Origin of the sequence: Allobosea robiniae, from assembly GCF_900102525.1 — a bacterium.
Taxonomy (GTDB): Bacteria; Pseudomonadota; Alphaproteobacteria; order Rhizobiales; family Beijerinckiaceae; genus Allobosea; species Allobosea robiniae.
This window is the reverse complement of record NZ_FNBZ01000001.1, coordinates 1-115,343: the sequence shown is the minus strand read 5'-3', so window position 1 is coordinate 115,343 and position 115,343 is coordinate 1. Positions and strand designations below refer to the sequence as shown.

Sequence of the window (115,343 nt, the reverse complement as noted above, 5' to 3'; positions counted from 1 at the left end):
TCGCCGCTGGACGTGCTGCTCGGGCGCTGGACGCTCGACACCTCGCCGCTTTTCGTCGCGATGGACATGATGTCCCGGGTCGTCTCGCCCTACAGCCTCAATCCGGCGGGCACGAACCCGCTGACCGAGATCCTTGCCGAGGTGATCGATTTCGACGCCATCGCGAAAAGCCCGATCAAGCTGTTCATCTCCGCGACGAATGTCCGCACCGGCCGCAATCGCGTCTTCCGCAACGCCGAGATCACGCCCGAAGTGCTGCTCGCCTCGGCTTGCCTGCCGACCCTGTTCCAGGCGGTCGAGATCGACGGCGAGAGCTATTGGGACGGTGGCTATTCCGGCAACCCGACCATGACGCCGCTGATCGAGGAGAGCAATGCCAGCGATACGATCCTCGTCCAGATCAATCCGGTGGAGCGGCCGGGAACGCCGCGGACGGCGCGTGACATTCTGAACCGTCTCAACGAGGTCTCCTTCAACGCGGTTCTGTTGAAGGAGCTCCGCATGATGGCGCTCCTGCAACGCGAGGCGCTTTCCGGGGGCGGCGAGGGTGCGCGCTGGGCGCGGATGCGGGTCCACCGCATCACCAGCGACGCCATGACCGAGCTCGGCTACTCTTCGAAGCTCAATGCCGAATGGGAGTTCCTGACGATGCTGCACGACGAGGGCAGGCGTTCGGCAGAGGCCTTCTACCAGGCAAATCGCAACGAGATCGGCAAGCGCTCGACGCTCGATCTCGCCGAACTCACCAAGGGGGTCTGACCGGTGCTCATGCTGAACGGCCGCACAACCTCGATATTGCCGCCGATGCGAGGACGGACAGGATCATGACGAGCGGCAATATCCATCAGGCCGGTCTGGTCGTGGTCGCCACCATCATCGTGGTGGCGGCGTTGTCGATCGCGAGCTCGGTCTTTGCGCCGGTCGCCTTCGCACTGTTCATCATCGCGCTGGTCTGGCCGTTGCAGAAGGCCCTGCAGGGCGTCCTGCCGCGCCTTCTGGCGCTGGCGGTCTGCGTCGTGGTCATGGTTGTCGCCTTCGTCGGCTTCGGCTCCCTGATCGCTTGGGCCTTTGGCCGTGTCGGCCGCTGGATCGTCAGCGATGCCGCCCGTTTCCAGACCTTCTACGACCAGGTCACGGTTTGGCTCGAAGGGCACGGGATCGCAGTCGCCGGGGCCTGGTCCGAGGCGTTCAGCGTCAGCTGGATGCTGCGCACCGCCCAGACCGTCACGGGGCGCCTCAACAGCACGATGAGCTTCTGGCTGGTGGTGCTGGTCTATGTCTTCCTCGGCCTGCTCGAAGTCGATGAGTTCGGCCGCAAGCTCAGGAGCATGCGCAATCGCGCCACCGGCGACCTGCTGCTGCGCGGCAGCATCGCGACGGCGGTCAAGATCCGCCGCTACATGCTGGTCCGGACGGCGATGAGCGTGATCACCGGCGTGCTGGTCTGGGTCTTCGCCAAATCTGTCGGCCTGCAACTGGCCGAGGAATGGGGCTTCATCGCCTTCTTGCTGAACTACATCCCGTTCCTGGGCCCGCTGGTCGCGACGGTCTTCCCGACCCTGTTCGCCATGACGCAGTTCGGCTCCTGGCAAGCGGTGATCGCGGTCTTCGCCTGCCTCAACCTGATCCAGTTCGTGGTCGGGAGCTATGTCGAGCCGCGGGTCGCCGGCAGCGCCCTTTCGATCTCGCCGGCGACCGTGCTGTTCTCGGTGTTCTTCTGGAGTTATCTCTGGGGGGTCTTCGGCGCCTTCATCGGCGTGCCGATCACCATCGCCCTGCTCACCTTCTGCGCCCTGCATCCGTCGACGCTGTGGCTGGCCGAAATCTTCGGCTCGCCACAGAAGGACGAGAAGATCGCGGAAGGCTCGTCCGTCACGCTATGACGGCGGGCGGCGCGGGTTCGATCACGATGCGCTGCGGTTCCAGCAGCGCAATCCCGCCGGGCGCCGCCGCCAGCGTGTGGATGTAGAAGCAGGTCGGTTCGTCATCCGTCGCCTCCATCACCGGCGACGGCGCGGAGACGATCTTCAGCGCGCCGCAACGGCCGATCCAGTCGATATGGCGGTGCCCATGCATCGCGACCATTCGGGAAGCGACCGGTCGCAGCAGCCGCAGGAGCCGGCTGCCATTGATCAGGGCCGTGCCGATGCGCTCCGAAAACGCTTTTGCCGGCCGCGGATATTCGACCGGATGGTGATGGAGCGCCAGGATCCAGCGCGCCTGCGGGAAGGCGCGGGTCGCGGCGAGCAACGCCTGCATATCCTCCTCGGCGACGAGGCCGAGCGCGTTGGTGAAGGAGAAATGCGCTTCCACGTTGGAGTTCAGCAGGATGACGCCGAGTCCGTCCGGCTCGGCCGGTGGCAGCACCATCGGGAAGGCATCCTCCCAGATCGCGGCGAGGCCGATTGAGAGGCGCAAGCCCCCCGAATCGGCGAAAGCGGCGATCCTGTCGCGATGCGGTTCCAGCGTGGCGGCGAGACTGCCGGCGAGGTGGCTTCGGCTGTCGTCGAAAAGCCGCACGCGCTCGCCCTGGAGAGCCGCCATGGCCGAGAGCGTGCGCATCTGGCGCAGGCGCTTGCCCGGGCTGCCCGGTAATTCGAGCCGGGCAGGATTGGCGCGGTCGACGATGTTGACGTCGTGGTTGCCGGGCAGGATCAGGCTGCGCTCGGCGAGAGCGGGGTGGCGCAGCATGGCGTCGAGGAACTCGGCCCATTCGGCCGAGCGCCCGGCGTCTGTCATGTCGCCGGTGATGAGCAGCAGGTCGAGCGGCTCGGCCTCATGGATTTCAGCCAGCCGCTCGAGCGCCTGGCGAAAGCGTTCGTTGCCGCGCGGGCCGGCGCGCCCGCTCTCGATCCTGAAGCCGTAGCGCTCGCCGACGACATGGACGTCGGAGAGATGCGCGACGCGCCACCGGCGGGCCGCGGGCGGCACGGTGTCGAAGCCGTCGAGATCCTGCGGCTGGTCCATGAACCCGTCGGCGATACCCCAGAGCAGCGAGGCCGCTGCCAGATAGAGCGACATCAGCACGACGGCATTGGCGAGGGCGGGAAGGACGAGCCGGACCGGATCGACGAAGTCGGCGAAGCCGCCTGACCAGCGCGTGGCCGGCCAGACGATGGCGGCAACCGCGCCGGCAACGAGGCAACCGACCAGCCCCGCGCCGATCGCGCTGCCCGCGCGCCAGGTCGCCCGCCTGTCCGGAGCGGCGGCGGCGGGGATGAAGCGCTCGGCGAGATGCTGCAGCCCCTCGCGACAGATGGCGTAGCCCGGCTGCACCACAAGCGCGTTCAGCGACCAGAAGCTCTTCTCCGCCAGGCGGAACAGCGGCCGGAAACCGTACCAGCCGACGGCGCCGACCAAAGCGAGGAGCACCAGCGAGCCGACCCCGGCGAGTGCCGTCACGCGGCCTGACACGGACGCGACCCAGGCCGACATGACGAGGGGGGCCGCGCCCAGCAGGAGGCTCGGCAGCAGGGCACCCAGAACCCAGGCGAGCGCCAGCTTGGGCAGGCTGATCTCGCCAAGCAGGCTGCCTGCGATGGCGATCAGCGAGTGCTTCTTGGTGCTGCTCGCGTCGTCTTCCGCGTCGCCGTGCCGCGGTTCGATGATCATCGGCATGATGATGCGGCCGGCCGGGCGGGCGGCGGCGAAGGAAACTTGAGCTGCGGCATGCGGTCCCCGGACAGAGCGAGCCGCCATCCTGCGCAGATCGGGTGCCCGCCTGCCAGCCATCGCGCCGAGAATGGGACGTGGCGCACAGTCATGAGACATCGGGCTGATGTTGCCCGGGGAGGTGGGCGCTACCCTCATGCTGAACTGGGCAGAGTATCGACCGGAGGCGGGCGAGACGATGGGTGGAGCGGCCGCGGCCGACGACGTGCGGCTCTCGGTGCTCTGGATCCGAGGGCTTTGCCTGCTGTTGCTGTGGGTGACCCTGATCGGCCCCGCGCTGAAGGACTTGCCTGTCGGGCTCGTCGCCAGCGCCGCCGGAGTCTGGGCCAGTAAGGCGTTGTGGCCCCCCGGCGGTAAGCTTTCGCCAGCGGGCCTCGCGCGGTTCCTGATCCGCTTCCTGCCGCAATCGGTGGCCGCCGGGCTCGACGTGGCGCGGCGCGCCTTTGCACGCGAACCCGACTTGCGGCCGGGCTTCGCGACCTGCCGTTCCAGCATTCCCGACGGCATGGCGCGCGATTCCGCCTGCGCCGTGATGAGCCTGCAGCCGGGCAAGCTGCCCGTTGCCGTTGAGAGCGACGGGACCCTGCATATCCATTGCCTCGATCTGCGTGAGGCCGTGGCCGAGCAGGTTGCGGCCGACGAGGTCGCTTTCCGCCGAATCCTCGAACGGGATCGGCGCGATGGCTGATTTTCTGACCACTGCGGCGTTGTTCATCCTGGCGGTCACGGCCATCGCACTGTTGCGCGTGCTACGCTCCCGGATCACGGCCGAACGCATGATGGCGGTGCAATTGCTCGGGACCGGCGGAGCGGCGGTTCTTCTGCTGCTGGGGGCGGCATCCGGCTCTGCGGCTGCGAGCGATGTCGCGCTGCTGCTCACTTTGTTCGCGGCGTTCTCCTGCGTGGCTTTCGTCCTGGGCTCCGCTGGGCAGGACGCGGACCGCACTTCGTCGGGAGAGCAGCCATGAGCGCCCTTCTCGACACCGCCACCGTCGTCCTGGTGAGCGTGGGGGCATTGCTCTTCCTGGCCGGCGCGCTCGGCCTGCTGCGGTTTCCCGACACGCTGAGCCGGTTGCATGCGATCAGCAAGGCCGACAATCTCGGGCTCGGGCTGATCCTGCTCGGTCTCCTGCCGCAATCGGCGAGTATCGCGGGCGGCTTGAAGCTCGTCTGCATCTGGCTGCTCGCGCAGCTTTCGGCCGCAACGGCGAGCCAGTTGCTCGCCCGTGCGGTCCATCGCGACCGAACCGAGCGATGATGGCGCTGTTCGACCTTGCGCTCGTCGCCTTGCTGCTGATGCTCGCGCTTCGCGTCGTCGTCGAGCCGGACGAGCGCAGCGCGATCATCACCTTCCTCGCCTTCGGCCTGCTGCTCGGGCTGGCCTGGGTCCGGCTGGCGGCGCCCGACGTCGCCTTGACGGAGATCGCGATCGGTGGCGGCGTGACCGGGATCCTGCTGTTGCGGGCGGAAGCTGCCCTGCGCGGCCGCGGCAAGCAGGCGGAGCCGGCGACGCGCACGGGCAAGCTCGCCGTCGCTGCGGGCAGCGCCGCAATCTCCGCCGGGCTCGGCTTCGCCGTGCTGACCTTCTCCACACCGGCACCGACGCTCGCGCCGGCCGCCGCGCAGGCGCTTCCCGCGACGGGGCTGGGCAATCCCGTCACCGCCGTGCTGCTGGCCTTTCGCGCGCTCGATACGCTGCTGGAGAAGGTCGTGGTGCTGCTCGCCCTGATCGGGGTCTGGTCGCTGGCGCCCGATGCGCTCTGGGGCGGCGCTCCCGATTTGAAGCCCGCCGCTGTTCCGGGGCCGCTCGCCTATCTCGGGCGTGTCCTGCCGCCTTTCGGCGTCGTCATCGGCGTCTACATGTTCTGGGTCGGGGCGGATGCGCCGGGCGGCACCTTCCAGGCCGGGACAGTGCTCGCGGCGATGTGGCTGCTGGTGATGATGGCAGGGCTTCATCCGCCCCCCGACACGACCCGGTGGTTGCTACGGCTGGTGCTGGCCGGCGGGCCGATCCTGTTCCTGGCGATCGCCTTCCTCGGCTTCGCCTTCGCCGACGGCTTCCTCGCCTATCCGAAGGCACTGGCGAAACCCCTGATCCTGGCGATCGAGGCGGCGTTGACACTCTCCGTCGCTGCGGCGCTCGCCATGCTGGTCGCGGGGCCGGCCCGCAAGGCGCCGGCGCGATGATGGCGGTGCTTCAGCCCGGCGTCCTGTTCGGCCTGTGCGGGGCAGCGCTCGTCGGCATCGGCCTGTTCGCCGTCATCACCCATCCCGGGCTGCTGCGGCGGATCGTCGGCTGCAACATCCTCGGCGCGGGCATCTTCCTCGTTTTCGGCGCCGTCGCGCGGCGCGGCGCCGGCCCGGGCTTCGACGCCGACCCGGTGCCGCAGGCCCTGGTGATCACCGGCATCGTCGTCGCCTTCTCTGCCAGCGCACTGGCCGTCGCCTTGCTGAAGCGGCTCGCCGAACTGACTGTCGACGACCGAGCGGCCCCTGATGAATCGCGGAGTGGCTTGTGACGCCGCTCGTCCATGCCACCACGCCGGGCGGTTTTCTGCTGGTCCTGGCCACGATCCTGCCGGTCTGCGCCGTGCTCGCCATCCTCGCCTCCGGGCCGCGCAGCGCGGCCCGGATCGCGCTGGCGACCTTCGCCGCCGGGCTCGCCGTCGCCATCGCCATCGCCACCGAGCTGATATCGAGCGGGAAAGCGCTTTCCTATGTCGTCGGCGCCTGGCAGCCGCCGCTTGGCATCGCTCTGCGGGCCGACGGGCTATCGGGGGCGATGCTGGTCATGACGGCGCTGGTCGTGGTCGCGGTCGGGCTGTTCGCGCATATCCAGCACGGGCTCCAGACGGACGCTGGCGGCGGACGGGCGCAGACGACCTTCTGGGTGATGCTGCTGGCGCTTTGGAGCGCGCTGAATGCCGTCTTCGTCGGCGAGGATCTGTTCAACCTCTATGTCGCGCTGGAGCTGCTGACCTTCGCCGCGGTGCCGCTGGTCTGCCTCGACGGCCGGGCTGAGACCGTCACGGCGGCGTTGCGCTATCTGCTGTTCGCGCTGATCGGCTCGCTGCTCTATCTGCTTGGGGCCGGCCTGATCTACGGCCAGTACGGCACGCTCGACCTGCTGGCGCTGGCGCAGCTTGCTCGGCAGGACCCGGCGCTCGCGGTTGCGCTGGCGCTGATGATCGTCGGGCTTCTGGCCAAGGCGGCGCTGTTTCCGTTGCATCTCTGGCTGCCGCCGGCCCATGCCGGGGCGCCGGCTCCGGCGAGCGCCGTCCTGTCGGCGCTGGTGATCAAGGCGCCGGTTTTCCTGATCCTGCGGTTGGTGCTCGACGTCGCGCCCCCGCAGGCGGCCGCGATCGCAGGCCAGATGCTCGCCGTCCTCGGCGCCGCCTCGATCCTGTTCTGCAGCGTCATGGCGCTCCGGCAGGCGCGGCTGAAGCTGATGATCGCCTATTCGACCGTGGCGCAGATCGGCTATCTCTTCATCGTCTTCCCGTTGGCCGCCGGCAGCGCCGACCTGCCGCCATGGGGCACGATCGCCTGGACAGGCGGCGCTCTCCAGCTCGTCTCCCATGCGCTGGCGAAGGCGGCGATGTTCCTGGCGGCGGGCGTCATTGCCGAGGCCTTCGGTCATGATCGCATCGCCGATCTCGGCGGCTTCGGCCGGGTGCTGCCGATCAGCGCGGCCGCCTTTGGCCTCGCGGGTCTGTCGCTGATGGGTATTCCGCCGAGCGGCGGCTTCGTCGCCAAATGCCTGCTGCTGACGGCCGCAGTGATCCAGGGAAATCCCTGGCTGGCAGCAACCATCCTGGCCGGCGGGGTTCTGGCCGGTGCCTACGTCTTCCGCGTGATCGACAAGGCGCTGGCCGTCCCCACCGTTCCGATCGTGGCGCGCCGTGCCGTGCCGCGCCGGCTCGAATGCGCGGCGCTCGCCTTGGCCATTGCAGCCGTGCTGATCGGTTTCGTGCCGCTGCGGCCCTTCGGCTTCCTGCAGATCGGCCGCGATGGCCTCAACCTGGCATGGGCGCCATGAGCAGCGCCGGCCTGCTTCTCGCCGCAGCGCTGTTCTTCCCGCTCGTGCTCGCGATCTGCTGCCTGTCCGCGCGGTTCCGGGCGAGGGTCCTGGCCGTGGTCGTCATCGCGCCGCTGCCGGCCCTCGCGGCGGCAGTCCTCGTACCGGAAGGTCGCTTCGCCTTCTTCCCGGCGCCGTTCCGGCTGACGCTGGTGCTCGACCAGCCGGGCGCGATCCTGCTCGGGGGCGCCGCGCTGCTGTGGAGCGCTGCCGGCGCTTACGCGGCCTCGCTCATGGCGCGCGACCCGGCTGCGCCGCGCTTCGCAATCTGGTGGCTGTTGACCCTCACCGGCAGCCTCGGCCTCTTCATCGTCGGCGACGTTGTGAATTTCTACCTGCTGTTCACGCTGGCGAGCCTTGCCGCCTATGGGCTGATCGTCCACGAGCAGAGCGCCTCCGCACACCGGGCCGGTGTCATCTATGTCGGGCTCGCTCTGCTGGGAGAGGCCTTCCTGCTGATCGCGCTGGTGATGCTGTCGGCCATGCATCCCGACGCCAATCCGCAGATCCGCAGCGTCGTCGCCGAATTGCCGGCCTCGCCGATGCGTGACGGCACCCTTGCGCTGTTCATCATCGGCTTCGCGCTGAAGATGGGGCTGGTGCCGCTGCATGTCTGGCTGCCCCTGGCGCATCCGGCGGCGCCGACACCGGCTTCGGCGGTGCTGAGCGGCGTGGTGGTCAAGGCCGGCGTGATCGGGCTGATCCGCTTCCTGCCCTTCGAGGCCGGGGCGCCGCTCTGGGGCTCCGTGCTGATCGGGGTCGGCCTCGTCACGGCCTATTCCGGCGTCATCGTCGGCATCACCCAGCCGCGGGCGAAGACGGTGCTGGCCTATTCCACCATGAGCCAGATGGGGCTGCTGGCCGTGCTGCTCGGTGTCGGCCTCGACACCGCCGATCCTGCCGTCACAAACCTGACGGCCTATTACGCCGTTCACCACATGCTGGTGAAGGGCGCGCTGTTCCTAGGCGTCGGCATCCTCGCCACGACAGGAGGGCGCCGCCTCAGGCTCGCGCTGCTGCTCACCGCGGTGCTCGCGCTGAGCCTCGGCGGCATGCCGCTGACCAGCGGTGCGCTGGCCAAGCTCGCGACCAAGCCATTGTTCGGCTATGGCTGGCTCGCTGGCGCGATGACGCTGGCCGGCGCCGGCAGCACCGCGCTGATGCTGCATTTCCTGCTGATCCTGCGCCGCGACACGGCGGGCAATACGGCGGGATCGCCGGCGCTCTGGCAGCTCTTGCCCTGGCTGGTCGTGGCGGCTGCCGCCTTCCTCATCCCGTGGTCGCTCTATCCGGCGGTTTCCGGCGAAACGGTTTCCGGCTTGCTCCACCCGGAGGCGCTCTGGAAGGTGACCTGGCCGATGCTGCTCGGCGCGGTCGCGATGCTGTTCGTCCATCGATTGCCGCAACGGCTCGGTGCGATTCCGGAAGGCGACATCATCGTCCTCGCACAAGCCGCACAACCGGTTGCCCGCCGCTTTTCGGATCGGATCGGGGGTATCGACGCCCATTTTCGCCGCTGGCCCGTTGCCGGGTTCGTCCTGATCGCTCTTGCCATCCTGCTGGGCGGCGTTTTGATGTTGCAGGCCTGAAAGGGCGGCAGGAGGCCTCGACGTGACACCGATCCAGAGCACCGCCCTCGTCACCGTGGCCGCGATCGTGCTGTTCACCTGGAACAGGCTGCCGGTCGTCGTGGTCGCGATCGGCGCGGCGCTGGCGCTGTGGGCGACGGGCGTGGTCACGCTCGACCAGGCCTTCGCCGGCTTCGGCGACCGCGCCGCCCTCTTCGTTGCTAGTCTCTTCATTGTCAGCGCTGCGCTCGAAAGAACGGGCATCACCGCCTGGGCCGGACAATACCTGATCGCGAAGGCGGGAACTGAAGGGCTGACACGGCTGCTGGTCATCATCATGGTCGCGGCCGGTTGTCTGAGTGCTCTCATCAGCGGCAGCGGCGCGGTCGCGGCGCTGATGCCGGTCGCGGTCATGGCGGCGGTCCGCCTGCGCCAATCGCCGGCGCAGCTCCTGATGCCGCTCGCCTTCGCCTCCCATGCCGGCGCGAACCTGCTGCTGACCGGGGCGCCGAAGAACATCCTGGTGTCGGAGGCGCTGGAGGATGCGGGGCTCCCCGGCTTCGCCTTCGCGGAGTTCGCGTTGGTCGGGTTGCCGCTTCTGGTCGGGACCATCGCGATCATCCTGCTGCTGGGCAAGCGCCTGTTGCCGCAGCAGAGCAGCGCGCGGCTGCCGGCCGATTTCAGCCGGCACGCCCAGACCCTCGTCGAGCATTACGGGCTGAGCGACGGCGTCTTCCGGCTGCGCGTGCGGTCGACCTCCACCTATGTCGGCATCCCACCCGACGAGATCGATGTCGGGTCGGCCGGGCGGCTCAACCTCATGGCCGTGCAGGCGGGGGAAACGCGGACGCCGCTGCGGGCCCCGGCGGTTTCCGAGGGCGATTACCTGCTCGTACGCGGCGATGCAGAGGCGATCGCGACGCTGGCTGCCGACAAGCATCTGGCCTTGCGCGAGGAGGGTGCGCAGCCGGGGTTGTTCAGTCGCCGTTCCGGCCTCGCCGAGGTGGTGATCCCGCCGCGCTCGGCCTTGATCGGCCGCGCGCTGTTCCCGGGCATGGTGACCGATAGCGGTGATCTCGTCGTGCTGGCCGTGCAGCGAGCCGGCGTCGACGTCGAGCCGGGCGAGACCTTGCTTGCCGGCGACACCATGCTCCTCGAAGGGACCTGGGAGGCGCTGGATTTGCGCCTCGACGACCCCGACGTGCTCGTCGTCAACTCGCCCGATCTGGTCCGGCGCCAGGCGGTGCCGATGGGGGCCGGCGCCGGGGTGACGCTCGCCGTGCTGGCCAGCCTCGTCGCGATGCTCGCGACGGGCATCCTGCCGCCTGCGGTGGCCGGACTCATCTGCGCCGGTGCCCTGATCCTCGCCGGCATCATGACCGTGGAACAGGCCTACCGCGCGATCAACTGGACGACGGTGATCCTGATCGCGGCGATGATGCCGCTCTCCACGGCAATGGTGCAGTCGGGGGCGGCCAAGGTGGTGGCCGACCAACTGGTGACGCTGACGGGTGGAGCAGGCCCCTTCGTCTTCCTCGGCGGCCTCTTCGTGCTGACCGCGAGCCTCGGCCAGGTCATGAGCAACACGGCGACGACGATGCTGGTCATTCCGATCGCCATGGCGGCCGCCGCGGGCCTGGGCGTCTCGCCGCGCCCGGTGCTGATGAGCCTGTGCATTGCCGGCTCGGCCTCGTTCCTGACGCCGATCGCGACCGCGACCAACATGATGGTGATGGGGCCGGGCGGCTACAGCTTCACCAGCTACTGGAAGCTCGGAGCGCCGCTGATGCTCTGGTTCTTCGTCATGGCCGTATTCTATGTGCCGCTGGTCTGGCGCTTCTGAATGTCGCCGCCTTCGCCTACTTGCTTTCCGAGGCCGGCTATGGACCCCAACCGGCTGGTTGAACGCAGCAAATCCCGTTTTCGGCAGGTAAGATGACAGGCTATCGCACGAGAATGCTTCTCCTTCCGCTGCGCTGGAGCCGTAACCTGTCCGGCATCGGACTGGCTCTGGGCACGTTCCTGTTTGCGGCTTCGCTGACCCCGACGCTCGTTCCGCGCACGGCTCTGACCCAAGGGGTTCTTGGAGGAGTCTGCTTTGCCGTCGGCTACGGTCTCGGCACCGCCTGGCGCTGGTTTTGGGCGTATCTGGAGATGCCGGAGCCGAACGAGCGCATGCGGCGCATCGGCAATATCGTCATCGCCTGCGTCTGCCTGCCGGTGGCCGTGATCTTTCTGGCCAACGCTGCGGGGTGGCAGAATTCCATCCGCAAGGTGATGGCGATGGAGCCGATCGACAGCGCCCATCCGCTTCAGGTCAGCCTGATCGCGCTCGCGACCTTCGCCGTGCTGCTGGCTCTTGGGCGGCTGTTCAGGCTTGTCGCCCTGTTCCTGGCGCGGCGACCGCTGCGCTTCATGCCGCGGCGCGTCGCCTTCGCCGCTGGCCTCACGATCACGACGCTGCTGCTGTGGACGCTGGCGAATGGTTTCCTGGTCCGCATCAGCTTTCGCATGCTCGATTCCTCCTTCCGCGAGCGCGACGCCCTGATCGAGCCGACCAGCCCGCAACCGATCGACCCGCTCCAGTCGGGAAGTGCCGCCTCGCTTGTGAAATGGCAGGAATTGGGGCGTGCGGGCCGGGAATTCGTAGCCTCGCGGCCGAGCACGGCCGAGATTGCGGCGATGACAGGGAGGCCCGCCTCGCAGCCCATCAGGCTCTATGTCGGGCTGCGGGCCGCCGGATCTGCGCAGGCGCGGGCACGGTTGGCGTTGGAGGAGCTAAAGCGCGCCGGCGCCTTCGAGCGCGCGATCCTCGTCGTGATCACGCCGACCGGCACCGGCTGGGTCGACCCCTCCGCCATCGCCCCGATCGAATATCTCGGCGACGGCAACGTCGCCAGCGTGGCACTGCAGTATTCCTATTTGTCGAGCCCGCTGTCGCTGCTGGCCCAGCCTGATTATGGCTCGGAGGCGGCGCAGGCATTGTTCGCCGAGGTGTACGGCTATTGGACGGGCTTGCCCAAGGACCGCAGGCCACGGCTCTATCTGCACGGGCTGAGCCTTGGCTCGATGAATTCGGAGCGTTCGGTCGAGCTGCTCGACATGATCGGCGACCCGGTCGACGGAGCCTTGTGGAGCGGCCCTCCCTTCGGCAGCCGCTTCTGGCGCAGCATCACGGATCGGCGCAATCCCGGCTCCCCCGCCTGGCTTCCTGAATATCGTGACGGTCGCTTCGTCCGCTTCATGAACCAGGAGGGTCCGCGCGTGACCCCCGAGACGCCTTGGGGTGTCCTGCGCATCGTCTATCTCCAATATGCCAGCGACGCGGTCACCTTCTTCGACAGGAACTCCTTTTTCCGGCGGCCCGCCTGGCTCGAGCCGGTGCGCGGCCCGGATGTTTCCCCGGAGTTCCGCTGGTATCCGATCGTGACGGGTCTGCAGCTCGCGCTCGACATGGCTTTCGCGACGCGGACGCCGATGGGCTACGGACACGTCTATGCCCCCCAGCACTATGTCGATGCCTGGGTCGCGGTTGCCGGTATCCGGAACTGGTCGCAGGAGAGTCTGGCTTCGTTGAAGCGGCATCTCTTGGAAAAAGCTCAGCGCAGGACCGACGATGGGGACGGAGAGGAGGGCCCCTACGACAATCGCGGGGGCTGACCGCCGGGGCGGCAAGAGTGTCGCGCCCGAGCGCGTCGAGCGAAAGCTTCAGAAGCTGCTTTTCTCGCCCTGGAGATAGGCTGCGACGTTTCGGGCGAGCTCCGACATCGTCAGATCGTGGTTGAAGCGCCCGGTCCTGATGAAGGTCACCGCCTGGGCGACGACCAGCGGGTTGTTCATCATGAAGGTATGGGTCACCGGCAGGACGATGTGATCGGTCATGCCATCGAGCTTCGTGCTCTCCACGGAGACCTTGCCGTCGTTCGGGCCGGCGAAGAAATGCGACAGGAGCGGGTTGAGCGAGAGTGTTCCGGCGATGATGCCCAGCTCGTAATCTGCCTTGGGCAGGATGTTGGGCAGGCTGTCTGGGTCCGTTCCGAGTTGTCGGCCGGCGGGTCCGTTGATCAGCTCGAAAGCCGGCAGGCGACCGAGCCCATCCACCAGTTCCGAGCCGTGATTGGGCGGGGCCAGCATCACGACGCGCCCGAGCTCGCGCGGACGGTTCTGCCGTAGCCAGGCACGCAGGAGGATGCCTCCCATCGAATGGGTTACGAAATGCATCCGCTCGCCGTTGCAGCTTCGGGCGGCGTTCTCGACGTGGCTCAGCAGGCCTTCTATCGCGTGGTCCGTTGAATCGTAGGTTTCGTTGATGACGTTGTAGCCAACGGCCGAAAGCAGCTTTTCGATGAGCAGAAGTGACGATCTGCTTCGTGCGAGACCATGAAGCAGGATGACTGTTTCGGATTCTCTCGTCATTTGCTTCGCGTTTCGCACCGTGTCGGACACTCGGGCTCGCTCCCGGCTCTCCGTTTCACCGTGCCCGGGGCCGGCGGGTTGAACATCAGGCCGCCATGGCTCTGGTGGAGCGCTTGCCGAAGATGGCGGTGCGAACCGGGCCTTGAACATGCTCCATGCTCATTCACGCGGCCCCATCCTCCATTGCCTTTCGAAGCGGCGTGGTTTGAACCCGCCATGGCGCTCGCGCGTCTTGGCTCTACCCTGTGAGAAAACCACAACAGCGCATGCTCCGGAGCCGACTCGATTGCGTCACAACAGGTTCTTGTGGAGCCGGCCGTCCTTCATGATCACGGTGAAATTCCGGTGCGGGTCTTCGAGCAGCTTGAAGTCGTCGAGCGGGTTGCCGTTGACGACGAGGATGTCGGCGAGGGCGCCCTCCGCGAGGACGCCGATCGGCGCCGGGTAAGGATTGCGGGGGCCGGAGAGCTGCAGCAGCGCAGCGTTTCCCGAGGTCGCCATCTGCAGGGCTTCTGCGTTGGTGTACCAGTTGCTCAGATGGGTGAGCATGATGTTCTGGCGCTGGGTCAGGGCCGGCGAGAACAGGACATCGGAGCCCCAGGCGGTCTTGATGCCGAGGCTACGAGCGAATTTGTAGATCTTGGGCGTTCCCACAAAGATCTGCTGGGCGCGCTCGACGCCCGGCCCGCTCTGCGAGTCCGCGTCTTCCATGCTGAGGAAGGGCTGCGTGCTCAGCCACGCGCCCTTCTCCGCGATCATCCTCGCCGTGCCCTCGTCCATGAGATGCGCATGCTCGATCGAGGTCACGCCGGCCGCCAGCGAGCGCTGGATGGCGCGGGAGGTGTAGGCATGCACAGTCACATAGGTGTTCCAGTCCTGCGCCACGGCGACGGCCGTGCGAAGCTCGTCCTCGCTGAAGGTCAGGATGTCCAGCGGGCTGCGCGGCGAGGAGACGCCGCCGCCGCCCATGAGCTTGATCTGCGAGGCGCCCTGGAGAAGCTGCTCGCGCACCCGCATCTTGAGATCGCCGAGGCTGTCGACGATCGCGGCCCCGCCTATCAGCTCGCCCTTGCTCAGCCGGCCGCCGTCACGCGGGATCTCGCTCGGCAAGCGCAGGTCGCCATGGCCGCCGGAGGTGGTGATCAGCGCCCCGGAGGGGAAGATGCGCGGGCCGGGAATGACGCCGCTGTCGATCGCCTGCTTGAAGGAGAAGACCGGGCCGCCCAGGTCGCGGATCGTGGTGAAGCCGCGCAGCAAGGTGCGGTTGGCCTCGGCGGTCGAGGCGGCGAAGATAATGCCCGGATCGCCGTTGAGCAGGATGTTCAGCGGCACGGCGGCGAAGATCGCATGCCAGTGTGCGTCGATGAGGCCGGGAAGGAGAACCCCGTTGCGGCAGGCGATGACGGTGGCGTCGCCGGGGGGCGGAGCATTGCTGAAATCGACGGACGCGATTCGATTGTTCTCGACCAGGAGCTGCGCGCGCTCTTTCACCTGGCCCGAGACGCTGTCGAAGAGCCGGGCTTCGCGGAACAGAATCCGGCTGGGCGGCGCGGAGGTCTGCGCCCCGGCGGAGCGGGGCAGCAAGCCGGCGACCGTGGCGGCGGCCGCGCCGCCGAGCAGGCCACGCCGCGAGAACGCCGCGAGGCGGCGGGAGGCCTTGTGAAGGTCGGGATTGCAGCAGCCGCAGCCGGCACGACGCGCCAGGTGGCCGTATTTCTCGCCCAGTCTCAGCATTGGCTTCCTCCTGCTCGTCGACCTGGCATGTGGCGATTCATTCGACGACCACGTCGCCGCCGACCGCTTGAGCACTATCGAACAGCATGAATACGATCGGCGTACCGGCCTCGGCCGTGGCGTCGGTCCTGCGGGCGCCGACCTTGCCGCTGCGCGGTGCCGTATATTCCGCGACCACCTCCCCGAAGGTGTTGCGCTGGACCGCGACCTTCTGCCCGGCTTCGACCGTCTCGTTGAGCTTGACCAGAAGCTCTACGAAACCGCCTCTGTTCGTGACGATCGGCAGCATGCCGTCGGCGACGAAGACGTTCGAATCCTTGCCCGTCCTGCCGATGGCCCCGGCGACGACGCCGTGATGCTTGAGGACATTCATCGTCCCTTCGACGAAGAGCGCGATCATCTCGTGATCGAACACGCGCGGCCGGCCGATCTCGGGCGTGAAGGCCGGAATGCCCGCCGCGATCAGCGCATTTGCCAGGAGTCCGGGATAGGCGGGATTGTCGAAAATCTGCTCGATCGGATAGAGCTCGGCCATCGCCTTGACTTCGGGCAGATCCATGCGCGCGAGATGGAACGCCGTCATGTCCATTCCCGTAGCGGCGGTATGGAAGTCGATGCCGTAATCGAGATTCGCGCGCAGCAACCGATTGAACACCAGGCCCGCATGACGGCTCGGTGCGTCGGGGGCGTTTTCGTTGCCGGGAAACAGCCGGTTGATATCGATGAGGTCGATCCCGCGCCCGGAACTCGGCCAGCGCCGCTCCATCCCTTCGATCGCGGGGCGCGAAACGTCGAACACGGCCAGCACCGTTCCGGACATCCCGGCCGGTTCGAGCTGCCTCATCACGGACTGGACAGTGTGCATCGGGCTCATCTCATCGCCGTGAATGCCGCTGATCAGCCCGAGCCGCTTGCCGGGGGCGGCGCCCTTGGCCACCATCACCGACACGTACCAATGCTGGCCCGTCGGCATCTGCACGCCCTGGAAGTAGAAGCTGTGCTTGCCGGGCGCGAGGTCCGCGACATCGAGGGCGCTGATCACGCGCTTGCCGTCGATGATATCGCCCGTATAGACGGTGCCCGATCCTGCGCTGGGAGAAGCCGTCGGCGCTACCGCGGCGGATTGCGCCTGTGCCTGCTCCGCCTTCAGCGCCACGGCCGCGCCGACCGTTGCCGCGATCATAAAATCGCGACGGTCGAGGCTTTCGGCTCGTTCAATCGTCATCGTTACGATCCTCAGTGTGCCAAGAGTACATGCATAGGAGCGACAGGCAACGATGCAGGGCAACCCCCATAGCGGTGCCCTGCTCATTATCTCGATACGAACGACTTTGAGATACCAGCGTTTCGGGGCGATTTATGAAAGGAGAAGCGGAAATACAGTCACAGCGCGTGGGCGATGACCGTCGTGGGAAGCGGTCGCGCTTGGCCGTTAACGGGCGGCTTTCACCTGCAACACGCGCTCGGCATACGGGAGGGCGAAGGCGTTCGGCTTGTTTTGCTGCCTAGCGGGTTTAGCGAGAAGAGGAAAACCTTGGCTGCCAGCACGTCCTCATTGGTCAGCAAAGTGCAGGCGGCGCTCCAGTCCATCATCAAGCCGCTTAAGGATCAGATAGCCAAGGATGGGTAACTGAGAATTAGGTCAGTATTTCAATCGTATAGGCGTTCGCAAATTGATCCGGCCCGGCCCACCAACCTGGACAGGACATGCGATGACAGGGTGTCATCGGCCGTCGCGTGCGGGTGATCGAAGGTCAACAGGGCAGGGGGTTCGCTCGTTGTCCCCCCGGGCAAACGAGATTTCGAATGTCGCGGAAGTCTTCGGCGAGGTTGTTCTTTGTCCTCAGGTTGACGTCGCCGAACGCGAGGCCGAGCCCCTTCCAGGCGCGCAGCCAGTCGTCGTGGCTTTCCTGATCCCTACTGTGCTTCTCGCCCTTCGCGGCGCGAGCCGCGCAGAGCAGGAAGCGCTGGGCCGTTGCTATGGCGCCTCGAAGGCCCCGAGACTCACAACGTCCCCGTTCGAAGGCATGTTGGGTGGCAGCCCGAGTGGGCTTCCAGCGCCAATCAGCCTGCTCCCCTTCGCCAGTCTCAAAAAGCCCGAGATTGGCAGGGAGCCGTCCGCCTGGCGGGGACCGCGCGCAATCGTATCGTCGATGGACTGAAAGTCGTCCAAGGACACGTTGAAATTCGTTGGCGAGAGGGACCTTAAGGCCGCGCCGTTGCTTGCATTGTGCGACTGAGACAGAAGCGAGATGTCGAAGTCGTGCCTTCCGCTTTGTGTGAGGGCTATATTGTTCTGAAGCACCGTGCTCGCATTATGCTGAATGATGAAGGCGTAACCCACCCCACCGCGCGCATTGTTGAAGGAGACATTGTTGAAGACGGCCAGCGGCTGCAGCCCGCCATTGTAGCCGTTGTCATCAAAACCGTTTGTCTTGTTGCTCCAGGCAAGGCACCGGGTCACTGTATGGCCGCCATAGATGCCGGTGGCGCCTGGGCGCCGCCCTCCCAGCTTGAAACCGCAGCCGTCGCCACTCTCGTTACGGTTGATCGAGCCGTCGGAGTTGTATCCGTTCTCGAAGGCCCAGTTCTGATCGATAAGGCATGGCGAACCGTTGAGGCTGTCCTTGGCCCTCGAGGGGTTGAAGAAGTCGAAGCCGTCGTCCGTGTTGCGCCAAACGCGGTTACCGGTAATGACGGTTCCGGTGCTGTCGGCGAGCGAAACCGAGATCCCATCGGCATTTCCGCCAGTTGCGCCCGGTCCTCCGCCGTGATTGCCAAAGGAGTCGCAGTTGCGCACGATGTTGTGATTGCCTTGCCCCAGGATTCCCAGGCCGGTGCCATATTCGTCGTTGAGCCAGCCATTGTCGCGGAAGACGCAGCGCTCAATCAATAAATCGTGATGGGTGCCGTTGACGAAGCACCCGCCCATCGGGCCATGGCGAACGGTGAGTCCGCGCAGTGTCAGGTGGGAAGCATCCATGATAACGAGCGCAAACCCGCCGGCTGATGTGCGCGAAGGCCACGCCTGATACCGTTGCGTCGGGGGCCTCATTGCGGCTCCGTCGATCACGGGAGACTCGCCGGGATAGTTCTCGATGACGATCGGACGGCCCGGCGCTCCGTCGTGGCCAGCGAGAAGCCATCCTTCGGCGGCACCGTCGAAGCCGTATTCTCCCCCTCGCAGCAGGATCGTATCGCCGCCATAGGCGTGGGCGAAGGCATGAGGAAGCGTGGCGAACGGGCGCTCGACCGTGCCCCGCTCCGGATAGTCGCCGTCCTCGCCCATGGGCGCGACGTAGAACGTCCGGCCGGTTCCGTTCGCCCGGCTCGGGGGCGACGCACTTGCAGCCTCATGGCTCACTGCCGAAGCTTGGCCGAATGCCTCTAATCCATGAAGCCCTGCGGCCGCGAGGCTGCCAGCGTTGAGGAGAAAACTGCGGCGAGACTCCATTGGAAATCCTCCAGGGTCCAAGGCCGGGATCCACCGGCGTCGGCGCGTCAGGTCATGAGTGAAACCAACGGCGCAGCGGCGAGTTAACCTAACTGCACCCTAGAATTGTTTTATTGACAGAAATCAGCTATTATTGATGTTGGGGGTATCGATCAATCGAGGATCTCGCATGGGCTCCAGTCCATATAGAGATAAGTCGAAGTTCATAATAAGAAAAAGGCAGATACCTGCTAGAAATGCTTTGAAATTATCGAGCTTGAATACAAGTTTAATGCGGTCAAAGGGGCTATATAATTATTTTTCTGTTCTATATCAGCTAATCTCTAATTGTAATGGAGAATTAATTAATCCTAGCATGCCTGGTTCTGCAGAAGATTTATTTGATAAATTCTATTTTCTTAGTCTCGATAACAAAGAGCTTCGGCATAGGCTCGACAATTTCGTACCGCTAGTTTTGTCCGTCATTAAGTTGACGGCCGAGAGTAGTACTACGGTGACGGAATTATGTGATGCGTTGGAAGGGCGCCTTCGCGCTATCGCAAACGCTGATGTATCCACGCGAAAGGGCGTGGATCATTGCTCGCTGGAGGAGCTCGTCCGCCTCGAGCTTTCTCCGTATTGCCGCTCCAATCAGTTCGACGTGATCGGGCCGACGGTTGGACTCCGTAGTGGGCTTGCGCAGTCGTTCTCGATCATCATTCACGAACTCACGACAAATGCAGTCAAACATGGAGCATTGAGCTGCCCGACAGGGAAGGTGCTGGTCCGTTGGAGCATTCAACCCATCGACAGCACCCGCGCGAGCCTCTGCCTGCAATGGCTTGAACGGGACGGGCCTCAAGCGACGGGGAGCTGCAAACGCGGGTTCGGGACTTCAATTTTGTGTGATGACGGCAAAGCGATCACCGGCGGAACCTCGACGCTGGGACTCTCGCCAGAAGGCCTGGAATATGTCCTCACCACAGCTCTGGACTTGTAGGCTCGGCACTCCGCCGGAATCGGAGGCTCCCGATCACGGCCCTCACTCCTTCCTTTCAAGCCATTGTTGAGCAAACAGCGCCGCGGAGGCCCTGTTCGTGGCTCCAAGCACACGGATGACCGCCGCCGCATGAATCTTGACAGTCGCCTCCGCAATGGCGAGCTCGCGTGCAATCTCCTTGTTGGACTTGCCCTGCGCCAGTAGGGCAAGGACGTCCCGTTGGCGGTTTGTCAGGCGGATGAGTTGCGAGCGGCTGGACTCGGTTACCTTTACCATCTCGCGCCAGGAAGCGAGTCCCTTCGTGAGGGCCAGGCGCGGCGTGACATAGATTTTCCCGGCAAGAACGTCCTCTATGCCGGCAACAATTTCTTCGTCAGTCTGAAGTTTCGAAATATAGCCGTGAAATCCGCAAGCAAGGCATTCCAGAATGTCAGTAGCTGCTTCGGACGCGGACAGCGCGACCAGATGGATGTTACGGCAGTTTGCGCTCAGGTCGCTGAGACCCTCGATCGGAATGCGGCGCGGCATATGCAGGTCAATGATAAGAAGATCGAGATCTGGATTTTTCTCGACTGTGGACAGGATTGTGGGAAGCGAGTCCGCTGTCAGGAGATCGGCATCGGGGAATGCGCGCTGAAGGACCAAGTGAAGGCCCTTGCGATAAATCCCATGGTCGTCGGCTAACAGGATGCGCCACATTGTCGTGCCTGGCTCCCTGGCGTCTGCCGCGCCGTCGGATCAGCACATGCCCCTCGACTTATTATGACGCCCATATACCACAAATTCTGGGAACTGTCGCAAGCAGACGGCCATTGCCTTCAGGCTTCGGCATCTTCCCATTTGGGTGACTGAGCGACCCGAGCGAGCTGCGCCATGTCTCGGTAGCAAATGGTTTTCCGGGTCGGGAGGTCGATCAAACCGCGCGCCCGGAATGCCGCTAGTGTTCGGCACGCGGTTTCCATCGACATCCCCAAGTAATCAGCGACGTCATTGCGGGGAATTGTGAAACGGAGCGCGTGCGCGCGCCTCGGATCCTGCGGAAGGTGTTCGTAGATCTGAAGCAGGAACCACGCCATTCGGCTCGTGGCGCTCTTCTTGCCCGTGGCTGCCAGGAGGCAGATGGACGCCTGAAGCGCCTGGTCCGTGCCGGACGACTCGAACGTGCCGACGTCCTCATGACTGCGCGGCCTCAGCACGCAGCGCGTGACGGCCTCCGCAGTATAGCGTTGCAGAGCCGCAGCCTGGATAATGTCGCCAGGCCAAAAGAATGCCAGGATTTGGCGCGAACCATCGCTCCAGAGACGCGCGGCCCGAACGGTGCCCTCGACAATCTCGATGGCTTGCGGCTGTCGTTCGTCCTGCCAGAAGAGGACGGCGTTGCGAGCAAGCACTCTGTGGCGGATATCCCTCGCGCTTGGCGAGCGTTCCTCCAGCAGCGAATGAGAAGCTGTAGCGATCTGAAGCATGTTGCGATCCCTTGATCGCAACCAAGGTATTCGTTCTCTCAACCCTGCCAATCACGCAGAAGGATTAGACCTTACGCTCGAGGCGTAAGCCCTCGGACTAAGGCGAACGTCGTAGTTCGTCAGTGCGCGACGATGAAGGGGTCACTGCCCGATCGCTACCGCGAATCATGCATGTGAGATCTTAACACAGTGTTAAACGAGGCGAGATCGCTTAAAGAGCGCGGCCAAGGGGTCCACCACAAGGGCCCAGAGGGACCCAAATCCATAACTGAAGTGAAGCGTAGCCAGCGCTACAGGGAGGAGGAGCAGATGCGCGCCGCGTTCTCGTGCCGCCGCGAGAAGGGTGGCGAAAGCCAGAACGCCCAGGTAAGCCAGCAAAGCAATCAGACCAAGAAGCCCCTCCGACCACGCAATTGTGATCAGGGCGGCACAGCTCAATGTGAGGACCAGCGCCAGCGGAGCGAAATGCCGCCAGCTAACGGCATCTGGCCTCTCCCGGGCAGCTCTGACCACCCCGATGCCGTTGGCGAAATACTGCCTCCAGAGCGACCTCAGAGTTTGCCGCGGCAGGTACCAGGCCCGTATTGCGGGCGACAGGTAGAGGCCATACCCCAAACCCTGAATGCGCGCGTTGAAGTCGTTATCCTCCGCGCGATGCAGATCTTCCCGCAGCAGCCCCACGCGATCCACGATGTGCTTCCAATAGCAGCCGTTCCAAATCGCATCGGTCCAGCCTTCCGCGCCGTCCCGGCGGAATTTCGCGACGCCTACTCCGAACGGGCTCTTATGCGCGGCGACGATGGCACGGCCGATAAGCGTCTTGCCGGCAGAAGGGCGTGCGATGGCGCCCACGCCTCCGGCGCCCGTTGCCAGCAGCGCCTCGACGCTGTTTGTCACGACATCGGGGTCATAGCGCGCATGCGCATCGAGCCGGTTTACGATGTCTCCCGTCGCCAGCTCGAGGGCCAGGTTTATGCCGGCGGCCGGTCCGCGTTTCGGGTTCCGGATCACACGGACCCTGTCATCCACCTCGCTGAGCCGTAGCAGCGTTTCGTAGGTCCCGTCCTGCGAGCAACCATCCGCGAACCAGAATTCGACAATCCGCTTGTAATCTTGGGCGAGCAAATCCGTCACGAGCCGGTCAAGGCAATCGATCTCGTTGTAGACGGGCACGATAACGCTGACCGTCGGGCGACACGGTGGAGCTGTGTTCGGGTGGTCACCGATGGCGCAGCGATAGTTATGCTCGGCGGCGAGCGATCTCGTCATGAACACCCCCGAGAACACGGGCCCGATTCACTTCAAGGATGTTGTCTTGCATCAGCGCACGCCCGTTTCGTCGCAGGCGCTCACGAAGCTCTGGCGCGCGCACCATCTTCTCGATCGCCCCGGCCAACGCACGGACGTCCCGCGGAGGCACCAGCAGAGCGGTTTCTCCGTCCGTGAGAAACGAGGGAATTCCCCCCACTGTCGTCGCGACCGTTGGAAGGCCGATGGACAAGGCCTCGTTGATGACCTGCGGGAAACCCTCGGTTGTGGAGGACAGGACCATAGCTCCCGCCTTCTCGTAGAGGTCGAAGAGCGGCCGACCGTAAGGAACATAGCCGTGAAACGTCACCTGCGACGCAACGCCGAGTTTTGAAGCCAACTCCCGGAGCTCCTGGTCCATCGCGCCGGTGCCGACGAGATCGACATGACAGTGCAGGCCGCGCTGGTTGAGCTGCGCCATGGCCTCGAACAGGAAACGATGTCCCTTCTCCGGAGCCAACCGGCAGACCTTGATGAGGCGCCTGGGATCGGATCCCGCGGACATCTGCGAGAACATCTCGAACTGTGCACGGTCGACGAGGCAGGGAAAGTGATTGTGCGCGCGGTTGCAGAAGCGGCTGTAGACCTTCGTCATCTCCTCGCCGACCGCAAAGACCGTCCGGTCGCGGGCCAACCGCTTGAAATCCCATTCGAGAAGGTGGGCGGCGAGCATCGCGGCGTGACGCTCCAACCCGCGGTGGGCGCTCATTTGCTCGATGAGGTTCTGGCGCACCATCAGGACAACTGGGATGCCTTGAGCAATGCACATTCGGGCGACGAGCTGGCCAATAGGGTGGGGCCCGCAGATGACGAGCACATCCCAGTTCTTGGACTGCTCACGCACGGATTCGCGAATCCGACGATACATGCGGGGGTCGGCTCGCCAGAGCTTGTACAGGTTGGGATAGAACGGCAGCGCGCATAGAGAGAAGGTGGAGCCGTCCAGAACGTAAGGAGCCCGCCCAGGGGTCGGCGCCTCGCGCCCAATGAACGTGATCTGGTCGACGAAGCCAGCGAAGCTCGCCGGGAAGAGGATGAACGACTCCTCGGTCGAGAGGACGGGCCCCTCGCGCCAGAATACTTGGTCGACAAAGAAGGCGACATGCATTGGCTTCAAGGTCTCAGGTGGGTTGCTCACAGAATGACCAAAGCTCGCGTGCGATTTCGACTGGACTTCGCGCCTCCTCGACGGCTGCGCAGGCTGCCTGACCCACGCGTCGGCGCAGCTCCGGATCGGCAACGAGACGGGAAACGTGCTGCGCCAGCTCCGTCGTATCCTGCGTCGCTGTGAACCCGGTTGCGCCATCCTCGATCAACTCGCCGACTCCATTGACGCGGGTCGCCACGCAGGGCTTTCCGGCTGCCATCGCCTCTAGGACGACATTCGGCGTGCCCTCGTAATCGGACGTGAGAAGAAAGATGTCGGCGGCGCAGATCAGTTCGCGGGCATCCGGCACCGCGCCGACGAGGCGTACGATGTTCTGAAGGCCCAGAGCTTCGATCTGGCGTTCGAGATCGCCACGGCAGCCGAGGTTCTCGCCGGCGATGACAGCCTGCACCGGACCATCCGTTTTGACTTTGCCGATGATGTCGAGAAAGCGGTCGAAACGCTTCTGGCTCACGAGCCGACCGACCCCCACGATGAGGACGGTGTCCTCTTGAAGGCCAAGCCGGCCCCGCCATTGCGCGCGCAACGCAGCAACCTCGCTCGGGCTTGGGGTCTCGACCCCGTTCGGCACGTAAGCTGCTTTGGGTTTCGAAGTTCCGCGGCTCGAAAGCTGCTCGAAGGTGTCGCGCGAATTGCAGATGGCGGTGGAGACGCCAGCGAGGCTGGCCCAAGCCCAGACCGATCGGAGACGCGTGGGCAGATCGGCGAATAGCGCATTGCGGAAGGATCCGACACGCTGAATGCCGGTCCCAGCGAGGGCCAGACCGAAGGCGTTGGTGTACGAAGACCAGGAGAAAAAGCATGTCGCGCCCTGCGCCACGCAGGCGGCGCGCAATTGCGCCATTTTGGCTATTCGACCCCCGGCCAGCAGTACGACGGGAATGCCCAGGGCCCGGATGGGAGCTTCCCAGAAACCCAGTTGTCCGGAGACGTAGACGGTAGGCGTCCAGCGCGTGCGGTCGCAGTGGGCCAGGAACATGTAGAGCTGCCTTTCGCTGCCGCCTTGCGAAAGCTGCCCGATAAGGACTGCGACCGCCCTCGGGGCACCGGGGCGTGCGTCAGCAGCGGTGCCGGGACGGCCTGCCGCGCTGAGAAGGCTTCCCAGCATCATGACAGGGCTTCTCTGGAATGTTCAGCGCGATGGGCGCCGGCTGTGACGGGAGACCCGAAGATCGCCGGCGAGAGAGCGGCGCAGACAGCTTCGAGGCTGTGCCGGCCCCTTACATAGGCCAATGCGCGGACGCCGATCCGATCATTCAGCGACCCGCGCCGCGTCAGCAACCGCACGTCGTTGCGCAGTTCGACATCGCCTCCGCTGAGAAGGCCGATATCTTGCTGCTCAATGATGCCGCCAGGATCCACTGCAAGCGAAACGACTGGCACTCCCAGACTCCACGCCTCCAGCATCGAATTCGGAAAGCCTTCTCCGCTCGAGGTGTTCACGAGGACCTTGCTGCGAGCGAGCAGCGACATCACGACATCCGCCGGCTGCGGCCCCCAATAGGTGACGTTGCTCAACGACTGAATCCGTTGCTCGAGCTCGACACGGGAGGCTGCGGGCAACGTCGGATCGAACCCGCCGACGACGCTGCATGAGAGATCCGGCGCCGATGCCGCGAGGTCGAGGAATCTCTCGAGACGTTTCTCCGGGCGGATCTGAGCGACCCAGATGGCGTCGATCGACGTGCCCTCGAAATCTCTCGGGACAGAGGCGAAGGACCGCACCAGATTCGGCACGCAAATCGTCCGGCCCTGCAAACCGTGGGCAAGTCGAGCTCGCTGCCCCTCATGCTGCGCCAGGATCGCCTCAGCACTGTGAAGGCCTAGGGCGTAAAGCGGAGCGTGCAGCCAACGCCTGTAGGAATAGGCCTGCCAAGGTCGGCAGTGGTCGTCGTGAGCGAGCGCGTAAATGAAGCGCGCTCGCCCGTCGAAACGGCCAAGCAGCCCTTGCAGCGCCAGAAAATCGCTTGGCAGCCGCGCATAGATCACATCTGGCGAAGCGTCCTTCAGGGCGCGCCAGAACGCTGCGATGCTCGAAGGTTTCAGCCATCGCGGCGCGGCGTCGATGCAGGTGACGGAGGCAAGTTCCGTTGGCGGACAACGTTGGCTTCCGTCGCCGTAGATCAAGCTCACCTTATGGCCGAGCTCTGCCATCGCAGCTGCGAGATGGGCCACCTGGGCCTCGGCCCCGCCAGAGGTCCGTGAATCGCCACCAAGCACGTCGATCGAACGGCGGCCAGGCGAGAAAAAGCACCACCGCAGACTCTGCCCCTTGAGCGAAGGTTGCATCGAGCACGTCTCCCGACCACGTCCCGGACCCGGGCCCGCTTCCCCCGGCGCCATGCGGGAAGTCGCCCTCTGGCCGAAGCCTGCATCTTCATACGCTCCCGCTGTCCTCTGCATCGGAACACTCGGCTCCGTGATTGCGAGGCGGCTATCTGCGCGGGTCAGTTGATAAACGAATGACCTCCGAGCCGAGTTGACGCGCGTCATATTCAGTTTGCTGCCGATAGCGCCTACTCGGTTGACGCCAGACAGGCTTGACCGGCTCAGGTCCATGGCTGGCGTCGATGCGCTTCCATCCCGGCGGCGTGCAGGCGAGCAAGGCGAAACAGAAACGATGTGCGGCATTTGCGGCTGGTTCGGACCGGCACAAGCGGCAGGCCCCGAGCTGACCGCCGCAATGACTGTGCCCCTGCAACATCGCGGTCCTGACGATCTTGGAATCGAGGGGGGAGACGGCTGGAGCCTCGGCTTCCGCCGCCTCAGCATCCTGGATCTCAGCCCCCTTGGGCATCAGCCGATGCGAAGCCCTGACGGGAGCTGCTGGCTGGCGTTCAACGGCGAAATCTACAACTATCTCGAGCTGCGCCGCGAGCTCGAACGTGCAGGCGAGGCGTTCCAGAGCGGATCCGACACGGAGGTGCTGCTGCGGCTGCTCATGCGCCTCGGGGCGGGCGCGTTGCCGCTTCTGAACGGCATGTTCGCACTGGCCTTCGTCGACACGAAGCGGCGGAGCTTCATGCTTGCCCGTGACCGGCTGGGCGTAAAACCCCTCTACTACTGGGATCAGGAAGGTCACCTGCGGTTCGCCTCGGAACTGAAGGGCTTGCTGGCTTGTCCTGACGCCCCCCGGGAGATCGACCGTTCCGCGGTGGCGCAGTACCTGGCGCTCGGCTACCTGCCGGGCGAAACCTGCATTTTCGAGGGATACCGGAAGCTGCCGCCGGGCCATGTCCTCGCAGGCTCGCTCGACCGGCCCCATGCGGCGTCGCCGGCGCCATATTGGGACCTGACTCTCAACGACGATCCCGCTCGGCGAAGCGCCACTCCCGCCGAACTGGATGAACTCGAGAGTTTGCTCTTCGACGCGGTCCGCATTCGGCTCCGGAGCGACGTTCCCGTCGGTGTTTTCCTGTCGGGCGGAATCGATAGCGGCCTGGTCGCAGCCATGGCGGCGAAGACGGGACAAGCCCCGCTCGCGCTGACCGTCGGCTTCGCGGAAGAGCAATGGGACGAAAGTGCGCTCGCTCGCACAACCGCGGCCCATGCCGGGCTTGAGCACCGCGTGATCCCGCAACGCGCCGGCGGGCTCAGCGATATCGACCGGCTGGCCTGGCTCTTCGACGAACCCTTCGGCGACCCGTCCGCCTTGCCGAGCTTCACGCTCTGCGAGGCGGCGGCGAGCCATGCGACGGTGTTTCTCTCCGGAGACGGCGGCGACGAGGCGTTCGGCGGCTATCGCCGCTATGTCGAGAGCGCCCGCCGGGAAGGTTTGATCCGGGCAGCCGGCCGTTTCGGCCTCGCGCTGGGTGCGGCGAGCCGGCTTTTGCCGCAGGCGTCGCTCGCCCGCTACCAGCTTTCCAAGCTCAGCTTGCCGGATTGGGGAGCGGCGGCGGTTTTCGACGAGCTGCCTGATGATCCGGTGATGGACGATTGCATTCACCCGGATCTGCGGCCGTTTCTGCGGAACGCCAGCAGCGCGGTATGGGAGAGATGGCGGATGAGCCGCGGCGCTCCGCTGACGGCGCGCCAGCAGAAGCTCGACTATAGCCTCTATCTCCCCGACGATGTGCTGGTGAAGGTCGATCGGGCGTCGATGGCCCATTCGATCGAAGTTCGGTCGCCGCTGCTCGATGTCCGCATCGTCGAGTGGGCCGCGCGCCTGCCCCGTGCATGCCTGCTGGATCACGCCCAGGGGAAACTGCCTCTAAGGGCTCTGGCCGCTCGATTTCTCCCGGAGGTTACTGGCCAAAGCCCGAAGCGAGGCTTCGGGGTTCCTCTGGGCGATTGGTTTCGCGAGCCGGCCGGCCGCGCCATGGTCAGGGAAAGGCTTCTCGACCGCGACAGCAGAGAGCGGGGGTTCTGGAACCTGAATGGGGTGGAGCGGATCCTTGATCTACACAGCTCGGGGCGGAGCCGGGATTTCGGCCTGCTGCTGTGGCGCCTGCTGATGCTGGAAGCCTGGTGCCGCCATTATGCGGCAGGTCCGGTTCAGCACTCCCGAGCGCAGTCTCCTTTACAGGGCGCTCTCGCGTAAGTGCGTCAGGGCGTCACCTGTGCTGTGACATCTCAAAAACCGACCGCTGTTCCATGAGTCCGCCTGCCCAGTGCGCTGCCGGGCGAGTGAAACACGATGTCGCTGGCCGCGGTGGGGTCTTGCCGGTGTCCAGCTGGCCGATCCCCAATCGCGACCAGGATCAAGAGAACCGCGCGAAGGCAGCCTTTTTCAATGGCTCCAGATACAGATCTGCATGATCTGGGTTGTCCGGGCGATCACCTTCTATGGTCGCTTTACGAGTGAAACGACGTAGCTGTGCTTTCCGGATTTCAGAGGGGGAATTTCCTGCAGCGTCTCGAAACTGATGTTGCACGACTGGCCCAGCAAAATCCGAAGCGAGGTGACGATCTCGTCCAAAGCGGATTGCGCCGGAGCCGTCTTCACGACCATCTTGACGACGACGTCGTCGTAGTCGCGCTGGACGATCTGCGTCTTGAGAAGCCAACCGGCCTCGTGAAAGACTGTGAGAAAATAAACGAAGAAGATTCCCGATACGGCCGTTCCATCCCTCAAGATAAACGCGTCCGTCTGGCGTCCCGACACCGTCTGCAATCGTTCGACGAACGGCAAGGGACCGTCGGAGAATTTGCCGACCACGGCGCGATCCCCGAGTCTGTACCTGATGAGCGGCATCGCGAAATTCGTGAGATTGGTGACGAGGATCTCGCCCTCTTCCCCTTCCTGGCAGGGCTGACCGTCAGGCTTCACGACCTCGACGAGGTTGCAGTAGTCAAACACCTCCAGGCCACCGTTCTCTGTCCGCTCACCGGCAATGTCGCCAACTTCGCGACATCCGTATCTGTTCAGCGTCGGACAGCCGAACGCGCGCGAAATCTCCTTCCTCATGAACGGGTGCAGCGTGCCCGCGCTGGTAATGACGTGTCTCACGCCGGAGACCCTGGTCTCGCGGGCATTTGCGAAGCGAGCAAGTTCGAAGGCGCTGTCCGCGTAGGCCTCGATGAGAACGGGACGGTATTGCCGAATCCAATCCAGATAGCGCAACATCGCCGTCTCGCTCATCTTGAACGAGTTCGCCCATTTCTGATTGCGAACGAAGCCGCTGAGCTTGTTGCGCCACCCCAGAGTACCGGACACCACGTCCCGATCGGACCCCCAAAGCTTGACCAGAGACTCGCCGGCGTCCCTTCCGACCCAGCCGTGATACGTCTCGGTCATGGCGATACCCATCGCGTTGTAATCCTGGTCCTGGATCACGGCGACGGGCTCTCCCGAACTTCCCCCGGAACTGTTCTTGTACGAATGTCTCGAGCTCAAGTCGTCGCTCTTCAAACTCTCAGGGGAGTTCTGCAGGAAGCTCCTCGTTAGCGGTGGCACCTTCCCGAAGCTGACGAGATCAATGACGTCACCACGCGCGATCTCTCGATCGGCCAGCAGCTTTCGGTAGTGCGGCACGTGTCGCGCTGCGTGCCTGAGCAGTTGCGTCAGACGCTGATCCCGCAGGTTTCGCCGCGCTTCGCGGGGCAGGGCATAAAAGTCCGAGATCAAGGTGCGGCATCGCGGGATCGGGCGGTTCATGACGCGCTCGTCGTAGAACTTCAGCATGGGGCGGCGCCAGTTAATCATGTGCCCTCCGAAGTATGAGCCGCGAGATCAGCTTGCGATCGTCGGGGCGGATGATGAAACCTATGAGTATGATCAAGTATAGTGCCGATATCGCACCGGCCATCGCCGCGAGACTGATCCAATCGAGCGGTGGCCATTCGGCGGCAAGTGCCCTGCCAGCCAGCGCTATCCCGAGCACCGCCGCAGCTCCACCCGCGAGCCGGGGCAGGAACGCCCACCAGTCCAAGCCGAGCACGCGTGCGGCGTATACCGGAAGGATGAGCGTGTTCTTCAAGGTCCAAACGATCGCGGCCGCCGCCGCGATGCCGAGCACGCCCCAATTGGCCCAGAGGGCGAGCGCGACTGCCAGCCCAATGTTCACGACGCCGAGCACCAGCGTCACCAAACCCTGCTGCTTCACCTTGTTGTGCGCGGTGAGGAGGTAACCGATCGGCCGGCCCGCCAGATTCACCGCCAGATGAGCCACGAGGACTGCCAGGAGCATGTCGAACTCGGCGAAATCGGGCCCGAGCCACAGCGACAGGAGTGGGCGGCCGAGCCCGCAGAGGAGCCCGACCGGCAGGGCCAGCCCGAAGGCGAGAAAGCCGACGGCGGATTCCAGCAGTCTGCGCACACCCGTGACATCGCCGATGGCGTAGCGGGCCATGATCATCGGGCTGAAAATCGGTATGACCACCTCGGCCAGCGTGTGCATGAGCACCGCGAAAGCAAGCAATGCGCCGTAACGACCGGTCATGGTTGAACCGAACAATGCGTTCACGATGAGGAGGTCGACCTGCATGAGCAGCAGCATTCCGGCCGTGTTCACCGCCGACCAGGCGCCGAAATTCAACAGCGGCCGGAAGTGGTGGGGGTCCACATCTGCGCGATGCAGGCGCAACTGCGGGGTCAGCCGTCGCCACGCGATCACGCAACTGCCCAGGCCGAGGAGGGCGGAGGCGATCAGGCCGAGGCCGACGTGCAGGAGGCTCGCCGGCCAGACAAGGAAGCACAGGGCCACGATCCCGACCCTGCTCAAGGCAACCGCGGACCGAATGGCGTTGCGGACGTCGAACCGGTGAGTGATCAGGCTCGATGCGTCGAAAGGGCTTCCGACAAGGAATGTCAGGGCGGTGAAGAAGGAGCCCGCGAGCAGGAACCGCGCCGCGCCCTCGAGGCCCGGCGGCACCTCGAAGAGTTGGGGAAAGAGCCAAACCGCCGGGGCCATCGGAACCAGCAGGAAGCAACTGACCGCGATCGTCAGCATCACGGCACTGTTGAACGTCCTTTGCGCGGCGGGCAGATTTCCCCGGTTCAGATCGATCGCCAGGTTGCGGTAGATCGCACCGTTCACCCCCTCGCATACGATCATCGCGAACATGACCAAGGAGGACGACAGGGGAACCATCCCGTAGGCCGCAACCCCGAGATGCTTCAGCAGGAAAGGGATGTACCAGAACATGATGCCGGTGTTCAGCACGACGTAAACGAGGCTGCTGCCGACGTTGACGACGAACCGCCCGCTGGCCTCGTCACGCGGCGGGGCGGCTGCGTGCGCGTTCATCGCCCCCTCGCTAGCCGCGGTCATGGCGACGCTTCGACAGCCAGGGGCCGCCCTCCTGTGCGCTTCGATCGTCGGCCTCCTGCACTAAGGACGGGATCAGGAGCAGGGCGAGTATCACGATGAGGCTGGCGTGGTTTTCCAACCCTCCCGCCTTGAGCCATGTGGACCCGTACGCCGCCGTGGCTCCGATCACGGTCAAGTAGTATCCGTCCGGACAGGAAGGAGAGAGCAACCAGCAGGAGCGGGAGCGCACGAAACTCCGTATCGCGGATCCGATCATGCAGACGTAGATGATCAGCCCGACCAGACCCGTGTCCACACCGACCTCGAGAAACGGCTGGTGGCTGGGCAGATCCGTGCGGTGGTTGACCTCGCTGGTCAGCGACGCGATGTAGGGGTGCAGCCTGAAGGGGCCGTTGCCGATGCCGGCTCCCGTCAGCAGATGGTCGCGCATGAACAGAAGGCTTGCTTCCCACAAGACAGACCGTCCGCCGAGCTCGCCGCCATCTCCTTCGACAGCCCTTTGAATGAGGGTGTCGAAGAGGAACGGGGCGAAGAGGAACAGACAAAGAATGAGCGCGACGCCGCCGACGGCCCATTTCCGCGCGGGTCTGAAGAACAGCAGCATCAGCAACAGGAGGCCGACCGAAATCGCGCCTCCTCGCGATCCGCTGAGTGCGATCAACGCCACGGCGCAAAGCATGTAGGTTATTGCCAGGATGAGCATGGACCTCCGGCGAGGCCCGTCACTTCGCATCACCGGCCAGATGACCCCGGGAAGTGCCATGATCAGCATGACGCCCAAGGTATTCTCATTCATGTTGAAACTTTTCAGTCTGGTTCCAAACACGAAATCGGTGAACAGGGCCGTATAAATCCCGCAAAGAATCATGAGCCAGCCCATCAAGCTCAGCATCCGCATGAAGCGGTCTACTGCCGGCAGCGATCTCACCTCGTTGCAGATCAAAAACAGCAGGATAAAGCTGAACGTCCAGGCGATCAGCTTGCGGCGACCTTCGACGAGATCCGGCGCCCAGAGCAGCGTCACGAGCCCCCATGCGATGTACAGCGCGAGGAGAAGGCAAGTGGGGTTCCATTTGACCGTCTCGTTCCCGCTCAGCGCCCGGACGAGCCAGATCCCAAGAGCTGCGACGACCGTGCCGTTGCTGGCGAGCATGTAGATCCCCTCCACCCGAAGGTCCCCTGGCGGCAGCAGGAGCACGAACGCGGCGAGCAGGAGCGCGGCAAGCGGGTTTCGCAGCAGCAGCAGGCCGATCGTCGCCACGACGGCCAAGCCGATGAGCATTACGGGGACGGATGGGTTCCTCAAGATCAGGAGCGCGAGGGCAACGAGCGACAGGAGACCGGCACCGCCGACCCAGGACGCGACATGCACGAGCGATTGCCGCGCCGTTCGGGCCGTCACCGCGTAACCTCCCGAGGCGGCCCGCTGGTTCCGCGCGATGCACGGCGGCGGGGCATGTCCACGGCGACGGGCAGGTAGCCGAGGTGAGCCGCCAAGTCATGGTGGCGGGCCACAAAGACGCGCGCGCTCTTGCCCGCTTCCCGGTTCATGGCGTCGACGTTGTATCGTCGTAGCCAGCGCAGCAGGAACTCCAGCACAGGCTTGGCGCTGATGGGCATCAGCCGCTTGCGCCGGGCACCTGCTTGGATGACAGCTTTCATCGCCGGCCTCCTCTCGCTGCGATCGAAACCCTACGTCGGCCGGGCTTCGCAGTCTTGATGAGGATCAATTCGCTGAAAGGTTCTGCCAATAGTGTCCGGAAGTCGGGAAGCACAACTCGAAGCCGACGGCACGGCCGAAAAGCACGAGATCGGAAAGCGCATCTCTGACGCAGTGGGGCCCCCACGACGGTAGGGGACTAATGGGGCAGAAGCAGATCTTGTTGCCGGAGATCGACCTTGATGTCGTCGATGTCCAGGCGGTCGCGATAACGGCCACCCCTCGAGGCGAAACGATGATCAGCCTTGAGATGTCCGGCGGCCAGATCATGAATTTGATCTTCTCGCCAGCGACGCTCGCCCAGCTTGAGGCAATGCTTGACATAGCGAACGAGGCTCGCACCAGGGAGCGCCCGATCCAGTAAAGGCAGGCGCCCATGTGCGTGCGGCCGGCAGCCAAGCATGCTCTGAGAGGAGATCTGAACCGCGCCGGGTTTCCCGGAGGCGGTTCACAGCGACTGACGCCGGCTTTGCTTTGTCGCACCGGTGGATCAGTGCGACCGAAGCCATGTCATCGCGAGAGCATTTTCGAGCGCAGCGGACACCGGTTCGCGTGAAGAAAAGGTCTCCGGAGCGGGTTCACTGCACCGCTGCCGTCGAAGCATCCTCACGCCGGAACACGACTTCGACGGTGTCGCCCGGCATCAGCTCGGTGTCCTCGGACGCGGGAATGCGATCCCAGTTCGTTCGAGCTTTACGGATGATCGTGACGCCCAGCCGCGCGACGTTGGCGCCCGTTTCGAGGACGACCATCTGCCCAAGCACACGCAGCTTCTCTGTCGCGCCATCGAGCCGCGCTCTCAGCTCGGTCATACGCAGCTGCGATTCCCTGCTTTCGCGTAGCACGTCGATGCGCCTTTGGGTGTCGACCTTGTCCAGGCGCCAAAGCAGTTCATCCCGCTGTTGCTTGACCTGGGTCAGGTTCGCAATCGTCTGAAGGCGCCGGGTCGACGACAGCAGGACGGCCCGGCGACTATCCGTGACGCGCGGGCTCGGCAAGCTGCCGGTGCCGAAGAGTTTGTTCACGCGATCAAGCTCTGCCATGTCGGCTTGGAGGCCGCTCTGCTCCCCCTGCACTTGCGTGGTGAGAGTCTCGATCTGCTCGCCGGCCTGTCGCACCATACTCTCCAGATAGGCCCGCTCGCTCTTGGTTTCCTTGAGGCGAACCTGCAGGTAACGGGTCTCGACGCGCAGAAAGTCGGCAAGCGAAGCGGCCGATATGGACAGGTACCCGAGGGGCTGTTCCTTGATCGTTTCGGATCCATCGAGTTCCGCGGCAAGCCGCCAGGAGACAACATGCTCCTTGGCAAGCGCGCTTGTCGCAGTTCGGTATTCGCGCTCCGCCTCCGCGATCTCGACGCCTGACTGCCCGGGACGGCCCCGTACTGTGCTCGGGCCGCCTGAGAGAGCAATGGCATGGCGCGCCGTCATCTGTGGCCGGTAGGCGTACTGCCCCGGGTTGAGCACGTCGCCGCTCACATAGATGGGCCGGTACTCGACGACTGCCGTGGTGACATCGCCAGGCTGAAGCAACACGATCCGCTCGCGCCCGTCGGGCATTCGCTGGCGGAGGATTTTCGCTGCGAAGGCTGTCTCGACCCGGTCCTGCAGCACCTGCGGGGCCGATCCTGCCGCCATCACTGCCCCTAGCATTGGGATGATGATGGTTCCGTCGGGCTGCACCGGCATACGCTGCCGCAGCTCCGGCATTGGCGCGACGGCGATTTCCACCACGTCGCCGGGAGAGAGCAGATATTCAGCGCGGCAAGCTCCATGCGTCCAGAGCAAAGCTATGCCGGCCATGAGCAGTGTCGCTGCCCAGCCCTTGCGCGCAGATGGATGTCCCATCGAGAGCCTCGTATCGGTTCTGGAGCCGGCGCCGCGCGGCGGTCCAGGCAGGGCGGTGAGATCAGGTCATGAAATTGCTCTGCGAGCGCACCCGGCCCATCGCGAGACGGGTCCGCCACCATTCGGTGGTACGCCCGATGCCCTCGCGCAGGCCGGTCCGTGGCTGCCAGCCCGTAACCGCCGCGAAGCGGCTGCAGTCGGCCAGAAGCGCACGCACTTCCGAGTTGGCAGGTCGCATCCGGACGCCCTCTTGGACCACCGGTTTGGAAGTGCCGGAGAGTTCGAGCACCAGGTCGATCAGGTTGGCCACTGTCACGCCGTGCTGGCTTCCAGCATTGTAGGCTCGGCCGAACTCCAGATCCGGGGATGATCCCGCCATCAAAAAGGCAGCTACGGTGTCTTCCACGAAGGTGAGGTCGCGCACCGGCGTCGTGTCGCCGACCCGTATGGCGGCGCAGTTCGGATCCAGAGCCTGTCGGATGAGCGTCGGAATGATCGCCCGCTCGCTCTGCCGTGGACCAAATGTATTGAAAGGACGCAGCGTCACGACAGGCAAACCGAATGACCGGGCAAAAGCTTCCGACATCATGTCGGCACCGATCTTGGATGCCGAATAGGGAGATTGGCCCTGCAACGGGTGCTCTTCCGAGATCGGCATCTTCAACGCCGTTCCATACACCTCGCTTGTCGAGGTATGGACGATCCGCTCCGTCCCACTCTGGCGGGCAGCTTCGAGGATGTTCAGGGTTCCGAGGATGTTCGTTTCGACATAAGTCTGCGCGGCGGCGTAGGAGTGCGGGATGGCGATCAGCGCTGCGAGGTGGAAGATGATGTCTTGACCCGGCACGACGCGCGAGATGAAGGCCGCGTCGCGGACATCGCCGCGGACGAGATCGAGCCGGCCTTTGGTCGCCTCCGGGATTTCGTCCAGCCAGCCATGGCTGTCGAAGGAGTTGTAGAGGGTTAAAGCCGTGACCCTGGCGCCGCAATTCACGAGCGCCTCGGTGAGATGCGAGCCGATGAAGCCGTCGGCGCCCGTCACAAGCACCTTTGCACCATCATAGGACATGGCATGACCTCCTGGACTGGACATTCTAGGTTCGCACCGGCTCAGGCGCGGCGTTCGACTTGCCTGAGGCCTGCGCTCGCGACCGAGGCCCAGCCGCAGATCGCCAGGAAGCTCCTGATCATGATCACGACATCCGATGCCAGGCTTCTGCTGCGGAAGTAGTCGAGGTCGATGCGCGCCTTCAGCGGAAACACGACGGTGCGATAGAACTCGTTGACGTCGGCACCTTTCGGGAAGGCGGCGGCCTCGTTCCGGAATATGATCTGGCACGGGCCGACGAGGCCGGGCTTGTATCTGAGCAACTCTTCCCAGCCGTTATGGAAGCAATCCGCGAAAGCAAGGCTCTCCGGCCGTGGTCCGACGATCGCCATGTCGCCCTTGATCACGTTCCAGAACTGCGGCAACTCGTCGAGCTTCGTCTTCATAAGCAGGCGCCCGACCTGGGTCATCCGGGGGTCCTGCTCGAGCGTCAACGGGCAGCCTGCCTGGCCGGCGTCTGCATGGAACTTCCTGAACTTGTACATACGAAAACGCCGGCCGCCCTGTCCAAGTCGAGTTTGACAGAACAGCGTTGGCTGCCCGGATTCCAGCCATATGGCGATCGTTATGAGCAGCATGAGCGGCGCCAGCAAAAACAACGCAGCGCCGGCTAGTAGAATATCGGCGGCTCGCCTGAGCCATGTTTGCGCCGTTTCGGCGACCGGCAGTCCCAAGAAGCCTTGTCCGTTCATGTGAAAGAACTCCTCAGCCACTTGCGAGGTTGGCGTGCTTGCTTTTGTCTCGCATTACGAACGCAGCCGGCGGAACGCGCTCGCCAAGCGCGTCCGCAAGTGCCGATGTAACTCTTTCGACATCATCGAGCCCCATGCGCGGGTGCAACGGCAGCGTAAGCTCATGATCGGTGAAGGCCTCGGTCCGGGGAAGATTTACGTCTGGATAGAGGCCGCGATAGAAGGAAAGACGATGGATTGCCGGATAGTGGATCGTGGTCTGGATGCCCTTCGCACGTAAGTGATCGATCACGTCCTGACGGTCGGAAGAAGCCGGCAGCACCACCGGCATGATGTGATGGACGGAAGGTCGCCGCGCTTCGAAAGGGATGGCGACGCTGGGGCAATTCTCACCAATGCGCCGCCGATAGGACTCCGCCAGGATCTTCCGTTTCGCATTCCACTCTTTAAGGTGGCCGAGCTGGACGAGGCCGATGGCGGCCCTCAACTCGTCGAGCCGATAGTTGAAGCCGAGCATCGTCACATCGTAGATCGGCGTCCGGCTGGAGCGCCGCTGGAAGGTGCCGCTCGTCAGCCCATGCCCTCGCGCACGCCGGATGGTGTCGAGCAGGGAGGCATCGCGGGCGAGGACCACCCCGCCTTCCGCCGTCGTCATGTTCTTGTTTCCGTAGAAGCTGAACGCCGCGGCGTCGCCGATTGCACCGGCGCCCGGGAGCCCGGAGGCATGAGCGGCGTCCTCGATCAGCATCAGGCCCCGCTCACGCGCGAAGGCCTGCCATGGCTCGGGATCGACCATGTATCCTGCGAAATGAACGAGGATGACGGCTTTCGTCCGGGGCGTGCATTTGGCGGCGGCGTCCTGGAGGGACATCAGCGGCTGCGCCGAAGACTCGATGTCCACGAAGATCGGCGTGCCGCCGACATAGAGCACGCAATTCGCCGTCGCCACGAAGGTGAGGGCCGGCACGAGAACCTCGTCGCCCGGGCCGATCCCAAGAGCATGCAGGATGAGATGCAGCCCGGCTGTGCAGGAACTCACCGAAACAGCATCGTCGGCTGCGTGCGCCTCGGCGAAAGCGTGCTCGAAACTGCTCACCCGCTCGCCCATTGTGATCCAGCCGCTGTCGATGACATCGGCGAGAGCGGCCTTTTCTTGCGATCCGAGGATGGGCTCCGAGACGAGAAGCATGGGCTCTGCTTTCATGTACGCTGCTTTCCTGACGAGTGTTTCGGGCGTCGTGCGGAGTTGTGGCGTTAGCTGGCCACTGCGAGCAGCGAAGGCGCCCGCTCTTCCCACTTGATGTCCTGCGCGTTGTGGAAGTCCTCGACGCGTCCGATGTCGAGCCAAAGCCCCTGATGCTTGAAGACGTGGATGGGAACGTCTTTCTCGAGCAAGCAAAGCGCCAGGTCATCGAGGCCGAAGGGGATGCCCGCGGGGATGTACTTGATGACATCGGGCTCCATGCAATAGACGCCCATGCTCACGCTGTTGGACAGCGTGGGCTTCTCCGTGAAACTCGTGATGCGGTTTTCCAGATCTTCGATGATACCGAAATCCATACGGGTGGATCGGACCGTCGTGGCGATCGTCAGCGGGCCGCCATGCTTGCGGTGCGCCAACCCGAAGGCTGGAAGGTTGAGGTCGGTCAGCACGTCACCGTTCAACATCAGAAAGGTGCCGTCCAGATGCTCCCGCAGCAGCGTCAGCGACCCAACGGTGCCCAGCGGCTCGACCTCTTGTGAGTAGGTGATCTTGAGGCCCCACTGCTGACCGTCGCCACAGAAGCTGCGGATCAGGTGACCGAGGTAGCCCGTCGTGATGTAGACGTCCTCGATGTTGTTGCGGCGAAGCCATCGAAGCAGGAGCTCGAGAACTGGCCGCGCCCCTATCGGCATGAGCGGCTTCGGAAGAACGGATGTGTAGGGCATCAAGCGCGTGCCCTTGCCGCCTGCTTGAATGACTGCCTTCATGCCAGCCTCCTTCAATGGAGCATGAAGGCTAGGCGCGCTGCCACAACTCGTCTTGATTTCGGTCAACTTGCAGCTGACTGCGCCGCAATAGCATTCGCTCGACAGCTAGCCCGCTTTGCGACGCCAGTTCGATGAACGAAAGCAGAGTCGATCAGCATGAGTCAGAACCCAGGCGAGTTCATCCCGATCGGGAGGTTGTCCAGTCGCGCAGCCCTCGGGGCCGACACGCAGCCGTCCCTGCCGCCAGAGCAGATGTTCCACGAGATCATCAATCTCGTTCGTCGACGCAGGCTTTTCATCGCGAAGGTTGTTTTGGCCGGCACGCTTCTGACCGGCGTCGCTGCCTTCGTTGTTCCCCCCGCTTATACGGCCACCGCGCAGTTCATGTTTGAGCCCACCCAGGCTCAGATGGCGGCCGGCCTGCTTGAGACCGTCGTGGACACGCACATCGCGACGCTCATGTCGGACGCCCGCCTGCGCGACGTGCTGAAGGCATTGCCTGACCTGCCGCAGTACAAGGCGGTGTCGGCGCGTGCCGTGTCCCAGATGGCGAACCCGACGCTGGGGGATCGGCTGCGGGGATCGCTGGTCGCAATCGGGAAAGGCCTCAAGAACGTCGTTCTTCCGAGTCCAAATCCTCCGGAGGCCTTGCAGGCTGCCAACGGGCTGCCAAGCCTGGACGCCATGAAGAACTCCCTTCTTGTCCGGCAGGAACGGCGCTCCAACGTGATCTCGATCAGCTACAGGGATGTCGACCCCGAAAGAGCAGCGATCATCGTCAATCAGGTCGTACAGACGCATGTCGATCGCTTGACGGATAGGATGCAGCAGCAGGCGGACGCGCTTCGAACAGGGCTGGACAATCGCCTGATCCAATCGCAGGCCGAGCTCGAAGCCGCGGACGAGGCGCTCCGGGCGCACGTCTCGGCGCACGGAACGCCAAGCGCGGACGCAGCAGCGGGTGAGCTGACCGCTGAGACGTCCCGTCAGCTGGAGCTGGTGAGATCCGAGCTGTTGCGCCGGCAGGAGCGACTCGAGCAGGTTCGAAAGCTGCAGCTTTCGGGGGCACCGCCGGAAAAGATCGATGCGCTTCTGCGTGAACCTCTGGTTGGAACTCAATTCGCGCGCGCCGTCGCGCCGATCACGGCGCCCGAAAGCCAAGCCGATGTGAACTCCGGAACGATAGCAGCCAAGCCCACAGTGTCTGGCGCGGACTCCGAGCAGCGCCTGCAACGTCTGGAGCACGATGTCGACGTCTTCCGCTTGCAGGAGCACTCCCTCGCTGAGCGCATTGCTTCGCTGCAGGCTGCATCCGGCGCCGACCTCGCTCAGCGTCGCGAGCGGCAGACTCTCGAAAGGCGTGCTGCGACGGCTGCCGATGTCGTCCGGGATCTCCTACGTCAGCAACAGCAGCTGAAAGATCCGAGCTCGACGGGAGTTCAGATCCTGGCTCAAGCTTCGGTACCGCAGCGCCCGAGTTCGCTCAGCCCTTACCTCTACATCTCGGCCGCGATGATCGCGTTCGCGGCGCTCGGAGGGGGGGCTGCTTCCGTTCTGGAGCGCATGGATCGCAGCTTACGAAGCGAGCGTGAGCTCGCGACCACCCTGGGAATCGGGTGCATCGGCCTGGTCCCGGAGCCCGAAGAGGGGCGGTACAATGGCCGCTGGCGGCTGCCCGAATGTCCGTCTCCGCCCTATGACCAGGCGATCGAGGCTGTCGCTGCGGTGGCGCTCGAGGTCATTCAGCATCGGGGCGATGGAAAGATCCTGGCAGTCACATCCAGCGGACCGGGCGAGGGAAAAACGGCGTTGGCGGTCGGCATCGCGGCGTACGCTGCCCGCTTTCAACGACGGGTGCTGCTGATATGTGCCGACGCTCCGAGCCAGGACGTGAAACTGACCGGCCTCAGCAGCGAAACGAACCTGGATAGCGACGTCTCGGCCCAACGCGCTTCGTTGGAAATCCGTCGCGACTCCGCTCTCGGGTTCGACTGCCTCGCCCTCGATGAGATCGGAGATGCCAACACGGCTTCCCTTGTCGGCAGTCAGCTCGCAAACAGCCTCGACAAACTGCGTGACCGCTACGACTACATGATCATCGCCGCGCCGGGCGTTTTTGAATCCGCTGGTATCCGCATTCTCGCGGCAAGGGTGGATGGCGTTCTCTTTGCCGTCCGTTGGGGCAGCACCCGCCGCGATGTTGCTGCAAACGCAATCGAACTGCTGATGAAGCCCGCGCTGCTGAGCGGTGGGCCAAGACCTAAAATCTTCGCTGTACTCACGCGTGTGAACCTGAAGGCTCATGCCGGCTACCGCCGGGGCGACACAGGAGAGTTCCTCGGGAAACGCCCGCAGCGCTCCGGCGGCTCCGGCCTGCACGTCTCATGAATGAGGTCTTCGTGATGTGCCGGCCTTGGTGAACGCATGTTTCATGTCATGTCCCAGATTGGCGAGCTGCTGGCACCCTCAAACGCAATCGCGATGCTGGGGTTTCTCGGCTTGATCGTCATGGTGGCGACCCCTTGGCGACGCGTGGGGCTGGCGCTGGCGGGGGGCGGTATTTGCGGGATCCTGGCGGCTGGGCTCCTGCCCCTCGGCAACTGGGCGATCTTTCCGCTGGAGCAACGTTTCCCTGCTTTCGTCGACGACGGTCGCCCCATTACCGGCATTATCGTGCTGTCGGGCGCGCTGGAGCTGACGAGGTCCGCAGCGCGACGCCAGTTCGCGGTCAACGGCGCTGCGGAGCGCCTTTTCGCCTTCATGGATCTCGCGCGGCGTTATCCAGCTGCGCGGCTGGTCTATTCCGGTGGCAATTCCAGGATCGGATCGCGGTTGCCGCCGGAAGCGTGGACGGCAACCGAGTACCTGAAGACAATCGGGCTGCCCGGGGACCGTCTGACCATCGAGCCTCGGTCCCATAACACTTGGGAGAATGCGCGCGAAACACGGAATCTCGTGCGGCCCAGCCCAGGCGAACGTTGGCTGCTCGTGACGTCCGCCTGGCATATGCCGCGGGCGATGGGCAGCTTCGAGCAGGTAGGTTTCCGCGTGATCCCTTATCCCGTCGACTTTCAGACAAATGGAACTCGGGATCTTGAGCAGCCGTTCACCGTCGTCGGTCAGGGCCTTGAGCGTCTGGATCTCGCCGCGAGGGAATGGTTAGGTCTGATCGGATATCGTCTGAGTGGTCGAACCGGCGCTTTGTTTCCGGGGCCTGGTGCCGAACCGAAGCCCAGCGAAGCGAAACTCGTGATAGCGAATTGATGAGGCGTGTCTCATCAACAGCCAGCCATTGCTCGGCGCGAGAACATCCGGAGGAGAACCAGATCCTGCCTCCCATTAGGCGCAAAATCGCGACCGAAGGGAGAATTGCGCCGCGTGAACCGGACGCGGCAAGAATCTCAGTTCGTCATTTTGTTTGACGAACGTTTCATCCCCGAGCCTCACGCGACTTGATACCGGTCAAGTGCTCCACTGGGGCATTCTAGTTAACTCGACCTCGGGACCGAGACCCGCAGAACCAGATGTCGGTCATTCGCCTGTACCGAGAAAGTCATGTTTCCGTCGCCCGGATCTTCGACAGAGCGCGGGCGTGAGCAGGCGCCGACCGCCGTCGCGGTGCTCACCAGACTGGCGGCGGCTCAGCTTTCCGCTCAGGGCATCGATCCCGAGCCGCGGATGATCGAGGCCGGGCTATCTCCTTCGCTCTTGGACAATCCCGACGAGCGCGTCCCCGTGCGCCGGCAAATCGCGTTCCTCAATATCGCGGCCGACGAGCTGGGCGACGATCTCCTCGGCTTTCACCTCGCGCAGAGCTTTGATCTGCGGGCGCTCGGCTTCGTTCACTACATCATGGCCTCGGCCGAAACCCTCGCGGAGGCTCTGGCTTATCAGGAACTGTATGGGGTGTTCGCGAACGAGGCCTTGAAGATCCGCGAAGGCAGCGGGGAAGGGGTATCCCTTGAGCTTAGCTATGTCGGGGTTGAGCGGCACCTCGATCGCCACCAGGCCGAGTTCTGGCTGACAACCACGTTGCGACAATGCCGCTTGTTCACTGGCCGCGAACTCGTGCCGACCTCGGCGTCGATGGTTCATTCACGCCCGGGCCGGGTCGCCGAGATGGAGCGCTACTTTGGCCTTCAGATCGACTTCGGCGCGGAGCTGGACCTTCTGGCCTTCGCTCGGGACACCAAAGAACTGCCTCTGACGACCGGTGATCACTTTCTGAAGGAGCTCCTGGCAGGGCTGCATCGGAAGGCGTTTCCGTATTCTGCTGGGGAAGCCGGCTCCCTGCGCACCAGGGTCGAGAATGCGATCATGCCGCGGCTACGACATGGGACGCCAAAGGTCGAGGCCATCGCGCGAGACCTCGGTACGAGCGCCCGCACCCTGACGCGTCGACTGGCTGATTTGGGCATCAGCTTCAGTGAGGTCCTCGACGAACTGCGCTACCAGCTCGCGGTGCAATATCTCCGGGACGGAACGTCGACGGTTTCGCAGGTGACCTGGCTGCTCGGATACCGCGAGCCGAGTGCTTCCGTGCGGGCCTTCAAACGATGGACAGGCAAGACGCCGACGGCGTTTCGACGGGAGTTGAAGCGCGGCGCCGGCCGATGAATGGCGATGCGGCGCATTGTCCCAAATCGTGCTTGGCTTGAAACTCAACGGATATGGCGGGTCAGGCCAAGACGGCCGCGCATTCATATCCTATGTTTGATTCGGCTGCCGGAGATCGAGGCAGCCATAACTCCGCTCCCTGGAAAACATCCAGGGCAACCCATGCCGATGGCTACCCAATAAATGGAATCGTAGTCGCGACGATGCGGCTGCTATTTCGCCATGCGAGGGATGCTTGACGTCGTGGCGCATGCCTGACTCGTAAGCATTCAACAATCAGCAAGCATGGCTTGTGAGTTTGCTGATGTTCGGTGTCGGGCAGCGTTGATCACCCGATGCCTCCTCGTCCGCTTAAGCGGGAGTCAATCCCATAACGCGGCTCACTGGCCCTGCATCCGCGGGGACGGCGAGCTTTTTACTGATCAGGGGCCGGAGGCACGTCGAAGCGACGTGGCGCCGGATGTTCCCCTGTTGAGAAAGGGCGCTATGACTATCTTCTACGTTTCACCCACTGGCTCCGATAGCCAGGCCGGCACTCTCGACCGGCCTTTTGCCTCCCTGCAATATGCCCACGATCTGGCAAAGCCGGGGGACACCATCTATCTGCGGGGTGGCGTCTATAGCCTGAAAGAAGGCATCCAGCTCACGAATGACGGGGAAAGCGGCCGGCCGATCACGGTCACGAACTACCCCGGCGAGAAGCCGATCCTGGACGGCTCGCACATGACGTCGAGCGAGTACTACGGGCGCTCCGGCGCCGGCGGCTGGGTGCTCGATGGGTCGAGCATTTCCTGGAACAACATTTCCGGGCTGGAGGTTCGCGGCGGGCCGATGGGCGGCATCGTGATCCGTGACGAGTCCCACAACAACATCATCGAGCGGCTCGACGTGCACGACAACGGCCGGCTGTCCCAGTGGGAAGGCAAGGGCGTCTCGCTCTTCGGGCCGGGCTCGAACAATCTCTTCCAGAATATCGATTCCCACGACAATCACGACCTGAGCGGCGACAACGCTGACGGTTTCCAGATCAGCACGAGCGGCGCCGGCAACGTCTTGCGCGGCAACCGCGCCTGGAACAATTCTGACGACGGCTTCGATTTCTTCAATATCCAGGATGGCACGAAGGGCGCCGGTGTGCTCATCGAGGGCAACTGGGCTTTCAACAACGGCTACGACGCCTCGGGCAAGGCCGAGGGCGATGGCAACGGCTTCAAGCTCGGTGGCCAGCGGCCGGGGGGCGGCGCCGAATCCGGCGGCCACACCGTGATCAACAACGTCTCCTGGGGGAATCTGTCGAACGGCTTCGACCAGAACGATGCCACCCTCGACAGCGTTCTCCAGAATAATTCGGCCTACAATAACGGGGCGTATAACTACGCCTACTGGTCTGGCCACAACAGCTTCGTCAACAACCTCTCGGCGGGCAGCGGCAAGGTCGCGGTCTCAGGTGCCGGAAGCGCGTCGAACAACTCCTGGAACTATACCGCCCCGACGAGCAACGACTTCGTCTCCCTCAACGATGCGGCTGCGCGTGGCGCGCGTGCTGCCGACGGCTCGCTTCCCACGACGGACTTCCTTCACCTCTCATCCGGCAGCGCGCTGGTCGACAAGGGCAAGGATGTCGGGCTCTCCTATGCCGGGAAGGCTCCGGATCTCGGGAGCTTCGAGAGTGGCATGGCGACGGGTTCCAAGCCCTTACCCGATAATCCTGGTACGGGAACCCAGCCGGACAATCCGGCGACCCAGCCGGACAATCCGGTGACCAAGCCTGACACCCCCGTAACCCAGCCGGACAATCCTGCAACCAAGCCGGACAATCCTGTCGAGACAGCCAAGGTTTTCGGAACCGACAAGGCCGACAAGATGGTCGGCACGAGCGGGAATGACTGGATCCACGGGAATGCCGGTGCGGACGTCATCGACGGCGGTGCAGGAAACGATACGCTTCTCGGCGGCAGCGGAGCCGACAAGCTGATCGGCGGCCTGGGAGCCGATACGATGTCGGGAGGCGCCGGGCCCGACACGTTCATTTTCCGGTCGCCGTCAGAGAGCCTTCCGGGAGCCGGCAACCGGGACGTGATCGAGTGGTTCCAACGCGGCGCGGACAAGCTCGACCTCAGCCTGATCGACGCCAACACTGCTGTCAGGGGAGATCAAGTCTTCCACTTTGCCGGCAAGACGAGCGTGGTTGAGGCAAACTCGGTGTCCTACTTCCATAGCGGCCACCACACCATCATCCAGGGCGATGTGAATGGGGACGGCCACGCCGACTTCCAGATCGAACTCAACCAGGCAATCAACCTCAGCCGAGATCACTTCATTCTCTGACGGGATTGACCATCACCATTATTCCGGCTCGCGCCCGCGCGAGCCGGTCAAAAACGGCCTCCCGTGGCTTCCAGGCTCGGGATAGCGAAAACGACCAGGATGACGCGCCGCCTCGAGCCGGAGCGTCCAAGCGCCTGAATGGCTGGTGCGGAGTGCCACCGCCAAGAATCTTTCTCGGTGGAGTCGCGGGTCTTGAGCGGCGCACCTTTTCCTTTGAACCGACGAGGCTCCATTGCTTCATCTCCTCCCGGCCCGCAATCTCCAGCAGACCGCTTCAACTTTTCTCGTTCAGGGCGCCGTCACGCTGAGGGCACACGGACGTGCGCTTTTCAGGCGCCTTGCCAGCCTTTCGCCTTCCGCCCAGGGCGCGACGCGTGCGCACGCAGGACGAGAGAAGATGGTTGCTTTCGGCATCCGTCTAGGAGAGACGCTCGCGCGGTCTCCGCTTACCGCGGCTATCTCCCAATGGCGCGGAGCATTTGTGGCGATCGCGGTCCTGAGTGGGGCCCTGAACCTGCTGACGCTCGCCAGCTCGCTTTACATGCTGGAGATTTACGACCGGGTCCTGCCGAGCCGCAGCATTCCGACGCTCGTGGGCCTCACGCTGCTGATCGTCATGCTGTACGTGTTCTACGCGCTCTTTGACATCCTGCGCGGTCGCCTTCTGTTGCGGATCGGCTGCGCTCTTGACGAAGGGCTGAATGGAAAGGTCTTCCAGGCGATCCTCTCGGGGCCGCTCCAGGCCAAGAATGCTGGCGAGGGCCTGCAGCCGATGCGCGACCTTGACCAGGTTCGCGGCTTCCTCTCAGGCAGCGGGCCGGGAGCGCTGTTCGATCTTCCCTGGATCCCGCTTTATCTGGGCCTGTGCTTTCTATTCCACTTCTGGATTGGCGCTACGGCGCTCATCGGCACCATCGTTCTGGTCGCGCTAACGGTCCTTACGGAGCGGCTCACACAAAAGCCGTCGACGGCGGCGAGCGGGGCTGCCGCCCACCGGATTTCCATCGCAGAAGTCGGGCGGCGCAACGCCGAGGCCGTCCATGCGATGGGCATGGGCGGCGAGATGGGCGCGCTCTGGAAGGTGGTCAGCGACGAGCATCGGCTTCAACATCAGCGCGCCGCCGAAGTTGCAGGGGGCTTTGCCTCAACGTCCCGAGTGCTGCGCATGCTGTTGCAATCGATCGTGCTGGGCGTCGGCGCCTATCTCGTCATTCAGCAGGAAGCGACGGCTGGCATCATCGTCGCGAGCTCGATCCTGACCTCGCGCGCGCTCGCTCCCGTCGATCTTGCCATCGGCAACTGGAAGGGATTTGTCAGGGCGCGCCAAGGGTGGGGCCGGCTGAAGGAGATGTTCGAAGCCCAGCCGTCTCAGGCGCCTGCGCTCGCGTTGCCTGCTCCGACGGAACTGATCACCGTCGAGGCTGCGTCCGTCTCTCCGCCCGGCGGGCAGCGCCTGACGGCGTCCAATGTCAGCTTCGCGCTTCGGGCGGGGCAGGGGCTCGGCGTCATCGGGCAGAGCGCGTCCGGGAAGTCCTCGCTTGCCCGCATGCTTGTTGGCGTTTGGCAGCCCCTGACCGGCACCGTCCGCATGGATGGCTCTTCTCTGCGTCATTGGCGGCCGGAGGAGCTGGGGCATCATGTCGGTTATCTCCCTCAAGAGGTCGAACTCTTTTCAGGTACCGTTGCCGCCAACATCGCACGTTTCCGCAGCGACGCGACGGCCGAGCGCATCATTGAAGCCGCCAAGGCGTCGGGCGTCCATGAGCTTATCCAGCGCCTGCCGGAAGGCTATCAGACCCAGATCGGCGAGCGCGGAACGGCTCTTTCGGCGGGGCAGCGGCAACGCATCGCCCTTGCGCGAGCTCTCTACGGGAATCCCTTTCTGGTTGTGCTCGACGAGCCGAACTCGAACCTTGATGCCGAAGGCGAGCAGGCCCTGACCGACGCCATCTTCCAAGTTCGCCGAAGGGGCGGCGTCGTGGTGGTCATCGCCCACCGGCCGAGCGCCCTGACAGCGTTGGATCAGGTCCTCGTGATGGCGGACGGACGAGTCCAGGCCTTCGGTCCCAAGGACGAGGTGCTCTCCACGAGCTTGAAGGCGGTGCCGAAATCCGCTGGCATTTTCGATCGCGCAGCGAGCAGAAGCTGATGGAGCTTAGAATATTGGACGACGTCTCTCACCCCACGCGGCTTTCGATCCAGCGCCATGTTCTGGCGGTCGGAATCAGCCTTGGAACCCTGCTGATCGGCGTGGGCGGATGGGCTGCGACAACCGAGTTTTCAGGCGCGGTGGTCGCGCATGGTTCGCTCGTTGTCGAGTCGGAAGTGAAGAAGGTGCAGCACCCCACTGGCGGGGTCATCAGCGAGTTGCGCGTCCGGGACGGTGACCGCGTCAAAGCAGGCGACGTCATTATCCGCCTCGACGAAACCGTGACGCAGGCCAACCTCGCCGTCGTGAGCAAGGCTCTCAACGAGGCCCTCGCGCAGCAAGCTCGACTCGAAGCCGAGCGCGACGGAGCTACGGAAGTCGCCTTTTCCCGCGAGCTGTCGACAGCAGCAGAAAAATCGCCGGATGTCGCAGCACTCCTGAGCGGAGAACGCAGGCTCTTCGAGCTGCGAGGGGCAGCGCGATCGGGCTTGAAGGCCCAGCACCTCGAACGCATCGGCCAGATGCGGGATCAGATCCGGGCCTTTTCGGAGCAGATCGTCGCGAAGGACCGCGAAGCCAGCCTCATCGCGCAGGAGCTCGAGGGCGTGCGCGACCTTCACAGCAAGAAGCTCGTTTCGATCACCCGATTGAACGCCCTGGAGCGGGATGCTGCACGTATCACCGGCGAGAAAGGCACCCTGGTCTCATCAGTGGCTCAGGCCAAAGGCAGGATCACTGAGACCGAGCTGCAGATCCTTCAGATCGATGAGGATCTTCGCACCGAAGTCGGCAAGACGCTCGCCGATCTTCGTGGCAAGATTTCCGAGCTGGTTGAACGGAAAGTCACAGCGGAGGACCAGCTCAAGCGCGTGGATATCCGGGCTCCCCAATCCGGCACCGTGCACCAGATGGCGGTTCACACAATTGGCGGCGTCGCCTCTCCGGGCGAAACCTTGATGCTGATCGTGCCCGCCTCTGATCGTCTGACGGTGCAGGCGAGGGTGCGACCTCAGGATATCGAGCAGGTATACTCCGGACAGCGCGCCGGGTTGCGCTTCTCGGCCCTCAACCAGCGGACCACGCCTGAGATCGAGGGCGAAGTGTCCCGCGTATCTCCCGATCTCACCGTCGATCAGCGGACTGGGCAAGACTTCTACACCCTTCGCGTCGCCATCCTGGACGGCGAACTCGCACGGCTCCAGGGGGCCAAGGTCGGGCCGGGCATGCCCGTCGAGGTTTTTGTGCGCACGCAGCAGAGGACGGTTTTCTCGTATTTCGCCAAGCCGCTTGCGGACCAGATCGCGCGAGCATTCCGGGAGAGATAGGCGCCGAGCCCTCAGAGGCGAACGCGCCGTTCTGATCGGCGGGGAGTTGCTTCGGAGCCTCCGCCCCAACGTCCCCTGCCGGGTCCTCGACCCCACATCAGCCATCGACCCGGCGTCGAAGGCAGGCCGGTTCACGATCGCACCGGTCATCCGTGTTCTTGCCAACGATCAAGAATTTTTTCTTGAGATCGGCTCGACTACGGACTTGGTCGCAATGGGTGCTGAAATTTCCTCGGGACATACTGGGAGACGCACATGCTAGGTGTGACAACCCTATCGAAGTTCGCGTGCGATGATTGTGGCAGCATCTCCGTCATTCTTCCTACGGAGCTCATCGACTCGGCTCTTGTACGGTGCAGCGGCTGCGGTCGCGATTACGGTCGCTGGGGAGAGTTCAAGCAGGAGGTAGACCAAATCATCTCCGCAGAACCACGTCGGATGAACGGCAACAACCATCACTTTCAGGTTGGTTTGGATTCTTAGGACGACGATTTCCGACATGCATGACTGCAGACGGTGCTCTTGTTGCTGATTCCATTGCGCTTTCCGGGATGGAGGACGGCGATCGCACATCGTTCGGTCGGTCAGGAGCAGCTTTCGTCCTCGCCGAACGCCATGGGACGGAACTCGCGGAAATTCTTGCGCAGCTGATTCTCCGTGCATGCCGCAGGAGCGCGAGGCCTGCCGCCCTCCTGCGCCGGCGCCTAGCCCTTCGTGCGGAAGATCGGGGCGTTGTCCATCAGCTCGTATGGCAGGCCCTCTAGCTACGCCTCGATCAGCCGCGAATAGAACGCCCGCAACGGTTTCGGCATCCCTCTGAAGGCATCGTGGCGTGCCGGGCTCAAGGTTGCCCTGCATCCGCGCTGGGCCATCGGCGTGATGCCGCACGCCCTGGCGACAGGCAGGTTGTTCTCCCGGCATTCCGGCAAACTCAGCGCGGGCGAAAGGTCTCGTCCAACGCCGCGAGTTCCCGGGCGAGATTGCTGCGAAGCCAGAGCGCGACCTCGGCGACGATCGGGTTGAGGGGCCTCGACCGGGGCGCGATCAGGCTGTGGTGCCGGCCGGTCCGGATGACGAGGTCCGAAGCCGGCACCAATGTGCCCTTCACCAGGCTGCTCGACACGACGCTCAGCCAGCCCAGGGCGATGCCGTCCCCGTTCAGCGCCGCCTGGAGGATGACGGAATAGTCCGTGAACTCGTGCCAGACCCCTTTGGAGGCGTTGCGATGGGCGACATTGCCCCATTCCCTGGCCCATTCATGCGTGGCGTGGTCGCTCAGCCAGAGAAACACATGCCCGGCGCCGTCGCCCCGGTGATCCAGCTTGCCGCGCGCGTCGAGATAGGCGGGGCTGCAGACCGGGAAGACGATCTCGGGCGCAAAGGACCAGCGATGGTAGTTCGGGTCATCGTCCGCGATGATGCGTGTCGCCAGGTCGACATTGTCGGGCACGCCGCGCAGGACGCCCGGGATCAGATCGAACCGGATATCGATCTGCGGGAAGGCGGCATGGAATTCGCCGAGGCGTGGCAGCAGCCAATGGGCCACGAAAGAGCTCGACATCGACAGCGTGACGATGGGCTTTGTCCCGTGCTGCCGTCGCTGGATCGCCTCGATGGTTTCCGCGATGCGTCCGACGGTATCGCCGACGACGGCGTAGAGGTCGCTGCCGTCCACGGTCAATGCGAGACCACGGGCGCGCCGCTCGAATAGCCTCGCTCCGATGGCGGCTTCCAGTTCCGCGACGCTGCGGCTGGCGGAAGGCTGGCTGACGTTGAATTCCGCTGCCGCGGCGGTGAAGCTGCCGGTCCGGGCCGCGGCTTCGAAGACCAGAAGCCCGCGTGCGGACGGGACGAGACGGGACAGTTGAGCCATACGCTGAGCGTATGCTTCTCCCAGGCTTTTTCAATCTGTTCCTGTTCCAGGAACATCGTCATCATCGGCGTCGACGGGCCCGGGATCGGGCCGGCGCCTCCTGCATCGTCGAGGCCGCGGGGTGGCGTTGTACCAATACTGGTTCGGCCACAGAGGGATCATTCGGTGAACGAGGCCATCGTCACAGCAGATCGTCGTTCGGCTGTCGCCGGCGACCCCCTGCTTCAACCCTTCGCGATCAAGAGCCTCCGGCTGCGCAACCGCATCGTCAGCACCAGCCATGCCTCGATGCTGGACGAAGGCGGCCTGCCGCTCGAACGCTATCAGCGCTATCACGAGGAAAAGGCCCGCGGCGGCCTCGCCATGACGATGATCGGCGGCTCCGCCATGACCTCGCCGGATTCCAGCTGGGGTGGCGGCCAGCTCGATCTCTCCAGTGACCGCATCATTCCGCATCTGGCGGCGCTGTCCGAGTGCATTCACGGCCATGGCGCCGCCGTGATGTGCCAGGTGTCGCATCTCGGTCGCCGCGCCACCTCCTATGGCTGGAACTGGCTTCCGGTGCTGGCGCCGTCGCGCGTCAGGGAAACGCGCAACCGCAATTTCCCCAAGGAGATGGACGATGCGGATATCGCGCGGATCATCCGGGACTATGCCGATGCGGCGCTGCGCTGCCTGCAGGGCGGGCTCGACGGCGTCGAGACCGTGACCGGAGGCCATCTGATCGGCCAGTTCCTCTCGCCGCGCACCAACAAGCGCACGGATGGTTTCGGCGGCTCGGCGGAAAATCGGGCGCGCTTCGGGCTCATGGTCCACGAGGCGATCCGCAAGCGCGTCGGCGACGAGGCGATCGTCGGCATCCGCTTCGTGATCGACGAAGGTGTCGCAGATGGTTCGGATTTCGACGATTGCCTCGAGCTTGCCCGGATCTTCGAACGCGAAGGCCATATCGACTATTTCAACTGCATCTATGGCCGCATGGATACCGATCTCGCGCTGGCCGAGGACAACATGCCCGGTCTATTCCAGCGCAACGCGCCCTATCTCGCTTCGGTGGCGCAGTTCCGCCGCGAGACGAAGCTGCCCTTGATCCATGCCGGCGGCATCCGCGACGTGGCGACCGCGCGCCATACGATCCGCGAGGGGGTCGTCGACCTCGTCGGCATGACGCGCGCTCATATCGCCGACCCGCATCTGGTCGAGAAGATCAGGCGCGGGGAGGAGGAGCGCATCAGGCCCTGCGTTGGCGCCTCGTACTGTCTCTACAAGAAGGTCAACTGTATCCATAACGCCGCCAGCGGCCGCGAAACCGTGCTCGGCCATGAGGTCGCGCCGGCCTCGCGCCGCCTGAAGGCCGTGGTGGTCGGCGGCGGACCGGCCGGGCTCGAAGCTGCCCGCGTCTGCGCCGAGCGGGGGCATTCGGTCGTGCTGTTCGAGGCTGCGGCGAAGCTCGGCGGGCAGTTGCTCGTCGCTACGGCTGCCGAGGAACGCCGCGACCTGATCGGCATCGTCGATTGGCGCATCGCCGAACTCGAACGGCTTGGCGTCGATGTCCGGACGAATTGCTATGCCGAGGCTGACACCGTCCGTGCCGAGATGCCGGACCTCGTGATCGTCGCCACCGGCGGCATTCCCGATACCGACTGGTTCGAAGGTTCGGACCTCTGCGACAGCGTCTGGGATGTGCTGACCGGCACGGTGCCGGGCAAGGCCGACGTGCTCGTCTATGACGGCACCGGCCGGCAGGCGGCGGCGTCCTGTGCGCTGCAGCTCGCCCGGCAGGGCAAGGCCGTCTGCATCGCGACGCCCGACGACGCGCTTGCCGTCGAGATGTCCTATATCGACAAGTCGAGCTTCCGGAAGCGCTTCGCCGAGCTCGGCATCCGCTCGCTCGTCGATGTCAGGCTGGAGAAGGTCGAGCGCCGCGGCAACGCGCTGCAGGCCACGTTCCGCAACGAGTTGACCGGCGCCGAAAGCAGGGTGGAGGCCAGCCAGGTCGTCGTCGAATACGGCACGCTGCCGGCCGCCGAGATCTACCACGACCTGCGGCATCTTTCCGCCAATGACGGAGTGACCGATATCGCCTTCATGCTCGGCAGCGCGGAGGCGGCTGCACCGGAGCCGGGAGGCTTCCTCCTGCACCGCATCGGCGACGCGGTCTCGAGCCGGGACCTCTATTCCGCGATCTACGAAGCCTACCGGCTCTGCTCGAAGCTCTGAGCGGTCGTCAGGATCAAGCCGCGGCGGGGTTGCGGCCGCATTCCGCATTGGCGAAGCGCTCGATCCGGAAGTCGTGGAGCGGGATGTCCGTCGCGCCCGTCGCGATCAGGTCGGCCATCGTGTCGCCGACGCCCGGACCGAGCTGGAAGCCGTGCCCGCTGAAGCCGAAGGCGTGGAACAGCCCAGGCGTCGTGCCCGATGGACCCATGACCGGCAGCATGTCGGCGAGATAGCCTTCGCAGCCCGACCAGGTGCGGATCACCGAGACCTTGTCCAGGGCCGGCAGCAATTGCCGCAGGGCGCGAAGCTGCGCCGGCAGCCGCGCCGGATCGGCCCTGGCATGGCCGGGATCGAGATTGACATCGACCCGTTCGGCCGCGCCGCCGAAGACGATGTTGCCGCGCTCGACCTGCCGGAAATAGGCGTCGGTTCCGTGTCGGCGGGTCCAGATGCCGACGACCGGCAGGATGCGATGGGGCAAGGGCTCGGTGACGCCCATCTGCGGCCCGCGCGAGGTGAGGGGAACCGGCTCGCCGAATTGCGCGGCGATCCGCGCGCCCCAGGCTCCGGCGGTGTTGAGCAGCTTCCCGGCCTCGAACACGCCCTTCGAGGTGGAAACGCAGAAACCGGCTTCGGTCTTCTCGATGCGGCCGACCTCGCAGTCCTCGACGATTTCCGCACCGAGCCCCCGCGCCGCATCGGCGAAGGCCGGCGCGATCAGGCGCGGATTGCCGGAGCCGTCACGCGGGGAAAAGGAAGCCGCGATCGCTCCGGGGCCGAGGCCGGGAAAGCGCGCGCGGATCTCGTTGGCGCCGAGCTCCTCCAGCTCTAGTCCCCAGGGCCGGGCGGCATCGGCATAGGCGCGCATGTCCACCAGCGCGTCCTCCTCGAAGACTAGCCGGAGATGGCCGGTGGAGCGGAATTCGACGTCGCGGCCGAGCAGGCGCTCCGCCTCGCCCCAGAGTGTGCGGGAGCGATGCGCCAGCGGCAATTGCGTGAGATGGCGCCCGGTGCGGCGGATATTGCCGAAGGAGGCGACGGTGGCGCCCGTTCCGACACGGTTGCGTTCGATGAGCGTGACCTTCAGGCCGCGCCGTCTCAGGAAGAAGGTTGCGGCAGTCCCCATCAGGCCGCCGCCGAGCACGATCACATCCATGTCCAGCCTCTTGCCGCAAAGGCGGCAATGTCCACGCCACCGAACCTGACGCGGGCGCACGGAACCGTCAAAGACGCGATGGCCGGCAGGCCATAAGTCCAACCTATGGTCCTGCCCCGCATGTCTCTTGGACCACGCCGCCGCTTCCGTGCCAGCTTCCGGCCGCCAGCAAGAGGAGCAGACATGGACGGCGGAACTGTGCCGAGTGCGGACTGGAAGGTCGGCGTCGATATCGGCGGCACCTTCATCGATTTCTGCGCGCTCGAAACGCATTCGGGCCAGGTTGCGTCGCTGAAGGTGCTGACGACGCCGGACGATCCCGGCGCCGAGCTGATGACCGGCCTGTCGCTGCTGGCCGAGCGTGAGGGTCTCGATCCCCGCGCCGTCACCCGCTTCGTCCACGGCACGACTGTGGGCGTCAACACCATCATCCAGCGCAAGGGGGCGCCGCTTGCGCTCTTCACCAATGCCGGCTTCGAAGATGTGATCGAGCTGGCCCGGCTGCGCATGCCCGAGACCTATTCGCTGTTCTGCTGCCGCCCGGAGCAGCTCATCACCCGCGACAGGGTGTTCGGCATCCCGGCCCGGATGCGCTCTGACGGGCGCGAGACGGTCAGGCCCGATCTCGACGCGGTCGCAGCCGCTGTCGCTTCGGCGAAGGCGCGGGGAGCCGTCGGCATCGTCATCGCCTTCCTGCACGCCTGGCGCGACGGCGCGCAGGAGGAGGCGGTCAAGGCCGCGATCGCCCGGCTGGCTCCGGAGCTCTTCGTCTTCACCTCGGCCGAGGTCTGGCCGGTCATCCGCGAATACGAGCGGACGACGACGGCGATCCTCAACGCCTATGTGCACCCCCGCATCGCCGGCTACCTGACGGCGCTGGAACAGCGGCTCGCGGATCGTGGCGTGCCGGCCCGCGCGCTCCTGACCAAGTCGAACGGTGGCGTGATGAACGCTGCCGAGGGCAAGCGCGCCTGCGTCTCCATGCTGCTCTCGGGCACCGCCTCGGGCGTCATCGGGGCGACCTGGTTCGCGCGCCAGGCCGGCGAGAAGCGGGTCCTGACGCTCGATATCGGCGGCACCTCGGCCGATTTCGCCCTGATCATCGACGGCGAGCCCCAATACGGCACTGGCGAGATGATCGGCGAATTCCCGCTTTATATCCCCTCGGTCTCGGTGAGCTCGATCGGCATCGGTGGCGGCTCGATCGCCTCGGTCGATGGGCAGGGCGTGCTGCGCGTCGGACCGGAATCGGCGGGCTCGACGCCGGGGCCGGCCTGCTATGGCCGCGGCGGCGAGCAGGCGACCGTCACCGACGCGATGGTGGTCTGCGGCTGGCTCGGCCATAGCGAGATGGCCTATGGCCAGTTGAAGATGGATGCGGGCCTTGCCCGCGCTGCCGTCGGGCGGCTGGCCGAAAAGCTCGGGCGGCCGCTGGAGGACACGGCGCAGGCGATCCTCGACATCGCCGTTTCCGAGATGTTCGTCGAGGTCGAGAAGCTGTCCTCGCGGGCTGGCGTCGACCTGAAGGATTTCACCCTGATGCCCTTCGGCGGCGGCGGCCCGATGCTCGGTGCCTTCCTCGCCCGCGAACTCGGCATGAACAGGTTGCTGGCGCCGCGCCGGCCGGGCGTCGTCTCCGCGCTGGGCGGCCTCGTCGCCGATCTGCGCGGCGATTTCGTCCGCACGCTTTTCGCCGAACTCTCGGCTGCGGTTTTGCCGCAACTGAAGGCGGCAGCGGCCGTGATGATCCAGGATGGGCGCAACTGGCTGGCGGCCCAGGGGCATGCCGGCCCCGCCGATCTCAGGTTCTCGGCGGATATGCGCTATGTCGGCCAGAGCTACGAGATCGAGGTCCCCTTGCTGCCGGCCTGGCTGGAAGCCGGCGACCCGGCGGCGATTGCCGCCGAGTTCCATCGCACGCATGCGCGCATCTACGATTTCGATGATCCGGATGGGCGCGTCGAGATTGTGAACCTGCGCCTTTCCGCCATCGGCGCCGGCCCGGCTCTCGCTTTCCCGGAGGCCGAGGCGGTCGATGCGGTCGCCGTACCGGAGCGCGAGCTGACGATCCATACCGGCGGCGCCCGGAGGGCGGTCGGTCTCTATCGCAGGGCCGACTTGAAACCCGGCAGCCGTTTTGCCGGGCCGGCCGTCGTCGCGCAGGAGGATACCACCGTCGCCATCCCCGCCGGAGCGACGGCGCGGATCGACAGCCATCTCAACCTGCACCTGACCTTCGCGGAGTGATGCCGATGTTCGACCGGATGAAGCTTCAGGTGCTCGCCAATCATGCGCGCGCCGCCGCCGAGAACATGGCGCATACGCTGCATCGCACCGCCCATTCCGCCTTCGTCAAGGAGACGGAGGATTTCACGGTGATGCTGATCAGCCGGCGCGGCGACACCTTCGCCGTGCCGATGGAGCTGGGCGCGACCTGGTACCCCGGGCTGTCCTGGGCGCCGGCGCTGGCGATGGTCGACGACTACAAGCCGGGCGACGTCGCCTTCACCAACGATCCCTATTCCTGCTTCGTCGCCACCCACGCGCCCGACACCCATCTCTGGAAGCCGGTCTTCCACGAGGGCGAGATCGTCGCCTGGACCGGCGGCCACATCCACAACACCGATATGGGCGGCGCGGTGCCGGCCTCGCTCTCGCGGGCGCTGACCGAGATCCATCAGGAGGGCATCCGCTTCCCGCCGATGAAGCTCGTCAACGAAGGCGTCTTCGACGAGCAGATCCTCAGGATCATGACGACCAATGTCCGCAAGCCGGACCTCAACATCGGCGACATCAAGGCGCTGGTCGGCGCGCTCAACACCGGCGAGCGCAAGGTTCTGGCGATGATCGAGAAGTTCGGCCGCGAGGCCTTCCTCGAAGGCGTCGACGCGCTGCTCGACCATGCCGAGGCGCAGGCGCGCGAGGTGCTGCGCGGCATGCCGGACGGCACCTGGGAGTTCGCGGATTACGCCGACGAGGACTCGGTCGAGGCCAATCCCTGCCGCCTGAAGCTCAAGCTCACCATTCGCGGCGACGAGGCGGTGCTGGACTTCACCGGCTCCGATCCGCAGCTCGGCTCCTCGCTCAACGTGCCGAGCGGCGGCAATCCCCGGCATACGATCCTGCTGGTCGGGGTCTATTACGTGCTCTACACGCTGAATCCGAAGATCCTGCTCAATACCGGGCTGACGCGCCCCTTCACCTGCATTGCGCCCGAGGGAACGGTCCTGAACCCGGTCTTCCCCGCTGCGGTCGGCATGCGCTCGCTGACCTGTGCGCGGCTGCGCTCGGTGATCTTCGGGGCGTTCTCCCAGGCTGTGCCGGAACGGCTGCCGGCCGCGCCCGCCGGCAACAATTGCATCGTCAACGTGATGACCACCGACGAGCGCACCAGCCGGACCGTCATCGCCGCGGTCAACCCGGTGGTGGGCGGCGGCGGCGGCATGCCCCATCGCGACGGCACCAACGGCTCCGGCGCAGATGCCGCCTATCTCAAGAACACGCCGATCGAGATCACCGAGACCGAGACGCCGGTGGAATTCGTCAAATACGGGCTGGCGCAGGACAGCGGCGGCGCCGGGCGCTGGCGCGGTGGCCTTGCCACCGAAATGGCGTTCCGCGTCTTCGCGCCCGACAGCCGCATCACCGCCCGCAACCGGGACCGCAGCTTCTTCCGGCCTTGGGGCGTGCTGGGCGGAAAGGCGGCGGGCCTCTCCGACATGGTGGTCAATCCGGGGCAGCCGGAAGCGCGGCGGCTCGGCAATATCGATACCGCCGTCCTCCAGCCCGGCGACGTGCTGGAAATCCGCTCGGCCGGCGGCGGTGGCCGGGGGCACCCGTTCGACCGCGAGGCCTGGCGCGTCGCGGAAGATGTCGTGCGTGGCTATGTTTCGCCGGAAGCGGCGGAGCGGGATTACGGCGTCGTCATGCAAGGCGAAGTCCTGGACGAGGAAGCGACGAAGGCAAGGCGCGCCGACCGCTCGCCGGTATCCGGCCATTTCCACTTCGGCCCGGAGCGCGAGGGCTACGAGGCGCAATGGACGCCCGGCGCCTATGACAGGCTGACGGCGATCCTCGCCGGCCTGCCGACCCATTGGCGCTTCTTCGCCAAGACCGAGATCTTCCGCCGCATGACCGGCAGGGTCGGTGCCCAGGGTGTGGATGAGGCCTTTGCCGCAGCCAGGGTTCGGTTTCCCGAGATGCCGCAGCCTCGGCTATCCTATGCCGAGGCGGCGGAATAAGCATGGCTGCAGGAGAGGCGATGGGGCGGCTGGTTCGGCTGACGGAAACGGATCGCGCGCCGCTGCGCTTTGTCCTCGATGGCGCCGAGCATCGCGCCTTGGCGGGCGACACCGTACTCAGCGCGGTGCTCTCGGTTGCGCCCGCTTTGCGCCGCTCGGAGTTCGGCCCGGAGGCTCGCGCCGGCTTCTGCCTGATGGGCGCCTGCCAGGATTGCTGGATCTGGCAGGAGGATGGGTCGCGGCTGCGGGCCTGCTCGACGCCTCTGGTTGAAGGCATGCGCCTCCTGTCCGACATTCCCGGCGATTGGCCATGAGCGGTCCCGACGAACTGCGCGTGGTCGTCGTCGGCGCGGGACCTGCCGGCATCCGCGCCGCCGAGACATTGGTCGCCGCAGGCCTGAAGCCCGTTGTCATCGACGAGGGCGAGCGGGCGGGCGGCCAAATCTATCGCAGGCCGCCGCAAGGTTTCACGCGCCCGCCCGAGACCCTCTACGGCTCGGAGACCGCGAAGGCGGTCGCCCTGCACGAGACCTTCGACGCCATGGCGGCGACAGGCCGCCTCGCTCATCATCCACGCAGCTCCGTCGTCGCCATCGCGGACGGGCGGTTGCAGGTGCTCGACGGGGCGGGTTCGCGCTGGATCGCCTATGATCGGCTGATCCTCGCGACCGGAGCGATGGATCGCGTCATGCCCGTGCCGGGCTGGCAGAATGCGGGCGTCTACGGGCTCGGCGCGATGCAGATCGCCTTGAAGGCGCAAGGGGCGGCGCTGGGGCGGCGCCTCGTGCTGGCGGGGTCGGGGCCGCTCTTGACCCTGCTCGCGGTGCAGTTGCTGAAGGCCGGAGCAGAGATCGCGGCGGTGCTGGACACGGCGCCCATGCGCCGGCAGTTGCGCGGCTTTCCCGGTCTGTCGGCGAGGCCGCTCTTTGCCTTGCGCGGGTTGATGATGCGCCGGCGCCTTGCCGGGCTCTACCATGCCGGTGTCCAACTGGAGCGTATCGAGGCCGATGAGCGTGGCCCGGTTGCCTTGCTCTGGCGCGACCCCCGTGGCCGGGAGCAGCGCACGGCCTGCGATGCGGTCGGCCTGGGCTGGCATCTGCGGGCGGAGACCCGCCTCGCGGACCTGGCGGGCTGCGATTTCGCCTATGACGAAACCTGGCGGCAATGGCTGCCGAAGGCCGATGCGGTCGGCCGGGCGGTACCGGGCGTCTATCTCGCCGGTGACGGCCTCCGGATTCTCGGCGCCGACGGGGCTGAGGTCGCCGGACGCCTGGCCGCCGCGGCATGCTTGCAGGACCTCGGCTTGCCGGCACCGGACATGGCGGGCGACAGGCGCCGTCTCGCGCGATTGAGCCGCTTTGCGCGCGGCGTCGCCGAGGCCTTTCCCTGGCCGGCCGAGGCGGCGGCGGGATTGCCTGATGAGACGGTGATCTGCCGGTGCGAAGGCGTGACGGCCGGCGAATTGCGCAAGACCGTCGATTTCGGCGGCGGCGAGGTCAATCGCGCGAAATCGCTGGGGCGTGTCGGCATGGGGCGCTGCCAGGGACGCTATTGCGAGATCGCCGCGGCGGAGATCGTCGCCGGCAGCGCGGGCCATGGTTGTGTCGCAGCGGCGGGCCGGCTGCGCGGTCAGGCCCCGGTGAGGCCGGTTCCGGTCGCAGCCTTGCTTCAGGATGCGGTTGTCGAGGGGTAGAGCGGCGTATTCAGGCGTTGCCGGGCCGGCCGAGGTCCCGGCAGGCGGCACGCAGGCAATCGCGCATCAATTCATGGCTGGCCGAGAGCGGCCGGTCATTGCTGGTCAGGATCGCGATCGGCACCTCGATCCGGGGCTCGAACGGCCGCGTCACGACGCCGTTGAACTGCTCCCAGGGCAGGAGGCTGTCGACGATGGCGATGCCCAGCCCGTCGCGCACATAGGGCAGGGCCGTGATCGACAGATCGATCTCGATCGCCGGTGCATAGGCGAAGTCCTCGGCTTCGGCCGAGGCTGCCAGCAGCCGGCCCGGCAAGGTGTCGGCGCGATAGGAGATTAGGGTCTCGTCGCTGATATCGGCGAAACGGACGCAGTCCAGCCCCGCCAGCCGATGCTCGGCCGAGACGACGCAGACCAGCGTGGCGCGCCCCACCGTCTCGGCATGGATGCCGGCATGAGGCAGGTTGTTCATGGCGATGCCGAGCGACACCTCGCCATTGCGCAGCATTTCGACGATGGCCGTCTGCGAGGCGATCAGCGAGCGCACCACGATCTCGGGATGCTCCTCCCTGAAGGCAGTCAGGGCGCGGGGCACGATCGACATGGAGGGCGGCGCTGAGGCGGCGAGCCGGACGAGGCCGGTGCGGCCGTGCCGCATGTCGATCGTCCGGCGCCGGAGCGCATCGAGCTCGCCGAAGATGTGCTCGGCCTGGGAGTAGAGCTCCTCGGCCTCCTGCGTCGGCACCAGCCGGCCGCGCACGCGGTTGAACAGCTTGAAGCCGAGCTGGTCCTCGGCATGGAGCAGGATCTGGCTCAGGGCCGGCTGCGAGATGTTCAGCATCGCGGCCGCGCCGGTCACCGTGCCGCAGCGCATCAGCGTGCAGAAGACTTCGAGTTGGCGCGCCCGCATCTGTCGTCCCATCAACGGCGATAGCGCAGACATCGCCGCCGTCGACGCGGATGTCCAGTCTCAACCGCCGCTGGGCTGGCCTCCCGGGTTATCGCTGGTCCCAGCGATCGCGCATTTCGTAGAAGAGCACGGCGAGCGGCAGGAACCATGGCTTGCCGTAATAGAGCGGCCGGCTGCTGAAGGGCAGGTCGGCATAGGCGCTGGGCGCATCCGTGCTGCCGAGCATGCGCTGCGCGATCTTGTGGCCGAACCAGCTCGCCCGCGCGATGCCGGTGCCATTGTAGCCGCAGGCGTAGAAGATGCCCTCCTGCTCGCCGAGATGGGGCAGCTTGTCGAAGGTGAAGCCGGTCTGGCCGTGCCAGTAATGCGTGATCGGCGTCCGTTCCAGCTCGGGGAAGACCTGCAGCATCTGCTTGCGCAGATGGGTAGCATTGGCATGGCCGACATTCTCGCCGGTCACCTTGAGCACGCGCCCGCCGAAGAGAATCCGGGTCCCGTCGGGCGAGGGGCGGTAATAGGTCACGACGCGCTGGCTGCCCGCCAGCATGCGCCGCTTCGGCATGAGGCGATCCATCACCTCGGCCGGTAGCTGTCCGGTCGCGATCAGCGCGCTGCGGATCGGAATGATCCGCCGCTGCAGGAAGGGCAGGAGCGCTCCGGTATAGCCGTTGGTCGCGACCAGGAGTTGCTTCGCCGTGATCGTCCGCCCGCCGACGGAGAGGCCGAACCCACCGGCCTGCGATGCGATGGCCGTGACGCGGGCACCGCCGATGATCTGCACGCCGAGGCGGCGTGCGGCCTCGGCAAGGCCGGCGACATAGCGGGCCGGGTGCAGGCCGGCATAGCCGGGCATGGCAAGGCCGCCATGATAGAGCTCGGTTCCGATCTCGCCCAGCTGCTCGGCCCGCGGGACCAGATAGGCATCGCAGGGCATGACCTGCCGGATGCGGTCGAGATTGCGCCCCATCGCGTCGTAGAGGCGCGGCGTCATCGCGCCCCGGAAATAGCCGACCACCGCAAGGTCGCAGGCGATGGCTTCGCGGGCCACCACATCCTTGACGTGCTGCAAGGCGAGGAAGCTTTCCTCGACGATGGCACGCGCCTTGTCCGGCCCATAGGCCATCGCGGTGTCGAAGGTGGCCCAGCCCGGGCCGAGCATGCCGCCATTGCGGGAGGAGGCGCCCCAGCCGGGAGCTTCCGCATCCAGAACGGTGACCTGCTTGCCGGCCCGGGCCAGCGTCAGCGCGGCGTTGAGCCCGGTGAAGCCGGCCCCCACGATCACGACTTCGCTCTGCGCCGGCAGTTCGGTCGCTGCCGGGGCTGCCGGTTTCGCAGCATCCCACCAAAAGGGTGTGTCGACCGCATCATCGCTGAAGAACGGGCCGGTCAGGCGAGCCATGCGTATGTCCTCACGAAGGCAGGATGCGCCGCAGGAAATCCTGCGTACGCGGGTTCTGCGGACGGCTTAGAACTTCGTCGGGCGGCCCTTCTTCGACGAGGACGCCACCATCGAGGAACAGCACGCGGTCGGCGACCTCGCGGGCAAAGCCCATCTCATGGGTGACGACGACCATCGTCATGCCTTCGTCGGCGAGCGACCGCATGACGGCGAGGACCTCGCCGACGAGCTCCGGATCGAGCGCCGATGTCGGCTCGTCGAACAGGATCGCGTCGGGCTTCATGCCGAGCGCACGCGCGATCGCGACGCGCTGCTGCTGGCCACCGGAGAGCTGGGCGGGATAGGCGTCGATCTTGGCGCCGAGCCCGACACGGGTGAGCAGATCCCGCGAGCGCTTCAGCACCTCCTCGCGCGGCTCCTTCTTCACGAAGATCGGGCCTTCCGCGACATTTTCCAGTGCTGTCCGGTGTGGAAACAGGTTGAAGCGCTGGAACACCATGGCGACGCGGGTCCGCAACTGCCGGATGGCGGAGGATCCTGTGTCGACCCGTTGCCCGTGTACCGCGATCGAGCCGCCCTGATAGGTCTCTAGGCCGTTGATGCAGCGCAGGAGGGTCGACTTGCCGGAACCGGACGGTCCGATGATGCAGACCACCTCGCCCTTCTCGACCGAGAAGGAGACATCGTGGATGACCTCGACCGTGCCGAAGGATTTTCTGATATTGCGCAGTTCGATGATGCTCATCGGGCCTGCCTCAGGCGGCGTTCGAGCCAGCCGTTGAAGGCGGTGAGCGGCAGGCTCATCGCGAGGTAGATCAGGGCGACCATCGTGAAGATCGTGGTGTTCTCGAAGGTGGAGGATGCCAGCAGCTTGCCCTGCAGAGAAAGCTCCGCGACGGTGATCGTCGAGGCGAGCGAGGAATCCTTGAGCAGCATGACCATGGTGCTGCCATAGGGCGGCAGCGCCACGCGGATCGCCTGGGGCAGCACGACGCGCCGCATCAGCAGGCCCCAGCCCATGCCGATCGAAAGCGCTGCTTCCGTCTGGCCGCGGTCGATCGCCTCGATGCCGGAGCGGAAGACTTCGGCCATATAGGGCGAATAGGCGATGCCGAGGCCGATGATGGCGGCCTGGACGGCCGTCAGCGACAGGCCGAGATCCGGCAGCACGAAATAGATGTAGAAGAGGGTGACGATACCCGGGATGCCGCGCACGATGACGATGATCGTGCGCGCCGTCCAGGCGAGCGGCGCGATGCCGCTCACCCGCATGAAGGCCCAGACCAGGCCCAGCGCCGTCGCGAGGACGAAGGCGCCGAGCGTGACCAGCAGCGTGAGGTAGACACCCTGCATCAGGATCGGCAGGTATGTCGGAACCTGGCTGAGAAAATGCGTCATGACTGGATGGATGGCGCGCTCAGAGACCCCACTTTTTCAGGATCGTCTCGAAGCGGCCGTCCTTCTTCATGTTCGCGAGGCTGGTGTTGATCTTCCCCAGCAGCTCGGCATTGCCCTGCTTGACGGCGATGTTGATCGGTCCCGGCACCGAGGGCTTGTAGGACTTGACCAGCCGCAGTTGCGGGAAGCGCCCCTGCGCAAGGTTGTAGGCCAGGATCGGATAGTCGCCGATGCCGGCATCGAGCCGGCCGTTGGAGACGTCGCGCAGGATGTCGGGCAGGCTGTCATAGGCACCGACCTCGGCTGGCGCGCCCGAGGCCTTGAGGGCGTCGATATAGCGTGTGCCGATCTGGCCGCCGACCTTCTTGCCCTTGAGATCCGCGAAGCCGGCATAATCCTTGGAGTCGTCCGACTTGACCACGAGACCCTCGCCATAAGCGTAGACGTCCTCGCTGAAGTCGACGACCTTGGCGCGCTCCGGCGAGCCGTACATGGCGGCGGAAATGATATCGATCTTGCCGGAGGTCAGCGAGGCGATCAGGGTCGAGAACTGCATCGGCTGGATCTCGACCTTGAAACCGGCGTCCTTGCCGATCTCCTCGATCACGTCGACCATCATCCCCTGGATGGTGTTCGTCTTGGCGTCGAGGAAGGTGAACGGCGTGCCCGTCGGTGTCGAACCGACCTTGTAGACCGTCTGTGCCTGGGCGGTCGCCGCGGCGGCCATCATGGCGAGCGCCGCGACCGTTGTCCTGAACCCGATCATCCCATTCCCCTTTTTGCTTCGAATTCGCTCGTCTTTCCGAACCGGCCCATGCAGCATCCGTGCCCGGCGCAGCGAGCGAAAAGACGGATTTTTTCCGGGCCCATAAGCCGGGCTTATGCGGTCCGGGCGTGTATCGTTCCGCCGGTCTAGAACTCCGCCACCTTGCCGAAGGCCGAGCCCTCCAGTCGCTCCGGCCGATAGGGCGCCGGATCGACGATCGGCTTCGCACCGGTCACGATATCCGCGATCATGTGGCCGGCGCCGGGACCGATGCCGAAGCCGTGGCCGCTGAACCCGGCTGCGAGGATGAAGCCCGGCAGGCCCGTGAGCTCTCCGATGGCCGGCACGCCGTCCGGCGTCGAGTCGATATAGCCAGCCCAGCGCGCCGCGACCGGCACGGCCTTCAGGGCGGGCAGCAGACGCTGCGCCCGCTTATGGGTTTCGGCGATCTGGCGCGGATCGGGCCTCGGATCGAGGATGCGGTTGGCCTCCATCGGCGTCGGCGCATCGAGCTTCCAGCGCGCAAGCGTCTCATGGCCGGCCTTCCAGCCGTCCAGCCCACCGATGGCCAGGTTGCGCCAGCGCCGCAGGAACATCGGCACGAACTGGCGGGCGAAGCGCAATTGCTGCGGCGTCGGGTCGACGCGGGCCCCGCCGCTGATCGCCAGCGTGTAGCCGCCATCGCTGCGCCGGGTCACCGAGACCGCCGCCGTATGCAGAGCGTCCGGGAGGCCGGTCGCGCCGGGCGCGACCGATAGAATCGACGATCTGACAGAGGATTGCGGGAAGCGGATGCCATATTGGTTGAGGAACGAGGACGCCCAGGCACCGCCAGCGTGGATCACGGTCGCGGTGCGGATCGTGCCCTTCTCCGTCACGACGCCCGAGACGCGCCCGCCCGCCGTCTCGATGCCGCGCGCCGCGCAGAACTGATGCACGGTCCCGCCGGCCTTGAGGATGCCGCGCGCGATCACCGGTGCGGCCCGGGCAGGGTCGGCCGTGCCATCCGTCGGCGAGAACACGCCGCCCTTCCAGCGCTTCCCGGTCGCGCTGCCGCGGTTCGCGGCTTCCTCCGGCGAGAGCATGTTGGTGACGACACCCTCGCCGCGGGCGAAATCGCGCCATTTCGCCCAACTGGCGAGCTGTGCGTCGTCATCGCTCAGATAGAGCAGGCCACAGCGACGGAAGCCGAGATCTTGTCCGATCTCCCCGGCGAAGCGATCCCAGAGTGTCAGGCTTTCGGTCGCCATCGGCAGTTCGCGCGCGTCGCGGTTCTGCTGCCGGCACCAGCCCCAGTTGCGGCTCGACTGCTCGGCGCCGATCCGGCCCTTCTCGATGAGCGCGACCTTCACGCCGCGCCGTGCGAGATAATAGGCGGCGCAGGTGCCGACGATGCCGCCACCGATGACGACGACATCAGCACTCTCGGGCAAAGCGGGGCTGGTTTCGATCTCGAACAGTGGCGCCGGCATCACGGTCTCCTTGCCAGGAGACTAGCCGGCGGCGAAACTGTCCGTGCACCGCAGATCGCGCCGGCACGGCATTTCCTTCGCTTTGATCGCCCGATTTCGCGATGAATATCGGGCAAGCCCCCTGCGCGCCTGTTTTTTAAGTGCGGCATTATCTGCTGCCGGATTGCCGCATGTGCCGGTTTGCGGCATGGTCCGTCGAAGAGCCGGCGGGCGCGCCGCCCCGGCAGCGCCAAGCCCGACGAGGCCCGCATGAAGCTTGACCAGATCGATATCAAGATCCTCTACGAGCTGCAGAAGAACGGCCGGATCACCAATGTCGAGCTGGCCGAGCTGGTGAACCTGTCGCCGAGCCCCTGCCTGATGCGCGTCAAGAAGCTGCAGCAGGACGGCTACATCACCGGCTATTCCGCCCGCATCAACGTCGGCAAGCTCGGCCAGACCCTGACCGTCTTCACCGAGGTGACGCTGAAGAACCACCGGCAGATCGACTTCGCCCGCTTCCTGGCCGCCATCGAGAAGCTCGATCAGGTGATCGAATGCCATCTGGTCTCGGGCGGTTACGACTATCTCGTGAAGTTCGTCACCAGCGGCATCATCGAATACCAGACCCTGATGGAGCGGCTGATCGACCTCGATATCGGCATCGACAAGTATTTCAGCTTCGTCGTGCTGAAATCGCCGATCGTGAAGCCGCATATGCCGTTGACCAGCCTGTTTCCGGTCACGGCCACGGTCGCGACCTGAGACGGCCTCAGCGTTTCGCGAAGGCCGCGACGAGTTCCGGGTCGCGTTCGAGCTTGTCGAGCCAGGCCGGGTCGAGCTTGGGCACGGACGACATCAGCAGGCGCGAATAGGGGTGGCCGGTGGTGCTGCCGACCTGGTCCGCAGGCAGCTGCTCGACCTTCACGCCACGATACATGACCGCGACCTCGTCGCAGATCGCCTGCACCGTCGTGAGGTCGTGGCTGATGAAGAGATAGGACAGGCCGAGCTCGCGCTGCAGGTCCTTCAGCAGTTCGATGATGGCGGCGGCGACCACCGTGTCGAGCGCGGAGGTGATCTCGTCGCAGAGAATCAGCTCGGGGTCCGCGGCGAGCGCGCGGGCCAGGTTCACGCGCTGCTTCTGCCCGCCCGACAATTCGCTCGGCAGCCGGTGCTTCAGGGCGCGGGGCAGATGCACCAGCTCGAGCAGCCGGTCGATGCGCGCGTCGCGGGCGGCGCCACGCAGGCCGTGGTAGAAGGTGAGGGGCCGGCCGAGGATATCCTCGATCGGCTTGGCCGGATTGAGCGCCGTATCGGCCGACTGGAACACGATCTGGAGCTTGCGCAATTCATCGGCGCTCCGGTCCTGCGCCCGCGGCGCCATCGGCTTGCCGTCGAAGGAGATCGTTCCGGAGGAGGGCGGGATGATGCCGGCGATCGATCGCGCGAGCGTGGACTTGCCGCAGCCGGATTCGCCGATGATGCCGAGATTGCGCCCGCGTTCCAGCTTGAAGCTGACCTTGTCGACCGCCAGGATCAGCGGCGTTCCGTCAGCGCGCGGCTTGCCGTAGCCGGCACTGATGGACGCAAGCTCCAGGACGGGCCGTGGCGCCGTGCCGTTGGGGCTTGCGACTTGCACGGGCACGCGCCCGGGCGGAGCGAAGGCTGCGAGCAATTCCTGGGTATAGGGATGTTTCGGCGCCGAGAGGATCTGGGCCGTGGCGCCGATTTCCTGGATGACGCCGCCCTTCAGCACGACGATGCGGTCGGCGATCTGGGCGACGACCGCCAGGTCGTGCGAGACGTAGACGCCGGCCATCCGGCCCTGGCGCATCACGGATTTGAAGGCGCGCAGAACCTCGATCTGCGTGGTGACGTCGAGCGCGGTCGTCGGCTCGTCGAAGATCACCACCTTCGGGTCGCCGATCAGGGCCATGGCCGCGGACAGGCGCTGGAGCTGGCCGCCGGACACCTGGTGCGGGTAGCGGGTGCCGATCGTCTCCGGCGAAGGCAGGGACAGCGCGCGGAACAGGTCCACCGCCTTGGCTTCGGCTTCGGCGCGGGGCATCAGTTCGTGGATGCGGGTGATCTCGATCACCTGGTCCATGATCCGCTGCGCCGGATTGAAGGCGGCGGCCGCGCTCTGCGGCACATAGGAGACCGTGACGCCGCGGATTTTCGCCCGATCCTTCTCGGGCAGGTTGGCCATATCGCGCCCGTCGACGCTGACGGTGCCGCCGGCAATACGGCAGCCGGTCCGCGTATAGCCGAGCAGGGTCAACGCGATCGTGGTCTTGCCCGAGCCGCTCTCGCCGATCAGCGCGACGATCTCGCCCGGCGCGATCTCGAAGCTCAGGCCCTTGATGATCTCGACGCGCCGGCCGGCATCGGTGGTCGCCTCGACCTTGAGGTCCCGGATTTCCACGAGAGGGCTCATCATTCGCTCCGGTCGCGGATTTTCTGCGGCAGGTTGTCGATCAGCAGGTTGACCGCGATCGTCAGGCTGGCGATGGCGAAGGAGGGGGCCATCACGGCCGGCGCACCGAAGGGCAGGCCGCCGATATTCTCGCGTACCAGCGAGCCCCAGTCGGCCTCCGGCGGCTGTACGCCGAGCCCGAGGAAGGACAGGCCGGACAAGAGCAGCACGATGAAGACGAAGCGCAAGCCGACATCGGCGAGTACCGGCCCGATGATGTTGGGGAGGATCTCCGCGCGGATCAGGTAGCTCAGCTTCTCGCCGCGGATGCGCGCCACGGTGACGAAATCCGTGGTGTTGACGTTGACCGCGAGCGCCCGCGCGAAGCGATAGGAGCCCGGCGTGTAGATGATGCCGAGGATCAGCATCAGGACGGGGATCGAGGAACCGACGCCGGCAACGGCAACGAGAGCGAACAGCTTGCTGGGAATCGAGCTGAGCGCATCGATGAAGCGGCTCAGCACCGTGTCGAACCAGCCGCCGCTGACGGCAGCGGCCATGCCGAGCGTGACGCCGATCGAGCAGGCGATCAGCGTCGCCGCCAGCGAGATGCCAACGGTGTAGCGCGCGCCGAACAGGATGCGCGAGAGCATGTCGCGGCCGAGATAGTCCGTCCCAAGCGGGAACTGCAGGCTCATCGGGCCGAAATAGTCGGTGTCGACGATGTCGCTGATGCCGTAGGGCGTCACGTAGGGCGCAAGGATCGCGATCGCAGCCCAGGCAAGGATGATGACGAGGCTGATCCAGCCCGTGAGGTTGAACCGATATCCCGCCCGGCGCGGCTTGAAGATCGTGGTGGTGGCGTCGGTTGCCATGGTCAGCGCAATTTCGGGTTCGACAAGATGGCGATGACGTCCGCCGTCGTGATCAGCAGCAGGTAGACGACGCAGAAGATCATGGCGCAGCTCTGGATCAGCGGCAGGTCCCGCGTGGCCACGGCATCGACCATCAGCTTGGCGATGCCGGGATAGTTGAAGATCGTCTCGACGATGATGACGCCGCCGAGCAGATAGGAGAGCGACAGCGCCACCGCGTTGACGATCGGGCCGAGCGCGTTGGGCAGCGCATGGCGCAGCACGACCCGCGTGCGGGAGGCGCCCTTGAGCTGCGCCATCTCGACATAGGGCGTGTCGAGGGTTTCGACGACGGCGGCACGCGACATCCGGATCATCTGCGCGGAGATGACGAAGCTCAGCGTGAACACCGGCATCGCATAGATGCGCAGCATCTCGCCGAAGGAGTGGACGTCACGCGCGAAGGACAGCGCCGGCAGCCATTTCAGCCAGACGGCGAAGATCAGCACGCCCGCCGTGGCGATCATGAATTCCGGCACCGAGATCACCGTGATCGTCGCCATCGTGACCGAGCGATCATAGAGCGTGCCGCGCAGCATGGCGGAGGTGATCCCGAGCGCAAGCGCGATCGGCACCGAGAAGAGGGCGGTCGCGGCCGCGAGCTGGAGCGAATTGCCGAGCCGCCCGGCGATGAGCTCCGCGATCGGCCGGTTATTGGCGTAGGATATGCCGAGATCGCCGGTCAGCATTCCACCGAGCCAGCGGAAGAAGCGTATGATGGCCGGGTCGTTGAGATGCATCGCCGTGCGAAGGCCAGCCACGGCCTCCGGCGTCGCCGCCTGGCCGAGCAGCACCTCCGCCACGTCGCCGGGCAGGATCTGGGTGGCGCAGAACACCACGAACGAGACGATCAGCAGCGTCAGCAGCGCGACGAGCAGCCGTCCGCCCAGCAGGGACAACAGGTGAAGGTTCATCGACGCTCCCGCAGCTGACACCTCCAGGTGGAGTGTGACACGAAAAGGGGGCCGGGCGCACGCGCCCGGCCCGCAGGAGAAAAAGGGCTTTAGCCTTCGAGCCAGACGTACTCGGCGAAGGCGTAGCCCATCATCCCGCCGAGCGGGTTCGGGAGCAGGCCCTTGAGCTTGTTCGAGATGGCATCGACATTCGAGATGTAGACCGGGATCGCGGTGCCGGCCTCGTCGGCGACCATCACCTGCATCTCGCCGTAGATCTGCTTGCGCTTGGCCTCGTCGAGCGAGCCGCGCGCCTCCAGCAGCATCTTGTCGAACTTCTCGGACTTGTACTGGCTCTCGTTCCACGGCGCGGTGGAGGCGTAGAGCAGCGAGAACAGGATGTCCGGCGTCGGCCGCGGGTTGATGTTGCCGAAATGGACCGGGGCCTTCAGCCAGTAGTTCGACCAGTAGCCATCCGAGGGAACGCGCTGGATGTCGAACTTCATGCCGATCGCATTGCCGGCCTGCTGGACGAGCACGGCCATGTCGACCGACGAGCCGGCGGCGTCCGAGGCGACGATCGGGATCGACTGGCCGAGCACGCCGGCCTTCTGGAACAGCGACTTGGCCCGCTCGGGATCGAACGCCTTCGGCTTCAAATCCTTGTTGTGATAGACGTTCATCGGCGGAACGGGCTGGTCGTTGGCGATCTCGGCCAGGCCGCGCAAAGCCGATTTCTGGATCTGCTCGCGGTTGAGCAGGTATTTCATGCCGGCCACGAAATCCGCCTTGTTGCCGGGCGCCATGTCCAGCCGCATGTTGAGGTTCGTGTAGTTGCCGGTCGTGGTCTTCGACAAGACGACGTTCGGCTGGCTCTCGACCAGGCGCATCGAGCGCGGATTGATCGCGGCGGCCATATGGATATCGCCGGAGAGCAGCGCGTTGACGCGCGCCGTGTCGTCGGTGATCGCGAAGAACTCGAAGGAATCGAGGTTCGCCCCGCCGGACTTGAAGTAGTTCTTGTTCCGGGCGGCGATCGAGCGCACGCCGGGCTCGAAGCTTTCGCAGGTGAAGGCACCGGTGCCGTTCGCCTTGGCAAAATTCGTGGTCCCGTCGGCGATGATCATGAAGTGGTGTGTCGACAGGATGGTCGGCAGGTCGCCGTTCGGCGCCGCGAGCGTGATCTCGACGGTCAGCGGGTCGACCGCCTTGAACTCGGTCATCTGCTTGGCGAGCGAGTTCGACTTCGAGCCGACGGCGGGGTCGAGATGGCGCTTCAGCGAGTAGATGACGTCGGCCGAGGTCAGCGGCTTGCCGTCATGGAAGGTGACGCCCTTCTTGAGCGTGACGGTCCAGACCTTGGCGTCCTTGGTCTCGAACTTGTCGGCGAGCTCCATCTGCAGCTTGCCGTCGCCGTCCAGGAAGGTCAGGCGGTTGTAGAAGGCGCAGCAGCGGACATAGTCCGTCGACAGCGAGGCCTTGGCGGGGTCGAGCGTGTCGGCGGTCGAGGACGACCAGCCGGCCGCCTTCAGGTTGCCGCCCTTGACCGGCGTGGCGGCGAGCGCGGAGGTGGCGCGCGCCAGCACGAGGCTGCTGGCGGAAGCGGCAAGGCCGCCGGCCATTAGCATCTGCAGGAGGTCGCGGCGGCTGGCGCCGCGGCGGATCGCATTCTCGACGATGGCGTCGTCGGCGCTCGTCCAGCTGGAAGAAATCTTGTCGGTCATGCTCATTCCCCTCTTCTGATTTGCGCCGTTGCGCCGGCGTTGGTCTTCTTCGTTGCGGGTTCCTTCAAGCCACCAGACGGCTCTCGACGGCATCGGCGAGCGCGCCCATCGAGGTGAAGTGGAAGTCAGGCTCGGTGAAGCGTTCAGGTTCGATCGTGCCGCCATAGCCGGCTTGCGCGTGGCGCCGCTGGATCCAGCAATTGGTCAGGCCGAGCTTCCGGGAGATTCCGATGTCGTGATACTGGCTCTGCGCGACATGCAGGATCTGCTCGCGCGAGCCGCCCTCCTTCTCGACGAAGGCGAAGACCTGCTCGAAGAAGGCCGGGTCCGGCTTCTCGGTGCCGGTGTCGTCGACGGTGAAGCCGGCATGGAACGGGTTGCCGAGGGCCCGGGAGAAGTGCTCGAAAGCCCAACGCTGGGCATTTGTCATCGCGATCAGCTTGTAGCGCTTCGCCAGCCGGGCGAGGGCATCAGTGCTGTCCGGGAACGGGCGCCAGTCCTTGACGGCGTCCCGCAGGCGCTGCGCATGGCTCTCGCCTGCCGGCAGGCCGAGCTTCGGCGCGATCACGCCGTAGACCCGGACGAGATCGTCGGGGAAGTGCTGGACATCCGGCATATAGCGGGCGGCGCGGTAGAGGTTCAGTGCCTCCTCGCCGTCGAAGGGAACCCCGGCCTCGCGGGCGATGGCTTCGAGGCTGCCGACAAGGCCGCCCTCGAAATCGATCAGCGTGCCCACGACGTCGAAGGTCATGTAGCGGAAGTCGCCGAAACCCTTAGCCATCGCTTCTCCGCTTCTCCCGCTTTTGCGTGCGGGGATCCGTGATCGTCGGCGAGCGCGGTCGCGTCGCCTCGGGGTTGCTCGGTCGCTGGTCGCGACGGTTGCGTTCTGTTCCCCGGCCGCTCTGCGCCGGCCGTGAATGAGTTTCCCACCGCTGGCTCGCCGGATTCACCGAATGTCGAAAACCGGGCGGCACAAAATTCCGAATTCGCGGAGTTCGCGGAATATCGGCTGTTGCGGAAGCGGGCGCGAGGAGAAGCTGCGTCCGCTCCCGATGACGTGATGGACCTGGCGGTCACGCCATCGCGGCGCGCACATCCGGGTCGGCCAGCGTCTCGTCGAGCGTCGCACGGGTCCGTTCGACGATCGCGTCGATCTCGCTGTCGGTGCAGCACAGCGGCGGCGCGTAGCCCAGCACACCGTTGCCGAAGGCCCGGATCACCAGACCCTTGTCCCAGGCGCGGTCGAAGATGCGCTGGGCCGGCGCGGAAGTGGCCGGCAGCGGCGTCTTCCTCGCCTTGTCGGTCACGAGTTCGACGGCGGCCAGCATGCCGCGGCCGCGCACCTCGCCGACGAGGGGATGATCGCCGAGGCTTGCCAGCCCGGCCATCAGGCGCGCGCCGGCCTTGCGGCCATTGTCGAGCAGGCCGTTGTCGTAAAGGCGCAGCACCTCGAGGCCGACTGCGGCGCTGACCGGATGAGCCGAGTAGGTGTAGCCATGGCCCACCGCCGCCGCGCCCGCTCCGTCCGCGATGACCGCGTAGACCTTCTGCGACATCAGCACGGCGCCCATCGGCACATAGCCGGAGGTCAGTCCCTTCGCGACGGTCATCAGGTCGGGAACGATGTCCTCGTCCTCGCAGGCGAAGAGCGGGCCGGTGCGCCCGAAGCCGGTGATGACCTCGTCGGCGACGAAGAGGATGTCGAGCTCGCGGCAGAGCTCGCGCATCGCCTTGACCCAGCCGGGCGGCGGAACGAGCACGCCGCCGGAGCCCTGGATCGGCTCGCAATAGAAGGCTGCGACCCGCTCGGCGCCGCCCACGGCCTCGACCTTGGCCCTGAGCGCCGCCAGCGACGCGGCGATGACGGCGTCCGGCGTAGAGCCCGCCGGGTTGCGGTAGGTGTAATGCGACGGAATTTTATGCTGCCAGTCATAGGGCACGCCGAAGCCGGCATGGAAGACGGGCAGGGCGGTGAGGCCGGCGCCAACGGTCGACGAACCGTGATAGCCCTGTTCGATCGAGATGAACTGGTCCTTCTGCGGCTTGCCGCGCGCCTGCTGATAGTAGCGGATGAAGCGGACCGTGCTGTCGATGGCGTCCGAGCCGCCGAGCGTGAAGTAGACGCGGTTGAGATCGCCCGGCGAACGCTCGGCGAGCTCGGCCGCCAGCCGGATCGCGGGCTCGGAGCCGAGGCCGAAATAGCCCGTCGCATAGGCCAGCTCGCGCATCTGGTTCGCAGCCGCCTCGACGATGCTGTCATGCCCGTAGCCGGCGTTCACGCACCACAGCCCGGCGAATCCGTCGATGAGCTGCTTGCCGGAGGCATCCGTGATGGTCGCGCCTTTCGCCGAGCGCAGCACGCGAACCCCGGCCTTCTCATGGCCGCGATAGGAGGCGACCGGATGAATCCAGTGTTCGCGATCGAGTTCGATCAGGGAATTGCTCAACATGGCGGTTCTCCAGCTTATCCGAGCGCCTGACTGGCGAGAGCGAAGGGTTTCGCGGGCCCGATCGGCTGTCGGCTTGCCGCGTTGCGGCGCATGGCGATGCCGCCGCCGACATGCGCGAGGCCGCACGCGGCGAGCCAGGGGGAGAGCCCGGCGGGCAAGGGCGTGTCGACCCGCAGGAAGGTGCCGGCCCGGGCATTGATCAGGAACGACAGAATGGCTTGCGCCTGCGTTTCGGTCTCCGCGATCACGGGGCCGATCACCTCGCCGCGCCCGAACGGGCGCAAGGCTCCGAAGCCGGTGATGCGGTCTCCTTCGCGCAGGATCGCGACCTGCGCGGTCTCGGCAAGGAGGTGGAGCAGGGTGCGGCGATCGAATCCGAGCGCCTGGCGGTCGAGGGCGGCAATAGTGGCGAAATCCTCGGCACGCGCCCATGCGATGCCGCGCATCGGGACCGGGATCGCTGTCCCCTCGCGGAGATGCCCCTGATGCTGGCGGATCTCATCAGCCGCGCGGAAACCTAGCTTCTCGTAGAGGGGCAGGCCGTCTGCAGTCGCCGTGAGGCAGCATTCCCGCTCGCCGCAAGCCTGCAAGGCAGCATCCATCAGCCGGCGGCCGAGTCCGCGGCCGCGCATCGTTGCAGCCACGATCACCATGGCGATCCTGGCGGATTCGTCGGCAAACGGGGTCATCATGGCGGTGCCGACCACGACCTCGCCCTGGAGCATGACGAAGCCATTGCTGAGCGCGAGCAGCATCGCCCAGTCCTCGCGCCGGTGAGGCCAGCCCGCTTCGCGCGAGAGCTGAAGGGCGCCGTCGAGATGGCGTTCCTCGAACGCGACGAGATCGATCGTTTCCTGGTCCATGCTGCTTCGCTTCGTATCCGTTGCATCATGGATAAGCCGCATGCCGGCGCAGTTCCTCCCGAGGAACGGGCTCAGGCGATATCTTCGGCCGTAGGAACGTGCGGCGACCGCATGGAATGCCACGGCCAGGCGGAAAGGGGCGGGGGCCGCCTCGCGAGGCACATTGGCCGCGGTGGAGAGGCGCAACACTGTGCCATAGCCCCGGGGGCGGACGGCAGTTTGTGCTTCCCGCCGCGGGCAATGCGGTGCTCGCGCCGTTTGAGGCCCGTCTATGATCCGAGCAACGGCCACAACCGTTTCGCCACAGGGGATTTGCGCGGATGACTGTCTTCAAGCCGAAATTCGTCACCTTCGATTGCCACGGCACGCTGATCTATTTCGCGATGGATAAGGCGGCGCGCGCGCTCTATGGCGACAAGCTGGACGAGCCGGCCATGCAGCGCTTCATCACGAATTTCTCGGCCTATCGGCTCGACGAGATCCTCGGCGACTGGAAGCCCTATGAGGAGGTCGTCTACAATTCGCTGGAGCGGACCTGCCGCCGCAACGGCGTCGCCTTCCGCCCCGAGGATGCGCGCTGGATCTACGAGCAGGTGCCGACCTGGGGACCGCATGCGGACGTGCCGGCCGGGCTCGCCAAGGTGGCGAAGGAAATCCCGCTCGTCATTCTCTCCAATGCGGATGACGACCAGATTCCGCACAATGTCGCCCGGCTCGGCGCGCCTTTCCATGCCGTCTACACGGCCGAGCAGGCTCGCTCCTACAAGCCGCGCATGAAGGGCTTCGAATACATGTTCGACATGCTGGGCTGCGGGCCGGAGGACGTCTGCCACGTCTCGTCCTCGTTCCGCTACGACCTGATGACGGCCCATGATCTCGGCATCAAGAACAAGGTCTGGGTCAATCGCGGGCACGAGCCGGCAAACCCGTATTACGGCTATACCGAGATCAAGGACATCGGCGGCCTGCCCGGCGTCTTCGGCCTCTGAGGCAAGGGCAGGGGACATAGGCGCGATGCAGTTCAAGTCCTATTGGCATGATACGGCGGCGCCCTTCGACGGCGCCGTCTCCGGGCCGGTCGAGGGCAGCTATGACGTGGCGGTGATCGGCGGCGGCTTCACGGGTCTCGCGGCGGCGCGCCAGCTGGCCATGGCCGGTGCGAAAGTCGTCGTCCTGGAAGCCCGAAGCGTCGGTTACGGCGCCTCGGGCCGCAATGGCGGCCATCTCAACAACGGTCTCGCCCACAGCTTCGTCGGTGCCAAGGAGGCGCTCGGCACAGAGCGCGCCGTCGCGCTCTACAAGGCCTTCGACGACTCGGTCGATACGATCGAGCGGATCGTGGCGGAGGAGGGCATCGACTGTGCCTTCCGCCGCGCCGGCAAGCTCAAGCTCGCCTCGAAGCCGGAGCACGTCGCCTCGCTCACCCGCAATTTCGAGGTGCTGCATCGCGAAGCCGATCCCGATACCGCGATGCTGAGCCGGGCCGAGCTCAAGAACGAGATCGGCTCCGACGGCTTCCATGGCGCGATGCTCTCGAAGAAGAGCGCGATGATGCATATGGGCCGCTTCGTCGCCGGGCTCGCCACCGCCGCGGCGCGCCACGGCGCGGTCATCCATGAAGACGCCCCGGTCACCGGGCGGCGGCAGGAGGCCGGGCGACATATCCTCGACACGCCGCACGGCAGCGTTTCCGCCAGGGATGTGCTGGTCGCGACCGGCGCCTATACCTCCGGCCCCTTCGCCTGGTTTCGCCGGCGCGTCATCGCGGTCGGGAGCTTCCTGATCGCGACGCGGCCGCTCACCGAAGCCGAGGCCGCTGCGACCATGCCGGGCAACCGCACGGCCGTGACCTCGCTGAATATCGGCAACTACTTCCGTCTCGCCCCCGACAACCGGCTGATCTTCGGCGGCCGGGCGCGCTTCTCCGCCACCTCCGACCAGACCTCCGATGCAAAGAGCGGAGCCATCCTGCGTGCGAGCCTTGCCGGCATTTTCCCGCAGCTCAGGGATGTCGAGATCGACTATTGCTGGGGCGGGCTGGTCGACATGACCAAGGATCGTTATCCGCGCGCCGGCTACGAAGATGGTGTCTGGTACGCGATGGGCTATTCCGGGCACGGCGCGCAGATGTCGACCCATCTCGGCATGATCATGGCCGATGCGATCCTCGGCCGGCCGGATCGCAACCCGCTGAAGGGGCTGTCCTGGCCGCCGGTTCCGGGCCATTTCGGCAAGCCCTGGTTCCTGCCGCTGGTGGGGCTTTACTACAAGGCGCTCGACCGGATTCAGTGACCGCATCGCACTGTCGCGACAGCGTGAACAGGCGCCGGGAAACGCCCGGCGCCTGTTCTGTTTTCAGAGACCGCCGATGTGGAAGGCCTTGACCTCGAGATATTCCTCGATGCCGAGCTGCGAGCCCTCGCGGCCGAGGCCGGACTGCTTGACGCCGCCGAAGGGGGCGACTTCCATCGAGATCGCGCCGGTATTGAGGCCCACCATGCCGAATTCCAGTGCCTCGCCGACGCGCCAGGAGCGGCGCATGTCCTGCGTGAAGAAATAGGCGGCCAGGCCGAAGGGCGTGCCGTTGGCGACGGTAATCGCCTCCGCCTCGCTGCGGAAGCGGAAGAGCGGCGCCACCGGGCCGAACGTCTCCTCGCTCGCCAGCAGCATCTCGGTCGTCGCCTCGCCAAGGACAGTCGGCGTGGCGTATTGCTTGCCGTCCGGCATCCCGGCCGCGCTGGCCAGGCGCCTGGCGCCCTTCGCGAGGGCGTCGTCGACATGGCGCTCGATCTTCTCCAGCGCGGCGGCATTGATCATCGGGCCGATATCGATGCCGGTCTCGGTCCCCGGGCCGACCTTCATCGCCGTGACGCGGGCCGAAAGCCTCTCGGCGAAGCGGTCATAGATGCCGTCCTGCACCAGGATGCGGTTGGCGCAGACGCAGGTCTGGCCGCCATTGCGGAACTTGGAAGCGAGGATGCCGTCGATCGCGAGGTCGAGATCGGCATCGTCGAAGACGATGAAGGGTGCGTTGCCGCCGAGTTCCAGGCTGAGCCGCTTGATGCTGTCGGAGGCCTGCCGCATCAGGAGCGCGCCGACGCGCGTCGAGCCGGTGAAGGAGATCTTGCGAACGCCGAGATTGCCGGTGAGCTCGGCGCCGATCTCGGTCGGCAGGCCAGTGACGATGTTGACGACGCCGGCCGGGATGCCGGCCCGCTCCGCCAGAACGCCGAGCGCCAGCGCCGAATAGGGCGTCAGTTCCGAAGGCTTGATCACGACGGTGCAGCCGGCGGCAAGAGCCGGCGCGACCTTGCGGGTGATCATCGCGTTCGGGAAGTTCCAGGGCGTGACGATGCCGCAGACCCCGACGGGCTGCTTGAGCACGACGATGCGCCGGTCGGCGGTCGGGGCGGGGATGGTCGAGCCGTAGATGCGCCGGGCTTCCTCGGCGAACCATTTCACGAAGGAAGCCCCGTAGCGGATCTCGCCGCGGGACTCGGCGAGCGGCTTGCCCTGTTCGCGGGTCAGGATCAGCGCCAGATCCTCGAGATGCTCGAGCATCAGGCCATGCCAGGCTTCCAGCAGCGCCGCGCGCTCGGCCGGAGTTCGGGCGCGCCAGCTCTCGAAAGCGGCCGTGGCGGCGTCGATCGCGGCGCGGGTCTCAGGCGTGCCGGCGTCCGGCACCGTGCCGAGAACCGCTTGCGTGGCGGGATCGACGACGTCGAGCGTGCGGCCCGAGGCCGCGCCGATCCACTCGCCGCCGACAAGGCAGGCTTCCTGCACGAGTCCGGGGTCGCGAAGGCCTTCGATGGTCATCTCTGCTGTCCTCTCAAGCCAGCGCCGCGACGATGGCGCCGGTGATCTCGGTTGTCTTGTGCTGGCCGGGCTTCGTGCCGATGCCACGAGCGGTTGCGGCTTCGATAGCGCTGATCACGGCGGCTGCCGCGCGCGATTCCCCGAGATGGTCCAGCATCATCGCGCCGGACCAGATCGCCGCGATCGGGTTGGCGATACCGAGATGGGCGATGTCGGGGGCCGAGCCATGCACCGGCTCGAACATCGAGGGCGCGTTGCGCTCGGGGTTGATATTGGCGGAGGCCGCATAGCCCAGCCCGCCCTGGATGGCTGCGCCGAGATCGGTCAGGATGTCGCCGAACAGGTTCGATGCGACGACGACGTCGAGGCTTTCCGGCGCCATCACCATCCGCGCCGCCATGGCGTCGATATGGTAGTTCGCGACCTCGATATCGGGATAGTCGGCCGCGACCTGGGCGGTGACCTCGTCCCAGAACACCATCGAATATTTCTGCGCGTTCGACTTCGTCACCGAGGCGAGCTTGCCCCGGCGCTTGCGGGCCTGCTCGAAGCCGAAGCGCAGGATGCGTTCGACGCCCTTGCGGGTGAAGATCGCCGTCTCGACCGCGACTTCGTCGCCCGTGCCGTTATGGATGCGGCCTCCGGCGCCCGAATACTCGCCCTCGGTGTTTTCGCGGATGCAGAGGATGTCGAAGGCACTGGCGCGCAGCGGCCCCTCGACGCCCGGCAGCAGTCGGTGGGGGCGGATATTCGCGTATTGCACGAAGGCCTTGCGGATCGGCAGCAGGAGCCCGTGGAGCGAGACCGAATCCGGCACGCGCTTCGGCCAGCCGACCGCGCCGAGCAGGATCGCATCGAAGCCGCGCAGCGTCTCGATGCCGTCCGGCGGCATCATCGCGCCGGTCTTCTCGTAGAAATCGCAGGACCAGGGGAAGCTCGTGCCGTCGAGCGCGAAGCCCGCGCCGGCCGCCGCCTTGTTCAGCACCTGCCAGGTCGCGTCGATGACGGCGGTGCCGATGCCGTCGCCCGGGATCAGGGCGATCTTGTAGGATTTCACGGTGCAGTCTCCTCAGACGGCGATCAGGACGCTCTTGGATTTGCGATTGGCGAGATAGGCCTCGCGGCCGAGATCCTTGCCGAGGCCGGACTGCTTGTAGCCTCCGGTCGGCAGGATGTGGTCCCGCGAGCGGCCATAGCGGTTGACCCAGACGGTGCCGGCCTGGAGGCGGTCGATCGCACGCAGCGCCCGCGACAGATCGCGCGTGTAGAGGCCGGCGCAGAGCCCATAGGTCGGATGATCGGCGAGCCCGAGCCCTTCCTCTTCCTCCCGGAAGGTCTGGACGGTCAGGACCGGTCCGAAGATTTCCTCGGTCACGGCGGGCGAACTGGCGTCGACGCCCTCCAGCACGGTCGGCGCATAGAAATAGCCGGCATGGTCGAGGCGTTCGCCGCCCAGACGGCAAGTGGCGCCGCGCGCCACCGCCGCATGGACGATGCCAGTCATGCGGCCGATCTGCCGCTCGGAGATGATCGGCGAATAGGCGCTCGCTGCGTCCCAGGTCGCGCCCGGGCGGACAGTGCGCATGCGCTCGACGATGAGCCCGACGAGCTCCTCCGCGACGCTCTCCGCCACGATCAGCCGCGAGCCGGCGACGCAGGCCTGGCCGGCATTGCCGAGGATGCTGCGGGCGATGGCGCCGGCCGCAAGCGGCAGGTCGGCATCGGCGAAGACGAGTTGCGGGCTTTTTCCGCCGAGTTCGAGCGTCATCGGCTTGATGCCTGTGCGGGCGATGTTTTCCATGATCGCGGCGCCGGCGGCGGTCGAGCCGGTGAACGAGACCTTGGCGATGTCGGGATGGCCGGTGATCGCGGTGCCGGTGGTCCGGCCGTCGCCGAGCACGATATTGACCAGGCCGGCCGGCAAGCCGGCGCGCACCGACAGCTCCGCCAGGTAGAGCGTGGCGAAAGGCGTCATCTCCGAGGGTTTCAGCACGACGGCATTGCCGGCCGCGAGCGCCGGGCCGAGCTTCCAGCCGGCCATGTTGATCGGGAAGTTCCAGGGCGTGATTGCGCCGACGACGCCATAGGGCTCCGTCGCGATCATGCCGAAGCTGTCGGAGCCGGTCGGGACGAGATTGCCGCCTTCCTTGTCGGCGAATTCGGCGAAGAAGCGGATCTGCTCCGCGGTCACCGGAACATCGCCCGCCATGAGCTCGGAGATCGGCCGGGTCGAGGCGATGGCCTCCAGCCGCGCCAGCGTTTCCGCTTCCGCCTCGATGAGGTCGGCCCAGCGATGCAGCGCGCGGGCGCGTTCCCGCGGCGCCAGGCGCCCCCAGCCGCTCTCGGCCAGGGCTGCCTTCGCGGCGGCCACGGCGCGGTCGACGAGGCCGGCATCGCCGACCGGGCAAGCGGCGAAAGCGGCCGCGTCCGAAGGGCGATGCAGGTCGATGCCATCCTTGGCATCGACCCATTCGCCGCCGATGAAATGGCCGCGCGGGAGCGTGACCGAGGAGGGATCGAAACTTAGCGACACGGCGGATCTCCAGCTGGCGGTCGTGTCAGGCTAGATCGGCCACACCCGCAGTTTGCGCCTCTGAACGTGCCGGCGCCGATCGGAAATCCCGTTTGCTCCGCGCGGCGCGGCCGATTCTTCGGCGCGCCCTCAGCCGGCAATGACGTAGATCTTCCGGACGGTCTCGATCGTTTTCCAGACGCCGACATAGCCGGGCTTCATCACGAAGCTGTCGCCGGCGCGGAAGATGCGCGGCGGCTGGCCTTCCTCGGTCAGCTCCACGACGCCGGAGAGGATGTAGCAGAACTCCATCGTCTCGCCTTTGATCGAGCGGGTCTCGCCCGGCGTGGCTTCCCACACGCCCGTGCGGACGGGGTCCTTGCGGGATTCGTCCTGCGCCCAGGTCTTGAACGACGGATCGCCGGAAATGAGGCGGTCCGCGGCCGCCTTTGAATGCTTGGGCTCGCCGGTTCCGGCGAGGTCGAGCTTGACGAGAAGAGACATGGGATAAGCCTTTCGTTGGGCAGGAGGATTCAGTAGCCGCGGCTGCGATCGACCAGGCCGATCGGCGGCAGGCCGGAGCGATGGCGACGGATATTCTCGATGACGGCCCTGGCTGCGGGCTCGGCCTCCACCTTGCTGGCGATATGCGGCGTCAGGATCACCTTGGGATGGCTCCACAGGCGATGGCCGGGCGGAAGCGGCTCTGGCTCCGTGACGTCGAGCACGGCGCCGGACAGATGGCCTCTGTCGAGTGCATCGAGCAGGGCAGCCTGGTCGAGATGCTGGCCGCGGCCGACATGCACGAGGCCCGCCCCGACGGGGAGTTGCGCAAAGAGCTCCGCATCCAGAATGCCGGTCGTCTCGGGCGTGAGCGGCAGCAGGCAGATCAGGATATCGGTCTCGGCGAGCAGGGTGGACAGGCCCGCCGCGCCATGAAGGCAGCGAATCCCGTCGATCGATCGCGGCGAGCGGCTCCAGCCGGATATCGGAAAGCCGAAAGGCTTCAGGCGGTCGATGACGGCCGATCCCATCATGCCCAGGCCGAGCACGCCGATCCGGCGGTCGGTGGCGGATACGATATCGTACGCCTCCCAATGCGCGGCGTTCTGCTGGGCGATGTAGAGCGGCCATTGCCGATGCAGGGCGAGCACGCCGAGCGTCACGTATTCCTGCATCATCCGGGTGATGCCCTCCTCGACCATTCGGACGACGAGGACGCCGGGCGGCAATCCGTCCGTCTTCATCTGGTCGATGCCGGCGCCGATCGAGAACAGGATTTCGAGATTGGCAAGACGGTGGAGATCGTCCGGGGCCGTCCAGGTGACGAGATAGCGGATATCGGCGGGATCATAGGCATCGCCGGCTTTGAGGAAGCGGATATCCGGCAATTCCTCGGCGAAGCGCGCCGAAAACACCCGGGCCCGCTCATCGGTGGAGTTGAAGAGGAAGGTCAAGGCGAGCTCCGTGAGATCGGAAGATCAGGCTGTTCCTGCACGAATTCTGCGCCGGGCCGTTCGCGCATCCCGTCGCGGGCGGCTCCGGGTCAAGGCGGCGTTGGCGACATGATAGGGCCGGCGCACCGGCCTTCGCATCGTTTCGGCACCGCCTCGCGGACTTCCCTGCCGAATTGCCGTGGAATAACGGTGCTTCCTGTTGCGGGATTGGTTTAGAACCGATCGGTACCCGGCTGGAATCGGCAGCCGGGCAGAGCCGTGGACACGGCGGAGGCTGCGATTTGGAGACGATCGCCCGACTGCATATCGACACGTTCGAGCTCAGCTTGCGCGACATCAGGCAGGTCGATCCCACGCTGCTGCATGCGCTGTCCGTTTCGGTGGGTTGGCCGCATCGGGAAGGCGACTGGCAGATGCTGCTCGATCTGGGGCAAGGGCTTGCCGCTGTCGACGAGATCGGACGGGTCGTCGGAACCGTGATGTGGCTCCGCTACAGGCCGGATTTCGCCATGGTCTGCATGCTGATCACCTTGCCCCGCCTGCAGGAGCAAGGGGCGGGAAGCTGGCTCATGGAGAAGGCGCATGAGCTGAATCCGGGCGTCGTTTTCGGGCTCACCGCGACGCGGGAGGCGAAGCGGCTCTATCGCTCGCTCGGCTACGGGTACGAGCAGAAGGTCCTGCGTTGTCAGGGGGAGGCCGCCCCGGATGCGCTCAATCCTGGAAAGGTCATGCCTTTCGCCAGGACGGAAGGCTCGCTTCGTCCGCTCCAGGCCGAGGATCACGACAGCCTTCTGCGGCTCGACTGTGCGGCGATCGGCCTGGATCGCTCCGCCGTTTTCGGTTCCCTGCTTCCGGTATCCGAGGGACATGTCCTGATCCGCAACGAGGAGATCGTCTCCTTCGCCCTTTGCCGGCCGTTCGGACGAGGGCATGTCATCGGCCCGGTCATCGCTGCGACCGAGGCCGATGCGATCGCGGTCTCGCGCCCCTATGTCGAGGTCCATGCCGGCAGGTTCCTGCGAGCCGACACGCCGGCCTGCAATACCGCCTTCACCAACTTCCTCGTCGCCAGCGGCATGCAGATCCACGACAGCGCCACATCGATGGGGCTGGGACGGGCTCCCTACATGCCGTCGATCCCGGGCGGTCCGCGCCGCATCGCGCTCGCCAGTCAGGCGCTCGGCTAGCGAGGCCACCCGGAGGCTGGCGCCGGGCCCATGCCCGGATGGGGCACGGGCCTATCTGACTTCGTTGACATAGGCGTGAGCGGCCGTCGTCGCGCGATGCCATCCGAGGATGGTGGGAACGCCCGCCTGATCGTAGGCGACCTCGTCGATCGTCAGCACGGCTTCGCGCCCGCCGAGCTCGAGCAGCGCGATATCCTCGTCATCGGCGAGATCGGCGGTGATCTGTTCGCGAACCGCGGAAATCCGGATACCGTAGCGTTCCAGCAGGTGGAGATAGAGCAGGGGCGGCAGGTCGGTGGTGCCGCACGGCCAGTCCGGCAGCCGTTCCTGTGCCATGATCATCCTGTCGTGCATCACCGGACGGCCATCGACATGGCGAATGCGGCGAATCCTGATCACGCCTCCGGCCCTGATCTGCAGCGCCTCCGCCTGTGCCGGCGTGGCGGGCAGGGCCTCGACGCTCAGGAACCGGCTGGTCGAGCGGACGAGACTGCCATCGGCCCGGTGCAGGCGGAAATACTGGAAGAAGAAGCGCAGGCTGTGATGCGGCGTCCGGCCGGTCACGACCGTGCCGGTCTTGCGGCGGCGCGTCAGCAGTCCCTCCGCCACCAGATCGCTCATCGCGCGGCGCACCGTGCCGACCGCGATGCCGAAGCCCTGGGCGAGGGACGTCTCGCTGGGAAGAACCATCCCCGGCTGCCATTCGCCGACCAGGATCGCTTCCGACATGTGTCGCTTCACGCGCTCATAGAGCGGCGCGGCTTCGCCGGCGCCGAAATTCGGCAGGGTCGGCGCCGCGGCTCTGGCATCGCTGCCCGTTCCGGCCGCAGCGGCCGTCGCATTTTTGGCATTGACAGGGGGCATGCCGCTGAGTCCTATTTCTATATAGTTTATATGAAAGAGAGGGGACCGCAAATGGCATTGCCAGAAGCGGCATTTCGATTGCTCCATCGCAGATCGTACGGGCGCCGGACAAGCGCGGCGTCGCTGGGCTGAACGATGGTCGAGCCTGTATCCCTCCGACAAAACGAGACGGCGCTGGCGGAGGCCTGCGGCTGGATTGCCGCCAATGCCGACGATGCGGTCGCCGGGCTCGGCCGGATGATCGCGGTCGACACCTCGTTCCCGCCCGGCCTGGGCTACGATGATTTCGCCGGGCTGATGGAGGCGCTCGTCGCCCCGCTCGGCTTCGAGGCCGAACGGGTCACGGTGCCCGAGAGCCTGTGGAAGGTGCCGAATGGACCGGGGGCCGGCCCGCGCACGAACCTGATCGCCAGCCGCGCCGGCGGGCGGCCGGTCTGCGGCCTTTATTTCCACGTCGACACGGTGCCGGCCGCGGCGGGCTGGAAAACCGATCCGCTGCGCATGGAGCGCGACGGCGATCGCCTGATCGGCTTGGGCGCAGCCGACATGAAGGGTTGCGTCGCCGCGATCCTGCTGGCGTTGCGCGCCGCCCGGACCTGCGGCGTCGAACTCGCCTACGACCCGATGCTGCTGTTCTGCACCGACGAAGAGGGCGGCCTCTATCCCGGCATCCGCTACCTCGCCGAGCAGGGCCGCCTTCCCGAGCACATCCTCAACTTCAACGGCAGCGCCGAGGCGCGGGTCTGGGCCGGCTGCTTCGGCCTGTTCAACCTGCTCGTCCGCATCCATGGCCAGGCCGTCCATGCCGGCGAAGGCAACCGCAAGGGTTCTGGCGTCAATGCGATCGATGGAACGCTGCCGCTGCTCAACGCACTGACGGAGCTGAAGGCGCAGATCGCGACCCGTGTCTCGGCCCTGCCGCCGCCGCCCGGCAAGCCGCCGCTCGCAGCCCAGCTCAACCTCGCCGCGATCCAGGGCGGCACGGCCGGCGGCCAGGTTCCGGCCCTCGTCGAGCTGACGCTCAACCGGCGCTATGCCCCGGAGGAGCGCTTCGAGGAGGCGTTGGCCGAGATCGAGGCGGTGATCAGCCGCAGCACCGCCACCGTGCCCGATCTCTCGATCGAGACGACGCTGGTCGGGCACCTGATGCCGACCGCCGACCCGGCCGGGCCGCATTGGCCGCGCTGGCAGGCCGCGATGGGGCAGGGCTTCGGCTATGCGCCGGAGGACTTCCGCAAATGGGGCGCGGCGAGCTGCTCCGATTTCGGCTGGGTCCAGCGCGCGACCGGCCGGCAGGAGGTGCTGCTCGGCGGGCTCGGCCGGCCCGACCGCAACGTCCACTCGCCGGGCGAATACACCACGGTGCCGGACATCGTCTCGCTGGCGCGGGCGGTGCTGTCCTATCTCGCCGCCGATTTCAGGCCCGACATCAACCCCGATCTATCCCCCAAGAGCTGAAGGAGCGTTCCATGCCGAGCATCCATCGTCGCGATTTCCTCGCCGCTTCCGCCGCTCTCAGCGGCCTTGCCCTGTCCGGCGTTCCGGCCTTCGCGCAGACGCCACGCCGGGGCGGCACGCTGCGCGTCAGCGTCGACCAGGCGGTTTCCAAGCTCAATCCCCTCGTCACCCGCGTGAACCCGGAATATCTCGTCGCCGAACTGCTCTACTCCAACCTGACCCGGCTCAAGCCCGACATGAGCGCCGAGCCCGATCTTGCTGAATCCTGGACGAATTCCGCTGACCTGACCGAGTGGACCTTCGCTCTGCGCAAGGGCCTGAGCTTCCATGACGGCTCGCCCTGCACGGCGGCCGATGTCGTCGCGACCTTCGAGGCCATCCTCGACGCCAAGACCGCCTCGCCGGCCCGTCAGAATGTCGGCCCGATCGCCAAGGTCGTGGCGAAGGACGATGCCACCGTTGTCTTCAGCCTCTCGGCTCCCTTCGCCGACCTGCCGGTGACGCTCGCCTACACCAACGCCAAGATCGTGCCGGCCGCGGTCATCAAGGGTGGTCTCCAGAAGCTCGACCGCGAAGCCGTCGGTACGGGCCCGTTTAAGCTCGTCTCCTTCGAGCCGGAGCGGCAGATCGTCGTCGCCCGCAACGACGCCTATTACGACAAGGACCGGCCCTATCTCGACCGGATCGAGATTCTCGTCTTCCCGGATGTCAGCGCCGAGGCGTCCGCGCTGATCGCAGGCGATACCGACCTGATCTCGACGACCCCGCCGACCGAATTCGGCCGCCTGCAGAAGGCGAGCGGCGTCAAGGCACTGCGCGTGCCGTCTGGCCAGTTCTGCAATGTCAATTTCGGCTGCGACCAGAAGCCCTTCAACGATGTGCGCGTGCGCCAGGCGCTGGCTCTCACCGTCGACCGCGCCGCCATGGTCGATTTCGTCACCGAGGGCTTCGGCTCGCCTGGCAACGACACGCCGCTCAACCCGGCCTATCGCTTCTATGCCGACCTGCCGGCGAAAAAGGCCGACATCGCCAAGGCCAAGGCGCTGCTGGCGGAAGCCGGCTATCCGAAGGGGCTCGAGGCGACGCTGATCGCCTCCGACCGACCGGGCCAGCGCACCCAGCTCGCCGTCGCCCTGCGCGAGATGGCCAAGCCCGCCGGCTTCGACATCAAGGTCGAGACCATGCCGCACGCGACCTATCTCGATCAGGTCTGGAAGAAGGGCTCCTTCTATGTCGGCTTCTACAACATGCAGGCGACGGCCGACGCCATCTTCTCGCTGCTCTACACCTCGAACGCCGCCTGGAACGAGACGCGCTGGAACAATGCGGCCTTCGACAAGGTCGTCTTCGAGGCACGGGCGACCGTCGACGAGACCAAGCGCCGCGCGCTCTATGCCGAGGCGCAGAAGCTGATGAATGCCGAGGTGCCCTCGATCATCCCGGCCTTCTTCGACCTGCTCGGCGCCCAGCGCGAATGGGTCGAGGGTTATCAGCTTCACCCGCGCGGCGCGGTGTTCCGGCTCGACCATGTCTCGCTCGGCGCCAACGCGCCGAAGCGTAGCTGAGCAAGCGGGGCGAGCCAGCGTGTCGCCAGCCTATATCCTCAAGCGGGTCCTGCTGATCGGCTACACGCTGCTCGTCGTGTCGCTGATCGTCTTCGCGATCACCCAAATCCTGCCGGCGGACGCTGCCGTGATGATGCTGGGCGAGAACGCGACGCCTGATGCGCTGGCGGCCCTGCGGACCAAGATGGGGCTGAACGACCCCATCTGGATGCAGTATCTGCACTGGCTGGGCGGCGTCGTCCGCGGCGATTTCGGCGTCTCGATGCGCACCGGCCAGCCGGTCGCGCCGGCGATGATCGAGGCGCTCGGCCGCTCGCTGCTGCTCGCCCTGTTCTCGATCCTGCTGATGCTGGCGGTCGCGATCCCGCTCGGCATCGTCGCGGCGGTGAGAAGGGGCAGGGCGGCCGATCTCGGCGTCAGCTTCCTGTCCTATATCGGCGTTTCGGTGCCGGAATTCGTCACGGCGACGCTGGTCGTGCTCGTGCTGGCCGACTGGCTGCAATGGCTGCCGGCGACGGGCTACGTGCCGCTGACGGAGGACCCGTTGCGCGGCTTGAAGCATCTCGTCCTGCCGGTGTTGACGGTCTCGATGATCCTGATCGCGCATGTCTCGCGCATGGTGCGTTCGGAGCTCGTCGACGTGCTGCACTCCGACTATATCCGCGCCGCGCGTCTGAAAGGGCTGTCGAAGCGGCAGGTGCTGTTCAAACATGGTCTGCGCAACGCACTGCTGCCGACGATCACGATCGTCGCGCTCGATGTCGGCTATCTGCTCGGCGGCGTCATCGTGGTCGAGGAGATCTTCGCCCTGCCGGGCATCGGCCGCCAGCTCATCGTCGCGATCCAGGCGCGCGACCTGCCCTCGATCCAGGCCGGAGCACTGATCATGGCGACGACCTATGCCGTCGCCAATTTCCTCGCCGACATCTGCTATGCCTGGCTCGACCGGAGGATCCAGTATGATTGAGATCCTCAGGCGCATGCTGCGCTCGCCGCAAGGCGCGCTCGGCCTCGTGATCGTCGGGCTGATCCTGCTCGTCGTGATCGCCGGACCCTGGGTCGCGCCGCAGGACCCCGAGAAGATGGCGCCGCTGATGCGCTACAAGCCGCCGAGCGCGCAGTTCTGGCTCGGCACCGACCAGTATGGCCGCGACATCCTGAGCCGCCTGCTGCACGGCGCCCGCGCCACCGTCGTCATGGCGGTGCTGGCGACGGCGCTGGGCACGCTGGTCGGCGCCGTGATCGGCACCGTCTCGGCCTTCCTCGGCGGGCGCAGCGACGAAGCGATCATGCGCACCGTCGACGCGATCATGTCGATCCCGAGCCTGCTGCTGGCGCTCCTGATCGTGAACCTGCTCGGCAAGAGCAGTCTCAACGCGCTGCTCGCCATCGCGCTCGCCTTTGCGCCGGGCATGGCGCGGGTGACGCGCTCGGTCGCGCTGTCCGTGCGCAAGCAGGATTACGTCAATGCTGCGGTGGCGCGTGGCGAGAGCGCGGCCTTCATCGTCGGGCGCGAGATGCTGCCGAACGTGGTGGCGCCGATCATCGTCGAGATGACGATCCGCGTCGCCTTCGCGGTGATGCTGTTCGCGACGCTCTCCTTCCTCGGACTGGGCGCCCAGCCGCCGGCGTCCGAATGGGGCCTCATGGTCTCGGAGGCCCGCCGCTTCATGCATCTGAGCGCCTGGATGATCCTGTGGCCGAGCCTTGCCATCGCGCTGGTCGCGATCGGCTTCAACCTGCTCGGCGACGGCCTGCGCGATGCGCTGAACCCGAGGACCTGAGCGATGAGCGAAACGATCCTCGACATCGCCGGCTACGGTCTCGACTACGCGACGCCGACCGGCTTCATGCGCGCCCTCGACGACGTGACGCTCCAGGTCGCCAAGGGCGAGGTGCTCGGCCTCGTCGGCGAATCCGGTTCCGGCAAGACCTCGCTCGCCTGGGCGATCATGCGCTACCTGCCGGCGAGCGCGCGCGAGGCCGGCGCCATCCGCCTGACCGGGCAGGACCTGCTCAAGGCTTCGGAAGCCGAGATCGAGGCGATCCGCGGCAAGCGCATCGGCATGGTCTTCCAGGACCCGAGCACCTCGCTCAACCCGACCCTGCCGCTCGGCGAGCAGCTCGCCGAAGTGCTGGTGCGCCATCGTGGCCTGACGCGGAAACAGGCCTGGGCCGAGGGCGAGGAACGGCTCGCCCGTGTCGGCCTGAAGATCCCGAAGCAGATGATGCGGCGCTACCCCCATGAGGCATCGGGCGGCGAGAAGCAGCGCGTGGTCATCGCCACCGCCTTCGCCTGCCAGCCGGAATGCATCATCTTCGACGAGCCGACGACCGCGCTCGACGTGATCACGGCAAGGCAGATTCTCGACCTCTTCAAGGAGCTGCAGGCCGAGACTGGCGTCGCCTCGCTCTACATCTCGCATGACCTCGCGCTGGTCTCGCAGATCGCCACGAAGGTCGCGGTGATCCATCGCGGCAGGATCGTCGAGGAGGGGGCGCTCGGTGAGGTCTTCGCCCGGCCGCAGGATGCCTATACCCGCAAGCTGCTCGCCGCCGTGCCGCGGCCGGACCGCCGATTGGTCGAGACGAGCGCGACCGAAGCAACGAAGCCGCTGGTCGAGGTCGAGAAGGTCAGCGTGCTCTATGGCCGCAAGCCCTTCCTCGGGGCCTTGCTCGGTCGCGCCAACACACAGTTCACGGGCAACCGGGAGGTCAGCCTGTCCGTGATGCCCGGAGAAATCCTCGGCATCGTCGGCGAGTCCGGCTCGGGCAAGTCGACGCTCGCCAAGGCGATGACGGGGCTCAATCGCTTCGAGGGCGAGATCCGCTTCGCCGGCCGCCGGATCACCGGTCTCGGCGATATGGACCGGGCCTATCGCCGCGATGTCCAGATCATCTTCCAGCACCCGGATTCCTCGCTGAATCCGCGCCAGCGCATCCGGGAGATCCTGTCGCGGCCGCTCGCGCTCTATGGCGAGCCGGGCTCCCGCCGGGACGCGGCTGCGATCGGCGAATTGCTGGAGCAGGTCAGGCTGCCGGCTGCCTATGCCGAGCGTTATCCGCATCAGTTGTCCGGCGGCGAGAAGCAGCGCGTCGCCATTGCGCGCGCCTTCGCTTCCAAGCCCAGGCTCGTGATCTGCGACGAGATCACCTCGGCGCTCGACGTCTCCGTGCAGGCGTCTGTGGTCGAGCTTCTGGTCGATCTGCAGAAGCGCTTCGGCACGGCCTATCTGTTCATCACCCACGATCTCAATCTGGTGCGCCAGATCGCCCACCGGATCGCGGTGATGTATCGCGGCGACCTCGTCGATCTCGTCGATATCGCGGCGCTCTCGACCGGTCCCCTTCACCCCTACACCCAATCCCTGCTCGAAGCCGTGCCCGCCCCGGCCACGGCCGCCTGACATTCGAGGCCATACGCATGAATCCCCGCGACCTGATCCATTCGCTCGACGAGAAAGCCTGCCTCGCGCTCCTTTCCGACTGGGTGAAGCACAAGAGCTATTCGGAGACCGAGGGCGAGAAGGCGCTCGTCCACCATGTCGTCGGCCAGATGAAGGCGATGGGCATCGAGGCGGAGGCGCAGGCCTTCGACGAGGGCCGCCGCGCCAACGCCATCGGTCGCTGGAAGGGCACGGGCGGCGGCAAGAGCCTGCTGTTCAACGGCCATCTCGACACCAATCCGGCGACCGAGGGCTGGACCGTCGATCCCTGGGGCGGCGTGGTCGACGACGAGTTCATCTACGGCATCGGCGTCTCCAACATGAAGGCGGGCGACGCGGCCTATTACTGCGCGGTCAAGACGCTGATCGACGCCGGCGTGAAGCTGAAGGGCGACGTCATCCTGACCTTCGTCGTCGGCGAATTGCAGGGTGGCGTCGGCACGGTCGCGGCGATCCGCAACGGCATCCGCGCCGACTACTTCGTCAACAGCGAGCCGACCGACCTGCAGGCCGTCACCATGCATGCCTGCGCCTTCTCCTTCATCATCGAACTCACCGGCAACACCCGCCATCTCTCCAAGCGCGAGCAGGCGGTCGACGCGATCATGGCAGCCTGCGACCTGATCCCGCGGCTCAACGCCATGACGTTCTCGGGCGCGCCGTCGGCCGAGCATGAATCGATCAACCGCGTCCATGTCGGCGTCGTCCACGGCGCGCTCGGCAAGGAGCTGCACGAATGGCGCGCGCCGCAGGTGGCGGATTACTGCAAGCTCAAGGGCTCGGGCCGCTTCGCGCCCGGGCAGACGCAGGAGGGCGCGCTCGCCGACATGCAGCGGGAGCTTTCTGCGCTGGAGCAGCGCTTCCCCGGGCTAAAGGCGTCGATCCGCATCGAGAAGAAGGAAGGGCACCAGTCGATGCCGGCCTTCGAGGTCGCCAAGGACGCCCGCATCGTGAAGACCGTCAACGCGGCCTACGAGGCGGTGCGCGGCGAGAAGCAGCCGACCGGCGCGATCAAGCCGCCGGGCTTCTTCGGCACCGATGCCGGCCATCTCTATGCCGAGGCCGGGATGGAGGGCATCGTCTGCGGGCCGGGCGGGCGCTACAACACCATGCCTGACGAGCGCGTCGATATCCGCGACTTCCTCGACATGGTCCGCATCTACCTGCTGACCATCCTCGATATCTGCGAGGTGGCGTGAACCCGCTCTTTCCGCCCGAGGAGTTCGCAGGGCGGGTCGCCAAGGCCCGCGCGGCGATGACGGAGGCGGGCGCCGAACTGCTGCTCGTCGACCATGCCGAGTTCCTGGCATGGCTGACCGGCTACACGGTCTCCGAGACGATGTACCGGGCCGCCTTCCTGCCAAGGGAGGGCGAGCCCTGGTTCGCGCTGCGCGAACTCGACGCCGGCCCGTGCCGGGATGCCTGCTGGTTCGGGGATATCGTCGGCTTCGCGGATACATCGGAGCCGCATCAGGCCATGGCCGACGAGATCCGCCGGCGCGGTTTCGCGCAGGCTCGGATCGGCGCCGACCACGCCTCCTACGGTTTCACCGCGGCGACGCGCGAGCGCCTCGCCGCGCTCCTGCCCGATGCGCGCTTCGTCGACCTGCCGCGTACGAGCGATCTGTTGCGGGCGGTGAAGTCGCCGGCCGAGATCGCCCTGATCGCAGAGGCGGCGGCAATCGCCGACAAGGCGATGGCGGCCATCGTCGCGAAGGCCCTGCCGGGAATCTCGCCGCGTGCCGCGGCTGCGGTCGCGGCCGCCTGTTTCCTGGAGAACGGAGCCGATACCGGCGAGACCGGCCCGATCGTGCCGGGCGTCGGCGACCACGAGTTTCTTCATGGCGTGATGACGGCCCAGCCGCTGGCCGAAGGCGATATCCTGCATGTCGAGCTGATCCCGAAGCGTCGCAACTACGGTGCGCGGCTGATGCGGCCGGTGCTGATCGGGGCGGACCGGCGGGGGCTGTCGCCGCTCGCCGCGCGTCTCGTCGCCTTGCAGGATCGGCAGATTGCGGCGATGCGGCCGGGCGCCCTGGCCTGCGAGGTCGATGCGATCCTGCGCGGCGCCGTGCTCGCGGAGGGCTTGCGCCCGGTCTATGACAACGTCACCGGATATGCGCTCGGTCTCTATGGCCGTACCCCGCGCACCAGCGACTTCTCCCGCGTCTTCCTGCCGAACGCGCGCTGGCAGCTCGAGGAGGGCATGGTCTTTCACATGTATGTGTCGGCAGGTGGCCTGGGCTTCAGCGAGACCGTCGTCGTGGAGGCGGGCGGTGGGCGGCGTCTGACATCGGCGCCGCGCGCGCTGCTTTCGGCCGGCTCGCGGTAGGTCGTGCTGATCCAGTCTCGGATCGTGGCGCTTCGTGCCGAGGCGGCCAAACTGCCTTGATGAGCGATCGCCCGCTGCGACACTGGCCGGGTGCCGTTGGAATGACGGCTCTTGCGACGCTCGCGATCAGGCACCGATCATCTCGCGCAGATGACGCGCGAACAGGGCCGGCAGCGAAGGCAGCGGCCTGCCGCTTTTCTTGACGAGGCTGATCTGCCTGACGAAGCCGACGGCCTCTATCGGGCGCGAGCGCAGGTTGGGAAATGCCTCGATCTCCTTTGCCGAGGAAGGCAGGAAGGTGATGCCCAGCCCGGCCTGCACCATCCCGGCTGCCGTCATCATATACGTGGCTTCCCCCGCCGCCGTCGGGATCAGGCCGGCGGCGTGGAAGCCCGCCTCCACCACGGCCCGAACGCTCGTATCGGGGTCCATCATGATCAGCGGGTAGAGCAGGAGCAGGTCAGGCGTCACGGCTTGCGCCTCCGCAAGCGGGTGGGTGTGGGGGAAGACGACATGCATGCTGTCCTCGAAAGCCAGCAGCACGTCGACATTGCCTGTGTTCGCCGGACCGCCGGTGATCCCGAGATCGACCTCCTCCGCCTCGACCAGGGACAGGATGCGGCGTGCGATGACATCCCGGATGCGGAAATCGGCTCCGGGATGGACCATGCGGAATGACTTGATGGCTCGGGGCAGCAGGCCTGCGGCGGCGGTCGGCAGCGCGGCGATCCTGACCAGGCCCTGATAGCCGGTTCCCTGGTTGCGGACGTCCCCGATCACGCCATCCAGGTCCTGGACCAGGCGCGCCAGAACCGGCAGCAGGTCCCGCCCGGTCTGGGTCAGGGTGACCGACCGCGACGTTCGCTCGAACAGCCGGACCGACAGCGCCTCCTCGAGCTTCCGGATCTGCACCGTCAAGGTCGGCTGGGCGACATGCAGCAACGCAGCTGCGCGCGTGAAGCTGTTCAATCGCGCGACGGCCACGAAAGCCTTGATCTGGCGGAAGCTGACATCCATAGGAAAAAGCTATTGTAGAGATTGAATTATTTCAATTGTTTAATCGTAACTGAGCCCTCAGCCTGTGCGGCATGAGATCGATCAGACTTGGCGCTGGGGCAGGTTTCGCGGGGGATCGGATCGAGCCCGCCATCGAGCTCGCCCGAAACGGGCGCCTCGACTATCTCGTCTTCGAATGCCTTGCCGAGAGGACGATCGCGCTGGCCCAGCAGGCGCGGCTCGCGGATCGGTCCAAAGGATACGATCCCCTGCTCGAACGGCGCATGCTCGCCGTGCTTCAGCCATGCCGCGACGCCGGCACCCGGATCGTCACCAATATGGGGGCCGCCAATCCGCTGGCGGCTGCCGAACTCGTCCGCGACGTCGCGCGCCGCCAGGGGCTGACCGGCCTCAAGGTTGCGGCTGTGACGGGCGACGACGTTCTCGAACAGATTCGCGGCAGCGACGTCGCGCTCCTGGAAGGCGGCAGGCTGGCCGATCTCGGCGACCGCGTGATCTCCGCCAACGCCTATATCGGCGCCCGCCCGATCGCCGATGCGCTGGGCGCCGGGGCGGGTGTCGTCGTCACCGGTCGCGCGGCAGATCCCGCCCTGTTCCTGGGACCTCTCATCCATGCCTTCGGCTGGAAGCCGGACGACTGGGAGAAGCTCGGCAAGGGCGTGCTGGTCGGCCATCTGCTGGAATGTGCCGGACAGATCACCGGAGGCTACTTCGCCGATCCGGGCGTGAAGGATGTTCCCGGTCTCGCGCGGCTGGGCTTTCCGATCGGGGAAGTCAGCGAAAACGGCGACCTGATCGTCACCAAGCTGGACACGGCCGGCGGAGCCGTGACGACCGCCACGGTCAAGGAACAGTTGCTCTACGAGATCGAAGATCCTGCCCGCTATCTTCAGCCTGACGTCGTCGCCGATTTCTCGCGCGTGCGTGTCCATTCGGCAGGAGCCGATCGCGTGGCTGTCGAAGGCGGGCGCGGAGAGCCCAGCACCGGTCTGCTCAAGGTCTCCATCGGCTATCGCGACGGGTTCGTCGGTGAGGGGCAGATGTCCTATGCGGGGGCCGGCGCAGTCGAGCGTGGCCGCCTGGCGCTCGAGATCGTGCGGGAACGCCTAGCGCTCTGCGGCGTCCCCATGACGGAAGCCCGCTTCGATCTGATCGGCGTCGACGCCTTGCACGGCGCTGAGCTGTCGGGCGGCGGCGATCCCTACGAGGTCCGCATCCGGGTTGCCGCGCGCACCGATGCCGCAGATAGCGCCAGGGCGATCGGGGACGAGGTCGAGACGCTCTACACCAACGGCCCGGCCGGCGGCGGCGGGGGCTGGAAATCGGTCAGGCCGGTCATCGCGATCGCTTCGGCCCTGGTGCCCCAGAGCATCGTCTCGACCCAGCTCAGCTTCTTCGAGGCCTGATGCCATGAAGCTTCGCCAGATCGCGCATTCCCGGACCGGCGACAAGGGCAACGTCGCGACCATATCCGTCATTGCCTTCGATGAAGGCGATTACCCCTTCATCGCCGAACACGTCACGGCAGCGCGCGTGGCGGCGCTCTTCGCCGGCGTCGCGAGCGGCCCTGTCTCGCGTTACGAGCTGCCTGCGCTCGGCGCCCTGAATTTCGTCATGAAGGGCGCCCTCGGCGGCGGCGTGACACGCTCGCTGGCGCTCGACGCCCACGGCAAGGGCCTCAGCTCGGCACTGCTCGATCTCGAACTGCCGGAACTGGCGCACGCCGGGCGGCACCCGCTGACATGACGACAAACAAATCCTGGAGGGGAACGACAATGGCCACAAGACGCGGATTTCTCGCCGGCATGGCATCCGCCCTGAGCATGCCGTCCATCGTGCGAGCCCAAGGCGCCTCCGTCCTCAAATTCGCCCCGCAATCGGATGTCGCGATTCTCGATCCGATCATGAGCGTGTCCTACGTCACGCGAAACCACGCGATGCTGATTTTCGACACGCTGTATGGAGCCGACGAGCATAACCGGGCCCAGCCGCAGATGGTCGAGGGCCATCTCGTCGAGCAGGGCGGGTTGCAGTGGACGCTCACCTTGCGGGAGGGGCTGCGCTTCCATGACGGTTCGCCGGTTCTCGCCCGCGACGTGGTCGCAAGCCTTAAACGGTGGTGGAAGCGCGACAATGTCGGCCAGGTCCTGGCGGCGCTCACGGACGAGCTTTCGGCCGTTTCGGACCGGGCGGTCCGTTTTCGGCTCAAGGCGCCTTTCCCGATGCTGCCGGACGCTCTCGGTAAGTTCGGGACCAACAACGCGGTCATCATGCCGGAGCGGCTCGCGCTGACGGAGGCGACCGTCCAGGTGACGGAGATGGTCGGCAGCGGCCCCTATCGCTTCGTTCCCGGGGAGAGGGTGCCGGGCAGCCGCCTCGCCTATGAAAAATTCGCGGGCTACGTGCCGCGCCAGGGGGGCCAGACCAGCGCCTTGGCTGGCCCCAAGATCGCTCATTTCGACAGGGTCGAGTGGGTGGTGATGCCCGATGTCGCGACCGCCGCCTCGGCGCTTCAGACCGGGGAAATCGATTGGTGGGAGCAGCCCGCCTCTGATTACTGGGACCTGCTCGCCTCCAAGGACAACGTCAAGCTCGACCTGATCGACACGTTCGGCTCGGCCGGGGTGATCCGCTTCAACTTCCTGCAGGGGCCGACGAGCGATGTGCGCGTCCGGCGGGCCGCATTGGCAGCCATCAGCCAGAAGGACGTGATGACCGCGGTCATCGGCGAGGACCCCAAATACTGGCGCGACAAGGTCGGGTATTTCCTTCCCGGCACACCGATGGCCAGCACGATCGGTCTCGACGCGCAGAAGGAGCCGCCGGATCGGGACTTCGTGCAACGCACGCTGAAGGAAGCCGGCTACAAGGGAGAGCCTCTCGTCTACCTCGTGCCGGGCGATATCGCCACGCTCAAGGCACAGGGCGAGGTGGTGACCGACGCACTCAAGCGGGCCGGCTTCAACATCGACATGCAGGTGATGGACTGGGGCACGGTGCTCGCCCGCGCAAACAACCGGGAGGCCCCCGACAAGGGCGGATGGCACATTGTCGGGACGTTCACCGCGGGCGTCGGCTTGCTCAACCCGTCGAGCAACAACTTCCTGCGGGGGAGCGGCACCTCCGCCATCTTCGGCTGGTCCGATATCCCGCGGCTGGAAGAACTCCGCATGGACTGGTTCCGGGCCGCGGACGAAAAGGCCCAGGCCGCGATCTGCGCCGAGATCCAGCGGGTCGCCTTCGAGGCGGTGCCATACGCACCGACCGGCCTTTACTACCAGCAGACCGCCTATCGCAGCAATCTGACGGGCGTGCAGAAGGGCCTGCCGCTGTTCTATGGAGTGCGCCGGACATGAGCACGGACAAGGCGGAGCCGCGTCGTTACGTCCCCCGAGGCGAGGATTTCCTCCTGCTCTCGCCGACATGGCAGGCCCATGCCTACCGCAATGTCGACAGCATGTTCGCCACCCGGCCCATTCGGCGAGGCCAGCAGGCCTTTCCGCTCAAGCGGGCTGCCGAAATCGCGGTCGAATACGAAACGGGCGGCGAGCGCCGGGGCATCGACGACTATATCTATCGGGCCAATGTCGCCGGGCTTCTCGTCTTGCAGGGCGATACCATCCGGCTCGAGCGCTATGCGCTGGGCCTGGAAGAGCATCTGCGATGGTCATCCATGTCGATGATCAAGTCGTTGACGACGACGCTGGTCGGCGCCGCCCTTCAGGACGGAGCCATCGCGAGCCTCGACGATGCGGTCTCGCTCTATCTGCCGGCGCTCCGCGACAGCGCCTATGACGCGGTCAGCGTCCGCAATCTCATCACCATGTCGTCGGGCGTCGACTGGAACGAGGACTACACTGACCGCAATTCCCATGTGAATCGTTACAGCAAGTCGCTCGGCGACAAGGTCCCGGGAGGCGTCCTGGCCCTGATGCGAAGCGTGCGCGGCCTGCACAAGCCGGGCTCGCAGTTTCTGTACAACACCGGCGATACCTATGTTCTCGGAGCGTTGCTCTCGGCAGCCACGGGTCGGACGCTGGCCGACTACATGTCCAGCAAGATCTGGTCGCGGTTCGGCATGGAATTCGATGCCTTCTACACGCTCGAGTCCGAGGGCGGCCAGGAGATCGGCGGCAGCCGTGCGGGCATGGCGCTGCGGGACTTCGGCCGGTTCGGGCTTTTTCTGCTGCATGGCGGTGTGATCGGCGGAGAGACCGTCCTGCCACCGAATTGGCTCGACGACGCCGGTTCGCGCGTGTTCACCCTCGATCCGTCGACGAACAGCTATGGTGCCGATGGCTACGGCTACAGCTGGTGGATCGACCCCGACGGCGCCATGGTCGCCGTGGGTTTCGCCGGGCAAACGCTTTATGTGAACCGCAAGGCCAACGTCGTCATCGTGACGCTGTCGTGCCAGCCCCAGCCCCCGTTCGCGGCCAGCTACGACATCGATATCAGGTCCGAACGGTTCGCCTTCAAGGATGCCGTGCTCGACCGAATTCGGGAGGGCGGCTGACAACGGCCGTCGAGCGGCGTTTCACGCACTCAGCATGGCCGTCGCGGCTGATGCCTGCCAGCCCTGCAGCTCGCGCCAGTTAGGCTCCAGTTCGGCGAAGCGCGACAGCTTGAAGGAGGAGATGTCGGCGAAGCTGCAGGCCCCGTCGAGCACGAGATCGCGGATCGCGTGGCCGCTCGCCGGCGACAGGCCGAAGCCGACGCTCGACAGCGTGGCGACCACGACATTCGCCTGCGCATCGAGCCGGTCGATCACCGGGCGGCCATCCGGCGTGTTTTCGATCACCCCGGCCCAGGAGCGGATGATGCGGGCATGGGCGGCCTTGGGCAGAAGCTCGGCCAGGCGCTTGCCCATGTGCAGCATCAGCGGGGTGGTCGGCTTCGCCGGCGTGCCTTCCTCGGCCAGGGCCAGCCATTCATGCGGCCCGCCGCCATAGGCGAGGTTGCCGCGCAGCGTCTGGCGGCCATAGAGGCCGCAACCGTCGACGCCGCCGAGCGGCATCAGGGGCAGGGGCTCCGTCACGATCATCTCGCAGCGGGCGGACTGCACCGGCACCTCCTGCCCGAGCATCGCCGACAAGCGCCCCGTCTGCGGGCCGGCCGCGAGCACGAGGCTGTCGCAGCCGATCGGGCCACGATCGGTCTCGACCGCGGTGACACGCCCGCCCTCGCTGCGGAACCCGGTGACGGTGGTGTGCTGCAGGATGCGCCCACCATGGTCCTGCATCGCCCAGGCATAGCCCTGCAGCGTGCGGTGTGGATTGGCGTGGCCGCCGAACTTGTAGTGATAGCCGCCGACGACGGTGTCGCCCGCCAGCGGCACCATCTCCTTGGCCTGCTTGACGTCGAGCACCGCCGATTGGAAGCCCTGTCGCTCGGCATTGCGCAGCGCGCGTCCATAGAGCGCCATCTGATGTTCGCTGGCGGCGAGGCGGATGCGCTCGCCCCGGAACTCGGTGGGGTAGCCGAGCAACTCGTCCATGATCGGCCAGAGCCGCTGCTCCTCGGCGAAAAGAGGCGAATGGTGGTGCGAGCAGCCGCCGCCATTGCGGCCGGAGGCTTCCCAGCCGATCAGCCCCTTCTCCAGCACCAGCACGTCGACGCCGTCCCGCGCCAGCCACCAGCCGGCGGAGAGGCCGGTGACGCCGCCACCGACGATGACGACCGAAGCTCCCTTGATCTCGCTCATGCCGGCTCTCACTCGCTCGCGACCGGGCCGGTCGCGTCGTTGCTCGCGACGGTGTAGCGCTCCGGCACCTCCCAGAACGGCACCCATTGGGCGTGCATGCCGAACCAGGTGTCCCAATGCTCGGCCTGACCGGGCGCCTCCGGCACATGCGCCGTCATCGCCAGCGGCATCGGCCTGACCGGGGCGCGGTAGCCGGCGAGCGGGATCGCGGAAAGCGGTTGCGCGGCGCCCAGCGCCAGCAGGCCTGCGACCTGCTCGCGGCAGCGGCGGCCCTGGCAGGGCCCCATGCCGGCCCGCGTCAGCCGCTTGACCTGGTCTGGATTGGGCGGGCCTTCGCCGAGCAGCGCCGACAGCGAGCGATCGTTCCGGCGCTCGTCCCGCCAGTCGAGATAGCGCGGCGGGCGAACCTCGAGGATCTCGCGGGCCGTCACCTCCTCGCATTGGCAGACATGGAATTCGGCCCGCGCCTCGATCACGCTCGCCCGAACCCAGGCCAGGCGGTAGTCGCCGATGTCGTAGGCCGGTGCCGGCGGGCTTTCGGACTTGTTTCCCGTCGCAACCTGACCCAGCGCCGCCACGGCGCGCGCGGCCTCTGCCTCGGCGATCGCGCGGTCGCGGGTCTTGGCCGGCCAGATCCCGGCGCAATCGCCGACCGCATGGACATGGGCGAGGCTGGTGCGCTGATCTGCATCCAGAACCGGGGCATAGCCGCCACGTTCGGCCTGGAACGATACCTTGCCGCCGGCCGCATCGAGCAGGTCCACGACCGGCGTGGTGCCGACCGAGAGCACGATGCCGTCGCAGGCGATGGCGCGCTCGTCGCCGGTCGGCCGGCCGTTTTCATCCAGTCTTGCGACCATCGCCACCTCGACCGCGTCGCGGCCCACCGCCTCGCGCACGACATGGCCGGTCAGGATGTCCGTGCCGCCTTGGCGCAGGCTGGCCAGCAGGTCTTCGTCGCCCACAGGTTCTGGCGCCTGCTCGACGATTGCCGCGATCGTGACGCCTGCCTCGCGCAGGGCGATCGCGGTGACCAGCGCTTCCGTGTTCGAGCCGAGAACGATCACCTTGCGTGGGCCGAAGGCGCCGTAGCGCGTCGCGAGATTGAGGGCAGCGGTGGCGCCCAGCACCCCCGGCTTCTCCCAGCCGGGAAAGCCGAGGCCCATGTCGCGCCGGCCGCAGGCGAGGATGACGTGCCGGGCCTGCACCAGAACGCTGCGCTCCGCGTCGGCGAGGCCTGCGACGAGGCCGGGCATCCAGCCGAGCGTCGGCCCGTTCGCGTAGAGCCCCCAGCAGGCCGTCCCGAGGCGGACGTCGACCCCCGCTTCGAAAGCCTCCTCGATCCGCGGCTCGGAGGCGATGAAGGCCTCCATCATGGCGTTGCGGTTGCGGGCATTCGCCGCCATGCCCTGCCCGAAATGCAGGGGCACATCGTCGCCCATCGTCGTGAACGGAATCGGGTTCTCGTCGACCAGCAGGACACCGAGCCCGCGCGCCGCGGCCCCGATCGCGGCTTCGAGCCCGGCCGGTCCGCCGCCGACGACGAGCACGTCGACCGTCTCGTCGATGGGCAGGGGCTTGCCGGTGACGGATTTGGGGTCTGAGGCCGGGATGTTCATGGATCACCCTCGCGAATGACGCTGTTCAGTCTCGGGTCGATACCGGCTGAGGTTCGGCCCGGTTGGTGCGGCGTGGCGTGTCAGAGCACCTGTTCGAGGAAGGCGCGCGTGCGCGGCTCGCGCGGCGCGCCGAAGAAGTCTGCCGGCGGCGCATGCTCGACGATGACGCCGCCATCGGTGAAATAGACGTGGTCGGCGACCTCGCGCGCGAAGCCCATCTCGTGGGTGACGAGGATGCAGGTCATGCCTTCCGCGGCGAGGTCGCGGATGGTGACCAGCACCTCCTTCTTGGTCTCAGGGTCGAGCGCGGCGGTGACTTCGTCGAACAGCATCACCTTGGGGTTCATCGCCAGCGAGCGGGCGATCGCGACGCGCTGCTGCTGGCCGCCCGAGAGCTCGCCCGGATAGGCGTCGTGCTTGTGCGAGAGCCCGACCTTGGCGAGCAGGCGCCTGGCCCGCTCCTCGACCTCGGCCCGGTCCTGCTTCAGCACATGGATCGGCGCCATCATCACGTTCTGCAGCGCGTTCTTGTGCGGGAACAGATTGTATTGCTGGAAGACGATGCCGACGTCGCGGCGCAGCGCCAGCTTGTCGAGCGTGGGATCGTTGACCTGCCGGCCGGCGACGGTGATCGAGCCCTTGTTGATCGGCACCAGCGCGTTGATGCAGCGCAGCAGCGTCGACTTGCCCGAGCCGGAGGGGCCGATGACGCAGACGGTCTCGCCGCGGCGGATGGTGAGGCTGACATCCCTGAGGACCGGGAAGGCGCCGAAGGCCTTCTCGACCCCTTCGATGACGACGACCGGCTCGCCGAGTTGGTGTCTGGCGACCATGGTCATCCCTTCACGTTGAAGCGGCGTTCGAGCGCCATGGTGAGGCGTGCGATCGGGTAGCAATAGGCGAAGAACATCAGGAGCAGCAGCAGGTACATCGGCAGCATCAGCTCCGGCCGGCTCTCGGCGACGAGCGCGGCGCGCGTCACCGTCAGCCCGTCCTGGATGCCGACGACGGAGATCAGCGTCGTCGCCATGGTCAGGATGGCGTAGAGGTTCATCCAGGGCGGGATCATCCGCTTGAAGGCCTGCGGCAGGATGATCATCCACATCGTCTGCCGGCGGGTGAAGGCGAGCGCCTCGGCCGATTCCCACTGGCCGGAGGGGATCGAGCGGATGCCGCCGCGCACGATCTCGGAGACGTTGGCCGCGACCGGAAGCGCCAGCCCGATGATCGCCTTGATCCAGGCTGGAAAGGCGATCGTGACCGGGCCGAGCCTGATCTCGAAGGGCAGCAGGAACATCGCGTAGAACAGCAGGACGAGCCAGGGCGCGTTGCGGAAGAACTGCGTCGCGGCCCAGGCCGGCTTGCGCAGTGCCGCGGATGGCGAGACCTGGCCGATGCCGAACAGCACGCCGACTGCCGTGCCCAGCGCCATCGAGAGGAAGCTGATCAGCAGGTTGAACAGGAAGCCCTGGAAGATCAGCGGCGCCCAGCGCCACAGGATGGTTACGGCGCCGTCACGCGCCGCTGGCCCGCTCGCCTGCGCCACCGCCAGCGAGGCCGCGAAGACGATCGCCGTGCCCGCGACGAGGCCGGCGCTCAGCAGGGCCGGTGCGGCAAGGCCGCTGGGCGCGATCGGCGCGGCGCGGAACGGTTTCAGGACCGGGAGATCGGTGGCGCCCGCCTTCATGGCATGTAGCCCGGAATGCGCATGGCCTTCTCCCAGCGATGCATCACCCAGACCAGCACCGCGACGAGCAGCACATAGACGACGAGCAGCACGTTCATCATCTCGCGGACGTTGAACATCTCCGACCAGATCTGCGATGCCGCGTAGAGCAGTTCGGGCACGCCGATCGCATAGGCGAGGGTGGTGGTCTTCACGAGATTGACGAGGTTGTTGTTGAGCGCCGGCAGGCAGATGCGGAAGGCCAGCGGCAGCACGATCTGACGCCAGAGCTGGAAGCGGGTGTAGCCGAGTGATTCCGCCGCCTCGACCATCGTCTCGGGCACGGCCTCGATCCCGGCGCGGAAGATCTCGACATTGAACGCCCCGGCGAAGAGCGAGAAGGCGATGATCGCCCAGCCCGTGCCGCTGACCAGCGGGGACTGCCCGCCGAAACCGTCCGAGACCGTCGGCAGCATGCTGCCGACGGCGAAATAGAAGAAGGAGAGCTGCACCAGCGGCGGCGTGTTGCGGAAGAACTGGACATAGATCCGCACCACGAGGCGGCCGAGCCGCGAGCCGCTGCCCGCAACCCAGACGCCGATGAGCCCGATCGCCAGCGAGGCCAGGATCGAGACGACACAGATATAGGTCGTGGTCCACAACCCCGTGAGGAAGCGGGAGCGATCGAAAGCATCGTAGAAGATCGAGAAGTTGAGCCCCTGCGTATCGTTCAGGCGCTCGAAGAAGGCTGCGATCATGAGCTCTTCCGTTTGGCTCCGGGTCATTCCGGCCAAGCCGCGCGAGCGGCGCGGAGCCGGAATCCATCGATCGGCGTCGGTGCTCTACGATGGATTCCGGGTCTCGCTTCGCTCGCCCGGAATGACGAGGGAGGCAGCAGGATCGGCGGGCGGTTTTACGAGCCCTTCAGCTTCTTGTTGGTCTCGATCAGGTAGGGGCTCTGCTTGATGCCCCATTTGGTCTCGAGCGCCAGCAGCTTGCCGCTCTTGTGCCAGTCGACCGACATCTCCTTGAGCAGCTTGCCGAAAGCGCCGTCGAGGTCGTCGAGGCGCACGGCGATGGCCCAGAGCTGCGGGTCTTCCGAGTTGAGCGGCATCTCGTAATTCGCCCATTTCGGGTCGCCGCCCGAGAGCGTCGAGACGATCAGCGTGTCGTCGAAGAGGAAGGCGACGCAGTTGTTGCCGAGCAGCGCGTTCAGTCCGTCCGGCACCGACGGGAACACGACCAGCTCCGGCGAGTAGACCTGCGAGACGCGGCGGTTGTAATAGGCGCCCTGCACGGCGCAGACCTTGCGGCCCTTCAGGTCTTCCCACTTCTTGAGGCCGGCGCTCTTGGGCGCGAGCACGTTGGTGGCGCCGGCATAGTAGTTCGGCTCGATCATGCCGATCTGCTTGCGTCGCTCGGCCGTGTCCCCGAGCGTGGCGGCGATCATGTCGATGCGGCCCTGGCGCAGGAACTCGATGCGATTGGCGGCGATGACCGGCACCATCTCCAGCTTGACGCCGAGCTTGGCGGCAACCTCCTGCGCGAGATCGATCTCGAGGCCGACGATCTTGCCTGACGGATCGAGGAAGCCCCAGGGCTTGTAGTCGTTCTTCACGCCGACGGTGAGGACGCCCTTCTCCTTGATCTTGGCGAGGGTGTCCTGCGCCATGGCAGGTGCGGCGGCGAGCGTGGCGGCGACCGCCAGCGCGAGAGCGGTGAGCTTGTTCATCGGTCGCGATCCCCTGTGTTTTATTTGAAGCCTTAGACTTCAGGTGGATCGGTACGCAGAATTGACCCCATGCGACGCATTCTTGACGTTTAGCGCCGAGCGATGGGGTGGTGGGGCAGCCGCTCCGATCGGGGAGGATGGCCGAAGCGCCCGCTATAGCTGCGGGAGAAATGGCTGGCGCTGGCGAAGCCGCAGGCGAGGGCGATTTCCAGGATCGACAGGCTGGTCTGCCGCAGCAGGTCGCGCGCCCGGTCAAGGCGCAAGGCCAGGTAGTGCTCGCCCAGCGACCGGCCGAGATGCTGGCGGAACAGGCGTTCGAGCTGGCGCAGCGAGACATTGGCCAGGCGGGCGAGGGCTTCGCGGGGCTCCGGGTCCTCCAGCGTCTGTTCCATGCGGGCGATGACCCGCAGCAGAGGCGCATGCGCGATGCCCAGCCGCTCGCGCAGCGGCATGCGCTGCGGCCCTGCGCCCTCCCGGACCTGCGTTTGCAGGAACCACTCGCTGACGGCGAGCGCGAGGTCGCTGCCATGCTCGCGGGCGATCACGGCGTGCAGCATGTCGAGCGGGGCCGTGCCGCCGCTGCAGGTCAGCCGGTCGCGGTCGATCTCGTAGAGCGAGCGGCGCAGGTCGAGGCGCGGGTACTCTTCCAGGAAAGCGGCCGCATGCTCCCAATGGATCGTGAACCGGTAGCCGCTCAACAGATTAGCCCGCGCCAGCAGATAAGGGCCGCCCGAGACGCCGCCGATCCGGACGCCCCGCCTTGCCAGCTGCCGCAGCCAGGAAAAGGACGGCTGGTGGTGGAAGAGAGCGGGATTTCCCCCGGCGCAGACGAACAGGTAGTCGAGCCGAAGCTCGGCCCCGACGGGAGCATCCGCCGCGATGGCGACGCCGTTCGATGCGGGGGCGGGCGCTCCGTCGATCGAGATATGGCTCCAGCGATAGAGCGGGCGCCCCGACAACCGGTTGGCGGCCCGCAGCGGCTCGATCGACGAGGCATAGGGCAGCAGCGCGAAATCTGGGATCAGCAGAAAGCCGACATGGGTCGGTGTGCCGTCGTCGCTTCCAGACAATCGCATGTCGCTATCAAGCATGTCGTCGAACTTATGTCGGTCAATCTCTCGATGACAAGATCGACCGGATCATCCGATGCGCTATTCCGCCTTCTCGCTGCTCGCCCAGGCTTTCCGGGGCCATAAGGGTTGGACGCCGGCCTGGCGCGACCCTGAGCCCAAAGCCGAATACGACGTCATCATCATCGGCGGCGGCGGACATGGCCTCGCCACGGCGCATTACCTCGCCAGCCGGCACGACATCACCAATGTCGCGGTGCTGGAGAAGGGCTATCTCGGCTCCGGCAATGTCGGCCGCAACACCACGATCATCCGCTCGAACTATCTCCTGCCCGGCAATACGCCGTTCTACGAATTGTCGATGAAGCTCTGGGAAGGGCTGGAGCAGGACCTGAACTACAACGCCATGGTCAGCCAGCGCGGCGTGATCAATCTCTATCACTCGGACGCGCAGCGGGACGCCTTCGCCCGCCGCGGCAACGCGATGCGGCTTGCTGGCGTCGATTCAGAACTGCTCGGCCAGGAGCAGGTGAGGGCGATGCTGCCCTATCTCGATTACGACAATGCCCGTTTCCCTGTGCAGGGCGGGCTATTGCAGCGCCGCGGCGGCTCGGCCCGGCACGATGCGGTGGCCTGGGGCTATGCGCGCGCCGCCGACAGTCGCGGCGTCGACATGCTCCAGAACTGCGAGGTCACCGGCATCACCATGGTCGGTGGACGGGCGGTCGGCGTCGAAACCTCGCGCGGGCCGATCCGGGCGAAGAAAATCGCCATGGCGGTCGCCGGCAACTCGGGGCGGGTCGCCGCAATGGCCGGTCTGCGCCTGCCGATCGAGACCCATGTCCTCCAGGCCTTCGTGTCGGAGGGATTGAAGCCCCTGATCGACACCGTCGTCACCTTCGGCGCCGGGCATTTCTACATCAGCCAGTCCGACAAGGGCGGGCTGGTCTTCGGCGGCGATATCGACGGCTACAACTCCTACGCCCAGCGCGGCAACCTGCCGGTGATCGAGGACGTGATGGAATCGGCCATGGCGCTGTGGCCGGGCCTCGGCCGGGTGCGCATGCTGCGCCACTGGGGTGGCGTCATGGACATGTCGATGGATGGCTCGCCGATCATCGACACGACGCCGGTGGATGGGCTCTACCTCAATTCCGGCTGGTGCTATGGCGGCTTCAAGGCGACGCCGGCCTCGGGCTTCTGCTTCGCGCATCTGATCGCGACGGGAGAGCCGCATCCGGTCGCGGCCGCTTATCGGCTCGATCGCTTCGCCACCGGGCGACTGATCGACGAAAAGGGCGCCGGCGCCCAGCCGAACCTGCACTGACCGCGCGCTGCCGAGGACCTTGCCATGCGCATCACCTGTCCCCATTGCGGCGCGCGCGACGCCCAGGAATTCACCTATCTCGGCGCGGCCGACCTCAAGCGGCCCGACGGCATGGCCGCGACCGAAGCCGCGATGACCGATTACGTCTACCAGCGCGAAAACCCTGCCGGCACGCATCGCGAGCTCTGGTATCACGGCGCCGGCTGCCATGCCTGGCTGGTCGTGACCCGCGATACCCGCAACCATGCGATCGCTGCGGTCGAGGCCGCGAAGTCGCGCAAGACCGGAGCGGCAGCATGAGCGGGCAGTCTTTCCGGCTCGTCTCCGGCGGCCTGGTCGACCGCGATCGGGCGTTGAATTTCAGCTTCGACGGCAAGCCCTACCGGGGCTTTGCCGGCGACACGCTCGCTTCGGCGCTGCTCGCCAATGGCGTGCGCCTTGTCGGGCGCTCCTTCAAATACCATCGCCCGCGCGGCGTGCTCTCGGCCGGACCGGAGGAACCGAACGCGCTGGTGGAACTGCGCTCCGGCGCGCGCCGCGAACCGAACACCCGCGCCACTGTCACCGAGCTGTTCGACGGGCTCGATGCCGCCAGTCAGAACCGCTGGCCCTCGCTCGTCTTCGATCTGCTCTCGCTCAACGGTCTGGTCTCGCCGGCGCTCGTCGCGGGCTTCTACTACAAGACCTTCATGTGGCCGGCAGCCTTCTGGGAGAAGCTCTACGAGCCGCTGATCCGCCGTGCCGCGGGCCTCGGCCGCGCGGCCGGCCTCGAAGACCCGGACCATTACGAGAAGGCCTTCGCCTTCTGCGACCTGCTCGTGATCGGCGGCGGCCCTGCCGGTCTCGCGGCCGCCCTGGCGGCGGGACGGAGCGGCGCCCGCGTCATTCTCTGCGACGAGGATTTCTGCCTCGGCGGGCGCCTGTTGGCGGAGAAGCGCGAGATCGATGGCAAGCCGGCCGCCGAATGGCTGGCCGCGACACTGGCCGAGCTCGAAAACCTGCCTGAGGTGCGGATCATGTCGCGCACCACCGTCTTCGGGCTCTACGACCACGGCATTTATGGCGCGGTCGAGCGCGTTGGCGATCATCTGCCGGAGCCGGCGCCCCATCAGCCGCGTCAGCGCGGCTGGCGCATCCATGCCAGGCGGGCGATCCTCGCCGCGGGCGCGTTGGAACGGCCGATCGTCTTCCCCGGCAACGATGTGCCGGGCGTCATGCTGGCCGGCGCGGCGCGTACTTACGTCAATCGCTATGGCGTTCTGCCGGGCCGCGAGACGGTGCTGTTCACGGCCGGCGACGATGGCTGGGCGACGGCGCGCGACATCGCGGCTGCCGGCGGCAAGGTCGCAGCGATCGTCGATGCGCGCGGTGAAGCCGATCCGGCACGAAAGGCGCTCGCCGACAAGCTCGGGGCGCGGCTGTTTGCCGGCGGCGTGATCGAAGGCACGCGGGGCGGCCGTCAGCTCGACGGCGTCACCATTCGCGATGCCTCCGGCGCGACGATGGCGCTCGCCTGCGACCTGCTCGCCGTCTCGAACGGCTGGAACCCGACGCTGCACCTGACTTCGCATCAGAACGGCAAGGCGGTCTGGGACGAGGCTCTGCAATGCTTCGTGCCGGGAACCCTGCCGGCGGGGCTCGCGGTCGCCGGCAGTGCGGCCGGGCATTTCACCCTGGGGCAGGCGCTGGAGGATGGTGCCCGGCTTGGCGGCGAGGCCGCTGCCGAGGCTGGGTTGAAGCCGGCCGCTGCGGGGCCGGTGCCGATGACCGATCCTGAGGCGACGGCGCTGCAGCCGATCTGGCGGGTGAAGGGCGCGAAAGGCAAGGCCTTCGTCGACTACCAGAACGACGTCACCGACAAGGATGTCGAGCTCGCGGCGCGCGAGGGCTTCCGGCCAGTCGAGCATCTCAAGCGCTATACCACGCTCGGCATGGCGACCGATCAGGGCAAGACCTCGAACCTCTCCGGCCTCGCCATCATGGCCGAGCAGACGGGTAAGACGATCCCGCAGACGGGAACCACGACCTTCCGGCCGCCCTATACGCCGGTGGCGATCGGCGCCCTTGCCGGCCATCACCGTGGCAAGGAATTCCGGCCGGTACGGTTGGCGCCGACCCATGACTGGTCGAAGGAGCAGGGCGCCGTCTTCGTCGAGGCCGGCCAGTGGCTGCGGGCGCAATACTATCCGAAGCCCGGCGAGAACGACTGGCTGACCACCGTCAACCGCGAAGTCCAGGCCGTGCGGGCCGGCGTCGGCCTCTGCGATGTCTCGACGCTGGGCAAGATCGACATCCAGGGCGCGGACGCCGCCGAATTCCTGGAGCGCGTCTACATCAACGGCTGGAAGGCGCTGCCGGTCGGCAAGGCGCGCTACGGCCTGATGCTGCGCGAGGACGGCTTCGTCATGGATGACGGCACGACCTCCCGCCTCGGCGACAGCCATTTCCTGATGACGACCACGACGGCCAATGCCGGCAAGGTGATGCAGCATCTGGAATTCTGCCATCAGGTGCTCTGGCCGGAGCTCGACATCCGCATGGTCTCGGTCTCCGAGCAATGGGCGCAGGTCGCTGTCGCCGGGCCGAGGGCGCGCGAGACCCTGCGTGCCGTCGTCGATCCCGCGCATGACATTTCGAACGAGGCCTTTCCCTATCTGGCGGCGCGCGCCGTCACCGTCGGTGGCGGAATCCCGGCCCGGCTCTTCCGGATCTCCTTCTCGGGAGAACTGGCCTATGAGCTCGCCGTTGCCGCTGACCATGGCGATGCGATGATGCGCGCCTTGATGCGGGCCGGCCAACCCTTCGGCATCACGCCCTACGGCACCGAGGCGCTCGGCGTGATGCGTATCGAGAAGGGCCATGTCGCCGGCAACGAGCTCAACGGCCAGACCACGCCGCGCGATCTCGGCCTCGGCAAGATGATGTCGGCGAAAAAGGACTATCTCGGCCGCCTGATGGCGGGCCGTCAGGCTCTCATCGAGAAGGACAGGCCGTCCTTCGTCGGCTTCAGGCCGGTCGATCCGACGCAGCGCCTGCGCGCCGGCGCCCATTTCATCGGCATCGGCAAGGCGGACATCATGGAGAACGACGAGGGCTACATGACCTCCGTCGCCTATTCCCCGCATCTGAACCACTGGATGGGGCTGGGCCTGATCAAGGGAGGCGCAGCCCGCATCGGCGAGCGCGTGCGCGCCTACGACCCCGTCCGCAATGGCGACATCGTCGTCGAGATCTGTTCGCCCGTCTTCGTCGATCCGGAAGGAGCCCGCCTCCATGGCTGAGATCGCGACCGTGTCGACAGCGGTTTCCTGGGCGCCGCGCGGTGCCTGGGCCGGCATCGCGCAGCCCGGCTCCTTCGGTGCAACGGGAGGGGCCGGCGTCCTCGCGACGCTGCTCGACGGCTTCGGGCTGGCGACCCTGATCGCTGCGCCGGGCGCGGCGCCGGCCCTGTCGCGGATCGTCGAGGCGCGGCTCGGCATCGCGCTGCCGCAGGCGCCGAAGATCGCCTCGGGTCAGGCTCATGATGCGATCTGGGCTGGTCCGGACCAATGGCTGCTGCGCGCCGCCTCGCGTGACGGCTTTGCCGGGCTCCTCGCCGAGCTCGCCCCCCATGGCGCCGTCAGCGACCAGAGCGATGCGCGCGCCGCCGTCAGGCTCTCGGGGCCGCGTGTCCGCGATCTGCTGGCGAAGGGCGTGATGCTCGATCTCCACCCTGCGGCCTTCGCGGTGGGCGATGTCGCCTTGACCAGCATCGCCCATGTCGGCGTGCAGATCTGGCGGCTCGCCGACGGGCCGGATGGTTCTGTGTTTGAGATCCTGGTCCCGCGCAGCATGGCGGGAAGCTTCTGGGCCTGGTTCACCGCATCGGCGGCGGAATTCGGTTGCGCGGTAACGGCAGCTCCGGTCGCAGGGCCGCGATAGGGGCCGAAACCCGCAAAGGGTACTCCGCCGACGGGCTTTCGAACAAGCGCGTGCGCAGGCTTTCTCAGCGCGAACCGATCACGTCCTGAACGGTCTCGAAGAAGCTGCGCACCAGCGGCAGGCGCTGGCGTTCGGCCCGGCAGACGATGTATTCGCCGACATCGAAATCGGCCCCGGTGATGATGATCCGCTTCAGGCCAGCCTCCGGCTTGAACTCCGCCGCGAACACCACCCCGATCCCGAAACCAAAAGCGACGGCTTCGCGCACGGCCTCGCGCGATTGCACCTCCAGCAGGTTCGCGGGCTTGATGCCGGCGAGCGAAAGCCGGCTCTCGAAGACCTCCCGCGTAATAGAGCCGCGCTCGCGCAGCACGATGTCCTGGCCGGCGAAGGCCTCGATCGGGATCTGGTCGTGCCGTGCCAGCTCGTGCTGGTCGGCGACGAAGGCGACCAGATCGTCCGAGCGCAGCCTGACGCTGTGGATGCGCGGATCGGAATTAGCGCGCGCGGTGATCGCGACGTCGGCGGCGAAATCCATGATCCGGTCAACGACTTCGGAGGAGTTGCCGATGCTGAGGGAGAAGGTCAGACCCGGATAGCGTTCGCGCATCCGCGCCAGCGCCGGCATCACATGGGTGGCGCTGTCGGCCGCGATCCGCAGATGGCCGCGCTGCAATGTGCGGCTGCCGGCGAGCAGCGATTCTGCCTCGTCCTCGGCTGCGAACAGCCGTGCCGTAACCACGAACAGGCTCTGCCCCAGCGGAGTCAATTTCACCTGCCGGCCGGCGCGGTCGAACAGCCTGACGCCATAGGCATCCTCCAGCCCGCGGACCTGGGCGGAGAGGGTGGGCTGGCTGACATGGCGCGTCTTCGCTGCGCCGGTGAAGCTCTGCGCCTCGGCGACGGCATGGAAGGCCGCAAGGCCGGAATAGCTGATGGCCATATTCTATAGATCCTGTCTATAGGGGATATGGAAACGATGTATTGGACCTATGTCAACGGCACTCCTAGCTTCGCGATCATCCGCCGCAACGACATCGCGAGACCATCATGGCCCAGGCCCGCCGCCCTGCCTCCTCCGAAACCGGTGATCCGCTCCTCCTGACCCCCGGCCCGCTGACCACCAGCAAGGCCATCAAGGAAGCGATGGTGCATGATTGGGGCTCGCGCGACGCGACCTTTGTCGGCATCAACAAGGCGGTCCTGGAAGAGCTTCCGAAGATCATCCATGGCGGCGAGGACTTCGTCACCGTGCCGATGCAGGGCTCCGGCACCTTCGCGGTCGAGGCGATGCTGACCACCTTCGTGCCGCGTGACGGCAAGATCCTGATCCTGATCAACGGCGCCTACGGCCAGCGCGCCAAGCGCATCGTCGAGATCGCCGGGCGCGCCGTCGCCGTGCACGAGACCGCGGAGGACACCCCGCCCGACCTCGCCGAGATCGACCGCATGCTGGTGGCGGACACCGCCATCACCCATATCTTCACGGTCCATTGCGAGACGACGAGCGGCATCCGCAACCCGGTCGAGGCGATCGCTGCGCTCGCCAAGCGCCATGGCCGCCGCCTGCTGGTCGACTCGATGAGCGCTTTCGGCGCCCTGCCGCTCGACAGCCGCGAGGTCTATTTCGATGCGGTCGCCGCCTCCTCGAACAAGTGCATCCAGGGCGTTCCCGGCCTCGGCTTCGTCATCGCCCGCAAGAGCGCGCTGGCCGAGACCAAGGGCAATGCCACCACGCTGGTGCTCGATCTCCACGACCAGAACGCCGGCTTCGAGCGCACCGGCCAGTACCGCTTCACCCCGCCGATCCATGTCATCGTCGCCTTCCACGCGGCCTTGCAGGAGTTCTGGGCCGAGGGTGGCGTCGCCGGGCGCGGCGAGCGCTATGCCGAGAACGCCCGCATCCTGATCGAGGGCATGGAAGGCCTCGGCTTCCGCACGCTGCTGCCGGCCGCCCGGCAGGCGCCGATCATCGTCACCTTCCACATGCCCGAGGACAAGAACTTCGTCTTCCAGCGCTTCTACGATGCGCTGAAGGACGCCGGCTACGTCATCTATCCCGGCAAGCTGACGGTCGCCGACAGCTTCCGCATCGGCTGCATCGGTGCGCTGGGCGCGCAGGACATGCGCGCCTTCGTCGCCACGGTGTCGGACGTCCTTGATGAAATGGGCGTCGGCCTGAAGTCGGCCGCGTAAGGAGCCCCGAGATGACAATGCACGCGAAGATCGGCTCGGATGTTGTTGCGAACGGTCGCAATTATGCGCGCCCGCGGCGTCCGACGGTGGTGATCTGCATGGACGGCTCGGAGCCGTCCTATATCGAGGCCGCCAGCGCCAAGGGGCTGACGCCGCACCTCGACCGGATCATGAAGACCGGCGCCAGTACCCATGCCTATTCGGTGATTCCGAGCTTCACCAACCCGAACAACCTCTCGATCATCACCGGCCGGCCGCCGGCCGTGCACGGCATCGCCGGCAACTTCTTCTACGACCGCGAGGCCAGGGAAGAGGTGATGATGAACGATGCCCGCTTCCTGCGGGCGCCGACCATCCTGGCCGAGTTCCAGAAGGCCGGCTTCAAGGTCGCGATGGTCACCGCCAAGGACAAGTTGCGCACTTTGCTCGGCAAGGGGCTCGACTTCGCCTCGGGCAGCGCGATCGCCTTCTCCTCGGAAAAGGCCGACAAGGCCAACAAGGCCGAGAACGGCATCGAGAACGTGCTCGACTTCGTCGGCATGCCCGTGCCGTCGGTCTACTCGGCCGATCTCTCGGAATTCGTCTTCGCGGCCGGCGTCAAGCTGCTGGAGACCTTCAAGCCGGACCTGATGTATCTCTCGACCACCGATTATGTGCAGCACAAGGCGGGGCCGGGTTCGGAAATGGCGGACTCGTTCTATGCCATGTTCGACGGGTATGTCGGCAAGCTCGACGCGCTCGGCTGCACGCTGGTCATCACCGCCGATCACGG

Annotated in this window: 96 protein-coding genes (1 of these 96 running past the window's edge); 46 read left to right on the top strand and 50 right to left on the bottom strand. The window is 66.0% G+C overall.

Going from position 1 to position 115,343, the window contains the following annotated elements; translation table 11 throughout:
- Together BLQ70_RS00490 and BLQ70_RS00485 are read left to right on the top strand one after the other, a co-directional pair.
- Window positions 1–759, top strand: the 3' portion of a protein-coding gene (locus BLQ70_RS00490; protein WP_244511855.1) for a patatin-like phospholipase family protein. The gene continues 309 nt to the left of window position 1, outside the view; only the last 759 of its 1,068 coding nucleotides appear in the window; the start codon falls outside the window, past its left edge; its stop codon occupies window positions 757–759.
- A 65-nt stretch (window positions 760–824) separates the two neighbouring features.
- Window positions 825–1,883 carry an AI-2E family transporter gene (locus BLQ70_RS00485; protein ID WP_091855393.1) on the top strand — a complete coding sequence of 353 codons (1,059 nt, stop codon included), beginning with the start codon at window positions 825–827 and terminating at the stop codon, window positions 1,881–1,883.
- On the opposite strand, the gene BLQ70_RS00480 is transcribed toward BLQ70_RS00485, so the two are convergent.
- Window positions 1,873–3,699 carry a metallophosphoesterase family protein gene (locus tag BLQ70_RS00480; RefSeq protein ID WP_244511854.1) on the bottom strand — a complete coding sequence of 609 codons (1,827 nt, stop codon included), beginning with the start codon at window positions 3,697–3,699 and terminating at the stop codon, window positions 1,873–1,875. The two genes, BLQ70_RS00485 and BLQ70_RS00480, sit on opposite strands and share 11 nt — an antisense overlap.
- Before the next feature lie 109 nt (window positions 3,700–3,808).
- Here BLQ70_RS00480 and BLQ70_RS00475 point away from each other — a divergent pair, with 109 nt between their 5' ends.
- The 9 genes from BLQ70_RS00475 (at window position 3,809) to BLQ70_RS00435 (ending at window position 12,978) form a co-directional block, all read left to right on the top strand.
- Entirely contained in the window at window positions 3,809–4,360 is a 552-nt protein-coding gene (locus BLQ70_RS00475) for a Na+/H+ antiporter subunit E (protein ID WP_170843259.1), read from the top strand.
- Complete coding sequence (locus BLQ70_RS00470; RefSeq protein WP_091855391.1) at window positions 4,353–4,640, top strand: MrpF/PhaF family protein; 288 nt, start codon at window positions 4,353–4,355, stop codon at window positions 4,638–4,640. Before BLQ70_RS00475 ends, BLQ70_RS00470 begins: the two co-directional genes overlap by 8 nt.
- A complete protein-coding gene (locus BLQ70_RS00465; RefSeq protein ID WP_091855390.1) occupies window positions 4,637–4,930 on the top strand; it encodes a monovalent cation/H(+) antiporter subunit G in 294 nt (97 codons plus the stop codon). The genes BLQ70_RS00470 and BLQ70_RS00465 overlap by 4 nt, the downstream gene beginning before the upstream one ends.
- On the top strand, window positions 4,930–5,859 hold the full coding sequence (locus BLQ70_RS00460) for a hydrogenase subunit MbhD domain-containing protein (RefSeq protein ID WP_244511853.1): 930 nt from the start codon (window positions 4,930–4,932) through the stop codon (window positions 5,857–5,859). Before BLQ70_RS00465 ends, BLQ70_RS00460 begins: the two co-directional genes overlap by 1 nt.
- Window positions 5,856–6,191 carry an NADH-quinone oxidoreductase subunit K gene (locus tag BLQ70_RS00455; protein WP_244511852.1) on the top strand — a complete coding sequence of 112 codons (336 nt, stop codon included), beginning with the start codon at window positions 5,856–5,858 and terminating at the stop codon, window positions 6,189–6,191. The genes BLQ70_RS00460 and BLQ70_RS00455 overlap by 4 nt, the downstream gene beginning before the upstream one ends.
- On the top strand, window positions 6,188–7,711 hold the full coding sequence (locus BLQ70_RS00450) for a complex I subunit 5 family protein (RefSeq protein WP_091855388.1): 1,524 nt from the start codon (window positions 6,188–6,190) through the stop codon (window positions 7,709–7,711). The genes BLQ70_RS00455 and BLQ70_RS00450 overlap by 4 nt, the downstream gene beginning before the upstream one ends.
- The gene (locus tag BLQ70_RS00445; RefSeq protein WP_170843258.1) at window positions 7,708–9,339 is read left to right on the top strand and encodes a complex I subunit 5 family protein; all 1,632 of its coding nucleotides are present in this window, start codon (window positions 7,708–7,710) and stop codon (window positions 9,337–9,339) included. The genes BLQ70_RS00450 and BLQ70_RS00445 overlap by 4 nt, the downstream gene beginning before the upstream one ends.
- 22 nt (window positions 9,340–9,361) lie before the next feature.
- Window positions 9,362–11,161, top strand: a complete 1,800-nt coding sequence (locus BLQ70_RS00440) for an SLC13 family permease (RefSeq protein ID WP_091855386.1) — start codon at window positions 9,362–9,364, stop codon at window positions 11,159–11,161.
- Between the two features lie 113 nt (window positions 11,162–11,274).
- A complete protein-coding gene (locus tag BLQ70_RS00435; RefSeq protein ID WP_091856112.1) occupies window positions 11,275–12,978 on the top strand; it encodes an alpha/beta hydrolase in 1,704 nt (567 codons plus the stop codon).
- Between the two features lie 48 nt (window positions 12,979–13,026).
- On the opposite strand, the gene BLQ70_RS00430 is transcribed toward BLQ70_RS00435, so the two are convergent.
- The 4 genes from BLQ70_RS00430 to BLQ70_RS00410 form a co-directional block, all read right to left on the bottom strand.
- Window positions 13,027–13,884: an alpha/beta hydrolase gene (locus BLQ70_RS00430; protein WP_244511851.1), complete on the bottom strand. Its 858-nt coding sequence runs from the start codon at window positions 13,882–13,884 to the stop codon at window positions 13,027–13,029.
- 141 nt (window positions 13,885–14,025) lie between these two features.
- Entirely contained in the window at window positions 14,026–15,468 is a 1,443-nt protein-coding gene (locus BLQ70_RS00425) for a metal-dependent hydrolase family protein (protein WP_091855384.1), read from the bottom strand.
- Between the two features lie 37 nt (window positions 15,469–15,505).
- Complete coding sequence (locus BLQ70_RS00420; protein WP_091855383.1) at window positions 15,506–16,693, bottom strand: M14 family metallopeptidase; 1,188 nt, start codon at window positions 16,691–16,693, stop codon at window positions 15,506–15,508.
- 753 nt (window positions 16,694–17,446) lie between these two features.
- Window positions 17,447–18,922 carry a right-handed parallel beta-helix repeat-containing protein gene (locus tag BLQ70_RS00410; protein ID WP_091855381.1) on the bottom strand — a complete coding sequence of 492 codons (1,476 nt, stop codon included), beginning with the start codon at window positions 18,920–18,922 and terminating at the stop codon, window positions 17,447–17,449.
- A 355-nt stretch (window positions 18,923–19,277) separates the two neighbouring features.
- On the opposite strand from BLQ70_RS00410, the gene BLQ70_RS00405 reads away from it, so the two are divergent.
- On the top strand, window positions 19,278–19,901 hold the full coding sequence (locus BLQ70_RS00405) for a sensor histidine kinase (RefSeq protein WP_170843257.1): 624 nt from the start codon (window positions 19,278–19,280) through the stop codon (window positions 19,899–19,901).
- Window positions 19,902–19,943: 42 nt separating this feature from the next.
- Here the strand turns inward: BLQ70_RS00405 and BLQ70_RS00400 are convergent, their stop codons facing one another.
- The 6 genes from BLQ70_RS00400 to BLQ70_RS25195 form a co-directional block, all read right to left on the bottom strand.
- Window positions 19,944–20,600 (bottom strand): LuxR C-terminal-related transcriptional regulator, encoded by a 657-nt coding sequence (locus BLQ70_RS00400; protein ID WP_091855379.1) that lies wholly within the window; start codon window positions 20,598–20,600, stop codon window positions 19,944–19,946.
- A 119-nt stretch (window positions 20,601–20,719) separates the two neighbouring features.
- The gene (locus BLQ70_RS00395) at window positions 20,720–21,367 is read right to left on the bottom strand and encodes a helix-turn-helix domain-containing protein (protein WP_091855378.1); all 648 of its coding nucleotides are present in this window, start codon (window positions 21,365–21,367) and stop codon (window positions 20,720–20,722) included.
- A gap of 192 nt (window positions 21,368–21,559) precedes the next feature.
- Complete coding sequence (locus BLQ70_RS00390) at window positions 21,560–22,636, bottom strand: glycosyltransferase family 2 protein (protein ID WP_091855377.1); 1,077 nt, start codon at window positions 22,634–22,636, stop codon at window positions 21,560–21,562.
- Window positions 22,608–23,783: a glycosyltransferase gene (locus BLQ70_RS00385; protein ID WP_091855376.1), complete on the bottom strand. Its 1,176-nt coding sequence runs from the start codon at window positions 23,781–23,783 to the stop codon at window positions 22,608–22,610. Before BLQ70_RS00385 ends, BLQ70_RS00390 begins: the two co-directional genes overlap by 29 nt.
- 13 nt (window positions 23,784–23,796) lie before the next feature.
- Window positions 23,797–24,954 (bottom strand): glycosyltransferase, encoded by a 1,158-nt coding sequence (locus BLQ70_RS00380; protein WP_091855375.1) that lies wholly within the window; start codon window positions 24,952–24,954, stop codon window positions 23,797–23,799.
- Window positions 24,951–26,132 carry a glycosyltransferase family 4 protein gene (locus BLQ70_RS25195; RefSeq protein WP_170843256.1) on the bottom strand — a complete coding sequence of 394 codons (1,182 nt, stop codon included), beginning with the start codon at window positions 26,130–26,132 and terminating at the stop codon, window positions 24,951–24,953. The genes BLQ70_RS00380 and BLQ70_RS25195 overlap by 4 nt, the downstream gene beginning before the upstream one ends.
- A 268-nt stretch (window positions 26,133–26,400) precedes the next feature.
- Between BLQ70_RS25195 and asnB the strand changes: the two genes are divergently transcribed.
- Window positions 26,401–28,383 (top strand): asparagine synthase (glutamine-hydrolyzing), encoded by a 1,983-nt coding sequence (gene asnB, locus BLQ70_RS00365; RefSeq protein WP_139163457.1) that lies wholly within the window; start codon window positions 26,401–26,403, stop codon window positions 28,381–28,383.
- Window positions 28,384–28,626: 243 nt separating this feature from the next.
- Here asnB and BLQ70_RS00360 read toward each other — a convergent pair whose 3' ends face one another.
- The 4 genes from BLQ70_RS00360 to BLQ70_RS00345 are packed head-to-tail and all read right to left on the bottom strand — an operon-like array spanning window position 28,627 to window position 33,217.
- Window positions 28,627–29,967 (bottom strand): phenylacetate--CoA ligase family protein, encoded by a 1,341-nt coding sequence (locus tag BLQ70_RS00360; RefSeq protein ID WP_091855372.1) that lies wholly within the window; start codon window positions 29,965–29,967, stop codon window positions 28,627–28,629.
- Window positions 29,968–29,980: 13 nt separating this feature from the next.
- A complete protein-coding gene (locus tag BLQ70_RS00355) occupies window positions 29,981–31,531 on the bottom strand; it encodes a lipopolysaccharide biosynthesis protein (RefSeq protein ID WP_139163456.1) in 1,551 nt (516 codons plus the stop codon).
- A gap of 10 nt (window positions 31,532–31,541) precedes the next feature.
- Window positions 31,542–32,957, bottom strand: coding sequence for an O-antigen ligase family protein (locus BLQ70_RS00350; protein WP_061963561.1), 1,416 nt, complete (start codon window positions 32,955–32,957; stop codon window positions 31,542–31,544).
- Entirely contained in the window at window positions 32,954–33,217 is a 264-nt protein-coding gene (locus BLQ70_RS00345; RefSeq protein ID WP_061963559.1) for a hypothetical protein, read from the bottom strand. Before BLQ70_RS00345 ends, BLQ70_RS00350 begins: the two co-directional genes overlap by 4 nt.
- 221 nt (window positions 33,218–33,438) lie before the next feature.
- On the opposite strand from BLQ70_RS00345, the gene BLQ70_RS00340 reads away from it, so the two are divergent.
- A complete protein-coding gene (locus tag BLQ70_RS00340; RefSeq protein WP_170843255.1) occupies window positions 33,439–33,639 on the top strand; it encodes a hypothetical protein in 201 nt (66 codons plus the stop codon).
- A gap of 214 nt (window positions 33,640–33,853) precedes the next feature.
- On the opposite strand, the gene BLQ70_RS00335 is transcribed toward BLQ70_RS00340, so the two are convergent.
- From BLQ70_RS00335 to BLQ70_RS00315, 5 genes are all read right to left on the bottom strand, one after another.
- On the bottom strand, window positions 33,854–35,077 hold the full coding sequence (locus tag BLQ70_RS00335; protein WP_170843254.1) for a polysaccharide biosynthesis/export family protein: 1,224 nt from the start codon (window positions 35,075–35,077) through the stop codon (window positions 33,854–33,856).
- A gap of 106 nt (window positions 35,078–35,183) precedes the next feature.
- Window positions 35,184–36,191, bottom strand: a complete 1,008-nt coding sequence (locus BLQ70_RS00330) for an SDR family NAD(P)-dependent oxidoreductase (RefSeq protein WP_091855369.1) — start codon at window positions 36,189–36,191, stop codon at window positions 35,184–35,186.
- 41 nt (window positions 36,192–36,232) lie between these two features.
- Complete coding sequence (locus tag BLQ70_RS00325) at window positions 36,233–36,943, bottom strand: sugar transferase (protein WP_244511850.1); 711 nt, start codon at window positions 36,941–36,943, stop codon at window positions 36,233–36,235.
- A complete protein-coding gene (locus tag BLQ70_RS00320) occupies window positions 36,936–38,111 on the bottom strand; it encodes a DegT/DnrJ/EryC1/StrS family aminotransferase (protein WP_091855368.1) in 1,176 nt (391 codons plus the stop codon). The genes BLQ70_RS00325 and BLQ70_RS00320 overlap by 8 nt, the downstream gene beginning before the upstream one ends.
- Window positions 38,112–38,176: 65 nt before the next feature.
- Window positions 38,177–38,893: a nucleotidyltransferase family protein gene (locus tag BLQ70_RS00315; RefSeq protein ID WP_061963551.1), complete on the bottom strand. Its 717-nt coding sequence runs from the start codon at window positions 38,891–38,893 to the stop codon at window positions 38,177–38,179.
- A gap of 156 nt (window positions 38,894–39,049) precedes the next feature.
- Between BLQ70_RS00315 and BLQ70_RS00310 the strand changes: the two genes are divergently transcribed.
- The 6 genes from BLQ70_RS00310 to BLQ70_RS00285 all read left to right on the top strand — a co-directional run bounded on the left by BLQ70_RS00310 (window position 39,050) and on the right by BLQ70_RS00285 (window position 49,312).
- Window positions 39,050–41,281, top strand: a complete 2,232-nt coding sequence (locus tag BLQ70_RS00310) for a GumC family protein (protein WP_091855367.1) — start codon at window positions 39,050–39,052, stop codon at window positions 41,279–41,281.
- 36 nt (window positions 41,282–41,317) lie between these two features.
- Window positions 41,318–42,157, top strand: a complete 840-nt coding sequence (locus BLQ70_RS00305; protein WP_091855366.1) for a YdcF family protein — start codon at window positions 41,318–41,320, stop codon at window positions 42,155–42,157.
- A gap of 291 nt (window positions 42,158–42,448) precedes the next feature.
- The gene (locus BLQ70_RS00300; protein ID WP_061963546.1) at window positions 42,449–43,510 is read left to right on the top strand and encodes an AraC family transcriptional regulator; all 1,062 of its coding nucleotides are present in this window, start codon (window positions 42,449–42,451) and stop codon (window positions 43,508–43,510) included.
- 486 nt (window positions 43,511–43,996) lie between these two features.
- A complete protein-coding gene (locus BLQ70_RS00295; RefSeq protein ID WP_170843253.1) occupies window positions 43,997–45,838 on the top strand; it encodes a right-handed parallel beta-helix repeat-containing protein in 1,842 nt (613 codons plus the stop codon).
- A 397-nt stretch (window positions 45,839–46,235) separates the two neighbouring features.
- Window positions 46,236–47,987, top strand: coding sequence for a type I secretion system permease/ATPase (locus BLQ70_RS00290; RefSeq protein ID WP_091855364.1), 1,752 nt, complete (start codon window positions 46,236–46,238; stop codon window positions 47,985–47,987).
- 14 nt (window positions 47,988–48,001) lie between these two features.
- Window positions 48,002–49,312 carry an HlyD family type I secretion periplasmic adaptor subunit gene (locus tag BLQ70_RS00285; RefSeq protein WP_244511849.1) on the top strand — a complete coding sequence of 437 codons (1,311 nt, stop codon included), beginning with the start codon at window positions 48,002–48,004 and terminating at the stop codon, window positions 49,310–49,312.
- Window positions 49,313–50,243: 931 nt separating this feature from the next.
- Here the strand turns inward: BLQ70_RS00285 and BLQ70_RS00280 are convergent.
- On the bottom strand, window positions 50,244–51,185 hold the full coding sequence (locus tag BLQ70_RS00280; protein WP_091855362.1) for a LysR substrate-binding domain-containing protein: 942 nt from the start codon (window positions 51,183–51,185) through the stop codon (window positions 50,244–50,246).
- Window positions 51,186–51,350: 165 nt separating this feature from the next.
- On the opposite strand from BLQ70_RS00280, the gene BLQ70_RS00275 reads away from it, so the two are divergent.
- Entirely contained in the window at window positions 51,351–53,405 is a 2,055-nt protein-coding gene (locus BLQ70_RS00275) for an NADH:flavin oxidoreductase (protein ID WP_244511848.1), read from the top strand.
- Window positions 53,406–53,418: 13 nt separating this feature from the next.
- On the opposite strand, the gene BLQ70_RS00270 is transcribed toward BLQ70_RS00275, so the two are convergent.
- Complete coding sequence (locus BLQ70_RS00270) at window positions 53,419–54,561, bottom strand: NAD(P)/FAD-dependent oxidoreductase (protein WP_091855361.1); 1,143 nt, start codon at window positions 54,559–54,561, stop codon at window positions 53,419–53,421.
- A gap of 183 nt (window positions 54,562–54,744) precedes the next feature.
- On the opposite strand from BLQ70_RS00270, the gene BLQ70_RS00265 reads away from it, so the two are divergent.
- From BLQ70_RS00265 to BLQ70_RS00250, 4 genes are read left to right on the top strand one after another with little or no spacing between them, the layout of a single operon-like run.
- Window positions 54,745–56,808, top strand: coding sequence for a hydantoinase/oxoprolinase family protein (locus tag BLQ70_RS00265; RefSeq protein WP_091855360.1), 2,064 nt, complete (start codon window positions 54,745–54,747; stop codon window positions 56,806–56,808).
- Between the two features lie 5 nt (window positions 56,809–56,813).
- A complete protein-coding gene (locus BLQ70_RS00260; protein ID WP_091856111.1) occupies window positions 56,814–58,802 on the top strand; it encodes a hydantoinase B/oxoprolinase family protein in 1,989 nt (662 codons plus the stop codon).
- A gap of 2 nt (window positions 58,803–58,804) precedes the next feature.
- The gene (locus BLQ70_RS00255; RefSeq protein ID WP_091855359.1) at window positions 58,805–59,116 is read left to right on the top strand and encodes a (2Fe-2S)-binding protein; all 312 of its coding nucleotides are present in this window, start codon (window positions 58,805–58,807) and stop codon (window positions 59,114–59,116) included.
- Window positions 59,113–60,495 carry an FAD/NAD(P)-dependent oxidoreductase gene (locus BLQ70_RS00250; protein ID WP_091855358.1) on the top strand — a complete coding sequence of 461 codons (1,383 nt, stop codon included), beginning with the start codon at window positions 59,113–59,115 and terminating at the stop codon, window positions 60,493–60,495. Before BLQ70_RS00255 ends, BLQ70_RS00250 begins: the two co-directional genes overlap by 4 nt.
- 10 nt (window positions 60,496–60,505) lie before the next feature.
- On the opposite strand, the gene BLQ70_RS00245 is transcribed toward BLQ70_RS00250, so the two are convergent.
- The 6 genes from BLQ70_RS00245 to BLQ70_RS00220 form a co-directional block, all read right to left on the bottom strand.
- Complete coding sequence (locus tag BLQ70_RS00245) at window positions 60,506–61,405, bottom strand: LysR family transcriptional regulator (protein ID WP_091855357.1); 900 nt, start codon at window positions 61,403–61,405, stop codon at window positions 60,506–60,508.
- An 88-nt stretch (window positions 61,406–61,493) separates the two neighbouring features.
- Window positions 61,494–62,804 (bottom strand): NAD(P)/FAD-dependent oxidoreductase, encoded by a 1,311-nt coding sequence (locus tag BLQ70_RS00240; RefSeq protein WP_091855356.1) that lies wholly within the window; start codon window positions 62,802–62,804, stop codon window positions 61,494–61,496.
- A 10-nt stretch (window positions 62,805–62,814) separates the two neighbouring features.
- Window positions 62,815–63,543 (bottom strand): amino acid ABC transporter ATP-binding protein, encoded by a 729-nt coding sequence (locus BLQ70_RS00235; protein ID WP_061965425.1) that lies wholly within the window; start codon window positions 63,541–63,543, stop codon window positions 62,815–62,817.
- Between the two features lie 2 nt (window positions 63,544–63,545).
- Window positions 63,546–64,202 (bottom strand): amino acid ABC transporter permease, encoded by a 657-nt coding sequence (locus BLQ70_RS00230; RefSeq protein WP_061963525.1) that lies wholly within the window; start codon window positions 64,200–64,202, stop codon window positions 63,546–63,548.
- 19 nt (window positions 64,203–64,221) lie between these two features.
- Complete coding sequence (locus BLQ70_RS00225; protein WP_061963523.1) at window positions 64,222–64,968, bottom strand: ABC transporter substrate-binding protein; 747 nt, start codon at window positions 64,966–64,968, stop codon at window positions 64,222–64,224.
- 146 nt (window positions 64,969–65,114) lie between these two features.
- Window positions 65,115–66,440 carry an NAD(P)/FAD-dependent oxidoreductase gene (locus BLQ70_RS00220; protein ID WP_091855355.1) on the bottom strand — a complete coding sequence of 442 codons (1,326 nt, stop codon included), beginning with the start codon at window positions 66,438–66,440 and terminating at the stop codon, window positions 65,115–65,117.
- Between the two features lie 249 nt (window positions 66,441–66,689).
- Here BLQ70_RS00220 and BLQ70_RS00215 point away from each other — a divergent pair, with 249 nt between their 5' ends.
- Window positions 66,690–67,184, top strand: a complete 495-nt coding sequence (locus BLQ70_RS00215; protein WP_061963519.1) for an Lrp/AsnC family transcriptional regulator — start codon at window positions 66,690–66,692, stop codon at window positions 67,182–67,184.
- A 7-nt stretch (window positions 67,185–67,191) separates the two neighbouring features.
- Here the strand turns inward: BLQ70_RS00215 and BLQ70_RS00210 are convergent, their stop codons facing one another.
- The 7 genes from BLQ70_RS00210 to BLQ70_RS00180 all read right to left on the bottom strand — a co-directional run bounded on the left by BLQ70_RS00210 (window position 67,192) and on the right by BLQ70_RS00180 (window position 75,682).
- Complete coding sequence (locus tag BLQ70_RS00210; RefSeq protein WP_091855354.1) at window positions 67,192–68,859, bottom strand: ABC transporter ATP-binding protein; 1,668 nt, start codon at window positions 68,857–68,859, stop codon at window positions 67,192–67,194.
- Window positions 68,859–69,713 (bottom strand): ABC transporter permease, encoded by an 855-nt coding sequence (locus tag BLQ70_RS00205; protein ID WP_091855353.1) that lies wholly within the window; start codon window positions 69,711–69,713, stop codon window positions 68,859–68,861. The genes BLQ70_RS00210 and BLQ70_RS00205 overlap by 1 nt, the downstream gene beginning before the upstream one ends.
- A gap of 2 nt (window positions 69,714–69,715) precedes the next feature.
- Complete coding sequence (locus BLQ70_RS00200) at window positions 69,716–70,666, bottom strand: ABC transporter permease (RefSeq protein ID WP_091855352.1); 951 nt, start codon at window positions 70,664–70,666, stop codon at window positions 69,716–69,718.
- A gap of 89 nt (window positions 70,667–70,755) precedes the next feature.
- A complete protein-coding gene (locus tag BLQ70_RS00195) occupies window positions 70,756–72,369 on the bottom strand; it encodes an ABC transporter substrate-binding protein (protein WP_091856110.1) in 1,614 nt (537 codons plus the stop codon).
- A 64-nt stretch (window positions 72,370–72,433) separates the two neighbouring features.
- Window positions 72,434–73,150 carry an HAD-IA family hydrolase gene (locus BLQ70_RS00190; protein WP_091855351.1) on the bottom strand — a complete coding sequence of 239 codons (717 nt, stop codon included), beginning with the start codon at window positions 73,148–73,150 and terminating at the stop codon, window positions 72,434–72,436.
- Window positions 73,151–73,442: 292 nt separating this feature from the next.
- Window positions 73,443–74,819 (bottom strand): aspartate aminotransferase family protein, encoded by a 1,377-nt coding sequence (locus tag BLQ70_RS00185; RefSeq protein ID WP_091855350.1) that lies wholly within the window; start codon window positions 74,817–74,819, stop codon window positions 73,443–73,445.
- A gap of 14 nt (window positions 74,820–74,833) precedes the next feature.
- Window positions 74,834–75,682, bottom strand: coding sequence for a GNAT family N-acetyltransferase (locus BLQ70_RS00180; protein ID WP_061965421.1), 849 nt, complete (start codon window positions 75,680–75,682; stop codon window positions 74,834–74,836).
- A gap of 320 nt (window positions 75,683–76,002) precedes the next feature.
- On the opposite strand from BLQ70_RS00180, the gene BLQ70_RS00175 reads away from it, so the two are divergent.
- A complete protein-coding gene (locus BLQ70_RS00175; RefSeq protein ID WP_091855349.1) occupies window positions 76,003–76,671 on the top strand; it encodes a haloacid dehalogenase type II in 669 nt (222 codons plus the stop codon).
- Window positions 76,672–76,696: 25 nt separating this feature from the next.
- Window positions 76,697–77,974 carry an NAD(P)/FAD-dependent oxidoreductase gene (locus BLQ70_RS00170; protein WP_091855348.1) on the top strand — a complete coding sequence of 426 codons (1,278 nt, stop codon included), beginning with the start codon at window positions 76,697–76,699 and terminating at the stop codon, window positions 77,972–77,974.
- A gap of 63 nt (window positions 77,975–78,037) precedes the next feature.
- Here the strand turns inward: BLQ70_RS00170 and BLQ70_RS00165 are convergent, their stop codons facing one another.
- The 5 genes from BLQ70_RS00165 to BLQ70_RS00145 form a co-directional block, all read right to left on the bottom strand.
- Window positions 78,038–79,498: an NAD-dependent succinate-semialdehyde dehydrogenase gene (locus BLQ70_RS00165; RefSeq protein ID WP_091855347.1), complete on the bottom strand. Its 1,461-nt coding sequence runs from the start codon at window positions 79,496–79,498 to the stop codon at window positions 78,038–78,040.
- Between the two features lie 13 nt (window positions 79,499–79,511).
- Window positions 79,512–80,555, bottom strand: coding sequence for a tartrate dehydrogenase (locus BLQ70_RS00160; RefSeq protein WP_091855346.1), 1,044 nt, complete (start codon window positions 80,553–80,555; stop codon window positions 79,512–79,514).
- A gap of 12 nt (window positions 80,556–80,567) precedes the next feature.
- On the bottom strand, window positions 80,568–82,031 hold the full coding sequence (locus BLQ70_RS00155) for an aldehyde dehydrogenase family protein (protein WP_091855345.1): 1,464 nt from the start codon (window positions 82,029–82,031) through the stop codon (window positions 80,568–80,570).
- A gap of 129 nt (window positions 82,032–82,160) precedes the next feature.
- Window positions 82,161–82,514 carry a cupin domain-containing protein gene (locus BLQ70_RS00150; RefSeq protein ID WP_091855344.1) on the bottom strand — a complete coding sequence of 118 codons (354 nt, stop codon included), beginning with the start codon at window positions 82,512–82,514 and terminating at the stop codon, window positions 82,161–82,163.
- Between the two features lie 29 nt (window positions 82,515–82,543).
- Window positions 82,544–83,467: a 2-hydroxyacid dehydrogenase gene (locus BLQ70_RS00145; RefSeq protein WP_061963494.1), complete on the bottom strand. Its 924-nt coding sequence runs from the start codon at window positions 83,465–83,467 to the stop codon at window positions 82,544–82,546.
- A 281-nt stretch (window positions 83,468–83,748) separates the two neighbouring features.
- Between BLQ70_RS00145 and BLQ70_RS00140 the strand changes: the two genes are divergently transcribed.
- Entirely contained in the window at window positions 83,749–84,654 is a 906-nt protein-coding gene (locus tag BLQ70_RS00140) for a GNAT family N-acetyltransferase (protein ID WP_091855343.1), read from the top strand.
- A gap of 51 nt (window positions 84,655–84,705) precedes the next feature.
- Here the strand turns inward: BLQ70_RS00140 and BLQ70_RS00135 are convergent, their stop codons facing one another.
- Window positions 84,706–85,518, bottom strand: a complete 813-nt coding sequence (locus BLQ70_RS00135) for a GntR family transcriptional regulator (protein ID WP_091855342.1) — start codon at window positions 85,516–85,518, stop codon at window positions 84,706–84,708.
- Window positions 85,519–85,653: 135 nt separating this feature from the next.
- Between BLQ70_RS00135 and BLQ70_RS00130 the strand changes: the two genes are divergently transcribed.
- The 7 genes from BLQ70_RS00130 to BLQ70_RS00100 are packed head-to-tail and all read left to right on the top strand — an operon-like array spanning window position 85,654 to window position 94,319.
- Window positions 85,654–86,976, top strand: a complete 1,323-nt coding sequence (locus tag BLQ70_RS00130; RefSeq protein ID WP_091855341.1) for a M20 family metallopeptidase — start codon at window positions 85,654–85,656, stop codon at window positions 86,974–86,976.
- A gap of 11 nt (window positions 86,977–86,987) precedes the next feature.
- Window positions 86,988–88,541: an ABC transporter substrate-binding protein gene (locus BLQ70_RS00125; protein ID WP_091855340.1), complete on the top strand. Its 1,554-nt coding sequence runs from the start codon at window positions 86,988–86,990 to the stop codon at window positions 88,539–88,541.
- Between the two features lie 19 nt (window positions 88,542–88,560).
- Window positions 88,561–89,508, top strand: a complete 948-nt coding sequence (locus tag BLQ70_RS00120) for an ABC transporter permease (protein ID WP_091855339.1) — start codon at window positions 88,561–88,563, stop codon at window positions 89,506–89,508.
- Window positions 89,501–90,325 carry an ABC transporter permease gene (locus tag BLQ70_RS00115; protein WP_091855338.1) on the top strand — a complete coding sequence of 275 codons (825 nt, stop codon included), beginning with the start codon at window positions 89,501–89,503 and terminating at the stop codon, window positions 90,323–90,325. The genes BLQ70_RS00120 and BLQ70_RS00115 overlap by 8 nt, the downstream gene beginning before the upstream one ends.
- A 3-nt stretch (window positions 90,326–90,328) precedes the next feature.
- A complete protein-coding gene (locus BLQ70_RS00110; RefSeq protein WP_091855337.1) occupies window positions 90,329–91,948 on the top strand; it encodes a dipeptide ABC transporter ATP-binding protein in 1,620 nt (539 codons plus the stop codon).
- Window positions 91,949–91,965: 17 nt separating this feature from the next.
- Complete coding sequence (locus BLQ70_RS00105; protein WP_091855336.1) at window positions 91,966–93,186, top strand: M20 family metallopeptidase; 1,221 nt, start codon at window positions 91,966–91,968, stop codon at window positions 93,184–93,186.
- Window positions 93,183–94,319: a M24 family metallopeptidase gene (locus BLQ70_RS00100; RefSeq protein ID WP_244511846.1), complete on the top strand. Its 1,137-nt coding sequence runs from the start codon at window positions 93,183–93,185 to the stop codon at window positions 94,317–94,319. Before BLQ70_RS00105 ends, BLQ70_RS00100 begins: the two co-directional genes overlap by 4 nt.
- A gap of 126 nt (window positions 94,320–94,445) precedes the next feature.
- Here the strand turns inward: BLQ70_RS00100 and BLQ70_RS00095 are convergent, their stop codons facing one another.
- Complete coding sequence (locus BLQ70_RS00095; protein WP_091855335.1) at window positions 94,446–95,336, bottom strand: LysR family transcriptional regulator; 891 nt, start codon at window positions 95,334–95,336, stop codon at window positions 94,446–94,448.
- 71 nt (window positions 95,337–95,407) lie between these two features.
- On the opposite strand from BLQ70_RS00095, the gene BLQ70_RS00090 reads away from it, so the two are divergent.
- The 4 genes from BLQ70_RS00090 to BLQ70_RS00075 are packed head-to-tail and all read left to right on the top strand — an operon-like array spanning window position 95,408 to window position 99,852.
- Window positions 95,408–96,742: an acyclic terpene utilization AtuA family protein gene (locus BLQ70_RS00090; RefSeq protein WP_091855334.1), complete on the top strand. Its 1,335-nt coding sequence runs from the start codon at window positions 95,408–95,410 to the stop codon at window positions 96,740–96,742.
- Between the two features lie 4 nt (window positions 96,743–96,746).
- A complete protein-coding gene (locus BLQ70_RS00085) occupies window positions 96,747–97,082 on the top strand; it encodes an AtuA-related protein (protein WP_091855333.1) in 336 nt (111 codons plus the stop codon).
- Between the two features lie 29 nt (window positions 97,083–97,111).
- Entirely contained in the window at window positions 97,112–98,692 is a 1,581-nt protein-coding gene (locus BLQ70_RS00080; RefSeq protein WP_091855332.1) for an ABC transporter substrate-binding protein, read from the top strand.
- Window positions 98,689–99,852: a serine hydrolase domain-containing protein gene (locus BLQ70_RS00075; protein WP_091855331.1), complete on the top strand. Its 1,164-nt coding sequence runs from the start codon at window positions 98,689–98,691 to the stop codon at window positions 99,850–99,852. Before BLQ70_RS00080 ends, BLQ70_RS00075 begins: the two co-directional genes overlap by 4 nt.
- A gap of 21 nt (window positions 99,853–99,873) precedes the next feature.
- On the opposite strand, the gene BLQ70_RS00070 is transcribed toward BLQ70_RS00075, so the two are convergent.
- The 7 genes from BLQ70_RS00070 to BLQ70_RS00040 all read right to left on the bottom strand — a co-directional run bounded on the left by BLQ70_RS00070 (window position 99,874) and on the right by BLQ70_RS00040 (window position 107,133).
- On the bottom strand, window positions 99,874–101,040 hold the full coding sequence (locus BLQ70_RS00070; protein WP_091855330.1) for an NAD(P)/FAD-dependent oxidoreductase: 1,167 nt from the start codon (window positions 101,038–101,040) through the stop codon (window positions 99,874–99,876).
- Window positions 101,041–101,048: 8 nt separating this feature from the next.
- The gene (locus BLQ70_RS00065) at window positions 101,049–102,659 is read right to left on the bottom strand and encodes an FAD-dependent oxidoreductase (protein WP_091855329.1); all 1,611 of its coding nucleotides are present in this window, start codon (window positions 102,657–102,659) and stop codon (window positions 101,049–101,051) included.
- Between the two features lie 80 nt (window positions 102,660–102,739).
- Window positions 102,740–103,498, bottom strand: coding sequence for an amino acid ABC transporter ATP-binding protein (locus tag BLQ70_RS00060; RefSeq protein ID WP_425284535.1), 759 nt, complete (start codon window positions 103,496–103,498; stop codon window positions 102,740–102,742).
- Window positions 103,495–104,346, bottom strand: coding sequence for an amino acid ABC transporter permease (locus BLQ70_RS00055; RefSeq protein ID WP_091855327.1), 852 nt, complete (start codon window positions 104,344–104,346; stop codon window positions 103,495–103,497). Before BLQ70_RS00055 ends, BLQ70_RS00060 begins: the two co-directional genes overlap by 4 nt.
- Window positions 104,343–105,083, bottom strand: coding sequence for an amino acid ABC transporter permease (locus BLQ70_RS00050; protein ID WP_061963457.1), 741 nt, complete (start codon window positions 105,081–105,083; stop codon window positions 104,343–104,345). Before BLQ70_RS00050 ends, BLQ70_RS00055 begins: the two co-directional genes overlap by 4 nt.
- Window positions 105,084–105,238: 155 nt before the next feature.
- Window positions 105,239–106,057 (bottom strand): transporter substrate-binding domain-containing protein, encoded by an 819-nt coding sequence (locus tag BLQ70_RS00045; RefSeq protein WP_091855326.1) that lies wholly within the window; start codon window positions 106,055–106,057, stop codon window positions 105,239–105,241.
- Window positions 106,058–106,146: 89 nt separating this feature from the next.
- Window positions 106,147–107,133, bottom strand: coding sequence for a GlxA family transcriptional regulator (locus BLQ70_RS00040; protein ID WP_244511844.1), 987 nt, complete (start codon window positions 107,131–107,133; stop codon window positions 106,147–106,149).
- A gap of 70 nt (window positions 107,134–107,203) precedes the next feature.
- Between BLQ70_RS00040 and BLQ70_RS00035 the strand changes: the two genes are divergently transcribed.
- The 4 genes from BLQ70_RS00035 to BLQ70_RS00020 are packed head-to-tail and all read left to right on the top strand — an operon-like array spanning window position 107,204 to window position 112,375.
- A complete protein-coding gene (locus BLQ70_RS00035) occupies window positions 107,204–108,454 on the top strand; it encodes a sarcosine oxidase subunit beta family protein (RefSeq protein WP_091855324.1) in 1,251 nt (416 codons plus the stop codon).
- Between the two features lie 24 nt (window positions 108,455–108,478).
- The gene (locus tag BLQ70_RS00030) at window positions 108,479–108,754 is read left to right on the top strand and encodes a sarcosine oxidase subunit delta (protein ID WP_061963450.1); all 276 of its coding nucleotides are present in this window, start codon (window positions 108,479–108,481) and stop codon (window positions 108,752–108,754) included.
- Window positions 108,751–111,735: a sarcosine oxidase subunit alpha family protein gene (locus tag BLQ70_RS00025; RefSeq protein WP_091855323.1), complete on the top strand. Its 2,985-nt coding sequence runs from the start codon at window positions 108,751–108,753 to the stop codon at window positions 111,733–111,735. The genes BLQ70_RS00030 and BLQ70_RS00025 overlap by 4 nt, the downstream gene beginning before the upstream one ends.
- Window positions 111,728–112,375 carry a sarcosine oxidase subunit gamma gene (locus tag BLQ70_RS00020; protein WP_061963446.1) on the top strand — a complete coding sequence of 216 codons (648 nt, stop codon included), beginning with the start codon at window positions 111,728–111,730 and terminating at the stop codon, window positions 112,373–112,375. Before BLQ70_RS00025 ends, BLQ70_RS00020 begins: the two co-directional genes overlap by 8 nt.
- A gap of 64 nt (window positions 112,376–112,439) precedes the next feature.
- Here the strand turns inward: BLQ70_RS00020 and BLQ70_RS00015 are convergent, their stop codons facing one another.
- Complete coding sequence (locus BLQ70_RS00015) at window positions 112,440–113,318, bottom strand: LysR substrate-binding domain-containing protein (protein ID WP_091855322.1); 879 nt, start codon at window positions 113,316–113,318, stop codon at window positions 112,440–112,442.
- Window positions 113,319–113,425: 107 nt separating this feature from the next.
- Here BLQ70_RS00015 and BLQ70_RS00010 point away from each other — a divergent pair, with 107 nt between their 5' ends.
- Together BLQ70_RS00010 and BLQ70_RS00005 are read left to right on the top strand one after the other, a co-directional pair.
- Window positions 113,426–114,571 (top strand): 2-aminoethylphosphonate--pyruvate transaminase, encoded by a 1,146-nt coding sequence (locus BLQ70_RS00010; protein ID WP_091855321.1) that lies wholly within the window; start codon window positions 113,426–113,428, stop codon window positions 114,569–114,571.
- 11 nt (window positions 114,572–114,582) lie between these two features.
- A partial coding sequence (locus BLQ70_RS00005; protein WP_425284534.1) for an alkaline phosphatase family protein occupies window positions 114,583–115,343 on the top strand: 761 nt, incomplete at its 3' end.

Coding starts and splice junctions, on each gene's coding strand:
- BLQ70_RS00485 (WP_091855393.1), top strand. CDS start 825: ATGACGAGCGGCAATATCCATCAGGCCGGTCTGGTCGTGGTCGCCACC.
- BLQ70_RS00480 (WP_244511854.1), bottom strand. CDS start 3,699: ATGGCGGCTCGCTCTGTCCGGGGACCGCATGCCGCAGCTCAAGTTTCC.
- BLQ70_RS00475 (WP_170843259.1), top strand. CDS start 3,809: ATGCTGAACTGGGCAGAGTATCGACCGGAGGCGGGCGAGACGATGGGT.
- BLQ70_RS00470 (WP_091855391.1), top strand. CDS start 4,353: ATGGCTGATTTTCTGACCACTGCGGCGTTGTTCATCCTGGCGGTCACG.
- BLQ70_RS00465 (WP_091855390.1), top strand. CDS start 4,637: ATGAGCGCCCTTCTCGACACCGCCACCGTCGTCCTGGTGAGCGTGGGG.
- BLQ70_RS00460 (WP_244511853.1), top strand. CDS start 4,930: ATGGCGCTGTTCGACCTTGCGCTCGTCGCCTTGCTGCTGATGCTCGCG.
- BLQ70_RS00455 (WP_244511852.1), top strand. CDS start 5,856: ATGATGGCGGTGCTTCAGCCCGGCGTCCTGTTCGGCCTGTGCGGGGCA.
- BLQ70_RS00445 (WP_170843258.1), top strand. CDS start 7,708: ATGAGCAGCGCCGGCCTGCTTCTCGCCGCAGCGCTGTTCTTCCCGCTC.
- BLQ70_RS00435 (WP_091856112.1), top strand. CDS start 11,275: ATGCTTCTCCTTCCGCTGCGCTGGAGCCGTAACCTGTCCGGCATCGGA.
- BLQ70_RS00430 (WP_244511851.1), bottom strand. CDS start 13,884: ATGTTCAAGGCCCGGTTCGCACCGCCATCTTCGGCAAGCGCTCCACCA.
- BLQ70_RS00425 (WP_091855384.1), bottom strand. CDS start 15,468: ATGCTGAGACTGGGCGAGAAATACGGCCACCTGGCGCGTCGTGCCGGC.
- BLQ70_RS00420 (WP_091855383.1), bottom strand. CDS start 16,693: ATGACGATTGAACGAGCCGAAAGCCTCGACCGTCGCGATTTTATGATC.
- BLQ70_RS00410 (WP_091855381.1), bottom strand. CDS start 18,922: ATGGAGTCTCGCCGCAGTTTTCTCCTCAACGCTGGCAGCCTCGCGGCC.
- BLQ70_RS00405 (WP_170843257.1), top strand. CDS start 19,278: ATGCCTGGTTCTGCAGAAGATTTATTTGATAAATTCTATTTTCTTAGT.
- BLQ70_RS00400 (WP_091855379.1), bottom strand. CDS start 20,600: ATGTGGCGCATCCTGTTAGCCGACGACCATGGGATTTATCGCAAGGGC.
- BLQ70_RS00395 (WP_091855378.1), bottom strand. CDS start 21,367: ATGCTTCAGATCGCTACAGCTTCTCATTCGCTGCTGGAGGAACGCTCG.
- BLQ70_RS00390 (WP_091855377.1), bottom strand. CDS start 22,636: ATGACGAGATCGCTCGCCGCCGAGCATAACTATCGCTGCGCCATCGGT.
- BLQ70_RS00385 (WP_091855376.1), bottom strand. CDS start 23,783: ATGCATGTCGCCTTCTTTGTCGACCAAGTATTCTGGCGCGAGGGGCCC.
- BLQ70_RS00380 (WP_091855375.1), bottom strand. CDS start 24,954: ATGATGCTGGGAAGCCTTCTCAGCGCGGCAGGCCGTCCCGGCACCGCT.
- BLQ70_RS25195 (WP_170843256.1), bottom strand. CDS start 26,132: ATGCAACCTTCGCTCAAGGGGCAGAGTCTGCGGTGGTGCTTTTTCTCG.
- asnB (WP_139163457.1), top strand. CDS start 26,401: ATGGCTGGCGTCGATGCGCTTCCATCCCGGCGGCGTGCAGGCGAGCAA.
- BLQ70_RS00360 (WP_091855372.1), bottom strand. CDS start 29,967: ATGCTGAAGTTCTACGACGAGCGCGTCATGAACCGCCCGATCCCGCGA.
- BLQ70_RS00355 (WP_139163456.1), bottom strand. CDS start 31,531: ATGAACGCGCACGCAGCCGCCCCGCCGCGTGACGAGGCCAGCGGGCGG.
- BLQ70_RS00345 (WP_061963559.1), bottom strand. CDS start 33,217: ATGAAAGCTGTCATCCAAGCAGGTGCCCGGCGCAAGCGGCTGATGCCC.
- BLQ70_RS00335 (WP_170843254.1), bottom strand. CDS start 35,077: ATGGCCGGCATAGCTTTGCTCTGGACGCATGGAGCTTGCCGCGCTGAA.
- BLQ70_RS00330 (WP_091855369.1), bottom strand. CDS start 36,191: ATGTCCTATGATGGTGCAAAGGTGCTTGTGACGGGCGCCGACGGCTTC.
- BLQ70_RS00320 (WP_091855368.1), bottom strand. CDS start 38,111: ATGCTTCTCGTCTCGGAGCCCATCCTCGGATCGCAAGAAAAGGCCGCT.
- BLQ70_RS00315 (WP_061963551.1), bottom strand. CDS start 38,893: ATGAAGGCAGTCATTCAAGCAGGCGGCAAGGGCACGCGCTTGATGCCC.
- BLQ70_RS00310 (WP_091855367.1), top strand. CDS start 39,050: ATGAGTCAGAACCCAGGCGAGTTCATCCCGATCGGGAGGTTGTCCAGT.
- BLQ70_RS00305 (WP_091855366.1), top strand. CDS start 41,318: ATGTTTCATGTCATGTCCCAGATTGGCGAGCTGCTGGCACCCTCAAAC.
- BLQ70_RS00300 (WP_061963546.1), top strand. CDS start 42,449: ATGTTTCCGTCGCCCGGATCTTCGACAGAGCGCGGGCGTGAGCAGGCG.
- BLQ70_RS00295 (WP_170843253.1), top strand. CDS start 43,997: ATGACTATCTTCTACGTTTCACCCACTGGCTCCGATAGCCAGGCCGGC.
- BLQ70_RS00290 (WP_091855364.1), top strand. CDS start 46,236: ATGGTTGCTTTCGGCATCCGTCTAGGAGAGACGCTCGCGCGGTCTCCG.
- BLQ70_RS00280 (WP_091855362.1), bottom strand. CDS start 51,185: ATGGCTCAACTGTCCCGTCTCGTCCCGTCCGCACGCGGGCTTCTGGTC.
- BLQ70_RS00270 (WP_091855361.1), bottom strand. CDS start 54,561: ATGGATGTGATCGTGCTCGGCGGCGGCCTGATGGGGACTGCCGCAACC.
- BLQ70_RS00265 (WP_091855360.1), top strand. CDS start 54,745: ATGGACGGCGGAACTGTGCCGAGTGCGGACTGGAAGGTCGGCGTCGAT.
- BLQ70_RS00260 (WP_091856111.1), top strand. CDS start 56,814: ATGTTCGACCGGATGAAGCTTCAGGTGCTCGCCAATCATGCGCGCGCC.
- BLQ70_RS00255 (WP_091855359.1), top strand. CDS start 58,805: ATGGCTGCAGGAGAGGCGATGGGGCGGCTGGTTCGGCTGACGGAAACG.
- BLQ70_RS00250 (WP_091855358.1), top strand. CDS start 59,113: ATGAGCGGTCCCGACGAACTGCGCGTGGTCGTCGTCGGCGCGGGACCT.
- BLQ70_RS00245 (WP_091855357.1), bottom strand. CDS start 61,405: ATGCGGGCGCGCCAACTCGAAGTCTTCTGCACGCTGATGCGCTGCGGC.
- BLQ70_RS00240 (WP_091855356.1), bottom strand. CDS start 62,804: ATGGCTCGCCTGACCGGCCCGTTCTTCAGCGATGATGCGGTCGACACA.
- BLQ70_RS00230 (WP_061963525.1), bottom strand. CDS start 64,202: ATGACGCATTTTCTCAGCCAGGTTCCGACATACCTGCCGATCCTGATG.
- BLQ70_RS00225 (WP_061963523.1), bottom strand. CDS start 64,968: ATGATCGGGTTCAGGACAACGGTCGCGGCGCTCGCCATGATGGCCGCC.
- BLQ70_RS00220 (WP_091855355.1), bottom strand. CDS start 66,440: ATGCCGGCGCCACTGTTCGAGATCGAAACCAGCCCCGCTTTGCCCGAG.
- BLQ70_RS00215 (WP_061963519.1), top strand. CDS start 66,690: ATGAAGCTTGACCAGATCGATATCAAGATCCTCTACGAGCTGCAGAAG.
- BLQ70_RS00210 (WP_091855354.1), bottom strand. CDS start 68,859: ATGAGCCCTCTCGTGGAAATCCGGGACCTCAAGGTCGAGGCGACCACC.
- BLQ70_RS00205 (WP_091855353.1), bottom strand. CDS start 69,713: ATGGCAACCGACGCCACCACCACGATCTTCAAGCCGCGCCGGGCGGGA.
- BLQ70_RS00200 (WP_091855352.1), bottom strand. CDS start 70,666: ATGAACCTTCACCTGTTGTCCCTGCTGGGCGGACGGCTGCTCGTCGCG.
- BLQ70_RS00195 (WP_091856110.1), bottom strand. CDS start 72,369: ATGACCGACAAGATTTCTTCCAGCTGGACGAGCGCCGACGACGCCATC.
- BLQ70_RS00190 (WP_091855351.1), bottom strand. CDS start 73,150: ATGGCTAAGGGTTTCGGCGACTTCCGCTACATGACCTTCGACGTCGTG.
- BLQ70_RS00185 (WP_091855350.1), bottom strand. CDS start 74,819: ATGTTGAGCAATTCCCTGATCGAACTCGATCGCGAACACTGGATTCAT.
- BLQ70_RS00180 (WP_061965421.1), bottom strand. CDS start 75,682: ATGGACCAGGAAACGATCGATCTCGTCGCGTTCGAGGAACGCCATCTC.
- BLQ70_RS00175 (WP_091855349.1), top strand. CDS start 76,003: ATGACTGTCTTCAAGCCGAAATTCGTCACCTTCGATTGCCACGGCACG.
- BLQ70_RS00170 (WP_091855348.1), top strand. CDS start 76,697: ATGCAGTTCAAGTCCTATTGGCATGATACGGCGGCGCCCTTCGACGGC.
- BLQ70_RS00165 (WP_091855347.1), bottom strand. CDS start 79,498: ATGACCATCGAAGGCCTTCGCGACCCCGGACTCGTGCAGGAAGCCTGC.
- BLQ70_RS00150 (WP_091855344.1), bottom strand. CDS start 82,514: ATGTCTCTTCTCGTCAAGCTCGACCTCGCCGGAACCGGCGAGCCCAAG.
- BLQ70_RS00135 (WP_091855342.1), bottom strand. CDS start 85,518: ATGCCCCCTGTCAATGCCAAAAATGCGACGGCCGCTGCGGCCGGAACG.
- BLQ70_RS00130 (WP_091855341.1), top strand. CDS start 85,654: ATGGTCGAGCCTGTATCCCTCCGACAAAACGAGACGGCGCTGGCGGAG.
- BLQ70_RS00125 (WP_091855340.1), top strand. CDS start 86,988: ATGCCGAGCATCCATCGTCGCGATTTCCTCGCCGCTTCCGCCGCTCTC.
- BLQ70_RS00115 (WP_091855338.1), top strand. CDS start 89,501: ATGATTGAGATCCTCAGGCGCATGCTGCGCTCGCCGCAAGGCGCGCTC.
- BLQ70_RS00110 (WP_091855337.1), top strand. CDS start 90,329: ATGAGCGAAACGATCCTCGACATCGCCGGCTACGGTCTCGACTACGCG.
- BLQ70_RS00105 (WP_091855336.1), top strand. CDS start 91,966: ATGAATCCCCGCGACCTGATCCATTCGCTCGACGAGAAAGCCTGCCTC.
- BLQ70_RS00095 (WP_091855335.1), bottom strand. CDS start 95,336: ATGGATGTCAGCTTCCGCCAGATCAAGGCTTTCGTGGCCGTCGCGCGA.
- BLQ70_RS00090 (WP_091855334.1), top strand. CDS start 95,408: ATGAGATCGATCAGACTTGGCGCTGGGGCAGGTTTCGCGGGGGATCGG.
- BLQ70_RS00085 (WP_091855333.1), top strand. CDS start 96,747: ATGAAGCTTCGCCAGATCGCGCATTCCCGGACCGGCGACAAGGGCAAC.
- BLQ70_RS00080 (WP_091855332.1), top strand. CDS start 97,112: ATGGCCACAAGACGCGGATTTCTCGCCGGCATGGCATCCGCCCTGAGC.
- BLQ70_RS00075 (WP_091855331.1), top strand. CDS start 98,689: ATGAGCACGGACAAGGCGGAGCCGCGTCGTTACGTCCCCCGAGGCGAG.
- BLQ70_RS00070 (WP_091855330.1), bottom strand. CDS start 101,040: ATGAGCGAGATCAAGGGAGCTTCGGTCGTCATCGTCGGTGGCGGCGTC.
- BLQ70_RS00065 (WP_091855329.1), bottom strand. CDS start 102,659: ATGAACATCCCGGCCTCAGACCCCAAATCCGTCACCGGCAAGCCCCTG.
- BLQ70_RS00060 (WP_425284535.1), bottom strand. CDS start 103,498: ATGACCATGGTCGCCAGACACCAACTCGGCGAGCCGGTCGTCGTCATC.
- BLQ70_RS00055 (WP_091855327.1), bottom strand. CDS start 104,346: ATGAAGGCGGGCGCCACCGATCTCCCGGTCCTGAAACCGTTCCGCGCC.
- BLQ70_RS00050 (WP_061963457.1), bottom strand. CDS start 105,083: ATGATCGCAGCCTTCTTCGAGCGCCTGAACGATACGCAGGGGCTCAAC.
- BLQ70_RS00045 (WP_091855326.1), bottom strand. CDS start 106,057: ATGAACAAGCTCACCGCTCTCGCGCTGGCGGTCGCCGCCACGCTCGCC.
- BLQ70_RS00040 (WP_244511844.1), bottom strand. CDS start 107,133: ATGCGATTGTCTGGAAGCGACGACGGCACACCGACCCATGTCGGCTTT.
- BLQ70_RS00035 (WP_091855324.1), top strand. CDS start 107,204: ATGCGCTATTCCGCCTTCTCGCTGCTCGCCCAGGCTTTCCGGGGCCAT.
- BLQ70_RS00030 (WP_061963450.1), top strand. CDS start 108,479: ATGCGCATCACCTGTCCCCATTGCGGCGCGCGCGACGCCCAGGAATTC.
- BLQ70_RS00025 (WP_091855323.1), top strand. CDS start 108,751: ATGAGCGGGCAGTCTTTCCGGCTCGTCTCCGGCGGCCTGGTCGACCGC.
- BLQ70_RS00020 (WP_061963446.1), top strand. CDS start 111,728: ATGGCTGAGATCGCGACCGTGTCGACAGCGGTTTCCTGGGCGCCGCGC.
- BLQ70_RS00015 (WP_091855322.1), bottom strand. CDS start 113,318: ATGGCCATCAGCTATTCCGGCCTTGCGGCCTTCCATGCCGTCGCCGAG.
- BLQ70_RS00010 (WP_091855321.1), top strand. CDS start 113,426: ATGGCCCAGGCCCGCCGCCCTGCCTCCTCCGAAACCGGTGATCCGCTC.